Source organism: Streptomyces neyagawaensis (assembly GCF_023516595.1).
Taxonomy (GTDB): domain Bacteria; phylum Actinomycetota; class Actinomycetes; order Streptomycetales; family Streptomycetaceae; genus Streptomyces; species Streptomyces neyagawaensis.
In genome coordinates, this window is the sequence record NZ_JAMGBG010000023.1 from 57,672 (window position 1) to 167,813 (window position 110,142).

The following is a 110,142-nucleotide window of genomic DNA, read 5'->3' on the forward strand; positions in this document are numbered from 1 at the left end:
CGGAGGCTGCCCGCCCCGGGGGTTCGCCGAACGGCGGAACCCCCGGGGAACCAGGCCGTCCTGGTGACCGACGCCACCATTGAATTCTTCTTACTTACCGGTAAGTTGAGCTGCCCTGCAGGAGAACGAGGACGGCAGCACACCAGCGCAGCCGCGACCGGGAGCCGTCATGGGCGTACACAAGGACTTGAGCCAGGCGAAGCAGCGCAGTGACCTGGCAAGCCGTATCAAGGTGGAGGTCATCAAGGACGACCACGGCGTCGTCCGCGAGGCGCGCACCCCGGCCCTGGCGGCACGGCCGGCGACCGGCAGCACCGCCGACCTCCCCTTCCGCAACGCGACCGAGGCCCCGGACGCGGTGGTCCTGCGCCGCGCCGACGCCCACGGCACGTTCCACCCCGTCACCGCGACCGACTTCGCCCGCGAGGTCACCGCCACCGCCAAGGGGCTGATAGCGGCCGGCCTCGAACCGGGCGGCCGGGTCGGGGTCATGTCCCGCACACGCTACGAGTGGACCGTCCTCGACTTCGCCGTCTGGGCGGCCGGCGGCCAGTCCGTCCCGATCTACGCCACGTCCTCACCGGAACAGATCGAGTGGATCGTCCGCGACTCCGGCTCCCACTTCGTGATCGTGGAGACCCCCGAGAACGCGGCCGCCGTCGCCACCGCCACCGCCCGCCACTCCCGGCCCCCGCGCGTCTGGCAGCTCGACGAGGGCGCCCTCGACGTCCTCGCCGACCTCGGCCGGAGCGTCCCCGATGACGAGGTCGCCAAGCGCCGCGCCGCCCTGACCCCGGACACCGCCGCGACCATCTGCTACACCTCCGGCACCACCGGCCGCCCCAAGGGCTGCGTCCTCACCCACGCCAACCTGTACGCGGAGGCCGCCAACACGGTCGAGCTGCTCCACCCGATCTTCAAGGAGATCACCGGCCAGGTCGCCTCGACGCTCCTCTTCCTGCCCCTCGCCCACATCCTCGGCCGCACCATCCAGATCGCCTGCATGCTGGCCCGGATCGAGTTGGGCCACTGCCCGAGCATCAAGCCCGACGAACTGCGGCCCGCGCTCAAGAAGTTCCGCCCCACCTTCCTGGTGGGCGTTCCGTACCTCTTCGAGCGGATCCATGCCACCGGCCGCGCCACCGCCGAACGCATAGGCCGCGGCGCCTCCTTCGACCGCGCCCACCGCGTCGGCGTCCGCTTCGCCAAGGCCTACCTGGACAAGTTCCTCGACCGGGGCCCCGGCCCCACGCCCGGCTTGTATGCCGCCTGGGCCCTGTACGACACGCTGGTCTACCGCCGTATCCGCAGTGAGCTGGGCGGCCGTATGCGCTACGCCATCAGCGGCGGCTCCCCGCTCGACCGCGACCTCAACCTCTTCTTCTACGCCGCCGGGATCATCATCTACGAGGGCTACGGCCTCACCGAGACCACCGCCGCCGCCACGATCGTCCCGCCGCTGGGGCCCCGCCCCGGCACGGTCGGCCGGCCCGTACCCGGCACCGCGATCCGCATCGCCGACGACGGCGAGGTCCTCATCAAGGGCGGCATCGTCTTCGGCACCTACTGGAACGACCCTGTCGCCACCGACGCCGCCCTCACCGACGACTGGTTCGCCACCGGTGACCTGGGCGCCCTCGACGACGACGGCTACCTCACCATCACCGGCCGCAAGAAGGACATCCTCGTCACCTCCGGCGGCAAGAACGTTTCGCCGTCCGTCCTGGAGGACCGCCTCCGCAGCCGCCCGCCGGTCGGCCAGTGCATCGTCGTCGGCGACAACCGGCCCTTCGTCGCCGCCCTGATCACCCTCGACCCCGAGGACGTCAGCCACTGGCTGCACGTGCGCGGGATGTCCCCGGACACCCCGCTCTCCGAGATCGTCGCCGACCCCCGGATGCGCGCCGATGTCCAGAGGGCCGTGGACTACGCCAACCGGGCCGTCTCCCGCGCCGAGTCGATCCGTGAGTTCAAGCTGGTCGAGGGCGAGTTCAGCGAGGAGAACGGACTACTCACCCCGTCCATGAAGATCAAGCGTGACGCGGTCACGGCGGCGTACGTGAAGGAGATCGAGGCGCTCTACCACGGCTGACACCCTCGGAACCGGCGCCGCCTCGGCCGACCGGAGTACCCGCGTTGCGTGGTTCTGGGCCCTATGGTCGCATCATCCAGGAAAGGCACCTAACGGGCATTCAGGTGCCGCGATCAAGGGCCGGCTGCCCGTTGGCGGCTGTCCCAGTACCTGGGAGGACCTTTGTCTCACCGCATGCTCAGCTCAGCGGCCACCGTGCTGCTGGCGTCCGCTTCGCTCTTCGCCGCCGCGCCGGCGCAGGCCGCCGCACCACAGGCAGACTTCCCTTGCTCGGTCGGCTTGCAGAAGGTCGACCGCGCGGCGACCAGTGAGATCACCGTCAGCGTCCAATGCCAGGAGACGCAGACCGTCGGTGCAAGGATCACCGCGAGTGGCGTCGAACTCGCAAGTCTGCAGCAGACCGTTCAGGCGGATATTCGGCAGTCGGTCACCATCACGGTGCCCAGGGTCCCGCAGGTCTGCGCCACGCTGCTGGCCAACGGCCAGACCACCACCATCTGCGTTCCTGCCGCAGTTCGTCTGCCGGCACCCGCCTGACCGAAACGGCCGCCGTCGCCCGTCCCACGATTGTCGGGCCCGGACGGGCGGCGGCGGTCGCCCGCATGCATATTCGGCCGGGGGATCGGGATTGAATGGTTGTTCAACTCGGTTCCCAGGTGTTGTGCCATTACTCCATTAGATGACCCGTCCGGCCTGACCTGGGCGTTCTTTAATTCATATCAATCGCCATTCGGGTCCGTATGGATGAATATCCGGGGCCTGGGCCCTCTCAAGTGGTGCGGGCTCGGGTGGTTGGGGCAGTATCGGTCCCGTTCTTCCGAGCGGAAAGAACTGAGAAACGGAGATTTAAATGCGCAAGACCATGAAGCTGGGCGCCGCCTCGACCCTCGCTGCGGTGGCCCTGGTTGCGGGTTCCGCCACGGCTGCCACCGCCTTCGGCGGGGGCCACCCGGACGACCCGTACATCTGCGGCAACTCCGTGGCCGAGACCGAGGCGGACGGCGACGGCGCGAGCGCCGAGTCGACGGGCAACGGCCCGGTGCCGAACTGCCAGGTCGGCTACACCAACATCTACAACAACAACGCGACGAGCGACGACAACGAGGGCGGGGACCAGTCTCTGATCGGGGACATCAGCGGCACCGTCAACGACATCATCCCCAACTGACGTCGAAGAGGTGAACGGAGCTCCTGGTTCCGCTTCGTGACTGTCCAGATCCGCTGCGGCAGTCAGGGGCACCCGTTCTCGATTCCGTGAGGGATCGTGTTTCTTCCTGAAAGCGTCTTTCCCTGAAGGGTGGATGAGGAAACATCCTCATCCATCGCGGGAGAGGCGCTTTCTCTTTCTCTGATTCAGAGTCGATCATCGCGAAATAGTCATACCGCAGGTGATCGGAAAATCGTGTGCATCGGAGCGGAATGAGTGACATGAGCGTCCTGCCGCGTTGTCCGGATACGGGGAAAGCCTCATTTCGTAGTGAGGGTGAGGCGCGTCTCTGGATTGTCAGACAACCGCTGATCGAAAAGATTCCGGACCGGATCTACCGCTGCCCCGGCTGCCGATATTGGCACTTCACAGGATCCCATCATCTCACCAGTCAGAAAATCAAGCGGCGGAGAAACCACGGCAGGCGTGAAGCCGCTCCCCGACGCAGTCGCGGGAAGAGGGAGAGGACCTGACGCGTACGCGGTCGGCGTCGGCGCGTCCGGTGCGACGACTCGAACAGGAGCCGCGCACCACCAGCGGAACGGCTGCGACACGGGCCGGCTCTGGACCCGTTCCGGTTCCAGAGCCGGCATTTCCACATGGCTCGACCAGGAAGACAAGAGATTGCGACAGAACCTGAGCAGGGGAATGGTCGTGGCCGCCGCCGCGACGAGCATTCTGTCCCTGTACGGCACGCCGGCCCTCGCGGACGCGCCCTCCGAGAAGACCCCGGGGGGCTCACCCGGCGCACCTGCTGCTCTGCCCGGCGACAGTGCCCTCCACACCCTGGGGGACGGTCCCGCAAGCGCCGGCCCCAAGCACAGCCACATGAGCACCACGCCCGACCTGTCCCCCGTGAAGTCCCGCATCAGCGGCCCCGACCTCAGCGGGACGCGGGCTGCGGCCCGTGAGTTCGCCCCGGCTGACGGCCGTCAGCACGGCGACCACTGGCGTCATGGCGAGGCCGCCGGGTACGGCGAAGACGGCGGCTACGGTGACGGCGACGGCGGTGATGGCGGCGTCGTCGACCACTGGCGTCAGGGCGAGGCTGCCGGGTACGGCGACGACGACAGCGGCTTCGGCGGCGCCGGCGACCACTGGCTTCACGGCGAGGCTGCCGGGTACGGCGACGGCGGCTACGGTGACGACGACGGCGGCTATGGCGAAGACGGCGGCTACGGTGACGACGGCGGCGGCGACGGTGACAAACCGCCTACGAAGCCCCCCACCACGCCGCCCGCCACCACGCCGCCGGTGAAGTCACCGCCCGGGCCACCGCACCAGCCCCCCTCGGTCGGCGTCCCGCCGCGGAAGCCACCGGTCTCGCCCCCGGCACAACCGCCGGCCCTTCCCGAGACCGGCGTCGGTGAGCAGGTAATGGCGGCATCGGGCATCGCCGTGCTGCTGCTGACGGGCGGCGCCATCCTGTACCGACGAGGCCGGGCCGGGTCCGGCCGATAGCGTCCCGCTCCGGGTGCCGGAGGAAGCACCTCCGGCACCCGGCATCCCCTTCGCCGGCAGTGCGTCTCTCAGGGTGCTTCTGCGTGCCTGCGGCCCACCGGTACGGGGATCGCCCGGGCGGGCGGGACGGCGGTGCGCAGTCGGTGGCGTACTCCTCGTACGAGCGTTGTCGCCGTGAAGGTCGCTCCGTGGACGAAGCGCATGGCCGGGCCGAACGTGGAGGCCGTCAACAGGCCTGCCAGGAACAGTCCGTGACACGAGGACTCGAAGGTCCGTCCGACAGCCGGGGACCCGTCGGATGTCGTGGTGAGGCTCGCGCGCAGCTCCTCGGAGAGCAGGCCGAGCCGGTCGCGGGTCGCGCGAAACCCCGTGGCCGCGATCACGTGCTCGGTATCCACGGAGCTCAGCTCCCCAGCCCGGTTCACCGTCTCCAGTCGTACGCCGCCCGGCACCGCACGGGCCGCGACGACCTCGCGGCCGAGCATCGTCTCCACCACCGGCTCGACCCGGTCCCGCACCCACCAGGCACCCGCCGGCCCCAGCGCCGTGGCCGCGATACGGGTGCGGGTCCCCTCGGGGAGGCGACGGAAGAGGTCCGGACGCTCGGCGTAGAACCAGTTGCGCCAGCCGCAGCCGAGACCGCTGTGCGGGGTGCGGGCCGACTGCCACCACAGGCGCTGCAAGGGTGGCGGCACGTCGTTCCAGCGCAGTCGTTGCGCCCTCGCCAGCAGCCGTACGCGCGTGCCCTGTTCGGCGAGGAGCGCCGCTGTCTCCAGAGCTGCCTGGCCGCCACCGATCACCGTGACGTCCATACCACGGAAACGGCCGAGGTCACGGTGGTCGCTGCTGTGCGTGACAAGTGCGGGATGCAGGCCGCGCAGGACGGAAGGCACCTGTGTGAAGGGCATGACGCCGACCGCCAGTGCCACCGTCCGGGCGCGCAGCACCTCTCCGTCCTCGGTGACCGCCTCGAAGCCGACCGGACCGGCTGCCACCCGGCTCACCATGCGCTCGTCCACCTCGGGCACCGCGTGACGCGCGAACCACAGGCCGTACTCGGCGAACGTCTCCACCGGGATCGGCTCCGCGTGACGCGCCGTGAGTCCCGAGGCCGAGCAGTACGCGTCCAGACGCCACCGGCCGTCAGGGTCGGCGAGGTTGGAGGCCCATGGCTCGGACTTCAGGTACATGCCGCGAGCCATGTGGGCCCGCCAGGACGCCATGGGCCGCCCGAGGACGCGCAGGTCCAGCCCGGCGGCCGCGGCGTGCGACGCGATGGACAGGCCGTATGGGCCCGCGCCCACCACCAGCAGGTCGTACATCAGCAACTGCTCGCTTTCTCGTCGTCGATGAGGGGCTGTGCGGCCGCCTGACGGGCCACGCGTGCCGATGCGGGTGCCGGCCGGACCGCGCACAGCCGCTCCCGCAGTCGACGGGACACGTGGCGGCACCAAAGGGACCACATCGCCCTGCCGGGAGCGGGGTCGTCCGTGGCGTGCCAGGCCAGTTCGCGTCCGCGCGGCGCGGGCCGCAGCGCGGCCAGTGGTGCGTAGTTCTCCACCACGAACGACCGCCCCAACAGTGGTGCGGCCGCCCGCAGCGGACGGTGTGTCAGGTCGAGATGCAGGGCGCGTACGACGTCCAGCCCGGCGGAGTCGGAGAAGAGCCGGAACTGGGCGCCGGGGCGCGGGTTGAAGTCGAGCAGGTGGTAGAGGCCCGTCGCGCCGCAACGACGGAAGTCGAGGTCGAGGATGCCGCGGTAGCCGAGTTCACCGGTGAGCCGCTCGGCGAGTGCCTGCACCTGTGGGTTGGCCGTCCAGCAGCCGACGGCGGTCAGGCCCGCCCCGCGTGGCCACGCCCGTTGCTTGCGGCCCGACCCGCCCGCGCGCACAGCACCGGAGCGGTCGGCGTATCCGTGGAAGAACCAGTCGCGGTTCGGACCCGGCGGCAGATACGCCTGCAGCAGCAGCGGGCTGCCGGCCTCCTCGGTGCGCAGATACAGCTCCCGGGCCTGCTGAGCGGAGTTCACCAGTACCGTGCTGCGCAGCGTGCTGCCGGCGGGCACCAGCCAGGGCCGGCTCCACTTCGCCACCAGCGGAAGTCCCAGCCGACGGGTGGCGTCGGCGGCCTCGGCCGGGCTGTCCGGGACCAGGGTCACCGGGTGCGCGATGTCCAAGGACGCGCACAGGGCGGCCAGGTCGGCCTTGTCGGCGGCGCGTTCGGGCAGAGTGCCGGGCGAGGGCAGCAGATAGGAGGGGGCGAGTTCCTCACGCATACGGCCCACGGCGACCGCGCTCGCGTCGTCCATCGGCACCAGGACGGCGGGGCGCTTGATCCGGGTGGCCACCCGGCGCAGCGCGGCGGCGATCTCGCGGGGGGACGACCTGGGCGGCGGCGGGGGATGCATTTCCCGTAGAAATCGCGATCTGGCTACGGGGCTTCCCATGGAATCGGCGACTACATGCACCTCCACTCCCGCTCTGCCGAGCGAACGAACAGCGCCCAGCGTTCCGTGGTGAAAGATATTCCGGTCGATCCGCAGCACCACGGCGGGGACGCGGGTGTCGAGCAGCTGCACAGACCTCACTCCTTCGGATCGGCTCACCCGTGCGGGCGAGCGAGGCACTCGGAAGTCGTAACCACAGTGGCGTCACGCCATTTCATGTGACTGGATGTCAGTAATACGGAGTGTCAGTAATACGGAAAGCGAAGCAGAAGACCAACAGTGGCAGCGGGAACACCAGGGCTGAAAACAGCAGGAGTGCGGAGAGCGGAGCAGACATGGTTCTACAGCAATGTCGGGCCCGGACCAGGCGGCCGGCGGTCGTCGCGGCGGTGGTCGCCATTTCGGCCGCGCTGGCCTCCGGTACCGGCTTCGCAGCGGGGACGGGGCCCATCGCCGGTCCTCCCGCTCCGATGGCGGCCACCCCGGCACCGACGGTGTCGACGCTGCCCGCGGTCGGCCCATCGGTCGCGCCGCCGTCGCCGAAGTCACCGCAGACATCCGCGGTCACGCCGACCCTCACGCCCGAGCCTCTCACCAAGCCGTCGAAGTCGGCCCCGTCGAGTTCTTCGGCCACCGCGCCGACGACCTCGTCGTCCGGCAGTGAGCGCCCCGCCTTCGGCGCCTTCATCGACTCCGGAGTCCGGGGCGTGTACGCCATGACGGGACTCAGCAGGTGGCTGGGTGGCACCGAACTGCGCGTCGGCCACACCTATCTGCCGGGGGATCGTTGGAGCAACATCGAGGGCACGCACCGCTTCCTCGCGCCGTGGGCGCGCTGGCGCACGGCGAAGGACGACCGGATCTTCGTCCTCAACGTGCCCATGCAGGAGCGCAACGAGGAGGGTGTCTCCGACACCGAGGTCAGGTCGCTGCTGCGGCAGGGCGCGGCCGGGCACTTCGACCATCACTTCCGCGCACTCGCCGAGCGGCTGGTCGCGTTGGACGTGCCGGACACGGTAGTGGTGCTCGGCTGGGAGATGAACGGCACGACCTACACCCATCGCTGTGGACCCGACCCGACGGCATGGAAGACGTACTGGAACAGGATCGTCACCACCATGCGTTCGGTGCCGGGCCAGGAATTCCGGTTCGACTTCACGCCGAGCCGGGGTCGGGACGCCGTTCCCTGGACGCAGTGCTACCCCGGGGACGACACGGTCGACATCATCGGAATGGACTCGTACGACCAGCCTCGAGGAGTCACCTTCGACGAGCAGGTGAAAGAACCGTACGGGCTGCAAGCACAGGTGGATTTCGCGAAGTCCCATAAGAAGCCCATCTCCTATCCCGAATGGGGACTCTTCCGTAACGGTGACAACGCCGAATACATGCGGCGGATGCTCGCCTGGATCGACGAGCACAAGCCGTTGTACAACACGCTGACCGACTACTGCCCGCACGGAGTCTGGCAGTGTGCGGGCAATCCCAGATCTTCCCTGGTCTACCGGTCCGCCCTTTTCGGCGGTGCGGGCGAACCGGCGACCCTGCCCGAGCCGTCCGTGCCTCCCGCGCCCACCGTGCCGTCGCCCCACAGGAACTGCCCGCCGCTGCGCCTCGGCGACTGGGGCGAGTACTGGCTCGGCGGACGGCTGTGCCTGCGTCTCGACTTGTGGTGGGGGGCTCGCTAGCGACCACTGGCGGCGGGTCCCGCGCGGGTCCCGCCGCCCGTGGTCGCTAGCGGAAGCGACGCAGCAACTCCTTGCCCCGCCGCCGCACGGCCACGTCGCCGACCACCGCCGACATCAGCGGGGCCGTGCGCCGCCGGGCCAGCAGCAGCCGCCGGTTGGTGACGGATTCGGGGCGCCAGTGGTGTTTGTAGGGCTCGTCGCCGCGCAGCAGGCTCAGCGTGTGCAGTCTCCCGTTACCCGCGTGCTGAGTGCAGGCATCGAGGAGCATCACCGCCACGTCCGCCTTGCGTTCCCGCAGGCGTGGGTGGGCGCCGTACAGGTAGCCGCCCGCGAGCCGGCGCGACAGCAGTGTCAGGTCCACGGCCACCACGTCGCCGTCGAGCCGGAACTCGGTGACCACGGCGTTGCCGGAACTCACCATCGGCCCAACGGAGCGCGTCAGGTGCTCGCAGAAGCGTGTCTGCAGGTGTTCCGGCGTCACGTTCCGGCCCTGCCACTGCAGCCGGTGGAGTTCGAGCAGCCGCTGAAGCGCCGGGCCCACCCGGTCTGGCGGTACGACGTGCCGCTCCACGCCGAGCGACCTCAGCTTGCGCAGCTTGGCGCGGATCCGTTGGGCCTTGCGGGACGCCAGCCGGGACACCAGTTCGTCCATGTGCACGGCGGGGAGCTCCAGACACAGCGAGTCCTGGAGCCGGTGGCGCGGCCCTCTCCAGCGCTCGTAGACGTGCTCGACCGCTCCGCCCGGCCGCACCTCGCGGAAGTCGATGAGCGCGGTGCGGGCCGCGGCCGACAGCGCCTCGGCGAGCACGGCGGCCGCCCGGTCCGCGCGCTCGTCGTCGATGAGGACGTCCCCGTAGTCGGAGATCGTCCCACCGAGCGGTACGAGCCTGGGCACCGGGCCGCGCCGGAGCATCAAGGGCGCGGCGGCCACGAGTTCGCTGCCCTGGCGCACGAGCACAAGCCGCAGCCGGCCGGGCCTGCCGTACGAGAGCCACCATGAGTGCAACCAGGCGTGGCTCTGAAACGGGGTCGCCGCGCCGCACCGCTCGTACAGTCGCCCCCAACCGGGGGCCACTTCGGCGAAGGCACGCGCGTCGGTGACGAGCTCCGTCGTGAACGGCGTCGTCACAGCTGTCCGCGTACGTCGGCGGCGACGGCCGGGCCGGGCACCGCCGCGGGGAGGGCGATGTCGTCGCTTTCCGCCCGCTTCGGCCTCACGAGCAGCGCCAGGCCGCCCAGCAGGCCCCCCGCGCTCGTGCCGACCAGACCGGTCACCACCGGTGACGCGGACGTCGGCTCGGTCGGCCGCACTGCCGGTGAGAACGGGACGAGTTCGACGTGGGTACTGCCCTTGGTCCTGTTCGCGTGGCGGGTCAGCGCGCTGGTGACCGCGTTGGCCATGCCGGAGGCGAGGCCGGGGCGAGGGGAGGTGGCCGAGACTGCGATCATCGGCGCGTCCGGCGAGGTGGCGGCCCGCACACTCCGCCGCAGTGTCCGTGCCGGCACGCCCGCCGACGACTGCGCATCCCCGAGCACCGCGAGCTGCGTGGCGGCACGGCCGTACGCCTGTGCGAATCCGAGTGTGGAGGTCGGGTCGGAATTCTGGCTCGGTACGGCGACGACATAGCTGGTCGCCGTGTAGGTCGGGGCTTTGAGCGTGCCGTAGGCACCGCCGGCCAGGCCGCCGACGAGCATGCCGGTCGCGAGCAGCAACCAGGGCCGCAGGAGGCCGGTTCGGCCGGCTTGGCCGGGTTGCCGGCGAAATCGAGTGGGGTTTTCGGTCATGAGGAACTGGCTTCCTGGAGTGAGGCGGGCATGGAGTGGGACATCGCTGCCGTGTACACGTTCATCAGCTGTGCGGCGCTGTGGGAGATGCTGTAGTGGTGCGCGGCGTCCGCAGCCGTACGGGGTCGCGGGCCGGCCGCGCGCACCGCGGCGACGGCACGGGCGTACGCCACGGGGCCGCCACGCACGCGTAGGGCACCGGTGGCGGCCTGCGCGGGCAGGTCCTCGATCGCCGGGCAGGATGTGTAGAGCACGGGCAGGCCGGCCGCCAGGGCCTCCACGACCGCCAGCCCGAAGGCTTCCTCCGGGGACGGTGAGGCGAGCAGGTCCATGGCGAACGCGAGTGAGGGCACATCGGGGCCGGAGGAGGCGTCGGGGAGGTCGGGGCGCTCGCCGGTGAACAGGACGCGGTCGGCCACGCCCGCCTCGTGGGCGGTACGGCGCAGGACGTTGTCCTCCGGGCCGCCACCCACCAGCAACAGCCAGTGGTCGTTCGGCAGCAGGGCCATCGCCCGGATGAGGACGTCGAAGCGCTTGCCCGCGGTGAGGCGGCCGATCCCGCCGACGACGTAGGCGTCCTCCGGCAGTCCGAGGCGTCGGCGGGTGTGGTGGCGCCGGGACGCGTCGAAGCGGAAACGAGCCAGGTCGATCCCGTTGGGAACGACCTGGATGCGTGCGGAGGGCACGCCCCAGCGTTCGAGACGGTCGGCCACCGCGGGGGAGACGGCGACCGTGGCGGAGCCGAGGCGCTCACTGGCGAGGTAGAGCGCGCGGACGCCCGCAGTCAGCCTCCTGCCTTCCATCTGGGAGTCGCCGAGGGAATGTTCGGTGGCGACCACGGCCCGGACGCCGGCGAGTCGGGCGGCCAACCGGCCGTAGACGCAGGCGCGATAGAGGTGGGTGTGGACCAGGTCGTAGCCACCGGTGCGGATCAGGCGGGTCAAGCGGGGGAGCGCGGACAGGTCGTGGTTGGCGCCCATGCCGAGGTGGTGCACGCGCACTCCGTCGGCAGCGAGCCCGTCGGCGACGGCGCCCGGGTTGGTGAGGGTCACCACCTCGCAGTCGACGCTGAGGTGCCGCAGCAGCAGGCGGAGCTGTTGTTCGGCGCCGCCGACGCCAAGACCGGTGATGACGTGCAGAGCTTTCATGTCACACACCCTCCACACGGCGCCGGCGCAGCCGGTGCAGCCGGTGTTTGAGGTGCAGCCGCCAGGTTGTGTCGTTCTGACCGATGTGCAGACGGGGGAGGGCGTGCGGGCCGGTCAGGGGGCCGGGATCGATGGCGCAGGCGTAGGTGTATCCGGCTTCGCGTACGGCGGCCACGGCGCGGCGGTCGATCGTGCCGTACGGGTAGCAGAACCCGTCGACCGGAGCGCCGATCAGCTCTGTCAGCAGTGCCTTGCTGCCGCTGACCTCGGCCTGCAGAGTGGCATCGTCGGCCCGGGTGAGATCGACGTGTGTCAGCCCGTGTGAACCGATCTCCACGCCGGCGTCGGCCGCCTGCCGGACGCCGTCCGCGGACAGCAGCGGCTTGCGCGGGCCGAGCGGGTCCCATTCGTTGACGCCCCCGAGGCGGGCGGGCAGGACGAAGAGGGTGGCACCGCAGTTCCAGTGGCGCAGCGCCGGCAGCGCGTGCCCCAGGAAGTCGGCGTATCCGTCGTCGAAGGTGAGACCGATCAGGCGCCTCCCCTTGCCCTGGGCGCGGGCGGCGAGCAGTTCGCGCAGGGACACACCGCGCAGCCGGTGCCGGCGCAGCCAGGCCAGCTGCCGCTCCAACCGCTCGGGCGTGACCGTGATGCGGTACGGGTCGTCGGAACAGTCGCCCACGGAGTGGTACATCGCCACCCACGGGACGGGGCGGGGGCGTCCGGCCGCGCGTCTGCCCGTGCCGATTGATTCAACTGGAACGACCATGCCTCAGCCTCCGAGTGACGGCACCTACGGAATGGAGCGCGGATGTGCGGCCCTGGGTGTCCATGGCCAGGTCGAGCAGGAGGAAGACGGCGGTCACGGTCACGCAGCCGACCGCGAGACCGAGCACCGGGGACCCCGGCATGCCGGAGGCGTACCCGCCCGCCGCAGTGGCAGCCGCCGCCGCCCGCAGCGGCCCGCCCAGATCGGACAGCACGTGCCTGGTACGGAGGCGGACCCCGCGTGGCCCGCCGTGCTGCGCGGGTCGACGCCGACGGGCCGCGGTCCAGGTCGAGAAGGCGAACGAAATCGGTCCCGTGGCGCTTCCGGCTCGCTGTGTGCTCTCGGGACGGGTGTGCCCGTCCCGCTTCTGCGCGAGGCCGACGAGTAGCAGTACGGCCGTGACGGTGATGCCGGCGGCGTTGGCGCCTGCGATCCCCAGCACACCTCCGGAGCCCACGGTCGCCACCCCGATCCAGGTGGTCGCGATGACACCCGCGGTCATGGCCCCGATCGGATACCAGGTGGGCCGCCCCGCCGAGAAGTACGTGCGGATCAGTACACCCACCAACGTCTGGCCGAGCAGCCCGAGGGCGTACACACGCAGGGCCTCCGCTGTCGCCACCGTGTCCTGCGCGGTGAACGCACCCCGCTGGAACAGGATCTCGATGATCTGCGGCGCGCAGGCGACCACTGTGGCAGCGCCGAAGAGCACCAGGCGGCAAGCCAGGGCGAGGTCCCGCTCCACCCGGGCGCGGGCCCGCTCCGTGTCGCCGTCGGCGAGTGCCTGCGCGATCACCGGGAAGGTGACGGTGCACAGCATCAGCGACAGCGTCATGGGGATCTGGGCCACCTTCTGCGCGTAGTTGAGGTGCGAGATGGCCCCGGCGGGAAGGGTGGAGGCCAGGAGGCGTTCGATCAGTACCTGGGACTGGCGGCACATGGCGAAGATGAGAACGCTGCTGATCAGGGCGAGGTTCATCGGGCGTACTTCGACGCGGCTGCCGGACGCGGCTGGGCCTCGAGTCCTGAACAGACGCAGCAGGGAGGGCAGTTGGACCAAGACCATCAGGCAGCCGCCCATCGCCACACCGGCCGCCGCCGATCGCACGCCCCAGCGCTCGCCGAGCAGGAACATCGCGGTAATGATGCCGATGTTGTAGGCCACGTAGATCGTGGCGGGGGCCAGGAAGCGACGGTGCGCCCGCAGAGCCGCGCTGCAGTACCCGGCGAGCCCGAAGCTCAGTACACAGGTCGCTGTCAGCCGGGTGCAGTCGGCGGCGAGACCGGGGTCGGGGAGGCCGGGCGCCAGCGCCTCGACCAGGTAGCGGGCTCCCACGATGATCAGGGCGGATACGGCGACGAAGCCGAGGGCCAGGCGGGGCAGGGTGCCGGTGACGAGGGAGCGGACCGGGTCGCCGGAGACACCCTGGGCGCGCCGGGTCAGGGCCAGGCTGAAAGCCGGGATCATCGCGATGGCCAGGCCGTCCTCGATGAGGAGCGTGGCGGCGAACTCCGGTACGGTCCACGCGACCAGAAAAGCGTCCGTCTCGATGCCCGCTCCGAAGAGCTGGGCCAGTGTCTGGTCCCGCACCAGACCGAGCAGCGCTCCGGCGACCGACAGCGACGCCGTGATCAGAGTGGCCCTCGCGATGAACTTCCCGGAGGCCGCAGGGGAGTCGGTGCCGACCACGTCCTGTGTGGCCGCCCGTGCCGCGGGTACGGCCGCCGCGTCGGTGCCGGAAACGGGCGCAGGCGGAGTCTGCGGCGTCATGGACATCGCGTCACGCTCCCAGGCGCGTTCGCGCGTACCGGAACCGCCGGGGCGGCCTGCGCCTTGCCGTTCCCGGTCAGCGCCCACCACGCCACCATCCCGAGGGCCACGGCGGTCAGTACGGTGGAGGGGCCGCCGATGTCGGCGTACGCGAAGTCGGTGAGCTGCCAGACCAGCAGTCCGCAGGCGACCAGCCCGCAGCCGAGGCCGTGCGGCCCCGACGCGCGTGCGCGCACAGTCGCCCGCAGCGCGCACACCAGCAGCGTCAGCCAGCTTCCGGCGAACGCGGTCAGCCCGAGCAGGCCCTGTTCGCTCAGCACCAGCAGGTACATGCTGTGCGGTGACAGCAGCGGTTGCCTCCGGTACGCGGCCCCCGCGCCGCCGGTGTCGCTGCCCGACGACAGCGTCAGCGAGGCGTACGTGTCCCGGTACTCGGGGAACCCTTTCAACCCGACGCCGGTCAGTGAGTGATCGCGCCACATGTCGGTTGCGGCCGCCCACATCGTGTACCGGTCGGCGACGGACTGGTCGGGGGCGTCGGCGACCTGCGTGATGCTGTCGATCCGCTCCTCCAGCAGCGCTGTGCCGACACCGAGACCGCCCACCAGGACCACGCCCGCCGCGACTACGGCCGCAGCCACCTTGAGCGCGCGCCGCAACCCGGCCAGGAGCAGCTGCACCGTGCAGGTCACAGCTGTAGCGATCCACGCGCCCCGGCTGAAGGACATCGCGAGCGGCAGCAGCAGCGCCAACGCGCACGCGAGGGCGACTGCCCGTTCTCGTACGGAGGTCCGCCCGAGCGCGAGGGCGAACGCGCACACGAGGCCGAGGCCCACCACCGTTGCCATCCCCATCACGTCCTGCGGCCCGAACGTGCCGACGGCCCGGATCTGCTCGCCCTGGAAGGAGGCGCCGGTCCGGGTGACGTACTGGTGCACTCCGACGGCCCCCTGCCAGCCCGCGAGCGCTACGAACGACCAGGCCAGCAACCGGAAGTCGCCCTGGCCGCGGATCAACAGCAGGACCGCCGCAGGGACGAGCACGAAGATCTGCAGATACCGGCCCATGCCGGTGATCCCGGCCTCGGGTGAGAATGCCCCCAGGGCGGCGACTGCCAGCCCGAGGACCGGCAGGCCCAGCACCACGGCGGCCGTACGTGGCAAGGGGCGGCGCCGGTCGCGTACGAGGCGGACCACACAGAAGAGCACCAGGAAGCCGGACATCGCGTCGGCCGGACCAGGGCCGCCCTCGCCGCTCGGGTCGAGCGGCAGGGCCAGCAGGGCGAGCACGGCCACCACGGCAAGGGCCGGCGTCACGATGGCGCCGCGGCGCGCGAGCGGTGTCACTGCGAGGCTCATGCGCTCAGCTTCCTGTCGGGCGCGTGAGCGTGCCCACGGTGCGCAACAGGATGCACACGTCCTGCCACAGCGACCAGTTGTCGATGTAGACGTTGTCGAACCGGAAGCGGTCCTCGATGGACGTGTCGCCGCGCAGTCCATGGACCTGGGCGAGGCCGGTGATGCCGGTCCGCATACGGTGGCGAGCCGCGTAGCCGGGGTAGGACTCGCTGAACTGTCCGACGAAGTAGGGGCGCTCGGGCCGAGGTCCGACCAGACTCATGTCGCCCCGCAGCACGTTCCACAGCTGGAGGAGCTCATCGAGCGAGGTGCGCCGCAGCATGCGGCAGAAACCGCGCATCTCGTGTTCGTTCGCCACGCTCCACCGGGTCGCCGCCTCGTGCTCGTCGAGGGGGCGGTGGGTGCGGAACTTCAACAGCGTGAACGGCTTTCCGTCCTTGCCGATGCGCTCCTGCCGGAACACCACCCCCGGCCCGTCGCTGATCCGCAGTGCCACCGCGCACACCAGCAACAGGGGACTGACCAGCAGCAGCAGCGTTGCCGACACAAGGACGTCGAACGCCCGTTTGCCCGCGCTGGCGAGTGGCGTCGCGGACCTCTGCAGAAGCCGACAGGAGAACCCGGCCAGTTGCTCCTTCGTCGCGTACGACGGAGAGTCCGCGTCCACCTCCCACACCGTGCAGCCCCACTCGGCCAGCGCGCTGAGCAGCGGTCCCTGCTGGGACCGTACGGAGGGGGCGACGACCAGCGCCGCCCGAACGCCGTTCTGGACGACCGCCCTCGCGACCTCTTCACCGGTGGTCAGAACCGGCAGGCCCCCGGCGCCGTCCTGCTGTTCGGCCACGACTCCCACCGGCCGTAGCCCGCACCGGGGGTGGCGCAGCACGGCGGCGGCCACGCGTTGCGCGGTCGCCGCCGGGCCGATGACGAGCGCGGCGCCGGGGTTGCGCAGCAGCGCGGAGCGGCACCACGTGTGCACGATGCCGCGTAGCGCGCAACTCGCCGCGGCCTGCACGGCGAAGCCCAGCAACAGAGCGCGGGCGGACAATGCGTGCTCCGGCCGGTAGGCCGCCGTCAGCGCGGCGAGCGCCAGCCAGGCCACCGCGGTCCGGCCACAGTTGGCGGGCAGTTCGTCGAGGACGCCCGGTAGCGGCGGGCGCGTGCGATGCGGGCGCAGCAGCACAAACGCGGCCAGCAAGGCCAAGGCGAGCGGATGGAGCTGAGGCCCGGTCAGTGTCAGGACACCCAGCAGGGCGGCCGTGCCGTCCGCGACGAGCAGGGATACCGGCGGCGCCGACCCCGGGGGCCGCGGCCTGCCGGCGGGTCGCGGGGCACTCGGGACAGCCCCGCGCGTCGGCATGACCGAGACGGGCGGGGTTCTGTGTTCGTGGGGGTGTGTGGCGGTGGAGGAGATCGTACTGTCCGCGGTCACGAGTGGATGGACTCCCTATGCTGCGGGGGTGCGACGCGGGGATCGGGTCGCACGCCGATCAGATGGCGGTAGACGTCCGTAACCGCCTCGGCGGTGTGCCGCACGTCGTGCGAGGACAGGACGTACTGGAGCCCCTGGCGGCCGAGCGATGCGCGCAGCGGCGGGTCGAGCAGAAGGTCGGCAAGGGCCCTGGCCAGCGTCGCCGGGTTCTCGGGCGGGACCAGGCAGTGGGGTGCGAGGGAGAGGGGCAGGCTCTCGCGGGCACCGTCGACGTCTGTGGTCACCACCGGCCGGCCGCAGGCCATCGCTTCCAGCGGGGCCAGCGCCATGCCCTCCCAACGGGACGGCAGGACGACGAGGTCCGCGGCCTGGTACCAGGGGACGACGTCGGCGACTGCGCCCGTGAAAAGCACGGACTCCGGCGCGCACGCCCGAAGCCGATCGCGGTCCGGCCCGTCGCCGACCAGGACGAGACGCGCGCCGGGCACCCGCCGGGCGACGGAACTCCACGCTCTGAGCAGTACGGCCTGGCCCTTCTGCCGGCACAGCCGCCCCACACAGACCACGAGCGGCGCGGCGGGATCGACCTCGCGCAACGGCCTCAGGCCGGCCCGTACGGTACCGGCGGGCGCGGGGCGGAAGCGCTGTACGTCGACGCCGTTGGGGATGACGCACCACCGTCCGCTGATCCCGGCGCGCATGCCGGTCATGCGCTCCGCCTCACTCACGCACACCACCTGGGAGGCCCAACGCACCCCCCACCGCTCCCAGGCCCGCGCGAGCGCCGAGGCGGCCCCGCCGGTGGCCTCGAACGACCAGGCGTGCGGCTGGAACACGGTGGGGATCCTCCCCCGGACGGCGAGCCGTCCGGCGAGCCCGGCCTTCGCGCTGTGCGCATGCACCAGGTGAGGGCGCACGTCATCGATCACGCGTGCGAGATGTCGTACCTCCCGCACGAGTGACGGACCCGGTGACCGCGTCGCGTGCCAGTGCCGTACGTCCGCCCCCAGTTGCCGGAGGCCTGTGGTGAGTGCCCCGTCGGGGCAGGCCACCGTGACGGCCAGGCCGGCCGTGAGCTGCGCCCGCACCAGGTCCGTCACGACGCGGGCGACTCCGGCCTCCACGGGCTGAGTGAGGTGCAGGACCCGCGGCCGAGGGTCAGTTGTTGACGTGTGCATGCGTGATCTCCTCGCGCGCGGGACGCTCGGGACGGGAGGAAGGCGCCTTACCGCAGGGCGTCGACGGCGACGAAGAGCACGCCGGCCCAGACCCGGTCCCGCTGTGACACGACCCGGAAGGCCAGCTGATCGCCGCCGCGGCGCAGGCCCGTTCCGAGATCGAACACATCGGAGTCGTAGCCGAGGGTGCGGGTGTACGCCGGCACCCGCTCCGGATCTGACGCTCCCGGTTCACTGATCGTGGAGTTCAGGACGTCGTCGCGGGGATTGGCGGAGTTGGTGAGGGGGGTGACCTCGGTGCGGTGCGGCTGTGGGGCGGAGGACGCGCGGGTGGTCGTGAGGGTGAGAGTGTCGCCGGTCGCGCCGTGGTCGCCGTCGTACGTCACCAGGCCCGCTCGGCCGCCCGCGCCCGTCGGGAAACGCATCCCGCGCAGCCGGATCTCCGGCCCCGCACCGGACTTCAGCGCGTCGAAGCCGTCCCAGACGGCGAGGTGCCGCAACGGCTGCTCCGGGTTCTCGTACGCCACCACCAGAGTCCAGCCACCCCACGCACCGGCCGCCGACCTACCCATCGCCACATTTACCTGTGCCACGGTGTACAGACCGGGCCCGCTCTCCCGCACCAGTCTCGTGACGTCCGCCGAAGCCTGGAAAGCGTCCGCACCCTGCGCCACACGGTGGCCGACGACCGTGTCCGCGAGGACCTCCTTGTACTCACCGCCGGGTTCGGCGACCAGCACCCGCCCATTGTCCTTGGGCGGCTTCTGTTCGCCGACGCGCAGGTTGCCGCCCCAGTACAGCCGTGCGTAGCTGACCCGTGAGCCCTCGGGTACACGGACCTCCGCGCGGGAGGAGTTGTAGGTGTTCGGGTCCTTGTCGACGTCGACGTACGTCATGTCGAAGTCACCGTTCACCCCGGTCGCGCCCTGCCGTGCGGCGGGGCAGGAAGGTGCTGTGGACGACGGGAACCGGTGGTTCGCCCGTGGTGTACGGCAGGTGATGGAGACGTTGGCCGCGCGGACGATCCCGCCGTGCTGGAGGGCGCGGTACCGCTGGGCGAAGGGGAGACTGCCGGCCTCCTGCGAGGAGGCTGCGACAGGCGCGACCGCCAGGGCACCGGTGGGAGCCCACATCCCGGCGAGTGCGAGGGCACCCACCGTCGTACGGCGCAGCAGAAGGGCTAGGGAGTTGCGCATGACCGGCGCTGTCCTTTCGGGAAGGCGGAAGTGCCAGGGGGAGCCAGAAGCGATGTGCGTGTTGTCAGGACGCGTCCAGGCGTGCGCAAACTCTAGCCGTCATGGGGCATAAACCAATCAAACGGTGCAAGTGTGTCGGATTGGTGAAGTGGGGGGCTTTCTGGTTCCTCTTCAACGGCCGTACCCACCCGGGTCGCGCCGTGTCCGACGCGACGTCGCGCACCCCGCCGGAGCGGCCGTGCCGCTTGCAGACGGGCCCCGGGCGCATGGCCTGCAGCCACGGCGTGTCGCGTCCGCACGCCTCGGCAATTTGACAGGCTCGGTGGCGCGGGTGGGGCCCACCGGTCGAACCGCGCCGGCGCCGGTTTCCGCTCTTTCTGGTGGCCCCTCCCGGCTTTCGGAGGCAAATCCTTCAGAGGTTTCATATGAGTACTCGGCGATCTCCCGCACGCGGGTTTCCAGACCGGTCGGCGCTCGTTGTGCTCGATGTCAGAATCCGCCCCGGCTACCCAGTTCGCCGAAGGAAGGAACGCACATGAAGTCGCTGAAAGCAGCTGTCGTCGTCACCGGGTCCCTGATCATCGCCGGTGCCGCCGCGCCCGCGTTCGCCCAGAACGCCACCGAGGTGGTGCACAAGAACCTCAACGACGCGGTGAGGACGCTCGACAAGGGCCCCGTCCAGACGCAGCCGCTGAGGGGGGGCGTGCTCGACGCCAAGGGGAAGGGAAAGAAGAAGGGGGCACTGCTGACCACGGTCGAGCGCACGTCCACCGCCCTGGGTACCGGCACCCCGCTGCTGGGCGGTCTGCCGCAGCAGAAGTGAGAACGTCCCCGGCCGCGATGCTGGCCGCGTCTTGACCGGCGTTCTGGCATTTCCCGGTGGTTGCTCCACAGAGGCCGATTCCGCACGTGCGGTGTCGGCCTCCGTGTTGCCCGTGTGCCTGCAATCGCGATGCTGAAATCTCTTGTTCAGGTGAAGTACAAGGAATCCGGGGGAGGATTGGATGTGGTGGAGAATTTTGATGCTGCCGTGCAAGTCGAATATGAGGCCCAGAATGAGGATCTCCGACCGTGTCCCGGAAAAGGCCGTGACCGCGTCAGTGGACACCGCGGCCGGTTGCTCGTCGCTCGCCGTCGACTCCACTGGGTTCGCCGGGCGGAGGCACATGCTGCGGGGGTTGTCCGCGTCAGTGGCCGGGATGGCACTTGCTCCCTTCTTGGTGGCATCGGGGACGGCCGGGCCGGAGAGAGCATGTTTCCGGGAGACGTACCGCGGACGGCGCATCGTCGTCGTCCCGGACGACGCCGGGCTGTTGGGCGACGACGCCTCCGGCGGATGGCACGTCACCGTGGACGGGCGGCCGCTGCACCTCATGCGCCGTGTCGACGGCAGCTGGATGACCATGGTCGACCACTACCAGTCGTATCCGACGCCACTCGCCGCGGCGCGCGCCGCCGTGGACGAGCTCGGCCCCACCGCGCAGCTGGGCGCGGCAAACGGAACCGACGGCCACACGGACGACGGCGGTACGCCGAACGTCGGTCAGGGAGTCGAGGGGGATCACCGAAATGGTGTACACGCGTAGGGACGTCGGCACACTCACCCCTGCCGAGCGGCGCCGGTTCGTCGCCGCGTTGATCGAGGTCAAACGCCGCGGTGAGTACGACGAGTTCGTCCGTATGCACATCGAGTACTTCCTTCCCGACGGTGAGAACGGCCCGCGCACGGCTCACATGGCACCCTCCTTCCTGCCCTGGCACCGCAGGTTCGTGCTGGACATGGAGAGGGCGCTGCGCCGCGTGGACGAGTCGGTGACCATGCCGTACTGGGACTGGACACGCGACCGTGCCTCGACGGCCGCGCCGTGGACCGAGGACCTTCTCGGCGGCACCGGGCGGCGTTCCGACCGGCAGGTCATGACCGGTCCTTTCGCCTATCGCCACGGCCGGTGGACCATCAAGGAGGGGATCACCGACGTCGAGTACCTCATGCGGGAACTGGGCCGTCCGCGCGACCCGATCGCCCTGCCCACGGCCCTGGACGTGGAGAACGCCCTCGCCGACCCTGTCTACGACACGGCTCCCTGGAACTCCACGTCCGCCAAGGGGTTCCGCAACAAGCTGGAGGGGTGGGGGCGGGGGCGCGGCGCCGTGTCCTGGCGCAACCACAACCGGGTCCACCGGTGGGTCGGCGGCCACATGGTGAGCGGCGCCTCCGTCAACGACCCCGTCTTCTGGCTGCACCACGCCTTCGTCGACCTGGTGTGGTCCCGCTGGCAGCGGCGGCACCGGAACGCCCGCTATCTCCCCGCGAAGCCCCCCGGCCCGAAGGACGCCCAGCACGGCCGGATCGTCGCGCGGCACGAGAGGATGCCGCCGTGGGACGTGACTCCGGACGAACTGGAGGATCACAGCGCGGTCTACCGCTACGTGTAGCAGACGCGACCGCTTGCGGGTGGGTGGCTCACGGGCCTGATCTGTCCTGGCTCCGCTTCGCGCGCGACGCCGGACGGGGCGGCGCACCGCGTCATCCAAGGCGCCGCCGATGACGCGGCGTGGTCCGCGTCGGGGTTGAAGTTGTCCGAGTGGACGCGGCTGATCTGGGCTTTCAGCTCCGCATCTCGCACCGCCCGAGTGCTCGGGGTGCGGTTCTTGGCGGCGTAGTAGGTGCTCGTTGCGATCTTTCAGTCCATGGCTGGTCAGGACTCGGCAGATCGGCTCGACTCCGAACACCTCGCGGTGAGCGTCGATGAACGCTACGAGCGTTTCGACGGCCGGTCGAGCTCGGCCGCGAAGAAAGCCGACGCCGCCTTCAAGATCTCATTCGCCCGACGCAGCTCGGCGTTCTCGGCCCGCAGTCGCTTGATCTCCGCGGCCTCCTCGGACGTCACTCCGGGCCGCTGGCCGGCGTCCACCTCGGCCTTACGGACCCAGGTCCGCACCGTCTCGGCCGCACCGATGCCCAGTTTCGCGGCGACGGCCTTCATCGCAGCCCACTCGGTCGGGTAGTTCGGGCGGATCTCCGCGACCATGTGCACTGCACGTTCACGAAGCTCGGGCGGGTAGGTGGACGGACGTGCCATGACTCGACCCTCTCAGGGAATCGAGCCTCCATCAGACCCGGAGCGGTTCACCTTCGCGGGATCTGTCAGCGGACGCGTCGTTCTTCGCCCTGCCCGCGCATGCCGCGGGCGCGTGCGTACTCGATGGAACGCAACCGGACGCTGTGGGGCGGCTTGTCCGACGGTGAGAGTGTGCGGGACGTGGCGAGGTAACCCGAGCGGTCACGAGCCAGGCATGAACTGCACATAGGCAGCTCGGCTCTCTCCGCAGCGAGTTGAGAGACTCACGTCATGGGATCTTGGGGAACCTTGGGGCCGGCGCTGTTGTCTCTGGCCGGTGTTGCGCTCGGCGCTGGCGGGTCGTTGTTCGGCCAGTACCTGGTGTCACGGGCGAGCACCCGGCAGTTGGAGATACAGGAGTCAGCCGCGCACCGTGCGGAGCTGAAGAACGTGATCCTGAAGTTCCTGAGCATTGCGTCGCAGGTGGAGAAGGCGGTGCTCACGTCCCCACATGTCGGCGTCAGCGCGGCCGATCCGGTGATCGACCGACTCGTCGACGACTTGTGGCTCGCGCACGCGGAGATCGACCTTTCGGCCAGAAGCGAGCCCCTGCGGGGTGCTGCCTACCGCTATGCGGCCCGCCTTGCAGAGGTGGCCCGAGGAGAGCTGGCCGACGCGTCCGCGCTGCGCGGGCCGCAGGTGCAGTTCTTTGACGCCGCGTATGACGACATGTGGCCCGGTCAGCGACGGGCAGCCGGGGATTCCCTCACGCCCCGGTGAGACGTGACAGGGATGAGACGATCTTGCCGCGGTTGGTGTGATCACGGCGCCGGAGTCCTCCTGGATAATCCCGTTCCCCGGGCTGAGTCCACGCTGCTTCTGCAAGCTGATCGCCGCGCTACGCCACGGCGGCGCGGATCCGGTGCGCAAGGGCCGTCCCTGGAGCCTGGCACTGGAGGACCGCGTGCTGCTGCTGATCGCCTACTGGCGCACGAACTTTACGCTGCGTGCCCCGCTGTTCGGCATCTCGAAATCCTCGGCCGACGGCAGCATCGACCACCTCGGGCTCTCGCTCGCCCTCCGGCCCCGCATCAGCCCGACCCAGAGATCAATTGCGGGACAGCCCTTAACTGACCGTTCTCTATCCGTCCGTGTGGTCGGTGGGATTCGAACAAGAGCCTGGTTCGGGTGAGTCGGCCGTACAGGTGCGTGGAAGAAGGGCCTCTTGGTAGCTCGCGGTTGTCGAATCCAGCGAGAAACAAGAGGCCCTGGTGTCGAAGTGTTGCGTGCTCCTGGTCGCCGAGTCCAGTTCGTCCACCCCTGGGTGTGGCTGCCTCGCCCATCGGTTCGGGAACGCGGCCAACCGGCCGGAGCGCCGGCCTCGGTACGACTCGGACATGAGCGATGCGGAGTGGGAACTGGTGCGGGATCTGCTGCCGGTGCCCGGATGGCTGGCTGGCGGGCCGGGGCGGCAGGCCGGAGGGCTACTGCCACCGGCAGATGATCGACGCGGTGCGGTATCTCGTCGACAACGGCATCAAGTGGCGGGCGATGCCCGCCGACTTCCCGCCCTGGCCACGGGTCTACTCCTTCTTCGCCCGCTGGCGGGCTGCGGGGCTGGTGGCCGAGCTGCACGACCGGCTGCGCGAGGCCGTCCGCACAGTTGAGGGCCGAAGCCCGGAGCCGACCGCGGCGGTCGTGGACTCGCAGTCCGTGAAGGCGGACGCCACCGTCACCCTGGCCTCCCGGGGATACGACACCGGGAAGAAAATCAACGGACGCAAGCGCCACCTGCTCACCGACGCCCTCGGGCTCCTCCTGGCCGTGCTGGTCACGCCGGCGTCCACGACCGACCTTGACACCACCCGCGTCCAGGATCCTCAACGTCGTCATGAAGCACGCGATCAGGCACGGGCTCCTCCGGGACAACCCTCTGCCCAAGGGCAAGGCGGCGACGGCCGTCACCAGGACGAGCACTGCCGTGGACAAGCGGTGCCTCCTCAACGCCGATCAAGCGGCGGCGCTCCTCGGCCACATCCGGAAGCGGTCCCGGGGAGGCAAGCGGCTGCACGCGTTCTTCGCGACGCTGTACTACTGCGGGTCGCGTCCGGAAGAGGCCGTGGCCATGCGCGTGGCCGATGTGAAGCTGCCCGGTAGCGATGCCGCCGACCAATGGTGCGAACTGGTGATCCACACCGCGACTCCGGAAGTCGGCAAGCAGTGGACGGACACGGGGGACATCCACGAACGGCGCGACCTCAAGGACCGGGCCGAAGGTGAGACACGCACGGTGCCGGGGCACCCCGCACTGACCCGCATTCTGCGGCAGCACATCGAGGACGAGCAGCTGAAGCCCGGTGACCTCCTCTTCAGGGTGAGAACGGTGGAATCCTCGCGGGATCCGTCACCCGTCGCGCCTGGCGCGGCGCCCGGCAAGCAGTGCTGCCACCGCAGGTCTTCGACTCGCCGACGGGCAGGCGGGTCTACGACAATCGCCACACACGTCTCACCAAGTGGCTCAACGACGGCATACCGCCCGCTCAGGTCGCCGAGTGGGCCGGCAACAGCGTGCCCGTGCTGCTGGCCACCTACGCCCGGTGCGTCGACGGGCAGCTTCCTGACCTGAAACGGCGGCTCGAAGCCGCTGGAGACCTGCCGGATCCTGTCGAAGATCAGTGCGCTGATTCCCTCGGGGCTCGCCGGAAGTCGTCCTGATCGGCGCCCAGAACTTCGACACGTATTCGACACGGCGACCCGCAGAATCCCGTTGACAGCCGTACAGCCCCGGAATCCCACCCCCGGCCATCGAGGGGGCTCCGGGGCTTTCTGCCGGGTCCCGACATGGCGTCTGACCAGCAAAAAAGCCCTCCCGGAGGAGGGCGGGGTGTGGGCGCCCCCGGCAGGACTCGAACCTGCGGCCAAGCGCTTAGAAGGTGTACCGGATTAAGCGCTGTGCTCACCTGGGGTTTTCGCAGGTCGCCGATAGCCAAACTCACGGCAGGCGCTTGGCCAATAATCCGGGAGATTTGGCGAAGACTCGGCGCTCCATGCGCGAGCGCCGCCCCGAGCCCAGCGTAGGGGCCCGGGGCGGCAGGGAGACACGGCTCCGCCATCTGGACGGATGAGTACCTCGCGCGAGGGACCGACCGTGCCTCCCGCCCTGCGCGGCTGTGACAGGCGCCCAGATCGCTTGCCCGCCCAGCCGCAAGATCACACAAATTAGGTTTGACCCTAACCACAAAAGATCATGTGGTCGGGAGCGTGGACGGGTGCCTCGTCCCACTCCGCCTTCCGATCGGGTCCTTGCCCGCCGCCGCGAGCTGGGGGAGCAGATCCGTCGCGTGCGCATAGACCGCAACCTGACCCAGCTGGACGTGTGCAGGCGGTCAGGCCTCGACGTCGCCACGTACAGCCGCATCGAGCAGGGCCACGCTTCCCCGCTCTTCGACACGCTGGTCCGCATTGCTGATGCCATCGGTGTGGGAGAGGTGGATCTGATGCCGGACCCCGCCGCCGAGCCGGGGGATGCGTCGGCGGCGGGGCGCTAGCCGCCCCTCATCGGCACGAGGGGCGGGCACCGGCGCCCGGGAAGGTGGGCACCGGGAGTTTCAGCCCGTCGGGGTGGGCGTGCATCCGGGGTGGGCGTACACCGTGACGCTCAGGTTGTGGGCCCCCCAGTAGCCACGCGCTATCCCAGCGGGCACCGAGTCGTCGTCGAGGGGCAGGAAGCAGCGTACGCAGCGCTTGCCGTCCCGCACGGGCCGCGACAGGTTCCATACCGTCGGCACCGTGGCCGCCCTCATGACTGCTCCCCGAGTGGGACCAGGTCGTACGCGTACCGGCACGGGCCGCAGGCGTACAGGCTGGGGGCCCCGGCTCCCGAGCCCTGGTCTGCGGGGTCGCGGACCAGGCGCGCGGTGAAGGTGTGGCCCTGGTGCCATGCGCACCACTGGGACGAGCTGTCGGTCTCGGTGTTCTCGCGGGTCTCCACGGTCACCGCCTCTTTGGCGGTCGCAGCGCGTGGTGCCGGCGCATCTCCATCTCCAGCGTCGTCGCACGGCGGGTGTCGCCGTCCTCCTCCGCCTGGGCGCGCTGCTGGTCGAGGGCCGCGCACACGTCGCAGCCGGGTGTGGGCTTGGGCGGGCGCGTTGGGTCGGGGAGTGTGACGGGCTCTTCCTGGAGGCCGTGGTGCCTCGTCATGATGCGACCGCCTGCCTGCGGCACCCGCACGTGACGATCGGCCAGACGCGGTCGCGGCCGGCCAGGGTGATGCAGCCGTCCGCGTACAGCTTCTTGGCGACGGCACCGCAGTGGAAGCAGGCCTCGCCGTGCTGTCGTGCGATGCTCACCGGTCCCTGCACGAGAGTCGGCGTGGCGGGTACAGCTGTCTTCATCCCCGTTCCCATCTGCCTGTTGGTGTGGACAGACAGATCATGGGCGCCGACAAGGGCCACAAGTGACACACCTTGTGTCACCCGGTGGCACAACCTCAGACGGCGCCGATCCACTCAGCGAACGACGTCAGCGATTCGGAGTCGGCCCGCTTCAGCCGGCGCAGCGTGGCCGCGTCCTCCCGTGCCCACCGGTGCCCGCGGGTGTGCTGGGGCGCGATCCGTCGGGCCACCTTCAACGACTCGAAGGCGTCGTCGGCCAGGCCGGCCCACAGCTGGGCGCGGCTGAGCTCGATGTAGAACCCGGAGCGCCGTTCAGCGGGCAGCTCCTCGGGAGGCTTCCACTCGCTGGCGACGTCGAGGGCCTCCTGGACGTGGTCGTCGCCGAGGCTGACGGCGACGGACACCTTGTGGACGTTGACGCTGTCGGGGCCGAACGCCGTGCCCAGGTAGACATCCTCGGGGACCTGCTCGCTGAGCTGGGTGGCTTCGCGCATGTGGGTGTCGGCGATGTCCGGGCTGCTGGCGCGGCTGGCGATGACCGCGGCCCGCATGTGCAGGGCACCGCGCGCTGCGGCCGCCGTCGGCGTGCTCGGCGGAGGGCTGGTGTCGATCGCTCGTTCCAGCGCGCGCAGGCCTGGCCGGTGGGCGCGGGCGGCGAAGAACACCTCGGTGCGGACGTAGGCGACGGACGCCTGCAGGAGTGGGTCCTCGGCCTCGGCTGCGACTGCCCGCATGAGGTCGATGAGGCGGGCGGAGAGGTCTCGAGCACCGAACTTGAAGGCCACGGCGTCGGCGCAGCGGTAGGCGTGCACGAGGAGGGAAGCGACGTGGGCGCGATGGGCGAGCGGCCCGGTGTGGAGCGCGCGGGCCAGCTCGGCGAGCAGGCCGGGGATGCACTGGCTGATCTGGACGTACTGCGCGGCGAGCCGCCAGGAGACGGCCTCCTCGACAGCCTGCTGCAGTTCGTGCAGCGGGCGGACAGGACCGTCGTCAGGGTCGTCTTGGGCGACGATCGCAGCGGAGATCGCGGGCAGCGCTTCGTGGACGCGGCTGTCGGTGCGCTGATGGCCAGTGAGGAGCCGGCCAGGGTCCACGTTCAGGGCTGCGGCGAGGGCGTCGAGAGTGTCGTCGCTGGGGAATCTGCTGCCCTGCTCGATCTTCCGGAGCATGGACAGGGATACGAATGAGGCAGACGACAGCTGCTGTTGGGTCATTCTGTGAGCGCGGCGGGTGGCGGCGATGCGTTGGCCTACCTCGCGCATGGTGTTCGCGGGCATACTGGCTCCAGTTCGGGGCGTCCACTCCGAACCGTACCTGCGTGGTAACGCGCTGGATACGTGAACGGCCCCGACAGCCCAGCTGTCGGGGCCGTTGCGTCAGTCCGCGACGATGGCGCCGAGCTCCGTGAGCGAGTTGATCCGCCAGTCCGCGGCCGCAGCAACGTCTGGGTCGTCGGCCCACAGATGCCCCCATGGCCCGCGCCGGAGGTGCGCGGTGAGCAGGCCGGCCTGCTTCGCGGGGAACAGATCGTTGGCCGGGTGGTCGCCGACATACAGGGTCTCGCCAGGGGCGGCGTGCGCCACCTCCCGGACCCGCTCGAAGAACTGCGGGCGGGGCTTGGCAACGCCCCACTCCTCGGAGGTCGCGATCAGGTCGGCAGGCAGGTCCAGTTCGCGCAGCAGCTGCCCGACCCGGCTGGTCTGGTTCCCGGCGATGATGACGCGGACACCGAGCTGGCGCAGCGTGGCGAGGGTGGGTCGAACGTCGTCGTAGAGGTCTGTCTCGTCGAGGACCTCGCCGCGGCCGGCGGCTTCGCGCTCCCGGTACGCCGCCGGGATGTCGATCCCTGGGCGGACCAGGCGGAGGGCTTCGGCGTTGTCGTGTCCCTTCGCGACGACGGCGCCGACGAGCGCGGACAGGGTATGGCGAGGGACCTCGAGCCAGTCGGCCCACGAGTTCCAGTAGCGGTCATCGCGGGTGAGGGTCTCACCGACGTCGAAGGCCACGGCGCGAATCATGCGGGCAGCCTACCCACCGGCCAGCACGGTCCCGTGGGGGGCCGGGGCCGGATCGCGGCGGCTTACGGGCCGCGCTAGATTCGAACGTATGAGCGACACCCCGAGACCTCCCTACCTCGCTCGCCTTCGCATCGTCGAGGCATACCTCCGCTTCCAGCTGCAGCAGGTCGAGAAGTGGATCGCTGAGGAGGAAGCCAAGATCGAACAGGCAGAGGCGCGCCGCCCGCTGCCCCCGCCTCCGGACTGGCTGATCGAGCAGAACCTCTCCGGCCGGGCCCCCACGTACGTCCACCGCGGCGACTGCTGGAACGCCGGGAAACGCCGCCGCGGCGTCGACCGGGGACCAGGCCGTACGAGCGCTCACCGAAGGCGGCGTGCCCGCCTGCCCGCACTGCCGCCCGGACACCGAACTCGGCCTCCTCGACTAGGCCATGCCCAGAGTTATCCACAGGCCCGCACGCGATCGCCGGGCTCGCCCTACCGTGCTGCCCATGTACACAGTGGATCTCGCCATCCGGGCCGAGGACGCGCTCGACGAGCTACCCGCCCCCGGCCGCCAGGAGGCCATGGAGGTCATCGCCTCCGTCCTCGTCCAGCGTCCCTCCTGGCCGCCGCCCGGCGAGGCCGCCGTCGCGTTCGGCGCCCGCTCCTGGGTGGTCTTCATCGCGTACGCCGACGGCATCGACGTCGACGACATCGGCTGGGCCGGATAGCGACCAACCCCACAGCGAACACCACAGTTTCAAGGGCTGTTGTCCGAGGATGTCCGTACGCTGAACCCATGCCCCCCGACCTCCCTGGCCGTGGTTCCGTGCGGTCCGCGGCCGACCTCAACGAACGGATCCGCACCCTCTTCCGCACCGCCGGCGGCTACCTCCGCCCCCACGAACGGCTCGAGTATGAGCAGCTCGTCACCGCCTGGGCACTCGCCGACGCAGCCGAACGACACCCGGCGCGGCGCAGTGAGCCGGTGCGCGAACAGATGGCCCCAGCTGCCTAAGATCCCTGCCCGTGGCGCACACCTTCGAAGAACTCGTGGAGATGCAACGTACCGCTGACCAGGCACACGCCCGGGTCGAGAACCTCCGCGACGACTACGGACCTCCCACGACCACCCCGTGGACCCCGCAGCAGACCAGCACCTACGAAACCGCCTGGCGCGCCTGGCGGGACCTCGCCCGCGACGCCCACGCCGCCGTCACCGACTACGCCAAGACGGAAGGCCGGCCCCGCAACGAGGTCGAGGAGGAAGTGAAGAGGGCCGTACGGCACCCCAAGGCGTGACGGCCCGGACATGACGAAGCGGCCCCTCGGCCTCCCGATGAGGAGGGCGAGGGGCCGTGTTTCACCGGGGTCGCTGGACGGTCACTCTTCGGTCAGGAGCCTGGCGAGCTCCTGGATCTCCTCTGGCTCGAGATTACGGCGCAGCACCCTAGCTGCGTCCTCCGGCGTGGTGACGGGGACGCTGACCGTTCTCTTCCGGAAGCCCGCTGCCACCATCGCGGCGTGTGTAGTGAGATGGCCAGCCAGCACCTTGGCGTGGAGGTCCGGACGGTCCTTTCGCAGGCGGCGCAGACCAGCCTCTTTGGACGTTCCCGATGGCGCACCGAGGGTTTGTATATTATCCAAACCCTCTTTGTGCTGGTTGATTCCGAGTGGCTGTTGGACGGCGCGATCAAGGAGATCCAGTGCGCCTGGGTTGTCCGCGATCAGCTTGCGGACAAGGTCCATCGACGCACCCAACCCTTTCAATGGTGGTGCGGTGACGAACTCCTCGAAGCGCTGATGCTGGACGCGGTCGCCTCGCTGAGTGATGAATGAGCGCCATGACTCTTCACTGAGAACGCGTACGAGCAACGCGGGTCCCGTCTTCAGACCGTGCTCGCCCTCGCGGAGCGCTGAACCAAGTGCGTCGACGAGGGCGGCGTTGGCGCGAAGCCCGGTGGTCACTGGCCCAACCAGCCAATGAGGGTGCGGCGCATCGCCTCGAGTTCCTCAACGGTCGCTTTGGAACGCTTGGGGTGACCCGCGCGCAGGAGCTCGATATTGATCTCTTTCGGCGGGCGGCCAAGACGGTACGAGGCCTTCCTGGCGAGGGTCTCGACTTCCTGCCTCAGGAGCTTCTCGCGGCGGTAGTGCGGAATTTCGGTCCGGCGGGCTGGTGCTTGTTCAGCGCTGGCCGTGACGACGTCGCCCTGAGCAGCTTGGGCGCGGAGCAAGGGGACGAGGTTGGCCGCATACATCTTGGGGATGCCCAACTGGCGGGCACGTTCCTGAGCCGCTGCCAGTTCCTCGGCCGAGACTTCGTCGCCGCTGAGGATGGCGCGGTCGAAGACGGATTCCGACGCGGACAGCGGGGTGCGGAAGTCGAGCATGCCTTGGCCGGACGCCCCGTCGTTCTCTCGGTCGGCCTTCTCTGCTTCCTCTGCCGCGATCTCCAGCTGATGGCGCAACTCTTCTTCGATCTCCCGGGCGTGCCGCATCAGTTCCGGGACTGCCGGAATGAGGAGGCGCGCGTTGATCTCCTCGTCGGGGCGTGTGCGGACGAACCGGCCGACGACCTGCCGGTAGAAGAGCGGCGTCTGAGTCTTGGATGCATAGACACCGACGGCCAGCCGAGGGATGTCCACCCCTTCAGAGATCATCTTCACAGCGATGATCCACCGGCTGCTTCCCTTGCGGAAGTTGTCGATCTGAGCCTTAGCGATGCGGCTGCCCGGGTCGTTCCGGGGGTCGGACACGACGACAGGTGGCCGGGTCCCAGTGATCTGCTCGAGCAGATCTGCGTAACCCTTGGCGAGCCACTGCCGCTCGGCGACGACCAGGCCTGCAGCGTCTGGCACATCCTCGCGTACTTCGCTGAGCATCTCGTCGGCTTGGGCGAGGATGGAAGGCATCCAGGCGTACTTGGGCTCGTAGACGGTGTCGAGGGCGGCCGACACATCCTCCTCCGCCATGTTGGCGCCCAGCTTCGCTGTCACCTCGGTGCTGATGCCTGACTTGCCGTTCTCCTCGCCTGCGCTCCGGCGCATTCGGGAAGGGTCGGTCCAGCGGGCTTCACCGTCGTACGCATGGAACTCGATCCTCCGGCAGACTCCATCGGCAACCGCTGTCCCGTACTCGTAGGCGTAGTCGACGAGCACGGTCCCGTTCTCGTCATACCGCACGAAGGGGATTGGAGAGGTTGCGTCGCGCCGCCACGGCGTGCCAGTCAGGCAGAGCCGGTGGACAGCAGGCTCGACGGCCTGCCGCAGTGCTTCTCCCCAGGACTTGTTGTCGCCCGCGTGGTGAACCTCATCGAGGATGACGAAGGTGGGCCGTCTGAGCGCGTGCCGCAGCAGGCTCCCCCCGGTGCCCAACAGTTGCTGGTAGGTGACCACACAACCGACATAGCCGGCCTTGCTGTAGCCGTCGGTATCGCCGGGAGGCACGGGGAAGAGCTTCAGGCCCGCGGCCGCTGCCTCGTCCGCCCACTGAACACGCAGGTTGTCGGACGGCGCGACGACGACAACGCGCTCCACTGCGCCTTGTGCCATGAGCTCCTGGGCGAGGTAGAGGGAGAACTTGGTCTTGCCCGCGCCCGGTGTCGCCGACACAAGGAAGTTGTCGCTGTTGGCGGCGTAGAAGGCATCGACGGCACGGCGCTGCCACTGACGGAGCTGCATCGGTTGCTGCGTTCCTTTCCTCTGGTTACACGACGGGCAGAGTGCCTGCCCATTGATGACGTCGGTCGGTCCCCCGGCCGAGTAGGGCGTGATGTGGTCGCTGTGCCAGCCCGGCTGAAGTACGGCACCGCATCGTTGACAGCGGCCATCAGCAGCCAGATAAAGGGCGGCACGCTCGCCTGAACCGAAACGCCGCCGGGCGGGAGCCGCCGTCACCAGGCTGGTTCCGAGAAGAAAGGCCACTCACTGGTATTGACCCATGAGTAACAGTGGCTATCGTTGTGGCGATCCAAGGCATCACTCCTTGATCCACTGCCCTCGCAGGGACTCCACCCCTGCGGAGGGCATAAATCGTTGGCCTTCGATTCGAAGGCGCTCCGCCAGTCAGGTTACGACAGGGTGCCGACAACATGAGTCATAGCCGATCGGCACTGGGTGCCCAGGAACAGCTATGTCGCCTTGGATTCCAAGCCACCGAACCGCTTCTGACGCGGTGTCCGATATTCAGGCCATTGGCACTCTGTGCCGTTGACACCTCTCGCGCATGCTGCCTCTGTGACGGAGCTCTCTCGGGTGGTGAGAGATGCATTTGGGGGGCGTGCGCTGATTCTCAAATGCGCCCCCTGCTGGGTGATACCACGAGCCTCGATGTCAATTGACAAGGCGCACCTCCTTCGAGGAGCGCACTAAAAACCGCAGTGGCCCTCGCTCTCCCGGAGGAGAGCGAGGGCCACTGTTGCTCACGCGTACCGTCGTCGGGGCTCGAGGCCCGCCGCGAGTGGCGAGCCCGGCTCGGTGCCGCTGCCGTCCGGTGCACCGTCCTTACGGCATACCAGCGCGTCCTCATCCCACGCCGGGGCTTGCAGGCTGTACCCCTCCGGGCACGAGGGCCCAGCGGGGCCACGCTCACCCTGCTCGCCGGCCGGTCCCTCCGGTCCGGTAGGGCCGGTCTCGCCTCGAGGACCAGGCGGCCCGGCGGGTCCCGCAGGACCGGCTGGTCCGGCAGGGCCTGCAGGGCCGGCCGGACCCTCACCGCCAGGTTCGCCCTTCGCGCCCGTCTCCCCGTCCGCTCCGTCCTGCCCGGGCCTCCCGGACGCCCCCGGCTGCCCGGGCTCGCCCTTCTCACCGGCCGGCCCCGCCGGGCCCGGGATGGGCACCGGCACCCGGGCGCGGTCGTCGAGATCCTTCACCGCCTCCGACGGATCAGGCGCCACCGGCTTGCCACCCTCGGACTCCACCTGCGTCCGCAACGCCCGCACATCGGATGCCAGCGTCGACACGGCTTTGCCGCGTAGGTTCGCCTCGGCGGCCGCCTCGTTGGCGCGGGCCGCCTCGGCGTCCACCCGGGCCCAGATGATGACCACTGCTCCGGACAGGGCGATCATCCAGAACAGCAGAGCGATCGGACGCCACCGCCGGGCGAGTGCCTGCTCGGTGCGGGTCACGGTTGGCCTCCGAGAGATATGACGAGGGCGCGCAGCCGGGTGATCTCGGCCTGGTCCGCGGCGCGAAGAGATGACTGCTCGGCGAGCTTCGCGTTCAGCTCCGACACCTTCGCGTCGAGCCGGTCACGCTCCTCCTGCAGGTTGTCCGTCAGCGAGCTGTAGCCGGTCAACGCGTTCTCCGAGCGCTTCCCCAGGTACGCCACCAGACCGCCGACGACCGCGCCCACGCCCACGAGCAGGCTGCCGATGGTGGTGGCGTCCAAGGTGGCTCCTTACGGGAGGCGGTGCGTGTTGCTCGGGCGGGCCACGGTCTCGGTGACCCCTGGTCCCTCCGTGCCGCCGCTGGTGACGATCGCGGTGAGCAGTGCGGCGACCGCGGCCAGGCCGCCGATCGAGAACGCCTGGTCCCAGTCGATGTCGACCAGGCCGAGACCGTCCCCGCCGAGCAGCGCGACGACGGCCTGGGCGAAGGTGCGGATCATCCGCTCGGCTGTGGCCTTCCAGAACGCGCGAGTGAACATGGGCAGTTACTCCTTCTCCTGCAGGGCGGTGCCGAGCTTGTCGAGGGCGGCCTGCGCGCCCGCCTCGGCCGCGGCCTGGATCTCTGCGGCGTCCAGGCCGCCGCCTTCGATGAGCTTTGCCAGCACGGCGTCGCGTGCCGCGCCCTGGGCGACGAGCACCTTGACCTGCTCGCTGACGTCGATGACCCGGTCGCCGATGTAGGCGAGGACCGACTCGAGCTTCCACTTGTCGTTGGCCGGGTTGGCCTCGCGCCAGCGGGCCGGGACGCCGAAGTGGCCGTCCTTGGTGGCGATGGCCTTCACGATCTCGTCGGTGGTCGGCATGTCGTCCTCCTCAGCGGCGGCGCCCTTGGCCAGCGCGATGACGCGCGCGAAATCCATCGCCCCGGGGTCGCCGTGGTCGTTCTCGGGTACGTGCTGGTGACCGCACCAGCCCTTGAAGGCCCGCCACTGGTCTTGGCTCATGCGGGCCGGACTCGCGCCGTACGACGCGGGGACGACACCAGGACGCCGGGCGTCGGCCCCGTACGCCAGCCAGTCCTTCACGCACGTGAGCGGTATGCCGTGCTCGTCGTGCAGCCAGCGCACCAGCCACGCCACCTCCGCCAGCGCCCACTCCGGGGCCTCAGGCCAGAAGATGAAGTCGACGTTCTGCCGGAAGCCGGCACGCACCCAGGCGTCGCGGGCCTTCGGGTCGCAGGTGCCGACCAGCTCGATCTGGAAGACGTTCGCTGTGTTCGTAGACACGCCGCCGAGCTTGTTCGCGAGGGCGCGGGCGGACTCGTCGACGTCGTAGTGCTGATACCAGCGGATCCGCTTCGCCGCGCAGTCCGGCAGCCCGGTCACAGTCGGAGCCATGGCGCCGCGGCGGCCGGAGGCGTCAGCGTAACTGGGTACGGTGCGGCCCTCGGTGGTGTGCGCGACGCCGCAGTTGACCTCCATGTCGGAGCCGGAGAACACCCCGCCGCCGTAGAAGTACGACAGGGAGGCGCCGGGGATTTTCTGCGGTCCCGTGCGCGCCATCACACACGCCCCGGCCATGCCCAGAACGACGGCCCGTCACCCAGCTGCCGCGAGGTGGCCCAGAACTCGTCGTTGCCGTCGAGGAGCACCTTCAGGTTGGCCGTCGTCGACCTTGGGTCGAAGATCCGCACGATCATCGCTGGGTACACATCGCCCTCCTGGGCGTGGTTGCCGACGTGCCCCACGAAGCCAGTTCCCGTGAGCCGGGCGCTGCTCTGGTACTCCTGGCGGAGCCGGTTGATCTGCGCCGCGTCCTGCTCGGTCAGCGTGTAGTGGACGATCCGCCCGATGCTCGGCCGCTGCGGCGTCGGCTGCTCGCTGCGAACCGCGGACTCGGCGGGCTGCTCGATGACGACCTGGGCGACGGCGGCGGCCGCCGCGACCCACGCCTGCTGAATCCGGTCGCCGAGCTCCTCCCACTCCGGCATCTGCCGGCCGTCGTGGGTGCGGTAGTGCGTGGCGGCGCCGTACGCCGCGTACGCGTACTGGGCGAGCTCCATCGAGGATGGATGGGACATGAGCTTTCTCCTGACATGACGAAGTCCCCGGCCGAGGGCGCGGGGCAAAGGATGTCCGGCTGGTCGGGCCCTTACGCGGGTGGTTCCTCGACCGGCTGGATGACGAGCTTCAACTCGGCGAGGGTCACGTCGACCGCGTCGCTGGCGTTGTGCTTGACCATGAGGCCGAGCGGGGTCTGCGGGTCGACGAACAGGCCCCACGTCTTGGTCCTGAACTGCTGGCCCGGGGTGGCGACGTGGTCCTCGGTGCACGTGGAGTCGTAGCCGCTGGCGATGCCCAGCGGGTCGCGGACGATGCGGGAGCGGACCTCGCTGTAACCGCCGGCCTCCCAGTACACGAGGCCGTGCACCGTGCCCCAGCTGCGGACGCCGTCCGGCCAGCACGGCCACACAAGACCCGAGCGGGGCTGCGTTGCCCAGCTCGACGGCGACATCCTGTAGGCGTCGGGCTGCAACGGGCTGTGCATGCCCCACGGGTCGTAGGACTCGCTGTCGAAGGGGAAGCGGAGCAGGTGGTACTGCCCGTCGGCGGGGATCGACTGCGCGACCTCGACCTTCAGGGAGACGACACGGACGCCCACACAGACCTCCAGGAATGACGAAGGCCCCGGCCTGGTGGCTCGGGGCGCGGACGGGGTGGTGCGGTCAGAGGGCGGTCTGCTCCACGTGGTGGCGGGTGGCCGTGACGCCGGTGACGCCGGGCACCGCCGACAGGCGCTCGCTCAGGGCGGCGACGATGTCGGCGTCGGAGATGGGCAGGTCGCCGCCCGCCAGCTGGAAGATGACGGTCGCGCGGGAGCCGTCCGTGTTCCTGGCTTGCACCTCGATGTAGGGGTAGTCCACTGCGCTCCTTAGGCGGCCGCTTCGTAGCGGCCCTGGTGGTAGAAGACGTCGTTCGCCGCGAGGGATGCGAACGGTGCGACCGAATCCCAGAACGGGGCCGATGCGGTGCCTGGTGTGCTGATCTGCCGAAGCGATCCGTTGGCGTGGTTGGCCGTGCTGATCACGCCGTAGCCGATCTGGTTGAGGGATGCCGAGTCGTCGCGCCAGATGACCGCCTGAGAGCGGTGCCCGTTCCACGTTGAGGACGGCGCCGCCGGGAGTGAGAAGTAGTAGTTCGCCGCGGAGAGGGTGCCGCCGCCGTCGCCGTAGGTGGTGGTGCTGCCGATGGTGATGCGGTGCAGGTAGTCGGTCGTGCGGCCGATCTTCATGTACCTCGCGACGATCGTGCCGTTGCCGATGGCCGGCTGTGTGCCGACCTCGGCGCCCCACACGAACGTCCCCGAGTAGTCGGTCCACGCGCCGAAGAACGTGTTGAACTGGTCCCTCACCTCTTGGTTGAGCAGGGCCGCGGTGACGACCTCGCCCACCACCCAGGTCCTCGGGGCAAACGTCACTTCGGTACCTCCTCGCCCAGCGGGTCAACGGCGTCGGACGGCGGGTGCCCCCACGGCTCGGGGTCGTCGGGGTGCCACCAGTTCCGCAGGTGCGGCAACTCGTCGGTGACCGAAGCCTCGACGGCGTCGACGTCCTCGGGGAACACCAGCCGGATCCAGCCGAGACCGCACTCCGTGCACGCGATCCGAGGGTCGGCCGGGGTCACCACCTGCGCCGAGCCGCAAGGGCAGTCGGCCACCCACCGGCCGTGGTTGATCCGGGCGAACGCGCGCTGCCCGAGCACGATTCCGTCGGGCGGCCGCACCCGGCGCTGCACGCGGTCCTCGTACCAGCGGAAGACGCGCTCGGCCGGGGCGACCAGCGCCCAGGCGTCCGGGCGCTGCGGGTGCGACGGGAGGTAGAAGGCTTCCGCCCGGACCACGGGGATGCTGAGCGCCACGTGACCTCCTAGTAGGCGAGGCGGGTCGTCGACCCGAGGACGGAGTACACCGCGTCGTCCAGCACCCAGATGCTGTCCGTCGACGCCTTGCTGGTGTGGAACTCGATGCGGTGGCTGTTGTGCTTGATGACCTCGGTGTAGCCCTCGACGGTCACCCGCATCGACGAGGCAGGCGCCTGCGACGGCAGGTTGGTCACGGAGAAGTACGAGCTGATGTCGGCGTCGAGGATGTCCAGGTAGGTGGACATCGTGTGCGCCTCGATCGGCACCTCGCGGATCTCCACCGGCGGGTCGGCATAGCGGGACACCAGCCAGTTGGCCGCGTCGAGGACGCTGTCGTCGCTGGTCTTGAGGATCGACAGCGGTTTGGGCTTCTCACCGAAGGTGGTGACGGAGGAGGGCGAGGTGACGCGCTGGGTCGCCCCGCCTGGCCTGCTGGCTTCGACGATGTTGATCATCTTCTGGTCATCGTCGGACGCCTCCACCTCGTCGGTGTCGAGGTCGGCGTAGTCGATCGTGAACACCTCGGAGCTGGGCGAGGGGTTGTAGCGCACGTCGCGGGACTGGAACGCCAGCCCGTACCAGTCGCGCTCGGCGAACAGCCTCGCCGACTCGGTCGCCTCCACCTCCCGCATCCTCGTCAACGCGTTGGATCCGGCCGGACCTTGGGAGGCGATCGCGTCGAAGGCGCTGCCCCACACCGTCACCGAGTTCACGCCGCCGTATCGGGCCAGCCTCTCGATCCGGGCGTCGGCGTCCTCACCCGCGAACCCTGCGGTCCCGGCCTCCCAGTGCAGGGGTGCGATGTCGTCGATGACCGATGCGGTCGAGTGCGTGATGGCCAGGTGGGCGATCTCCCCGGCGAACAGCCGGCCGCCGCGGTAGCCGCCCACGTGCAGGTGCCGCAGCCCGGACATGTCTGGCACGGCCAGTGTGAAGGTGCTGGGTGCGCCGTCGATGTAGAACCGGTCGTTGAGGCCGATGACGTGCGCGACATGGTGCCATTCACCATCGGTGACAGTAACGCCCGGGGCGGTGTTCACGACGAGGGCGCCGCCGGTGTCCGTGACCTCCACCGTCAGCTGGCCGGACGCGTTGATGGCTACGACGATCTGGTGATCCAGGTTCGTCTCATACAGGCCGAACAGGGCCCGGCTCGCCGTCGTGGTCCGGAACCAGCACTCGATGGTCTGCGAGGTGTACGCGTTGGAGTTGGACTCGAAGACGGTGCCCAGGTCGGCGGTCAGGTACTTGCCGACGGACGCAGAGGACGGAGTGAACGTGGGCGCCGTCTCCCCGGTCTCGGGCACGCCGTCCCCGCCGAACTCCAGCAGGCCGCCGGATCCGAGCTGGGTGAGGGCGAGCGAGCCGCACCCGCTACCGGAGATGTCGCCCGCCGAGGAGGAGCCGGAGTCCTCGCTCAGCGGGTAGTACGCGGAGACGACGTCGGTGATGCCGGCGACGTCCTGGTGGAGGATCTCCTCGGCGAGCATCGACCGCAGGGCGGGCGCGGTGCCGAGCCGCTTGAACAGGTCGGTGCAGCTGATGAGGACCTTCGACGTCAGGCCCTTCCACCGCACCGGCCAGTCGTTGACGACGCCCCAGAAGCGGGGCCGGACTTCGGCACCGACCAGGTCCCATTCGATGTACCCGGCGGTCCCGCCGGTGCGGGTCGTCGGGAAGTCCACCGCGTGGGTCTGCGACGTCACCCAGGCCGGGGTGGCCAGGGTGCGGCGGGACGTCCAGATGAACCCGTCCGACGAGGTCTCCCACGTCACTGTGCCGCCGGACTCCCGCACCCGCAGCCACGCGTGGTCGATCGCGCTGTACGTCAGGTTCACAGCGGCGCCGTCGGCGAACCCGGTCTGCGACTGCGCGGACAGGACACCGGTCGAGGCGTCGTACCGCCAGCCGATCCGGGTACCGGACGTCGTGCTCGTGACCCACATCGAGGCCGCGCAGTTACTCGACCCGTTGAGCGCTGGCACGGCGGCCAGCTTCGCGGTGAGCTTGCTGCCCGCCAGCGTCCACTGCCGGGCCGACGTGAAGTTCGTGTCCACGCCCGGCGCGACCGTGATTCGGAGGCGGCCCTCGCCGGTCTCCGCCCCGGCCCCGCCCGTGTTGGTCACCCACAGCGTGGAGTCCACGCGCCCGTCGTCGAAGTCGTCGCCGAGCATGGCCATCGGGTACGGGGCCGAGCCGGACAGCGTGGGCATGACCGCCACGCTGATCCGGATCGGGGCGAGCTTGCGCACGTTCGGAGAGTACGGCGAAGCGGCGTTGCCCGGGGTGAGAGCCCCGTCGTAGTTGTCCAGGACGAGGGTGGCGGTGCCGGGCTGGGTGTCGCTCAGCTCGTCGCTGGCGCCGCGGGTGATGCTGACGCCCTGGACCACGTCGACGCGGGTGGTGATGTCGGTCCACGCGATGGTCTCGGGCGCCTGCACCAGGCCGCCCCATCCCATCTCCACCAGCAGCGGCATGCGCTCACCCCACTCCCAAGTCGATGCTCACCCCGTGCGCGCGCTTCAGTTCCAGCAGCATTCGCCGGATCGCGCGGGCGGTCGCGATCGGATCGACCGCCCCGTGCACGTCGACCTGCACGTGCACGCGCTGCCCGCCGCCAGCAGCGATCACGGCGGGGCGGCCGGCCACCGCGGCGAAGCCCGGCCTGGCCCGCCCCACCATCCGTCCGGCCACCGCGTTCATGGCGCTGTCGATGAACGGCAGTCCGGCTAGGACACCGACGGCGACACCGCGGGTGGTGTTGATGCCGTCGGGCACGAGCTTCGTGGCGGGCGAGCGGATGCCGAGCGCGGCGCGGAGCGCTTTCTGCATGCCCTTGGCGATCTTCACCATAAGGGCCTCGATGCCCTTCTGCTGCGACGCCAGCCCGGCGAGGAAACCCTTCCCTGCGTTCTTGCCGGAGTCGTACAGGGCGTCGGCGCCCCGGCGGCCGAGCTTCTTCGCCTCGTCGTTGATCCTGTACTGGGTGCTGTTGATCTGGTTGAACGTCGCTTTGTCCGCACCGGCGAGGGCGGACGCGTAGGCGTAGCCCTGCTCGGGGCCCATTTCCAGAATCTCGCGCAGCATCGTCCGGTTGAGGCCGCGCTTGGCCAGCTCGGAGATGTACCGGGAGAACTGCCGCATCTTCTCCAGGCGGGAGGTGAGCGTGCCCTTGATGCCGCCGGCGGATACCTCCTCCTCGCCGCCGAACATCCCGCCGAGTGAGGCGTCCTGCTTGGCCTTGACCCGGGACGACTCGGCGAACTCCCGGCCGGCCTTCAGCGCTGCGGCGATCTTGTCGCGCTGTCCGGCGAGGCTCAGCAGCCGCTTCGTCTGCCGGTTGACCATGGCCACCAGGCGGTTGTCCTTGGACCCGTCGAACGCGGCCCAGATGTCCTTGGCCAGGTCCTTCGCGGTGGACTTGATCTTGTCCTTGCTGCCGGTCATGCCGACGATCAGGCCCTTGCCGAGGTCGGCCATCAGCGCCTTGGCCTTCTTCGACGGCGAGGCGATCTGGAGTTCCTCGCGCATCCCGGCGATGACCGCCGCCGCCAGCAGGCGGGCGGACGCCCGCACCATCGGCGTCCCCGCGCCCATGCCGCCGGCCAGACCGGAGGCGACAGCGGACCCGGCGCCGCCAGCGCCTCCCCCGAGGGGGAGGGTGCCGGCGTTGAGGGCGTCCATGAACTTCAGCCCGTACTTGCGGACCGAGGACGCCTTGACCATGTACTCGTCGCGGGACGCCCAGATCAGGTTCGAGTCGGACGTCGGCGTGCCGATGCCCTCGATCAGTCCGCCGCCCGGGTATCCGGGGATGCCGTCGCGGCCGACGAGACCACCGGTCGCCATGCGGCCCGCCGAGACCCCGGCGATCTTCTTCCCCTTGTAGGAGTAGAAGGTGTTCACGTACGTGTTGGCGGTCCGGCCGTCGAGGGAGGACAGCGCCCCCGCCACGTTCCGGATCCCGCTCAGCGCCCCGCCGGTCGCGGCGGACACGGACACCTTGCCGTTGGGCAGGCGCTTCACCTTGTAGCCGAACGACTCCAGGATCTGCTCGGCGCCCTTGGACAGCGTCCGCAGCGTCACTGACTTGGCGCCCGGCGTCCGCTTCACCGCAGCGTTGAACGCCTCCAGGCCCTTCTGCGCGTCCTCCTTGTCCATCGTGACCCGCGTCTTCTTGGACGGGATCTTCAGGATCTGGTCGGCGAGAAGCGCGGCCTCGGCCTTGTTGAGGCCCATGGCCCGGGCGCTCTTGATGAGTTCGGAGCGGCCGCGGCTGTAGATGCCGTTGACCGTCTCCCAGCTGGAACCCGACTCGCGCGCGCTGCTCGCCGCTTCATCGGTCTTGGAGGCGAGGTCCTGGAGTGCGGTCGCCGCGGTGCGGGCCTTCTCCGAGTTCAGGTTGAGCTTGCCGCCGGACATGTCCAGCGAGTTGGCGTTCTCCTTCGCGGCCTTCGCCGCGTTGTCGATCGCCGCCTCGAACCCGATCATGCCGCCGAGCCCGGCACGCTGGACATCGTTGAGGGCCTGGAGGCTCTGCCGCAGTCCGTCCGCGCTGGCCTTCTGCGCGGCCAGCGCGGCCTGGGTCTTCTGCGCCTGCTCGCCGAACAGGCCCTGGCTTGCGGCAGCGAGTTCCTGCTCGAACTTCGCGTCCTTCAGGGCGGTCTTGTAGTCGTTGAGGTGCTTGGTGAACTTGGTGGTGTCCCGGCCGCCCTCGCCGTACTTCTTGGTCAGCCGCTTCAGCGCGGCCGCCGCCAGGTCGGCGTTGCCGTCCCGCACCATGCCGGCCAGGGACTTGTCGACGGCGTCGAGTTCCTCTTTGGCTTCCTTGACGGGCGTCGAGTCCCAGCCCGTCCAGCTGACCAGGAACTGCTGGACCTTGTCGGCGGTGCCCGGATCGGTGAGCGCCTTCACGTGGCCGTACAGCGCACCAAGGTCGCTGCCGAACATCCTCGACGCCTCGCCCGTCACCTTGCCGGTGGACCCCAGCTCACGCAGCGAGGAGGTGAGCCGGTCGATGTCCGGAGGCGCGCTCCCACTGCGCTCGGCCAGTTCGGAGATGGCGAGGATCGCCAGGCCGATACCGGTACCGGCCATCGCGATCTTCGTGGTGCGGCTGAGCGCGAGGACGGCAGCCCGGACCGCAGCCAGGCGGCCGGGCGCGGCGGCGGCCGCCGTGTTCATCGCGACCAGGCCCGCGCCGAACCCGGCGAGCGCGGTACGTGCGGCGACCAGGCCGAGCGCGGCCGCTTTCGTCAGCTTCAGCGCTACCGCCAGCTGAAGGAAGATGGCGATCGCCGATGGGGGCACCGCCGACACGAGCCCGGTCAGGACGTCGATGAGGTCCAGCAGTCCGACACCGACGTCGGCGCCCGCGTCGAGGACATGGATCAGGGTCGTGCCGATGTTGTTCAGGACGCTCGCCACCGTCGGGCCCTGGGCCCGCGCCCACGCCATGAACTCCTTCGCGTTCTCGCCGACTTCGCCGGACTGCGAGGTGCGCAGCAGGCCGGCGAGTTCGGAGTTGAGGTCCCTCAACGTCCGGTTGGAGAAGGTGGTGAACTTCGCGTTGAGAGCGTCGAAGCCCGGCGACGCCATGGCGCCGCCGAGCATCGTCACGAACCGGTCGGTCTCGCCGGCCGTTCCCTTGACCAGGTCCCGGGTCTTGGGGAGCAACGCGTTGGTGAGGGCGACGCCCTTCACGAACGGCGCCATCGTGTCGCCCGCGAGGCTGTTGGACCACTCGCGGGTCTCGTCCTTCAGCACCGACACCGCGGCCGCCGCACGCCGTGTCGGCGCCGGCATGGCCGCTACCAGGCGCACGTACTCCGCGTGCGCGGTGACCGCTTCCTTCGAGGTGGCGCCCGACTTGGCGACCGCGTCGCGGTAGCTCTTGTGCGCCTCGGCCGCGTCCGTGATCTGGGAGACCTGCGAGATCAGGGCCGCGCCCATCACTCCGAGGGCGACAGCGACCGTGCCCGCCCCGGCCGCGATCGGGGCCAGCGACGCGGCCGCGGGGATCGCGGCCGGCGACAGCAGCAGCGTCGCCTTCTTCAGCTGGTCCATTGCTTTGCCGCCGGCGTCGGTGTCACGGCGCAGAGCGGCGAGGTCGCGGGAGGCGTTGCGCGAGAACCGGCGGACGGCCCGGTCGCCCTCGATCGACATGATCGTCATACGGCGGCCGAGTCGCCGGGCCGCGTCCCCGATGTCGTCGAAGACATCGGAGAGTTCATCGCGACCGGTCAGCAGGAACGTCATCGAGGGCACGGCTACTCACCGCTTTCCGACTGCTGGGCCTGGAGGTGCAGGTCGATCCAGGCGGCGATGTTGTAGAAGTCGATGACGGTCAGGCCGTCGACCTCTTTCGGCGGGATGTGGACGAGGTGGCCGAAGAGGGGGAGGTAGGCGTCGCGGGCCCGCTCGATGTCGGGGTCGGGCTCGACGATTCGTCGGCCTCGCCCGGCCCCTCGGGGGCCGCTGTGTCCGGCTGGTCTTTTGGGGCCTGGGCCAGCCGCGCGATCAGCTCACGCGCGTGCTCGGGGTCGGCGGCCGCGGAGTCGGGAAGTTCGGCGAGGATCTCCGCCACCCGCTCCCGGGTCAGCTCCGTGTCGGCGCCGACCATGGCGAACGCGTCCTCGACGTAGTCGGTGACCTCGCGCCGCGACATCCGGGTGACCATCTCACCGACTCGGGGATCGAACTCCTTGAAGCGCAGGTCCGGCTGGGAGCGCTTCTTCAGGACCCACACGATGCCGCGCATGGAGTCGAGGTCCTCGGCCTCCAGGCCCTTCTGGATCTCGCCCCACTTCATGTCGATGGTGCGCTGCACGATCGATGCCTCCGACACGAGGAGGTCGCGGGCGTCGTAGTGCTCCGGCTCGCCGCCGTCGGGGGTGTAGATGATGATCAACGTGGTGCTCCTACTCGATGCGGCGGCGCACGTCGTCGGTGACGCGGGCTACCTCGCGCGTGATGTGGTCCTGGTGGGCGCGGACGGTCTTGTCCCACCACAGCGGGGTCGTGGTCTGCTGGGCCCACCGGCGCCGGTTCCCGAAGACCGGGTGCCGCAGGCGGCCCTCATGGAGGCGGTTGACCACGCCGATGGGGATGTCGGAGGGAAGACGCCCCTTGTCGAGGTAGACACGGGCGCCGGGGTTGCCGGTCGTACGGACGCTGAGGCGGACGGCCTCCGCGATCAGCGCGCGCAGCGGGCGGGTGGTCGGTGACCGGCCGCCGCGGTTGCCGGCCTTGCGCCCCTGGGACCGGATCTGCAGGCCTCGGATCGTGTCCTGCAGGTCGCTCCGCAGGGGCTCGGCTGCATGGCGGATGCGGCGCTGGAAGCTGCTGCGGATGTTCTCGTGGCCAGCCGCGCGGAGTCGCCGTGACAGCTCCAGCAGCTGGCCCGTGCCGGTGATCCGGACGTTCTGGACCATGGGCCGGTCACCTCACAGGGTGGTGTCCGTCGAGATCAGTTCGATCTTGGGCAGGTTGGTGCCGTCGAAGAGGCTGACGAAGTTGAAGCTGGGCTTGACCACACCGAAGCCGTCGACGACCGGCGGGCCCTCGTCCAGGCGGATGGCCGGCAGGGTCAGCCGCCAGACCTCGTTGTAGGGGGTGGCGATCTCCGGGCCGACGAACTCCCACACGAGGGAGGTCGCGCCGTCGCTGGTGTGCAGGTCGTCGAGCGTGGTCGCGGTGTAGTCCGACTCCAGCGTCCCGGAGATCTTGACCAACTCGTTCTCGATCGGCTCTTTCTTGAGGCCCGACTGTCCGGCGTAGAAGCGTTCGGTGTCCTGCGGCCGCTCGATCTTGCAGCTCACCTTGCGGATGCCGTCGAGGGCCGCCTCCGCGCCGAAGCTGCCGGTCTTCACCGCCATCTGCCCGAAGTGGAACGGGGTCATCGACGGGTACGACGCGGTCGCCAGGGTCTGGCTCTCGTCGCAGTTCTTGCCGTCGAACTCCATGCTGCAGGTGAGCATCTCGCCTACACCGCACGAGAACTCACCACTGATGATCTTGCAGCCCACGAACGACTTGTCGGTGACAGTGCCGCTGGTGAGGGGCACCCCCTTCTGGATCGACAGGCTCTTGCCCGCGACGGAGGCGAGGGTGTGGGTCTGCAGGTACGCGGTAGTCGCACCCTGCTGTACCGGGGTGACACTCGTCCCCATCAGCCCCTGGTGCAGCAGGCCCATGCCCTTGTTGGTGACCTCGAAGTCGATGCTGCCCGAGACCTCCCGGCGGGTGAGGACCCGCCGGGCCGACAGCCCCAGAAGCCGGCCGGCCGCAATGCCGGAGGACAGCGCGGTCGTCTTCTTGAGGGCCAGGCCCTCCTTGGTGAACTCGATGAAGCGGGTGGGCGCCACGTAGGTGCCGTACGAGCTCTCGGCGGCGATGCCGAGCTGAGCGCCGAGACCGGATCCGATCGCCACGTCAGTCCTCCTTCTGCGGCTCGGCCTTGGCCGCCGCCGTCGTCTTCTTCACCGTGGCCTTCTTCACCACGGCCTCGCCCGCGCCGAGGCCGCCGAGCGGCAGCGCCTCGTCCTTGTCCTCGTCCGCCGGGGGTTCGATCTCCTCCCAGGCCGCGGGCTGGCAGACGTAGCCGTCGTAGCGGTCGTCAGGGACCGTGACGATCTCGTCCGGCTGCACGACCCGCTCGGGGCCGAGCTCCGGCACGGTCACCGGCTCGGGGCCGATGAAGCGGACCTTCGCCATGGGCGTTCACTCCTCACATGCGCATGGGCGCGGGTGGACGGCCCGCGTACCTGGCGGGCCTCAGATGGGGGTGGGTCAGATACGGGCGTGAGCCGCGATGGTGAAGGCCAGGCCGGCCCGGGCGCCCTGGCTGCTCTGGGCCTGCTGGAGGTGGCCACGGACGATGTGCGCCCACAGCACGGCCCCGTTGATCGTGGGCTTGGTTGGGGCCGCGTTCGTGGCGCGCAGCGCGTTTTCGATGACTGCGAGCAGTTCGAACAGGCGGGCCCGTACGACGGTGATGTCGGTGTCGCCGGACCAGGTGAACAGGTAGCAGGCGATGAGGAGATCCTCGTCGCGGGTGCGGGCGCCGGCACCGTTGAAGTTCTGGACGAAGCTGGCGGATTCTTCGCTGTCGGGCTGCCAGCCGATGGACACGTACTCGCTGGCGGACTGGTCGCTGACCGGGGGGCCGTCGAGGACCTCGACGCCGGTAAGGCCGGCGTCCGCGCGCAGGATCGTGAGGAACTGGGTGAGCGCGGCGGGCAGGGAGGATGTGGCCATCTACGCCACCCCCGGCGGCAGCTGGTACGGAGCGAGGATCTGCAGCGCCCGGTTGGGCACGGCGTAGCCGAGGCCTGGGATCGGCTCGGTGACGTCGAAGTCACCGACGCCGACCTGGGGGCGGCCCGGGCCCTGCTGGGTCCGCCACATGTGCTGCAGGATGATCCGCGCTCCCAGGGTGATGGCGGCCGGGATGATCCGGCGCCCGGCGACATGTACGGTGCGCAGCGGCCCGTACAGCTGTCCGCCGTCCGTGCGGCGGACGATGCCGCTCGAGGTGTCGAGGTCGAGGTCCGCGACCTCGTACGACGTGCCGCCGGTGAGGACCGCCGACACGCTGGTGAGGGAGATCGCCGGAACGGTGCGCAGGGCCAGCGTCTTGGCCACCTGGAAGGCGTGGACCTCGGTGACGGTGCGGACGACGACGGCTCCGACGTACCACTCCACGGTGGCGGTGACGGCCTCGTTCATCGCGCGGACCTCGTCGTCGTCCGCCGTGGCCGTCTTGTTGAGGTGGGCCTTGGCGTCAGCATGGGAGATGATCCAGGGCGGGTTCTGCTCGCGGACGTCGAAGGTGTCGGTGTAGGCGCCGGCGTTGAGGCCGGTGGCCAGCCACCGGACGGTGTGCCGCCCGGCCTGCGCGCTCGGGTAGTCGTAGGTGTACGTCCCGGTCGACACCGGGACGACGGGGCTGACCGACACGGTGGTGCCATCCGGCAGCCCGATGGACAGCGCCATGCTGCCGGCGTTCGCCAGGTTCCCCGCGGAGTCCCTGACCGTCGTGCCCAGCGGCACGACCGCGCCGAGGTCGAACGGCATGTCAGCCTCCCCTCACGGTGGATGTGCTGCGGGCCAGGCCCACCAGGCCGGCCCCCGTACGCGAGGCGGCGGTGACCCTGCCGGGGCGGCCCACGTTCAGCTGGTCCGCCTCGGCGAAGTCGCCCACCCCCGCATCGCGGTGGGCTTCGATCAGCAGCGACAGGTTGCTCTGGCTCACCCAGGCCGGGGAGGCCGCCGTACGGCGCACCGTCCAGACCGTGCCGTCCGGGCTGGTCTCCCAGCGCAGGGTGCCGCCGTCCTCCCGCAGCCTGAGGAACGCGTGCGCCACCGGGTCGTACGACGGGAACAGCGCGCCGCCGTCGGCGTAGCCGACGCGCAGGTACAGGCCCATCGCGTTCTGCGCGGCGTCGATCAGGAACCCGGCGTCGGTGCCGCCGACGTCGGACAGCACCAGGAACGACACCACCGCGGTCGATGCCCCGGCGGCCGACGGTGGATAGACCCGCGCGGACACCTGCGACCAGGCCAGGGTGTAGCTGCTGGCCGACCGGTACGCCGCGTACCCGGTGGTGCAGGGGATCCGTGCCCGGCCGCCGGCCTCGACCGGGTCGCCGTACGACTGCGACCACACCACCGGGTCCCGAACGTTGTCGTTGAAGTCGTCGACGAGCAGGCCGAAGCCGGGCACCTCTCACCCCCTACCAGGAACGGGTCTCGGGCGTCTGGCCGCGGCCGCCGCCCCTGGAGGAGTCGGCTGCCTTCTCCGCCCCGCCGGGGCCGCCGCTGGCCGCGGCGTCCCGGGCCCGGGCGGCGTTGAGGACGTCGTCCCGGCGCTTGGCGATCCCGGCCCGGTTCTCGCCCTCGGTTGCCTCCAGATCCAGCACGCGCAGCGCCTCCTCGTATCCGACGGTGTCGAGGTAGGCGAGGACCTGCCGGTTGGTGTGCTCGCGGGGGTCGAACGCCGCGGGCGGCGAGTCCTTGTCGTTCTGCTCCTTCTTCGCCACCTCGGCCTCCGCCTGGTCCTCGCCGCCGTCGGGATGCCGCCCGGAGCCGGGGAGTCGTACGGTCACCGACCACCGCACCCAGCGCGGACCGTCGTCCTGCCCGGCCGGCGGGTCGATGTCCTCGACAGTCGCCGCGATGACCTCGAGCTCCTCACCGTCCTCGCCGACCACCAGCGGCTGCTGGTGGACCATCGACGGGGCAGACTCGTCGCCCGGCTCCTGGCCGTCGTCGAGGAGCACGGCACGGTGGCCGTCAGCCCAGGACGCCGCGTCTTCCTCGGACACGTTGACGATGTCGCCGGGGGACCAGGAGAAGTCGGGCCCGGCGATCGCCTCCAACACCTTGATCCGTGCCATCAGCGCACCGGTGCCACGCGCGGGTTGGCCAGCACGATCTGGGCGCTGTAGAGGCCGCCCGTCGTGGCGCTGGCCACGGTGACCGCGACGCGCAGGTACCGCTTGGCGCCCTTGTAGCCGATCTCGTACACGGTCTCGTCCGTGCTGGAGGTGACGGCGGGTTCGCTGCCCTGCAGGTAGGCGTCGGCGACGGCCGCCCAGGAGGAGTTGTCGTCGGAGTGCTGCACCTCGAAGGTGTGGGTGCCGTCGGTGACGGTGCCCACCGGGATGACGACCATGGCGTCCTGGAAGAGCGAGCCGCTCGAGGCCCGGTCCACCGAGGTGCCGTTCGCCGACGCCGTCCGCGCGGCCGGCGTCAGGGAGTTCTTCACGAGCAGGCTGTTGTACGCGTCCTTCACAACGCGCTCCCTTCGGGTATGCCGACGGGCCCAGGCGCTCGAGGTCCTGGGCCCGTGCGTGCGGGGTCGGTCAGCTGGCGGCGTGCTGGTACAGGCGGATCGCGGCGGAGTCCTGGATCATGCCGTCCAGGCGGGCGAACCCGAGGAAGGCGACCTGCAGCTTCTCGGCGTACCGCTCGTCCAGGCGCAGCGTCTGCACGCTCAGGACCTGGCGGATGACGTAGCCGGCCTGGAAGTCGCCGAACGCGATGGTCTTGTTGCTGGCGCCCGGCTCCGGCATCGAGTTGTCGAGCTCGTACGAGAAGCCGTTGATCGTGGCCGGGAAGCCGGGGGCCGGGATCGGCACCCACAGCGGACGGCTGTCGCCGTCCTTCAGCTTGCGGACGACCTTCAGCGTCGAGTCGTGCATCAGGTACTTGGCGTTCGGCCGGTACGCGCTGTCGACGGAGTGCTCGAGGTCGATCAGGTCGTCGTAGATGACCGACGTGGTCTGCCCCGAGGCGCCCTGCTTGCCGACGGTCGCGCCGGTGGTCAGGCCCTGCGGCTGGTCGACGCCGGTGCCCTGGGTCCACGCACGGGCGGCACGGCGCCCGATGCGCTCGCCGAGCTTCCTGGGCACCCACGTCTCGAGGCTGAAGGCGCTGTCCTGCAGCAGGCTCCGCGACAACTTCACCTGCTTGCTGGAGAAGATGTACGCCTTCAGCGTCCGGCCGCCGATGTCGAGGTCCTGCTCGCCGGCCTCTTCGTTCTCGCCGAGGATCTCGCCCTCGTTGGCGGTGTCGTCGTTGGTCGGCCACTTCAGGTCGGCGCCCGTGGAGGTCGTGATGACCTCGGCCAGGTTGAGCAGACCGCCGAAGGCCTTCATCGTCTCGGTCATGATGTTGCGGAACTCGTCGGGGACGAGGAACCCGCCGTCGGTGTCGATGCCCGCGGCCATGGCGCGCAGGTCGACCTCGTGCTCCGTCATCAGCCTCTGCTGCTCGGGGCTGAGACGGCTCATGCCGCGGCGCAGGTAGGCGCTGAACGCCTCCGAGTAGCGCTTGGCCTCCTCCTCGGCGTCGCCACCGCGGCGGCCCTCGGGCTCCCCGGTGGTGACGGCGACCTGGCTGCGGTCGATCTGGGACAGCTGGGCCATGCGGTTCAGGCGGTCGATGTCGCCGGAGACCACGGTGAGCCGGGCCTCGGCCGCGTCCCAGTTCTGCCGCTCCTCGGCGGTCAGGTCCCGGTTCTCCGCCTCGGCAGCGGACTGGATCTCCTGCATCCGCTGCCACACGGTGTTCTGCTCATCGATGAGCCTCTGCAGTTGTGCGGGCATGCTCCCTCAATTCCGGGCATGGCGAGGACCCCACCAGCAGGGGGTGGGGTCTTCGGGTGAGTACGGGTTACGAGCGGGCCACGGGCAGCCCGTAGCGGGCGGCCAGGCCCTTCATGCGGAGGACGCGCGCGTCGAGGTCGCTCCGAGTGGTCTCTGCCGGCTCGGGTGCGGCCGGGGCCGCGGCGGGCTCCGGTGTGCTGGTCTCGCGAGTGGACTCACCCGGCTCGCTGCCAACTGCCTTCAACTCGGGGGGCTTGAGCCCGGCGTCCTTCAGGTGCCGGGCCAGGTGCTTGTAGACCGCTTCGCGGTCCTCGTCGGGGATCGTGGTTCCACCGCGGGCGCCGTTGAGGACGCCGATCGCCGTGGTGCACGCGACGGTGGAGGCGGCGCCGACGTCGCCGTCCACGCCTACGAAGTGGTGGATGAATCGGTACGAGGCCTTCGCGTCGGCGTCGCCGTCGGGGTCCACCCAGGCGTGCGCCATCCGTAGCGCCTCCTCCTCCTGGGGGAGATCCTTCGAGTTCGCCGGACCGTCCCACGCGGAGTCCGACGTCGAGGTGGAGTGCACGGCCAGTGCGCCCCGCTCCTCGACGGCCGGCGCCGTACGCGCGGCGGGGATCGGCTCGCTGGGCTTGTCCTCGCCGACCAGCTGCAGCAGGTCCCGCAGCTCCGGCCGCCACTTAGCGCGCTCCTCGATCGCGGCCTGGTCGCCGCGGCTGACGAGCGCCGAGGCGACACTGGCGAGCTCGGCCTCGGTCTCCTCGTACGCCGGGAACGTCACCGCCGAGACCTCGATGAGGCGGGCCTCGAGGATCCGCCGTACCTCCACCTCCGCGCTCTGCCCGTCGGAGGTGTCCACCTTCTCCAGGGTCCAGTCGTCCTTGATGACGTAGAACCCGAAGGACATGCCGGTGATGTTGCCGTTGCGGATGTTCGCCTTCAGGTCCGCCACGTACGACAGGCCCTCGTCGAGGGCGGAGTCGACGGCCAGGCCGCGCGCGTCCTCCGCCAGGGCCAGGGTGCCGGCGGACACACGCGACACGACGTAGTACGAGTCGTGGTCGATGAGCATCCGCGCATCGCCCTCCTGCAGCGTCTTCGTGAACGCCCCAGGTGCGATCTCCTCGTAGAACCCCCACCGCAGGGGGTTGCCGATCGCGGTGCGGGAGTTGAACACCGCGGCGTAGCCGTTGAACCGCTCACCGCCTGTGTCGCCGTCTGCGGCCCGGATCGCGACTGCTGCCGTGGACAACGGCAGACGGCGGCGCTCCTCGGTCGTCGTCCTCGTCAGAGTCCTCATCAGGTGCCTTCCTCAGCATCGTCGGGTGTCTGCAGGAGCCGCTGCGCCTCCGCCATCAGCGCGGCCGCCCGCGCCCGGTTCGAGCCCGCCGCCGGCTGCTCGCCGTCCGGGGCGAGCGGGTTCGACCCCAGCGGCGCCATGTACATCGGCTGCAGGTAGACATCGCCGTGCTCCGCCAGCGGCGGCAGCTCCTCGAGCGCACGGATGTCGTTGGCGCTGAACGCGCCGACGTCGCGCATCGCCCGGAAGAACGTGGCCCGAGCAGCCGAGTCGCCGCGCAGCAGGCCGGCCATCTGGTAGTTCGCGTACAGCGACGGCGGCAGCAGTTCCTTCGTGATGCGCTGCTCGGTCGGGGTGAGCCAGGTGGGGCCGAGGTCGAAGGTCACCCAGCCGAGTGCCTGCTGCTCCAGCCCTGTCCCCCACGATGTCGACTTCTCGGTGGACATGAGCAGGAAGGGCGGCACCCCGAACATCCGGGCGATGTCGGTGACCTGGAACTGCCGGGACTCCAGGAACTGTGCGTCGGTGTTCGGCATCTGCACCGGCTTGAAGCTGGCGCCCGAGTCGAGCACGGCGATCTCGTGGCTGTTGTGGACGCCGGACATCTTGGCTTTCCAGCGCGCCTTCAGCTGCTCCGCCTGCCCCTGGTCCAGGCGTTGCTCGGTCTGCAGCACGCCGCCGACCATGTTCCCGGACCCGAACAGCCGGGCCGCGCTCTTCTCGGCGGCCTGCGCCAGCCCGATGCCCTGCGCGGCCAGCCGCACCGGCGAGCAGCCGGTGAGGCCGTCGTAGCCCAGCCCGGGGATGTGCAGGATGTCGTACGGCGTCTTGACGTGGGTCACGCCCCAGTCGTCCGTGACGTAGAACCACTTGCCCGACGGATTGCTGTCGCTGGGCTTCTCCCGGTCGACCTGCACCCGGTCCGATGAGACCGGCCACAGCTCGCGGACCTGCTTCGCCCCGTCCCGGATCTTCTGGATGTAGGTGTTGCCCCACAGCACCCGGTACAGGTACGCGAACCGCCACAGCTCCACCGGCGTGAGATCCGGATGCGGATTGCGCAGCAGCTCGAACGGCTGCCTCTCCCGGGTGCCCTCCTTGTACGTCGGCAGCGGCAGCGCCGAGGACACCCCGGAGATCAGCGACACCGCCCGCCACACCGCTGGCGTGCGCAGCGCGGTCGTCTCCGACACCTGCACCCCGGCATCCGACTGCACCCCGCCCAGGAACTCCGTCAGCGCGGCGGAGGTGAGCGGCTGCGCCGGGCTCTCCAGCCCCCTCCTCGTCCGCCCATCGAACAGGCCGAACAACCCAGACGTCACTGCCGCTCACCTCCCGCCGCTTCCCCACCGCGCCCCTCCCCAGGGACACGCCTATCGGCCAGCGCACGCTCGCACGCCAGCACACCCAGCACCCCGCCCAGCACCAGCGCGCCCGGCACACTCCACAGGGCCACGCCCGCCACGAGGACCAGGACGAACACCACCTCCAGGACCACCAGCCGCCGTACGCCCTTCGGCCGGCCCATGGCGTCTTCCGCCTGGCCGTCGTCGTTCACCACAGGTTCGGCGCCCCTTCCGGCTCCACGTCGTGGTACTTCTCCCAGCCCCACAGCGCATACGTCCCGGCCACCAGCGGGCTCACGTCCACACCCTCACTGCGCCGGGCCCACGCCCACGCGTCGCCGAGCTCCCTCTTCTTCGCGCCGGCCAGAGCCGTCGCCATGGGGGACTGGCCAGGGTGGGCGAGGGAGCCGTCCTTCGTCCGGTCGTAGAAGGCGCCGCAGGCCTGCGCGAGCTCGCGCACCTTCGGCGCCACCAGGAAGTGATCCCGCCCCAGCCCGCTGCCCACCTCGTGCGTTCCAGCGAGCTTCTTCCGGATTGGAGCCGCGAGCGAACCGGCCGGCCCGCCCTCATCGAGGACCCACACACACGGCTTCCACTTCTCGTCCCGCTCCCCGACCCAGTCGACCACCCAGTCCGTCCCGGGCCGATGCGCCACCACCTCCACGTGCCGGCCACCGCTCGACGACTCGGCGGCCACCGAGATCGCCGTCCACGTCCGCTCCGGGTTCGTGTCGATCGCGAAGGCCACCGGATCCAGCGGACGGCTCTGCCCGTCCGTGAGGGCCTCCCAGACCTCCTTGGAGATGACCTGCCACGTCTCGTCGCTGACCTCCGGGTAGTCACCCACACCCAGCCGCTCACGGTCGAACAGGTCCTCACGCATACCGCGCATCTCCCGCCGCACGTACGACGAACGGATACGGATCCCCAACGCCGGGTTGGCCCGCGCGAACGACAACTCATCGTCACGGTCGTCGTGAACGGTGCAGACGACGCGCTGCTCCTGGTCGCGCGGGCACTCCTTCACGTGCGGCGCGATCGAGTACTCCAGGTACGTCAACGACGGGTCAGCCCCGCCCTCCTCGGCGATCGCACGGGCCCGCAGCAGCGCCAGCTGCTCGCTCTCCGCCCCCAGACCAGCCGACCCCGTGAACACCAACTGCGGGTTCCTGCGGGCCGACAGCACCGGCATCAGCGCACCAACCGGCGCCGCCCGCAGCTTCATCGCCTCGTCCATGATGACCAGGTCACCGGAGAACCCACGGCCGCTGTCCCCACCACGCGCCAGGAACCTGATCCTCGCGCCGTTGAAGAACTCGAAGCCCTCCTCGCCATGGCTGCGCCGTACGCGCTTGACCCGGCGGCTCAGCGAGGATGAGCCCTCGATGATCCGGTCCAGCCGCAGGAACGATTCCTGCGCGGTGTTGAACTGGTGCGCCGTGTGGATGACCAGCTCGTCCCCGAACAAGATCACCCCGCCGAGCTGTCTTGCCTCGAGGAATCCGCCCTTGCCGTTCTGACGTGCGACGTTGAGGACGACCTCCAGCGACAGCCACCGGCCTTCGTCGTCCTCGGCGAGGCTGTGGTGCAGGGCGAGCTGCTGCCAGATGTCGAGGTCGAGGCCGGAGTCCTCGGCCAGCTCGACGCACTCCTGCCCGGCGGGAGAGCGGTAGTCGAGCGCGACCTGGTCCTCGATGCCGTCCCAGCGGAGCGTGTCGATGCGCCGGCGCCACGGCACCGACAGGATCCGCGGGGTCTGGCAGCCGATCACCCAGAGTCCTTACGCGCCGGAGGGGAGAGCCGCGCCTTGCGGCGGGCGGCCAGCTGGTCGATTCGGTCGCCGGCGTCCTTCGGGGGAGCGAGCGCGCGGACGACCTGCATGGCCTGGCGCAGCTCGCGGGCCGCGGCGGCGGCGTCCTTGGCGTCGGTGGCGGAGTCGACCCAGGTGGCGAGTCGGAGTGCGGTGGCCGCGGGGGCGGAGGCGGCGGCGTCGACGCCGAGGGCTTCGATCTCGGCGGCGGTCGCGGTGGCGACCTTGCCTCGGCGAGGGCGGCGCTTCGACTCGTCACTCATCCGGACATCACCCCCCGTAACCACACGAACATCACGGAACGTGACAAGAGATAAGTAACTCAGCGTTACGGGATGAGTGGTGACAGAGCGTCACTATTTCGCTGGAGTTCGCTTCGCCGAGAAAGTAGCCACCTTGACGGGGAGAGAGACGGGCGACAAGGGCGTTTGGGGTCGCCCGGTCTCCCGCTGAAGTTTTGACCCACTCCCTCCCCAGCGAGCCGACCCGCGCCCGCGTTCACCCTCCGACCGGGCCCCTGACCACCCTCCGCACACCCTCGGGGGTCACGATCGGTGAGTAGCGGTGGGTCACCACTGCCGGGTCGTCTGGGTGGTCACGGGGCGTGACTCGCCCTTGCGGTGCTGCCGGTACCAGCGTGTGACGACGCGGTTCATTTCGTCTGATCGCATTGCGGCCACGCGCTCACGCACGACGTCTTCGCCTGGGTCGACGACGATGATGTCGGCGCCGAGTCGCTGGTAGCGGGCCCGCGCCCGGGCGCCGGGCATGGTGTGGATCAGGTAGACGTCGAGCTGGTCGACCAGCTTGAAGGCCTCGTCCATGGCGGCGTAGCGCGCACGCTGAGCGACGCGCTGGTGCAGCGCGTCCTGGTTCCACTGGGGTGCGCCTGGGCCGGTGAGGGCGCGGGCGATGCGGTCCATGTCGATGACGATGTCACGCGCTGTGGCGTGCGCCTCGATCCATGTGCTCTTGCCTGCGGCCGGCGGGCCGGTGATGACGTACAGCACGCTGTGTCATCACCGCCTCTGTGGTCGCTGGTGTGGCCGGTCAGGCGCCGAAGGGGGGCCGGCCGCTGCCCTGGATGTCCATATCGGTGCCGCCGCCCTTGGCGACGAAGCTGGCTTCGCGGTCTCCGATACGGAGCGTGGTGTCATCGGCGTCGAAGATGGCCCATGCCGCTGCCCCGTCAGCTACGTCGAGGGAGCCGTACCACTCCCTGGAGGTGCTGGTGAGCCTGGCGGTCACCTCGTACTCGGCGCCGTCCGCAGTGACCGTGGCGGGCCCGTCGTATGTCGTCATGCGCCCATGGTGGCCCAGTGGTCTGACAGTGGGCACGTGTGCAGGAGGCTCATCACGTCCACCATCGCGGCACTGGGTTGTGTCTCCTGGTCACCAGGTGCGGGGGTGGCGAGGGCTGGGGTGACCGATGCACGTCCAGTTGTGATGGCCGAGGAGGCGGCAGGCGAGGCGGCCGGGCACGCGTGCCGCAGCGGAGCGGGGGTCGTCGAGGGCGTTGCGGAGCCACCGCTCGGCGCCCGTTGCCTCCGGCCGGTACCAGCGCAGGACGATGAGCCGGTTGGATCGCAGCGCGGTGCGTGCGCGGTCTTCGAGGTGGGCGAGGTCCTCGTCGTGCTTGGCCATGGCCTCAGTCCGTTGGCTCGGGTTGGCCCTGCTGGGGATGGGCCTGGCGGATGTGGGCGTGGATCGGTTCGGTGTCGATGCCGACCACGTTGCGCTTCAGCTCGGCCCGGAGCGTGGCGCCCAGCTCGATGGGCTCGTTGCAGGCGGGGCAGCGTACGAAGCAGGTGAGGTTGCCGGTAGCCATGTTCACCACTTCCGTGTGGCTGTGGGGCGGGGTTGTGTGGTGGTGCGGTTGCCTCGGGAGCTGTTGCACCGGCGGTGTGCGCTGCGGGCGTTGGCGGGGTCGAGGAGGTTGCCGCCGCGGCTGATGGGGATGGCGTGGTCGAGGGTGAAGGCCCAGGGGCTGGTCTGTGCGGCGCGGCCGGTGAGGCTGTAGTCGATGGGGCGCCTGCACCACCAGCAGGGCAGGCCGAGGGCCCGTTGCCGGTTGCAGAGGGTGCGGTAGGGCCGGCCGTTGCGGGGGTTCCGGGTCAGGGCGGTCACCTCCCGTGAGGCCTGAGGGTGCCCGCCGCTCGGCCCTGTGCGGCTGCGTGACTGGCTGTCACGGGCCGGTGTGAGCGGCCTGCCGGGCGGCGGACGCTGGGCATGACGAAGGCCCCGGCTTCAGGGGGGCCGGGGCCTTCGTCATGCTGTCTGTGGTGTCCGTTTCTGGACATGGTTGTGCGCCAAGATCGTGGCGCATGGATCGTCGCACGTCAAGCGGCATTGACTCCGCGCTGGCCAGGGCGGCTGGGCTTCGGTGCGTTCTTGGCGGCCATGACGTCCTCGACGCGGAAGATGGGGTGTCGCGGGCTGCCGCCGCTGCGGGTGAGGATGCCGCGGCGCACCCAGTCGCGGATCGTGCCGGGCTGGACACCGCAGGCGGTGGCAGCCTGGCTCGTGGTGAGTCGGCCCGGGGGCAGGGACAGGTACTCCATGGGCCCTATGGTCTAGCAGAGTTGGCGGTGGGCGGGGTCACGAACTCATCACTCCCACACCCTCCATAGGGCGCGCACGCCACAATCACGCGCATGTCAGACACCACTGCCGCAAAGGGTTGGCGGCCGACCCGTACCCAGAAGATCATCGGCGTCCTGTTGCTGCTCATCGTGTGGACGGCGATGGCGGGTTCATGGACGGACAAGGGCTGCACCCTGCCCCAGGGCTACATGTTCGTCATCAGCCATGGCGGGAGCCCCGACCGGGACCAGGGCTGCGAGGACGAGCCCTCGGGGCCGGAGTACACCGACCAGTACTACGGGTGAGGCATGGAACCGACCAGTGCGGCAGCGTCCGGCGTCGCGCGGGCCGTGAGCGCGGCCGTCACGAAGAAGATGACCTCCCACACGGGGGTACGCCTGGGGGGCCGTGAGGAGCGCCGTCAGGTGTACAGCCGGTTCCAGGCAGCGACGGTGGAGGCCATCTCGTTTGCCGAGTTGCTGCGCGTCGAGGGGCGCCTCACCGGCCCCTTCACCGGCTACCGGCGGATCCGGGAACTCGGTCTGCAGGCTCATGAGCGCAAGGTCGAGCTGATGGCCGCGTACTTCGAGCTCCGCTTGGTGGCGAACCCTGCGCCCCTGGAGAAGGGCGAGGCGGCCATGGTGAAGGCATCCCAGGTCCTCGAAGAGCCGGGCTCTCGAGGCGAGGCCCAGTTCCGTGCGAAGCTCGAGGCGGCGGTCGAGGCGCAGCGGGAGTTCACGGACGAGTGCCGGGATGATCTCTGGTACCTGCCGCAGCGCTGGCAGGTCCATCGCCGGATCGCGCGCCGGTGGAAGGCCCGGCGAGCACGTCGCTAGGTGCAGTCGAGGTCAGCCGCGTCCTGGGGCCCGTGCTTTGCCGTGAGCGGCCAGCCCGGCGAGGAGGTCCCGGGCGAGCTGACGGTAGCTGTCCTCGGTCTGCTCTCTGAGCGGGGTGACGTGGTGCCAGCCGCGGATGTGGGCGGCCATCCACTCCGCTTCGCGGTCGGCGTCCAGGTGGTGGAGGAGGCGGCGCGCCAGGTGCTGTCGGAGGGTCATGCTTCCAGGGTGGCTGGCGAGTGTCGCGCTTACGTCGCATGATCTGCCTGGCGCGGTCACGTGCACACGAGCCCCCGACCGTCGCGGTCGGGGGCTCGTGTGCGCGGCTCCGGCTACGTGGCGGTGCTGGGGTCAGTCTTCGCGGGTGAGTTCCACGGTGTACTCGTCCTGCCCGGCGCCCGCTACGGGCTTGATCGGAGGCGGGAAGTAGCCGCCTCGTGAGGCCTGGTAGTAGGTCTCGTGGCCCTGCAGGCGGGGGTCGTCGGCCTCGAGGGGCTTGCTGAATCCGAGTGCCATGATGGCGCTCTCCTGTCTCGTGTTCGGGATAGGTGGACCGGGGCGGCCGTGCTTCTTGGCGGAGGGGCGGCCGCCCCGGGGTCTATGAGCGGGCGCGCAGGACGCGCCAGCGGTGGGGGTTGTCTTCGTCCTGGACGATCGTCGGCCCCTCCTCGGGGTCCGGCTCGTCGGCGTTGTTGCTGTTGTTGTTGCTGGTCAACACCCCTGCAACGGGCTCCTCTTCGGCTGTGGCCTGGGTGGGGGAGGGCAAGGGTGGGAAGTCGCCGGCCTTGACGCCCGGGGAGACGACCACGGGGCGACCCTTCATCCGGACCCCGCCGGAGAGGGGGATGCCGGCCGCGCGGAGGGCCTCCCGTACGGCCTCGGCGGGGGCGCCGAGATGGTCGGCGAGGGCGCTGGTGTGGGCGTGTGGGGCGCCGACTGCGTGGAGGGCCTGGACCAGGCGCTCGTGGGTGAGGGCGGGCGGCTCCTCGGCTGCCTCTGCTGTGACCTCGGCCGCGGGTTCCTCGCAGGGTTCGGGAGCCGGGCCGGGGGTGGCTTGCTTCAGGACGGCGAGGGTGACCGGGGAGCGGGCGCCGATGATGACCGCTACGAGGAACCACACGGCCGCGCCGAAGCAGACGATGTCCGTGGTCCAGCGCAGCCCCTTGATGAACCCGGCAGCCAGGGCGATCAGGGTGAGCCTGAGTGCCACTCCCCCGGCGATCCATGCGGCGATGGCGCGGCAGATGGCTGTCGAGCCGACCCATATGGCGATCCAGAGCCGCACGTCAGCCGCCCGCCATCATCAGGATCGCGGCGCCCAGCTGTACGGGCATGGCCCAGATGGAGCCGTCGCCGGCGGCGGGCCAGACGAATGAGGCGATCATCGCGGTGACGGCGGCGCCGAACGGTGTCAGGGGGGCGGCGATGAGGACGATGAGGAGGATGAGGGCGATGGCGCCGATGCCGACGTCGCCGAAGGGCCCGTTGCCGGTGCCGACGCCGAGGCCGGTCAGTCCCTGCTCGGTGACCTTGCCCGGGTTGGCCCAGATCTTCCCGGCGGCGATGTAGGCGGTGCCGGCGAGGAACGCGGTGACCGTGGCGCCGCGCGTCTGGAACTTGACCTTGCCCTTGCCCATGACGCCGAGGACCAGCAGAGCAGTCAGGGCGAGGGCGATGCCGCCTGAGCCGAGGGCGCCGAAGACGGCCCCGCTGGTGGACGGTGCTGCGGAATACACGGTGGGGCTCCTAGAGAAGGGAGTTGGGGGTGTTGAGGGCGGTGGTGAGCAGGGCGGTGGCGAAGGGGATCCGCAGGGCCCAGACGACGGGCGGGCGCATCCGGGAGGGCAGGAGGATGACGTACCGCTCGGTGATGACCTCGGCGGCGAACCAGCTGCCTCCGGCGACGGCGAGGCCGGCCGCGGTTCCCCCTGGGCCGAGGGTGTCCAGGAACGCGGCCAGGGAGTGGTGGAAGCCGAAGGTCCAGCCGACCCAGGCGGCCGCACCGTGGATGAGGAGCCAGCGGCGGGCTCGGGCCCGGCGGTCCGGTCCGCCCTGTGCGGCGGGCGGGGGTTGGGGCTGGTTGACGGTGATGTGCACGCCGGGCGCCACCTCGACGGGCCCTGGGGCAGGCTGAGCAGGCGCCGAGGCGTGCCTGGCGAAGGACCACCAGGGGCGGGCTTGTTCGGGCTCCTCGACCGGTGGGCCCGGCTCGGGCGTGTCCTCCGAGGGGTGCGCGGTCGGGGTGGCGGTGGCCTGGAAGTAGTCGTCCAGCCAGTCACGCGGGCGGTCCGGTGCGGGCTGCTCCTGGTCGCGGCCGCTCATGCTGAGGCCTCGGCGGCCAGGAGGTCACGGAGCCGCTGGGCCTTCGCCTGCCCTACCCGGAGCTCGTCCTTCAGCTTCTTCACGCTGGCCGGGCGCCGGTGTGCACGGCGGTGAGCGGCGTCTACCTCGCGGGCCCGGTCGAGTAGGTCCTCCTCGGCGCTCCTACCCGGCGTACCCGTGGGGCCGGGTACCTCGGGTAGAGCCGGGTCGGGTACCTCGGGTAGGGGTGTCTCCGCGGTACGGTCCGGCCCCGGTTCGCCGGCGGCCGCGCGCTCCTCGTCGGCCTTGCGGCGGATGACGTCGGTGGGGTGCTCGAGGCCTTGGGGGCCGAGGGGTAGGCGGGCGTGTACCTCGGTGCGGGTAGGGCGGGTACGGGCCATCGCGGCGGGTACGGCGCAGGCGACCTGGCGGGGTACCTCGGGGGTGGTGGTGATGTCGAGGTGCAGGCCACGGGCGGTGTACTCCCAGTCGGGTACCTCGGGTAGGGCCTGGTGGTCGTCGTACTCGTCGTAGGGCTCCTCCGGCCACAGGTCGGGCCACGGCTCCGGCTCGGGGGCCGGGCCGGGCTCGATCTGGGGCCGCTGGGGGGCGGCGGGTACGGCCGGGGTAGGGGTGGGGTTGCCTGCGCGGAGGGCTACCCGTACCTGGGTCTCGGAGACGGGTACGCCGTACTCGGTGCACAGCGCGGCGAGTTCGCCGGGGGTGGCGTCGGGGCGGGTGGCGTGGACGTGGAGGACCGCGTCGAGGGGGTCCATGCGGCGGAGCTCGGCGCCGGTGACACCGAGCGGGGTAGACGGGTAGGGCTCGGGTAGGGGCTCGGCTACCCACGGCGAGGCGACGGGTACGGTGCTCAGCTCGGCTGCGGTACGGCGTGCGGCGAGCTGCTGCAGGAGCTGGTGGCGGCGCTCGCCGTCGACGGCCGCGCCGGAGCGGGCGACGGCGGCCTTGAGGGCGGCGCGGGCCCACCAGCCGCGGTGGCGGCGGGAGGCGAGGCGTACGGCGCGGGCGGTGGCGCGGTCGCGGCTGATCTGCTCCGCGGTACGGTTCCGGGTCGCCAGGCCGAGGTAGGACAGCATGCGCTCGCGGAGCTCGTGGCCGATCTGCGCGGGCAGGCCGGTGGACAGGGCCTGCGGTTTGGCGACGCGGATCTCCAGGCCCATGGCCAGGTGCCAGAGCAGGGCGGCCATGACGGGGCCGAACACGGCGCGGACGGTGCCGCCGATGATCCCGGACTCGGAGTAGGCGGGGATGACCTGGACGCCGGTGATGGTCCAGACGAGGACGCCGGGCACGCCGGGGGTGCCGGCGGTGTCCTCGGTGGCGGTCGCGCGCTTGTTGGCGCGGGCCATGACGGCGCACGCGAGGAGGGCGATCTCACCGGCGGCGAACATCACCAGGCGTTCGGTGGGGTCGACCATGTCCAGGCGGTGCTCGGCGAACCGCCAGGACGTGTCGGCGGTGTAGGCGGTGCAGACGAGGGCGCCGAGGCCGGCGGTGAGGACGGCTCCGCTGGTGCGGCGGGCGATCAGCCAGCAGACGGCGGCCGCGGCGGCGAGGAGGAGGCCTGCGGCGAGGAGGGCGGGCCAGTGGGTGGCCGCGGCTCTCGCGTAGGGCTGGTCCAGGATCACGAGGGACTCCACGAGCAGGAGATGGGCAGGGGGAGGCCGGGCCCCGCCGGGGGGTGGTGCGGGGCCCGGCCGGTCTGGCGGGGTCAGGCGGGGCCGACGTCCAGGTGCTCGGTGGCCTCGGCGGACTCCGCGCAGAGCGCGATCAGGCCGGGGTCGAGGGGCGGGGCGTCTCCGGCGTGGCGCTGGGCCTCGGCAGCGGCGTAGTCGTCGGCGCAGCGGGCGAGCAGCTCGGCGGCCTCGGCACCGTGGTCGGGGTCGGCGGGCTCCGGGCCGAGGGTGTGGCCGCTGGCGGTGCCGGGGTCGGTGTAGCTGCCGCACTTGCCGCACACGTACTGGCTGCCGTCGCGGTCCATGGGGCGGCCGCAGCAGGTGAAGTCCATGCGGGCTCCGAGGGCGTCGAGGTTCTTGGCGGCCCGGCGGAGGCGGAGGGCGTACTCGCCGCGCGTGAGCGGGGCCGGGCGGTCCGGGAGGGCGCGGTAGAGGCGCTGCATGCTGTCGCAGGCGACGACGTTGGGCAGGGTGCGCAGGATCGCGTCGGCGGCGACATCGATGGCGCGCTCGAGGCCGGGCCCGGTGAGCGGGTCGGTGGGCGCCATGTCGAGGAGACGGGCGGTGGTGATGAGCATCTGCGCGGCGTAGGAGGGCTGGGTGAGGAGCACCTGCAGGGCTACGTCGACGGGGTCGGGCTGGGTAAGGTCAGGCACTGGATCTGCCCCTTCGTTCGCTTCAGGGTGGGTCCAGGCCCCGGCCGGGCTCTCACACACCGACCGGGGCCGACTTGTTGGCACGAGACCTGAGAGCGTGGCCTCGCCCGACCAAGCTAAACCCCAGGGTTGATACAGCGCAACCCCAGGGTTTAGGGTCGTGTCGGCCGCACCGCAGGAAGGAGCGCGGTAGTGGCAGATGAGCCCCAGCAGCCCGAGGAGGTGACACGCCTGGTGGAAGCCATCAAGGCGTTCGAGGCCATCGAGGACGACGAGGCGTGCGCCGTCGCCGTGTCGCAGGCACTGAGCGACTGGCCAACGCACCAGTCGCAGCTGCGGGAACTGCGCCAGCAGCGGGTGAAGGCGCTCAAGGCGCAGGGGCGTACCTGGGAGGAGATCGGCAAGCTCCTCGGCGGTATCAGTGCAGCACGCGCCCAGCAGATCGCGGCCGGGGTGAGCGGGGCTCAACGGCGAAGGGCCGCAGCTGAGAAGGCAGCCCAGCCTGGGGAGTAGAGCACGGGCGGTGCCCCGTCGGCGGAAGGCCGGCGGGGCACTGTGCTGCCCGGGCCTCACCTCAGGCAGCTGCAGACCGCTCACGAGCGGCCGTGGCCTCGTTGCCGGGTTGGAACTGCCTGAGGGCGAGCCATCGGTCTGGCGGGTAGGGGCACAGGCACCGCTCGCACTGCACCGCCTTGCGCATGTCCGCGAACAGCTTGGCCCCGCACGCCACGCCGACCGCGTCGACGGCGACGCAGTAGCCGAGGAACGTGGGCGCTTTCGGCTCGTCCTCCTCGTAGCCGGGCTCGACGACCCGGCGGACCCGGGCCACGAGCTGGCGGACCTCACGGCCGAGCTGGCCGCCCTGCTCCCACAGGGCAATGAAGTGAATCTGCTCGGCCAGCCCCCGTGACGCGGTCTGGACGCGGTGTGCGAGGGACCCGGTGCGCGCGGGCGTGGCCATGGCGCGGGCGTCACAGATGGCGTCGTGCCAGTCCTCAAGGACGCCGGCGATTCCGCCGGCCGCGCGGAGGGTGAGGGCTTCCTCGTCCAGCGGCAGTGGCGCCTCGGCCATCCGTGCGCGGCCGCCGTACTGGGCGCCGCCGCGGATGCCCGGGATGAGCCAGTCCTCGAGCTCGGTCCACAGGCCTGGCAGTCGGCCGATGTACTCGAGGGTGTCGATGGTGCATGTGGGGCAGAGGCTGCCGTGCTGGAGCGGGCTCCTGCACAGGGTGCAGTTCATGTGCGGTGTCCCCCTTCGTGCTGTTGGTGCGTGGGGCGGGGCTCGCGCCACTCGATGTGGCCGCCCCCGTAGCCGCGGAGGAGGTCCGCGAGGGTGGGAGCGGCCGAGGTCAGCCCGTACTCGGGGTCGTCGACCGCGACGGCCAGGCCGCCGGGCTCCTCCCACCCGTCCAGCACCTGGTGGGGCAGGTGCAAACGGAACGGGCGGACCTCGTCGGTCACTTGGGCTCGTCGAGGGTGGCGCGGTTGGCAGCGGCGGCGTGGCCCGGGCGGGGCTCGGTGTGGTCGTACGGGCAGCACAGCTCGTGGATGGCCTGGTAGTAGCGGCCGATGAGGCCGACCGGGTCTGGGTGCGGGATGCCGGCCTCGAGCGCGGCGAGCAGCTCGTGAACGGGGTGGTCCTTGCGCGCGTTCTTCGTCTCGCATCGCTCGGGGGCGGCGAGGGCGCCGTGGACGGCATCGAGGGCCTGGTCCCAGCCGTCATCCTGGGCGTTCGCGTGGAGGTTGTACGGCGATCGGCTGGGTGCCTTCTTGATCAGGCGTACGCGGGCGATGGCCATCTCGGCGCGGCGTCGGGCTTCACCGACGGTCCTCAGCTCCCGCTCGCGCTGCTCGGCGATGGCCTGCCAGTCGACCGGAGCGTCCTGATCATCGCCGGGCTGGTCGGTGGCAGAGAGAGCGGCCCGTGCCCGGTTCTCTGCCAGGTTGCCGCTGCCCGGACGGAGGCGTTTGGATGCGGCGCGGGACGACATGAGGCTGAAGTCGCCGTCGGGCCAGCGGACGATGGTCCAGCCGGGCTCGGGGTAGATGTCGCCGTCGGTGGTGTGGACGACGAGCTGGGTGCCGTCGAAGTGGTGGCCGTCCTTGCCGAGCCAGGCGATGAGGGCGGGGTCTCGGGTGCCGTTCCAGACGCGGGTGTCTACGTCGGCGGGCACGGTGTGGTGCAGCACGGTCAGCCGTCCTTGTTCTTGTCGAGGTCTCGGTAGGGCTCGGTCGGTAGCGGGCGGCCGGAGGCTTTGGCCCACCAGCCGGCGCAGATGAGTTCGCCGAGCGGGATGTCCCGGGGGTGGCCGGGCGGTCGCCAGGCGCCGATGGGCTGGTGGGAGCCGAAGTAGCCGGCGGCCGCGCCGTGGTGGCACCAGAACGGCGAGTCCTCGGGCAGGCACTTGCCGCCGTCCTCCTGCTCCGGCGAGCCCTCCCGGTACGCGCAGTCGAGGCAGGCCTTGCGCATGACGCCGGGCGGGATCGGCGCCTCGACGAGTTCGTCCTTCTTCCAGCCGCCGACGTCGTTGGTGAGGCCGGCGCCTGCGCAGTGGAGGCAGCGGCCGGTGTCCGGGCCCATGTCCCCATTGCGGCAGTACGGGCACAGGTAGCGGTACACGACCAGGGCCGCGCTCATGTCGCGCCCCCCGCCCGGTGGAACGCGGCCTCGAGCACGGCGAAGGCTGCCTCCTCCTCGGGGGTGAGGGTGGTGCGCGCGGCGGCGGGGCGGGTGCAGTCGGGGCCGTGGACCTCGCCGTCGGAGTGCAGCCAGAACGAGCAGCACGGCGACGGCGGTTCGGCGGGGGCGAGGCCGTCCTTGAGTCGCTTCAGTCGCTGCTCCACGGCGCACTCGTGGCGGGCCTGGGTGTGGCAGAGGCGGGCCCTCCACGCGAAGAAGACGGCCATGTAGAGGCTGCCGAAGGCGGGCCATCCGGCGTCGATCGCAGCGGCGTAGCAGGCCGCGATGGTGAGGAGCACGGCGGCGGCCGTGCTGGCGTGTGCGTACAGGCGGGTGGTCATCGGCTGACCCGGATGATGGCGAGGGGTGTGCGTGCGGCGAGGGCCCGGTTGAGCTCGCGCAGACGCTGGAAGGCGCGGGCGTCGCGCAGTGCGAGGCGGCCGCGGGTGGTGGAGGGCAGGGAGCGCCAGCAGGTCCGGCAGAGGTACTGGCCGTGGTTGCGGCGGCCGGGGCAGCCGGGGCAGGGCAGGGTGGATGTGCTCATCGGTTCCTCCGGCGGCGGTCGCGGCGAGTCAGGTAGGTGATGGCGAGGACGGCGATCAGGAAGATCAGGGGGCAGGCGGCGCCGAGGACGTCGGCGCCGCTGATGCCGGCGAGGCGGGTCACGGCAGGTCCACCTGTTCCTGTTCGTCGAGGGGGAGTTGGCCCGGCGTGCTGGGGGTGGGCCGGTTCAGCGCGGTGCGTACGGCGGCCGCGCTCGGCGTGGCGGTTTGGGTGAGGAGCGCGCGGATCGCGGCGCGTTGGGCGGGGGCGAGCTTGCGCCAGCAGCGGCTGCCGATTCGCCGGCCCATCGCCGCCTTCGAGCGGATCGGCTTGTGGCAGTGCTGGCACTCGGCGGGGTCGCTCATGACGCGGTTGCGATGCCGACGGTGCGGCGCAGTTCGTCGTGGTCCTCGTCGTCCTCGGCGGTGCACAGCACGCGGCCGTCCTTCAGGACCGTCCAGCCCGCGTCGCGTACGCACGTGGTCGCCTGCTCGACGGAGTTGAAGTAGCAGGTGTACGACTCGTCCTCGTCGTACTCGTACTCACATGCCGCACACCTCACGGCGACCAGCTGTTCGCTGCGGAACCCGGCGGGCAGCGGGATGGCCGGCTCGTACGTCTCGGCGAAGATGTCGCCGCGGACCGGCCAGACGTCTCCGTGGGTGCCCCAGACGATCCAGTCGCCCTCGCGGGCCCGGAGCTGTCCTTCCAGGGTGCGGATCTCCAGGTAGACGGTGCCGTCGGCGGCCTCACCTCCCGCGACGAACTGCTCGGCGGTGAGCGCGTCGATGAGGCCGCGGTAGGAGTCGCTGGTGAGCTCGCGTGCCTGCACGGGGATGGGCTTCTTGCGGTAGGTACTGGTCATCGGTTCCCTCCGGGCGGGTCGGTGTGGTGCTCGGGCTGGTAGTCGTCGATGGAGATCGGGACCGTTTCGGTGCGGCGGGTGCGTCGGCGGACCGTCGGCACCTCGGCCTCGGTCTTCGCGCCCTCGAGCGGCTCGGGGGCGGGGAAGAGCTGGAGTTGCGTCATGCCACCCCTCGCTTGCGCTTGCTGAGGCGGCGGATGGCGTCACCGACGGCGAAGCAGCTCAGCGCTTCGGCCAGCTCGGTGAGGTGGGCGGCCTGCTCTTCCGGGGTGCAGGGGGTGATGTGGGCGGGGAGCGTGGGAAGGGGGCCGCCGAAGCGCCCGGAGGGGATGTCCTCGGGCGGCACGCCGTCCTGCTCCTGGCCGTGCTCGTCGGCCGTGATGGCGGTGGTCATCGGATCCCCCACAGCGGGGGCTGCACGGTCGGCCTGCGGCGCGCCGGGCGCGAGCGTGGGGCCTGCACGGCGGACGGCTTGGGGTCCTGCTGGCCGGTGCAGCTGTGCCAGTGGAGGAGAGCCGGCCACTCCAGACGCGCGTCCTCGACCTGGGGGAACTCCGCGTCGAGCTGGCGGACGACCAGGCCGCCGTGTTGGTCGGAGCGGGCGGCGTATCCGCCCATCGGGGCCGGCAGCGCGTTCAGCGGCACACGGCGCCCCTTGTAGGTGCCGGAGATGCAGATGGCCCAGCGGATGGCGGCGCCGCAGCTGGTGCATGCGGTCACCCCGCGGGTGGGGTGCGGGACGGTGGGCATCAGGATCGGGGCTCCTCTCCGCGCTTGGGGGCGGCGGCAGTTCGGGCGTCGTGGGGCGCGCGGGTACGGCCGCGCTGGGTGGTGCACGCTTGGCCGGCCTCGGCGAGGCATCCGGCCTGGGGGCAGGCGATGGACAGTGCGCCGGTCACCGCCGGGCGGCCGATCGCGGCCCGGAACGAGTCGGGCATGTAGTCGTCGGGCATAGGTGCCTCCTCGACGGGACGGCGGGAAGGGACGGGCAGTGGGGCCGGGAGCGTGCCGTGCTGGGCGTGCAGGAGTTCGCCCGCGCGGAACACGCCGTAGCGGTGCAGGGCAGCGGCCGGGCCGTGGGCGGCGGCGAATGCCAGGACCTCCGCGTCGCTGGCTGCCGTGCGCTGCCGGTACGTGGCCTTCGCGGGCAGCTGCTCGCCGTCGGTGCGGCGGGCGCGGAGCTCGGCGAGGCGGTCCTCGAGCTCGCGGGCCTGCCGCCAGTGCTCGCTGGTGACCTGCCGGTTGGTCGCACAGGTCTCGCACGCTTCGCCGGTGGGCCAGAGCCAGCCGTTCTCGCACAGCGGCTGGCCGCAGCCGCGGTCCACGACGCCGACGGCCAGGAGCCAGGCGGCGATGTCGCGGATGGGTCCGGCGTCGCGGTAGCGGGTGGCGATCCGGGCGGCCATCCGCTCAGGAGTCATCAGGGTGTGGACGGCCTGGTCGAGCTGGCGGCCGATCTCCCGGGCCACTCGCCGCAGCACGAACCGGCTGACGTCGCCGTCCTGCAGGAGGTGCCGGACCGGGGCGAGGCTCTCGTGGATACGGCGCGTCCAGCGCAACTCCGGACCGCCGTACGGGGCCTTGCCGGTGCGCTGCGGGGTGGGGTGGGTGCCGCGCGGAGCGCGAGAGGCGCCCGGCCCGAACGTGCCGCCAGCAAGATCGCTTGCGGGAGTCGCGGGCTTACTACCGGTACCTCGCCTACGGCGGGACCCACCACTCAGCGCCGTCTCATCCGGTCGGTCAGTCTGCTGGTCTTCCTCAGTCGCGAGGGACCCGTCATGATCGCCCGGACCCGATCCGTCATGAATGACCGGAGCCCCGTGCACGGCGTGCAGCGGGTGCCGGTGGGTCTCGTAGGCGTGGCGGCCGCGCTCGCCCTGGCGGCGGTGCACGGTGAGCCAGCTGGTGGCGGCGAGCTCGTCGACCAGGCGGCGGACCTGCCGCTCGCCGAGGTGCTCGCCCGCCCGGGCACCGGTGTGGTGGTAGAGCATCTCGCCGAGCTCGGCCGCGGTGACGGGGATCCGGCGGGCGGTGGAGTAGGCGAGGAGCGCGTACAGGCGCAGCAGCCGCGGGGCGAGGGCCTCCGCGGCGCGGACGGGGACACGTACCCACAGTTCGCCGGCGTCGAGGGGGCGGACGGAGCGCTCGGCGGACTGACCGCGGCCGTCCTTGTAGGTGCGGCGGCGGGTGGGGACCTCGACCAGGCCGTCGATCGTGTCGGGGCGGGAGAGTTGCCGGAGGCCCCGCTCGACGCCGCTCTTGGACATGCCGAGGTAGGTGGCGATCGTGTCGACTCGGGCCGTGCACAGCTCGGCGCGCTGTGAGAGGGCTGCGATCTTGACGTAGACGCTCAGGGCGGCATCGCCGTACTGAGCGCCTACGACCAGGCGCAGTGGGACCTTGACGGTGTGTCCGCCGTCGCGCGGGCGCGCCCCGGCGGCCGCGCTGGGCTGCTGGGGGCGGGCTGCAGCCTGGGGGGCTGCGTGCGCGGCGACGGACAACTCGGGGCTTCCTTCGTGGTGGTGGAACGGTCTGGCGAGATCGGCTGGGGCGTGGGTCAGTCGGTTTCGGTGACCGGCTCGGCGAGGCTGGCGTCGCGGACGGCGCGGACCTGCTCGAGGACCAGGGCGGGGATCGCGAGGCTCAGGCCCTCGCGGCCGGCGTCGAGGCCCTGGGTGACGCGGCGGGTGCAGAGCCAGCCGCGCTGGGTCAGCACGTGGATCTGCACCTGGACCTGGCCGGCGGTGAGGCCGGTGTCCTCGGCGAGTTGCTCAGCCGTGGGCTGGAAGCGGGGGAAGACCATGCCGGTCTTGTGGTGGGCGTAGCCGAGGAGCGTGAGTGCGACCAGGCGGGCCTCGGGGTGCATGCGGCTGTAGCGCAGGCCGTGGTGGAACATCGTCCGCATGCGCTCCTTGCGGTGCAGGCGGCCCGGAGCAATCTGGTCCGCCAGGGTTCCCGAGGTGCTGGGCCGGGCGGGGGCGGGCTGCGGGGCGGGGCGGCGGGCGAGGTCGCCGGGGTTCGGGACGCGGGGCGCGGTGGGTGCGGTCACAGGTTCAGGTCCTTCCGGTGGTCGACCGCGGCCTGGGCGGCGCGGTAGTTGGCGGGGGTGGAGCGGCGTTTGCCGGAGGCGATGGCCTGGTTGTCGTGGACGCGGGAGTCGTTGAGCGGGCTGGGCGTGGTCCAGGCGCCGGCCGGGAGGCCCGGCCCGGGCTCGATCTCCTTCAGGCCCTGCAGGGCGCGGGGCGTGTGGGAGGGGCAGCACCAGCCGGTGAGGTAGAAGCGGGTGCCGTCCACGGCCCGGCAGTGACGGCCCTCGGGTCCGATCCAGTGCCGGCACTCCGAGCTCACGACTACGCGTCCTCGTGGTCGTAGTCGGCGGCGTAGTCGTCCGGGCTCAGGCAGGTGGCCTTGCCCTCTTCGGCCCAGGCGTCCTCGGCGAAGGGGTCCGGCATGACGCGGACCGGCATGGCGACGGCCAGCTGCACGCCGATCGCCGCGTACTGGTTCTCCTCGGGGAGGTTCAGCACCGTCTCGCCGGGCAGCCCCGGCGCCGGGTGCACGTGCCGGTCGATCAGGGCCTCGTTGAAGGTGGCGAACCCGGTGCAGTGGTCGACGGCGGCCGCGCGGTCCTCGTACAGGCCGGCGATGTGGAGGTCCTCGACCTTGGCGCCGACGGTGACGACGGCGTGCAGCTGCTCGGGCAGCTTCGGGCACTCGTGCGGCGGCGTGGTGTAGTCGGCGTCCGGGCTGCACGGGGGGCGGTGGCCGCTCGGCCGGGCGCAGTCGGCCATGTCGGCCATCGGCCCGGGTGTCCCGCACGGGGCGAGAGGCACGTCGGAGCGCAGGCGGGCGAGGGCGAGTTCGGGCTCGCCGCGCTCGAGGTACTGCTCGGCCTCGCGGATGGCGGCCGCCATCGTCATAGCGGCCAGCTTGGTTCCGGCGGCCGATGCTTCGCTCTCGTGGCGGGCCGGGGCGCCGTGGACGACCTGGCCGTCCCGGATGACAGCGATGCACGCCGGGCCCGCCTCGAACCACGGCGTGTACAGCGGGTCGTCGGAGGCCTCGACGGCGAACGCGCCCACCATTCCCTCGAACGCCCTGGCGTCCTGGTCCGGGCAGGTGTGGGCGAGGAGCCGCATGTCCATCAGACCGTGGTCGCCGGCGCTGACCACGTACGTCTCACCGAACGCCTGGAGGTGCTCGGTGGCCTCGTAGTGGATGTGGACGAGGTCGCCCGGGCGGGCGGGGTACCAGGGGGCGTGGGTCAGCTGGTGGTCGGCGTGGGTGAGGGCCTCGACCATGGCGCCGATGTCGCCGCGGGCCTTGGCGTGGTCGGACTGGGCGAGCGGGGACGGCCCGGCGGCGACGGGGCGGCCGTACAGGGCGGTGAAGATGCGTTCGGCGACGGCGGCCGGGTCGCCGGTCCAGGTGTGCTCGCTCGGGGTGGCGGCGTTGGGGAACGTCTCGGTGACCTTGACGTTCAGGAAGGCGGGTGTGGCGCCGGGGATCAGCTTCTCGATCGTCTCGGTGATGATGATCAGGCGCGGGTCGTGGCGATGCACGGTGTCTCCAAGTGGTGATTGCTGGTGGCCGGTCGGGAGGGACGGGGTGTCAGGCACGTCCCTCCCGACCGGCGGATCGCGGACGGACTCATGCCGGGTCCGGGGCGGGGGACCGGCAGGGCGTGCCACAGCCGGTGCAGGTCGCGGTGCCGTCGCCCTCGTCCTCGTGCTCGGTGGCGCCCTCGCAGGTGATTTCGCACTCGGCCGTGCCTCGCTCGGGGCGGAAGGCGGCGTAGGTGGCGCCGGCCGGGTAGAGGAGGTCGCGCAGGGACCGGGCCGCTAGGGAAGCCACGCCCACACCAGCTGCCAGGCAGAGCAGCACGGTGGCGATGCCCAGGCTGCTCATGTGTCCGCCCCGGCTTCCGGCTGCAGTGCGGCCAGGGCGTCGGACCAGGCCGCGTCGTCGTCGGAGGAGGGCGGTGTGGCCGGGTCCGGTACGGCGGTGCCGAGGTAGCGGGCCTCGACGCGGGTGCCGTCGGGCACGACCTGCGTGCGGGACTCGAAGGAGCCTGCCGGGCCGTACGCGCCGTAGTTGCCGCCCGCGACGCGGATCTGGGCCCCGACCTTGCGGGCGGTGCCGAGCGACCGGTAAACGCCGACCGTGCCCCACTGGCCCGGCCGGGCCCGCAGCTCGGCGGCGATCCGATCGTGATCGCCGGGTCGGCCGTAGGAGCGCGCCGGTGGAGTGGACGTCGTCCCTGCCGGGATGTCCTTCTCCTTGCGCCGCTCCTCCTCCTTCAGGGCCTGGTCGATGGCCTCGGCGATCTGCGGGATGGTCGCCGACCAGAGGAGGTCGGAGTTGACGCCGGCCAGCATGAGCATCGGGCCGCGCATCTCGTGCCCGACGTACGGCCGGGAGGTCTGCGGGGCGCGCAGGGCGGCGGCGATGATGTCGATACGGGAGGTCATCTGGCACCGCCCCCGTGGCCGCCGGTGCGGAGGTCTGTGCGGGCGCGGTCGATTGCCGCGCACTTGCCGCAGCCCGGAGCCGTGCAGGTGTGGAAGAGGGGGATGTGGTCGCCGCCGCGGGCAGTGCCGACCAGGCCGCCGTTCCATGCCTGGCGCGCTCGACGCTGGGCCTCGCTCGTCTCGGGCAGGCGAGGACGCTGTGTGGGGCTCCGCATCAGCCTTCACCACCCTCGGACACGAGGTCGGCAACTTCGTCCCACCGGGTTGCAACGGCCCGGAGCAGGGCGCGCTCACGTTCCATTGCGTGGGTCGCCTCGTCCCACAGGTCGAGGTCACGCCACGCCCAGATCTCCTCCTCGATCAGCTGGTCCAGGAGGGTCGGCTGGAGAGCGTCAAGCTCCCAGCTGCTGCGGCCGTGAGCGCGGATGTAGCCAGAGGCGCGGGAGTCGGTCAGCTTGGCCGGGTTGGGCGGCGGCTGGTGCTCCTCGACCTGGTCCATGTTCAGCGCGATACGCCGGACCTCGACGTCGGCCTCGAACAGCTGAAGGCGCTCGCGGATGTCCCGGGTCATGTCCACCCCGGACGGGTCATGGTCACCGAGGTGGATGATCACGGGCTTCTGTCCGGCGCGCTGGTAGCGGATCATCCGCTGCGCGGCGCCCCACAGTTCCGACTGCGAGGTGTAGCCACGGCAGGAGAAGTAGTCGACGTCGTACCGCTGGCACACGCCGGTGATCACGCCGACGAGGGCGTCCTTCTCGATCCATACCTCGATGCGGTGCGGCTGGTTCGCCCATCGTTCGGTGCGGTAGCCGGAGGCTGCGGACCTGATGACCGAGTGCGGGTTGTCCCAGTGGGACAGGCCACGCAGGTTCCGGGTCCGATCGACGATGTAGTCCCAGTCGAGCAGGCCGGCCAAGCGCGCGTTGTTGATGACGTTGCCGAGGTTCTTGTACTCGGACTGCTTGTTGGGGATCAGGTCCCGGGCGACGAACTGGTAGTAGAGCTGACGCAGAGTGAGGTCGAAGCCCTGCTCCGCGTACTGTCGGCAGATCCGCTCAGCCGTCGCGATCAGCTCAAGGCTGCGCGGGCTGAACTTCTTCTCCACGTAGGCCTGACGTGTCATACGGCGACGACCAGTGCGGGCGTGAGCTGCTCGCGGTGGGTGCCGACCCAGCGGGCGGCGTCCTCGAGCGTCTCGAGACCGGCGGAGCTGTGCGTGAAGCGCAGGCTGTGGACCTGGTGGGCGCCTTCGGGGTTGAGGTCGGCGCCGGCGATCCAGCGGGGGCGGCCCTCGCTGTCCCGGTAGGAGGTGATCAGCCCGGCCAAGTTGGCGCGGGTGACCGGTCCGCGGTCGCGGGTGACGAGGTAGTCGTGCGGCTCGCCCTCGGCGGTGACCGGCTGCCCGGGCCACAGCCACACCCCGCCGACCTCGCGCGGAGGCTGGCCCCAGCCGGTGAGAGCGGTCGTGGTGCAGGCGATGCCGAGGCCCTCACCGGCGAGGGTGTAGACGGTCTGGCAGTCGTCGCACAGCAGCCGGACCTGCACACGACTGACGGTGTTCTCGTGGCCGCACAGCTCGTTGGTGCAGGAGTGGGGCTCGGCGTCCCGGAGGAGGGGGCGGACGCCGTCGTCGTGCCGCAACTCGACGGTGTTCCAGGTCGGGTTGGGGCAGCTGATGGTGTGGGTGAGGGGCTGCCACCCCAGGTAGAGGTCCTCGATCAGATGCATCGGTGGGTTCCCTTGCGGTGGCGCCCGTGGGGCGGCTCAAGGCTGGTGACGGGGACGAGGGGTTCGCCGGCACTCAGGGCGGGACGGGGCTCGGGCTGGCAGACGGGCCCGGTGTAGAGGGGCTCGCCGGTCGTGACCCGGGCGAGGACCCACTTCAGACGCGGCTGCTCGTCCTGGCCCTGCTCCTGCTCCTGCTCCTCGCCCTGGTCGGACTTGTCAGCGCGGTCGCTGCCGAGGTCCTCGTCGACGAGGTGCTTGACGAGCCACAGCAGGAGGCCGGTGCTGACGGCGGAGCCGGTGACGACGAGCCATAAGGTCACCGGGTCGCCGGTCACCACGGGTGCCCCGCGCTGCTGCGGGCGGGGACGTCGCCGACGAGAAAGCCCTGCAGACGGCGCGCGGACCGGGCGGCGGCCTGGTCGTCGAGGAGGTCGCCGACGTTCTCGCCGCGCAGGTGCACGGTGATCTCGCCGTAGTGCCCGGTGCCGGTGACCACGGGGCCGTGGCGCAGGATGGTGCTGGCGCTCACGGACATCTTGTCCAGCCACCACTGCCAGCCCAGAAGCGACAGGGGACGGACGGTCAGCGTCAGATGCGTGCGGGTGGGGACGTCGGTGGCGGTGACGTCGTGGGTGCCGCGCAGCTCGAGGGCCAGGAGCGCCGCGGGCGAGTCCTCCTCGACCTCGGGGTGGATGGCCGAGCGGCAGCCCGCGTACTCGCTGATGTGCCGGTCGACGGGGCCAGCCTGTTCGGTGAGCGCGTACGAGACGGGCTCGAGCTCGGCGACCGTGGCGTCGACCTCGGCGAGCATCGCCGCGACGGCGGGGGTGAGCTCGATGGCCAGACGCTCGAGATGCTGTCCGTTGAGCGGCAGGTCGAGGACGGCCACCGCAGTGGTGAGGCGTCCGTGAAGGGCGAGTTGGAGGTCGCGACTCACTGCTCACCGCCAGCGGCCGGGGCGGGTACGGGGGCGAAGACGATGGTGTCCGGGCTGTCGGAGGCCTGGACGACGGGGACATGCGCGACGACGCTCTCGCCGAGCGGCACCGGCAGGGCCGCTGGCTCCGCTTCCGGCGCCGGGCCGGGGGTGGCGGTCGGGTGTGTGCGGTCGGCGGCGAGCAGCTGCTCGGCGGCGACCGCCTCCTCCCGGGTGAGGAGGGTCCAGGCCCAGACCTCGACGCCGTCGACACGGAGTCGGGTCTCGGCGTAGACGGCGAGGCTGGTGTCGCTGGGGACCAACTCCCACGAGGCGCCCTGCCAGGACGCGAGTGCGCGGACGCCGGAGACGTCGCTGCCCCAGAAGATGTGGACGCTGTACTCGCCGGTGATCTCCCGCTTCATGTCGATGTCGCGGGGGAGGGTGGTGAGCTGGCCGATGATGCAGCCGGCCACGGCATGAGCCTGTGTCAGGGTCGCACCCTGCGGCTGCTGTTCGTCGACTTCGGGCGGTGCGGTGGATGTGGTGGGCTGGGTAGCCTGCACGGTGAGCCTCATTTCCACGTGGTGAGGTGCTCGTTGCGAGCGGGGTCGTGGGGACCGGCCAGGGTCCGCGCGGCCCCTCGTTTCGTCAGACCGCAGCCGCGGCCTTCTTGGCGCGGCGGGCCTGTGCGGCGGCCAGCGCCAGGCGCCTGAAGTGCGCCGACTTCAGGTGCTCGGCCACGCGAGCGATCTGCTCCTCGGACGCGTTCGGGTGCTTCTCGCGGGCCTGCTGTTCAAAGCGGCCGTTCGCCGCGGCTCGCGCCTTCGCCGTCCTGCTGGCCGGATCGAGCGTGTTCGCCCAGCTGGTGTGGGCAGCCAGGCTGGCTCGAAGCGTCCTCTCCTGGGGGTCCATGTCCCTCCCTCCTATACTCATCACCATTCGAGAATGGGGATGGATCGAGCGAAAAAAGAGCCCTCCGTCGAGCCTGGACCGCATGGGCGATGGCTTCGGCTTCCAGCTCGGAAACGGTGGGGCGTTCCTCTCTCACGAGCTTTTGAATCTTGCTGTACGAGACGCCGGTCGCGCTGGCCAGGGATCTGACCGTGTGGACTACGCCCCCCGGTAGTGGCTGCTTCATCAGGCGATGTAGCAGCTCGCCGTCGTGCACGCGGTATCTATCTGCCGACACAGACCCTCCGCCGGTGGTGCCATCCCCATTCTCGAATGAGGATGGAGTCAGCTAAGCACAGCGCTCGCGGGTTGTCTAGCACAGTGCTGCGGCGACTTCTCTGCGCCCCTTGCGCCCCTTCTGTGTACACACGAGCATCTGTTTTTGGTCTGTCTTTGCAGGCCAGGTACCCATACGCGAATCGAGATGTGGACAATGTTCGAGACGGAGTGACGGGACCCCCGCCGGATGAGCCGACACATCCGACCCCGTCATCCCTCAGACCGGGAGACCTCGACATGACCACTCGGGACACCGAGACGCTCGCTGAGCTGGTGAGTCAGTACGCCGGAAAGGGTGCAGGCCGGGAGCCGAAGCTGACCTTCGAGCAGCTCTCCGAAAGGAGCGTCGATCCCGACAGCGGGTACAAGCCGAGCGCGAATCTGCTGTGGCGTATCGCATCGGGGCACCTCATCAAGGTGAACCCGCCGCTGGTAGCAGCCATCGCCGCCGGATGCGGCGTAGATGTGAGGCGTGTCCGGGCGGCGGCGGCAAGGCAGTTCCTCGGGTGGGATGCGGCGAGCCTCCCGGATGCAGACCTGGACGAGGAGCAGGACGAGGTCGTTCAGGTTGCGCGATCAGCGGGCGTTACGCCCGAAGAGATGCCTGCCGTACGGCAGTTCTTCGACAATCTTCGACGCCAGCGCGATACCGGGGAGTAGGTCACGAACTTACGTTCTTCACTTACGGAACGTTTCAGTGTCACCCCATTGGGTGACGCGATAAGTGCGACACCTCGGCGTAGAGTGATCGAACCTCGCGCGGTTCGAACGCGTGTGCAATTCATGCTGCCTGCACACACGCGGGAATGGGGGTCGGATGGCAGATTCACCCGAGGTGTACGAGGTCTATGTCCATGCGGCCGATCTGAAAGGGGAAACCCCCGTCGCGGCCAGGGACACCCTCGAGAGATATGAGCTGGCCATCGACTTCTCCTGGCCGCCGGAAGCGATCACCGCAAGCCTGCAAGCCATCTTCCAGGACGCGGTCGACAGTCAGCGCTGGTCACGCAACGACACCCGGGAGCAGGCTGAGGCTGACCCCCAAACGGAGGACAGCCTTACCTGATGACACGAGCCACCCGGCGACTACAACCGGTCGCCGGGACTCAGTCTCTTGTGGGCCTGGCGAGCCCGCTCGGCGCCCGCCGAGGCACCGTAACGGGCGACCATGGAGCGCGACCTCCACCCCGCGATCCGCATCAGGTCGGTCTCACCTCCGTCCTCTGCCATCCACTGATGCGCGAACGTGTGCCGGAACTGATGCGGGTGGATGTGCGGGATGCCGGCCTCCTTGCATCGGTTCTCGACCATCGTGCCGACGCCCCAGATCGTCAGCCGTGAGCCCCGCTTGACGCTCCACCACAAGGCGTCGTCGTTCTCCAGCTTCCGGCCCCGGTGCTTCGCGTACGCCCGCAAGTAGCGGTCCAGTGCCTGAGTCGTCTTCCTGCCGAACGGGATGGACCGGTGACGGCCGCCCTTGCCGAGCACGCGCAGCACCATCTGGTCCAGGTCCAGGTCGCCCACCGTGCGCTCGGTCAGCTCGGACAGTCTCGGGCCGGCGTCGAGGAACAACATGACGATCGCCGTGTCCCGGCGCGACTTGTAGTCCTTCCCCTCGCACGCCTTCAGCAACTTCCTGAGGGAGTCCTCCGGGATGATTGGCACCTCCACCTCCGGAACCTCCGGCGGCTTCATCGTGCGCATGGGGGAGCGGTCCATCTCCTCCTCGTCCACGCACCAGTTGAAGAAGCGCCGCAATGATCGGTAGTGCTGGTGCGCATTGCCCGGACTGGTCCGCTCCCGCAGGGCGATGATGTACGCCTCGACGTGCTCGCGGTGCAGGCCCTCGTCGCCCTCCAGCTCGGCCGGTGCCGGCCGCGGATGATCTGCTGTGGGCTCGTACTCCCGGAGGAATCCGGCTAGGCCCTCGGCGGCGGTGCGGTAGATCCGCACGGTGTTCTCGCTGAGTCCCTGCGCTTTGAGGGACCGGAGCCAGGACGCGGCCAGAGGGGCGATGTCGTAGCGAGGCTGGTTGGCCAAAGCCGTGCCCTCTCTCATCTCTGTTCGGGTATGCGAATAACCGGAGCCCCGGGGTGGGCGGTGGGGGCCTCCGGGGGATGGGTACGACGTTACGCCGATTCGCCGGACAGGCAAGGCGCTTGGCTAAATACCGCTGTGCGCAGCGCACATGAAAAGGACCTCACCTGAAAGGCGAGGTCAGAGGGTGTGGGCGCCCCCGGCAGGACTCGAACCTGCGGCCAAGCGCTTAGAAGGCGCCTGCTCTATCCACTGAGCTACGGGGGCCGGGTGTGGTGGCCTCTGTCGTGGTGCCCGGGTGTGGGCTGATCCGTGACGTTGCCGGGGACAAGGATAGAGCTCCCGAGTCCTTGCCCCTGTTGCTTCGCCTCCGTGGCTCAATGTGGAGGTTCGGTGAAGCGGTCCTGATAATCGCAGGCAGGTACGAATCGTGCACCTCTTTTGGCGCCTCGCGCCTCGGGTGTTGTGCACTCGTTATGCCTGCGCCCCTCTCGTCCCCTCCATCCCGTGTGTCCTGTCGGCGCGCAGACGTACTTATATGCTTCAGAAAGTCCACAAAATTGGGCATTCTTCGCATGTGGTGACCTTGGACGTACGGCCTCAGCTGCTCGACGCGCTCTCCACCTTGCGCGACCGTGTCGCCGCCGCGCGCTTTCCGCTGCCCCTGGCAGGGGCCCCGCGCGCGCGTGCCAACCGCGACGAACTGCTCGCGCAACTCGACGATTACTTGGTGCCCCGCCTGCGGCAACCCGAAGCGCCATTGCTCGCCGTTGTCGGGGGCTCGACCGGGGCCGGCAAGTCCACCCTCGTCAACTCCCTGGTCGGACGGAAGGTCAGCCAGGCCGGTGTCCTGCGGCCGACCACCCGGACGCCCGTCCTGGTGTGTCATCCCGAGGACCACCACTGGTTCAGCGGCATGCGCGTACTGCCCAACCTCACGCGCGCGTGGCTGCCCCAGCAGGAACTGGGCCAGGACCTGGGTGACGACTCATTCCCCCCTGACCGGGACGGCGAGCGCGTCCTGCGCATCGAGACCGCCGAGAACCTCCCGCGCGGTCTCGCCCTGCTGGACGCCCCGGACATCGACTCGTTGGTGGCCGAGAACCGCGTACTCGCCGCGGAACTGATCTGCGCCGCGGACATCTGGGTGATGGTGACCACGGCCGCGCGGTACGCCGACGCCGTGCCGTGGCATCTGCTGCGCACCGCCAAGGAGCACCGGGCCACCCTCGTCACGGTGCTCGACCGGGTTCCCCACCAGGTCGTGTCCGAGGTCTCCCGCCAGTACGCGGCCCTGCTGACCAAGGCGGGGCTCGGCGACGTACCCCGGTTCACCGTCCCGGAGCTCCCCGAGTCCGCCTGGGGCGGCGGGCTGCTGCCGGCCACCGCCGTCGCACCGCTGCTGACCTGGCTCACCCAGCAGGCGACCGACCCCGCCGCGCGGCAGCAGGCCATGGCCCGCACCGCGCACGGCGTACTCGACTCGCTGCGGACCCGGATGCCCGAGCTGGCCAGCGCCGCCGCGCAGCAGTACTCCGCCGCGCTCCGGCTCACCTCGGCCGTCGACATGGCGTACGACGGCGAGCACGCGCGCGTGAAGGGGCGGTTGCAGGCCGGGGCCGTGCTCGCGGGCGACGCCCTGAAGCGGTGGCGCAGCTATCCGCTCGACTGCACCGCCGGTGAACTGCTCGACGCGCTCGTGGAGAGCCTCGGCACGCTGCTGATGTGCGCCGTCACCGCCGCCGACGAGCGCATCCGCGAGGCGTGGCGGCGCGAACCGGCGGCCGTGGCCGCCGGGTTGATGGACCGTCTGTCGACCTCCGGGAACACCGAGCACCGCATCGGGATGACCGTACGGCGCTGGCGGCGCGTCCTGGAGGAGTACGCCGAGGAGGAGGTGCGCGGCCTCGACCGGGGCGTCGCGCCCGACCCCGAGGCCGTCGCCGCCCTCGTCGCCACGGCCCTGCTGGGCGGCCGGCGCGCCAGGGCGGCCGGTGAGGGGCTCGCCGAGCGGATCGGGGCGCACGGCGCGCTCCGGCTGCGGGACCGCGGCGGGCGGCTGCTCACCGAGTACCTCGAACGGGCACTCGACACCGAGCGCGACCGCCGTCTCGCACCGCTCGACGCCCTCGATGTCCACCCCGAGCCGCAGGCCGAACTGATTGCCGCGCTGTCCGTACTGCAGAAGGAGAGGTGACCGCCGTGACCGCCGTCACTGACCACGCGGACCACACCGGGGACGGCGTCCCCGGCAAGGCCGACGATCTGAAGAGTGGCCGCCCTGGGGATGGCGTTCTCGAGCGGGAGCGACCCAGGGGCGAGAACCAGACTGGGGTCGAGGGGCGCTCGTTCGGTTCAGGGAGCGACGGTTCGGGGGAGCCGGGTGAGCTTGGTGAGCCGGCTGAGGCGGAGGCTGTTGAGTCTGGAGAGGCTGCGGAGTCCTCTGGGGCTTGCGAGTCAAGTGCTGATGAAGGGGCGATCGAGGCTCAAGCTGTTGACGCGGCTGACGGCACTGCTGAGGACGGTGATGTCGCGGACGACTCGGAGGGTTCGGAGAGCCCGGAGAACCTGGACGGCCGCGAGGGGCGGAAGGATCAGAACGAACAGGGCGGTCAGGCTCCGGAGAAGCCCGCCAAGCGGGAGCGGCTCGGGACCTGGTGGAGTCGGGTGGCTCGGGAGGACCGAGGGAGCCGGGAGAGCAGGCGGGGCAAGGCGGAGGACAAGCAACCCCCGGACGGTACGACTAGCCGGGAAGAGCGCGAAAAGGGTGCCCACGTGCGCGTGAAGGGTGATGACGTGCCCGACAGGGCCGACTCGCGGCGCGTTGCCTCCGCCGAGTCAGCTGCCCGTACGGATCGCGTCGGCCGTACGGATCACCCTGGTCGTACGGATCGCCCTGGCCGTACGGATCGCCCCGGTTGGAGGGGGCGCCTCGGCCGCACCGATCCCGGGCGTACCGATCCCGACCGTACGGACCGCGTCAGCCGTAGTGACCCCGGCCGTTCGGAAGCCGCTCGTGGTGCGGAGTCCGCTGGTCGTGGGGAGTCCGCTGGTCGTGGGGAGGCCGAGGAGTCCTGGGACGACGGGCTCATCGCGCGGCGGGTGTCCGAGACGAGCGGTTCCGAGGAGGCCGCACGGGTGTCGATGGTGGAGACGAGGCCCGCCGATTCGCAGTCGGTCAGCCCGTTGGCGTACGACACCGCCCTGCGGTCCCGGCTGGAGGCGTTGCGGGAGCTGGTCGGGCTGTCACGGACACGGCTGGACAGCCGGACGCTCGCCGAGGCGGGGCGGGTGCTGGACGAGGCGGCGGCGCGACGCAAGCTCTCGGGGCAGCACACGGTCGTCGCCATCGCGGGCGCCACCGGCAGCGGCAAGTCGACGCTGTTCAACGCGCTCGCCGGCGTGGCGATCTCGGAGACGGGCGTCCGTAGGCCCACCACGGCGGCGCCCATCGCGTGCAGCTGGAGCGACGGCGCCGCCACCCTGATCGACCGGCTCGGCATTCCGGGACGGCTGCGGCGGCGGCCGTTGCAGAGCGCGGAGGCGGAGGCGCAGTTGGCCGGTCTCGTCCTGGTGGACCTGCCCGACCACGACTCGGCGGCGGTGCAGCACCGGCAGCAGGTGGACCGGATCCTGGGACTCGTCGACGCGATCATCTGGGTCGTCGACCCGGAGAAGTACGCCGACGCCGTGCTCCACGAGCGGTATCTGCGGCCTCTCGCGGGCCATGCCGAGGTCATGTTCGTGGTGCTCAACCAGGTGGACCGGCTGCCCGGAGAGGCCGCCCACCAGGTGCTCGACGATCTGCGGCGGCTGCTCGACGAGGACGGGATCGCGCTCGGGGAGCACGGCGAACCGGGCGCGGCCGTGCTCGCCCTGTCCGCGCTCACCGGGGACGGGGTGGCGGAGCTGAGGGAGGCGCTCGGGCAGTTCGTGGCCGAGCGGGGAGCGCCGGGCCGCCGGGTGCAAGCCGATCTGGACGCGGCCGCCTCACGGTTGTGGCCGGTGTACGCCACCGGGCGGCGCACGGGGCTCAGTGAGCGGGCGCGGAACGAATTCGCCGCGCGGCTCGCCGACGCGGTGGGCGCCACCGCTGCGGGCGAGGCCGCCGAACGGGCCTGGCTGCGCAACGCCAACCGCGCGTGCGGCACGCCCTGGCTCCGGCTGTGGCGCTGGTACGAGGGGCGGAGCGACCTCCCGACCGGACGGCATTCCCTGAGGATGCCCGTGGACGAGGAGCCCACCGCGCGGCAGCGCGTCGAACAGGCCGTACGGGTCCTGTCCGACCGTGCCGCGGCGGGGCTGCCCGCGCCGTGGGCGCAGGCGGTGCGCGAGGCGGCGGCGCGCGGGGCGCTGGGGCTGCCCGAGGCGCTGGACGAGCTGGCGGCGCGGGTCGGGGCGCCCACCGGGCGGCCCCCGCGGCCGGGCTGGTGGCCTGCCGCGGTGCTGGTCCAGGCGTCCATGACGGTGCTGCAGGTCCTCGGCGGGCTGTGGCTGCTGGGGCAGATCATCGGTGTCATGTCCCCGAATCTGGGGGTGCCTGTGCTGTTGATGGTGATCGGCATCGTCGGTGGTCCGGTCGTGGAGTGGGGATGCAGGCTGGCGGCGCGGGGGCCGGCCCGGCGCTACGGCCTCGAAGCCGAGCGGCGGCTCTGGGAGGCGGCCGCCGGGTGCGGCCGGGCGCGAGTGCTGGACCCGGTGGCCGCCGAGTTGCTGCGCTACCGGGAGGTGCGGGAGCAGTACGGCCGGGTGCTGGGGGCGGCACAGGTGGGGTGAGTGCCCAGGTGGGGTGAGTCCTCGCCGACCTCTGCCTCGTTCACCCGGTCGGGTCGTATGCCTGGTCCACCGCGTGGGCCGAGTGGGCCGACCCCTTTCACCCGCTTGGGTGGCGGAGTTCTCCACAACTCGCGGGTAGTACACAGCGCTCAGCGGGCTCGTCCCCGCGACGGCAGTCTGGATTCGCGGCGATCGCAGCGCCACCACCCCCTCGCACGGAGCGGCGGGGCGGAGGCGGCGCGGTCACCGCGACAGACAGCGGTCGTACGGGACGGGCCCGTACGCGTGTCAGGCCGGCCTCGTTGCCGGTGTGAGGGAGGGATCGCGAGATGAACGAGACGATGGTGTGCGTGGTGGGGAACGTGGCGACCCAGCCGGTCTGCCGCGAGTTGTCGACGGGCTCCTCGGCCCGGTTCCGGCTGGCGGTGACCTCGCGGTACTGGGACCGGGAGAAGAGCGAGTGGACCGACGGCCACACCAACTTCTTCACGGTGTGGGCGCGGCGCACCCTCGCGGCGAATGTGGCGTCGTCCGTTTCGCTGGGCGACCCGGTCGTGGTGCAGGGGCGGTTGAAGGTGCGCACCGAGCAACGGGACGGGCAGAGCTGGGTCTCGGCGGACGTGGACGCGGTCGCGATCGGCCACGACCTGTCGCGGGGCACCTCCGCGTTCCGGCGGGCACCCCGGGGAGAGACGGCGACACAGGCCCCGCCCCAGCCGGAGCCGAACTGGGAGACACCGGCCCCCGGTCGGCGCCCCGACATGGAAGCGGAACTGCACCCGGAAGCAGTCGGAGTGACGTGACATCAGAAGGCGATGGCATCACATCAGGGTGTGAGTGACACGTCCTCAGGGTGCGCGAGTCCGGTTCGCGGTGCCGTTCCTGAGTGTCGGCCGGTTCGAACTGCGGCTTATCGGCGGGTGCGTGACGAACACTCCGGACGTAAATGCCGTCGATTTGTCGATAAGCCCTGTCCGTGACCGGTGCGGGCGATAACGATTCCGATTCGGATCGGTTGTCCGACCATACGACTGGGAAGAGCGGTGCGCCGCGTCCCTAGGATGCCGGGCATAGCTCACGGGGCTTCTGATTCTGCTGGTGGGACCACAACCCCCCACGTCAACGGGTCCTGCTCGAAGGGAAATTCTGTGGTTTCTTCGTTCTCGGCGCCGTTCACCGTGTCGTCCGGGTGGTCCGCGTGCAGAAGAGGGGCGGCCCGTCTCGCCGCCGTGTCGCTCGCGGCCGGCCTCGTCGTCGCGGGTGCGATCGTCACCGCGGGCACGGCCGTCGCCGACGAGGAGACGGTGCAGAGCCCGGGCGGAGCGACGGCCACCATAGGCGGCCTGAAGACGTACGGGACGGCCGTGATCCGCACCGACGGCGAGGAGCAGCAGCTGCCCGCCGGTCTGTTCGAGATGTTCGTCGACGGCGGCGGCACCCTGCAGACCTACTGCGTGGACATCCAGAACCCCACGCAGAAGGACGCCACGTACCAGGAGACCCCCTGGAGCGGCACCTCCCTGGGGCACAACAAGAACGCCGGCAAGATCAACTGGATCCTGCAGAACTCGTATCCGCAGGTGAACGACCTCGCCGCCCTCGCCGGCAAGGCGGGCGCCAAGGGACTCACCGAGCAGGACGCGGCGGCCGGTACCCAGGTCGCGATCTGGCGGTACTCCGACGGGGCCGATGTGACGGCCCTCGACCCTGAGGCCGAGAAGCTCGCCGACTACCTGGAGAAGAGCGCCCGGAACCTGTCGGAGCCGGCGGCCTCGCTGACCCTCGACCCGCCGGCGGTCTCGGGGCGGGCGGGCGAACGCCTCGGTCCGGTCAAGGTGCGCACCAACGCCGACGGCGTCACGGTGACCCCGCCGTCGGACGCCACCGCGGCCGGCGTGAAGGTCGTCGACGCCGACGGCAAGGCCGTGACCTCGGCGCGTGACGGCAGCGAGCTGTACTTCGAGGTGCCCGAGGACAGCGAGGACGGCTCGGCCGAGCTGGCCGTCGAGGCCTCCACCACCGTGCCGGTCGGTCGCGCCTTCGCCTCCGAGACCCGCAGCCAGACCCAGATCCTCGCGGGCTCCAGCGCGTCCACCGTCTCCGCCACGGCCACCGCGACCTGGGCCACCACCGGCGCGATACCCGCACTGTCCGCCGAGAAGAACTGCGCCGAGGGCGGCCTCGACCTCACCGTGGCCAACCCGGGGGACGAGCCCTTCACCTTCGAGCTGATGGGGATCGACTACACCATCGAGGCGGGCGAGACCCGGACGGTGACCATCCCGCTCCAGGAGGACCAGGCCTACGACTTCACGATCAAGGGAGCGAACGGCCTCGCGAAGCAGTTCCGCGGTGTCCTCGACTGCCGGACGGAGACCGAGGCGGACGCGGCAGGCGAGTCCGTGCAGACGCTGAGTGAGCCGAGTCCGGCGACGGTCGGCGGCGGCGCCGTCACCGACTCCGCCGGTGATCTCGCCGAGACCGGCAGCTCCGGCGCGACCCCGGTGATCGGAGGCGTCGCCATCGCCCTGGTCGTGATCGGCGGCGCCGTGATGATCGTCCTGCGCAAGCGGGAGCAGCAGAAGCAGTAGCCGACGAGCAGAGTTCCTTGGCAACTCAACAGCGAGTGACCGCGCGGTGACCTCCGCGAGCGACGCGGCCCCGGTACGCCCCTCAGGCGCCGGGGCCGCGCCGCTCTTGCGGGGCCTCACCATCCGGTTTCCGTCGAGGGCTGGCCGTGCGGCAAGATGGGTGGTACTGCCCACTGCCAGATTTCAAGTTGCCGGACGGTTTCTCTTGGCTGAGTTCATTTACACCATGCGCAAGACGCGCAAGGCGCACGGCGACAAGGTGATCCTTGACGACGTATCGCTGAGCTTCCTGCCCGGCGCGAAGATCGGTGTGGTCGGTCCGAACGGTGCCGGTAAGTCCACCGTCCTCAAGATCATGGCCGGTCTGGAGCAGCCGTCGAACGGCGACGCGTTCCTCTCTCCCGGGTACACCGTCGGCATCCTCCTCCAGGAGCCGCCGCTGAACGAGGAGAAGACGGTCCTGGAGAACGTCCAGGAGGGCGTCGCCGAGATCAAGGGCAAGCTCGACCGGTTCAACGAGATCGCCGAGCAGATGGCCACCGACTACTCGGACGCGCTCCTCGAGGAGATGGGCAAGCTCCAGGAGGAGCTGGACCACGCCGAGGCCTGGGACCTGGACGCCCAGCTGGAGCAGGCCATGGACGCCCTCGGCTGCCCTCCCGGCGACTGGGCCGTCACCAAGCTCTCCGGTGGTGAGAGGCGCCGCGTCGCGCTCTGCAAGCTGCTGCTGGAGTCCCCCGACCTGCTGCTCCTCGACGAGCCCACCAACCACCTCGACGCCGAGTCGGTGAACTGGCTGGAGCAGCACCTCGCCCAGTACAAGGGCACCGTCGTGGCCATCACCCACGACCGGTACTTCCTGGACAACGTGGCCGGCTGGATCCTGGAGCTCGACCGCGGCCGCGCCATCGGCTACGAGGGCAACTACTCGACGTACCTGGAGACCAAGCAGTCCCGTCTCAAGGTCGAGGGCCAGAAGGACGCCAAGCGCGCCAAGCGCCTCAAGGAGGAGCTGGAGTGGGTCCGCTCCAACGCCAAGGGGCGGCAGGCCAAGTCCAAGGCGCGTCTGGCCCGCTACGAGGAGATGGCGGCCGAGGCCGACAAGATGCGGAAGCTGGACTTCGAGGAGATCCAGATCCCGCCGGGCCCCCGCCTGGGCAACGTGGTCGTCGAGGTCAACAACCTCAGCAAGGCCTTCGGCGAGAAGGTGCTGATCGACGACCTGTCCTTCACGCTGCCGCGCAACGGCATCGTGGGCGTCATCGGCCCTAACGGCGCCGGCAAGACCACCCTGTTCAAGATGATCCAGGGCCTGGAGACGCCGGACTCCGGTTCGATCAAGGTCGGCGAGACGGTCAAGATCTCCTACGTCGACCAGACCCGCGAGAACATCGACCCCAAGAAGACGCTGTGGGCCGTCGTCTCCGACGAGCTGGACTACATCAACGTCGGCCAGGTCGAGATGCCGTCCCGCGCGTACGTCTCCGCGTTCGGCTTCAAGGGACCGGACCAGCAGAAGCCGGCCGGCATCCTCTCCGGTGGTGAGCGCAACCGTCTGAACCTGGCGCTCACCCTGAAGCAGGGCGGCAACCTGCTGCTCCTCGACGAGCCGACCAACGACCTCGACGTCGAGACCCTGTCGTCCCTGGAGAACGCGCTCCTGGAGTTCCCCGGCTGCGCCGTGGTCGTCTCCCACGACCGCTGGTTCCTGGACCGGGTGGCGACGCACATCCTCGCCTACGAGGGCGACTCCAAGTGGTTCTGGTTCGAGGGCAACTTCGAGTCGTACGAGAAGAACAAGATCGAGCGGCTCGGCCCGGACGCCGCCCGTCCGCACCGCGCCACCTACAAGAAGCTGACCCGGGGCTGATCTTGCGGCACATCTACCGCTGCCCACTGCGCTGGGCGGACATGGACGCGTACGGCCACGTCAACAACGTGGTCTTCCTCCGCTACCTGGAGGAGGCCCGTATCGACTTCCTGTTCCGCCCGGAGAAGGACTTCAAGCAGGGGTCCGTGGTGGCACGCCATGAGATCGACTACCGGCGGCAGCTCGTCCACCGGCACAAGCCGGTGGACATCGAGCTGTGGGTCACGGAGATAAGAGCGGCGTCCTTCACGATCACCTACGAGGTCAAGGACCCCGAGCAGGTCTATGTCACGGCCTCCACGGTGATCGTGCCGTTCGACTTCCAGGCCCAGCGCCCCCGTCGGCTCACGGCGGAGGAACGCGAGTTCCTGGCGGAGTACCAGGACGACGAGGAGGGGGCCGTCGCCGCATGACGGTGCTCCACCTCGCCGACGAGGGGGAGGCGGCAGATCTCGCGGCCTTCCTCTCCCGGCTGCTCCACTACGACCGGGGTGCGGCGGTGCGTCTCCAGGCCGCCGGCACCGCGCTCGCCGTCTTCGGGCGGCCGCCCTCCTTCGAGGTGCTGGCCATCCGGGCGGTACGGCTCGCGAAGCCGTTCGAGGACGGGCTGGACGTCACGCTGGACGTGACCGTGTCGGCCGGTGAACTACTGGAGTCGATCGACGAGTCGGCGGCCACCGCGGTCGTGCCCGCCGCCGTCACCGGCCCGCCGTGGGCCGGGGTGCTGCCCCCGCGCGGCGGCTGGCGCCGAGAGACGGGGCTGCCCGCCCAGGAGGCGGTGCGGGCGAGCGTCGCCGAGGCCGTCGCCGAGTTCCGCTCCCGCACGGGGGAGCTGGCGCCGGAGCAGCGCAACCGGGCCGAACTGGACCGGATCGGGCGGGAGATCTGGTCCCGGCCGATCGGGGACACCGCCCTGCCCGTGCGGGCCGCGCACGCGGCCCAGTCGCTGGGCTTCCTGCGGCCCACGCGAGGCCGCACGGTGGAGGAGCAGGAGCCCGCGCTCTTCTCGTCGGGCGCGTGGCTGCGCCTGCGCACGCCGTACGGGTCGATTGCCGTACGGCGCGCGGGGCTCGGCGCGCTGGACGTCAGCGTCCGCTGACCATCCCGCTCAGCCGGCTCAGCGGTTCAGTCGGGGGTGTTCACCATCGAGGCCGCCGCGTAGGTCAGGTAGTTCCACAGGGTGTGCGCGTGTTCCTCGGAGAGGTCCAGATCGTCGACGGCGTCGCGCATGTGCTTCAGCCAGGCGTCGTGCGCGGCCCGGTCGACGGTGAACGGCGCGTGCCGCATCCGCAGGCGGGGGTGGCCACGGTTCGCGCTGTACGTGGTGGGGCCGCCCCAGTACTGGATCAGGAACAGCACGAGGCGCTCCTCCGCCGGGCCCAGATCCTCCTCGGGGTACATGGGCCGCAGGATCGGGTCCTCCGCGACCCCCTCGTAGAAGCGGCGCACGAGGCGCCGGAAGGTCTCCTCGCCACCGACCTGTTCGTAGAAGGTCTGCTCCTGCAGCGTGCCGCGCCGAATCTCTTTCACGTGTCCCATGGTCTCAGACGGGGGGACGGAGGACTCAAGGCTTAGGACCATGGAGAATCCAGGGGGCTCGGCGGCACCGTGCCCGGCCCGGCGGCGCCTTCCGGGTGATGTACGTGGGTGGGGAACGGCGGATTCCGGGCCTGTGTGCCGCGACACTCGCCTCCGGGGGCGTCCGGCAGCACAGTGGACACATGGGCACGCACGCTGTGGACCACGACTTGGAACGCCTCGCCGCGCAGGCGCGGGCGGCACTGGTGCGCGAGATCGAGCGCAGCGGGGCCTGGGACGCCGACCCCATCTGGCGCGAGGCGTTCGAAGCGGTCCCGCGGCACCTCTTCGTCCCGTACTACTACGTAGGGGTCGTGGACGGTTTCGAGCGGCTGTGGGGCGAGGAGCGCGACCCGAGGCGGCGGGAGCGGTGGGTGCGGGGCGCGTACGCCGACGCGCCGCTGGCCACGCGGGTCCGGGACGGCGAGTTGATCTCCTCCAGCAGCCAGCCCTCCCTGATGGCGAAGATGCTGGCCGAGTTGGAGGTGGAGGACGGCCACCGGGTCCTGGAGATCGGCGCGGGGACCGGCTACAACGCCGCTCTGCTCGCGCACCGGCTCGGCGACGACCTGGTCACCACCGTCGACCTGGACGCCGACATCACCGAGGCCGCGCGCACCCATCTGCGGGCGGCCGGGTACCACCCGACCGTCGTCACCGGGGACGGGGCGCGCGGTGTGCCCGAACGGGCCCCGTACGACCGGATCATCGCGACCTGCACGCTCCACTCGATCCCGCGGGCCTGGCTCGCCCAGTGCGTCCCCGGCGGACGCGTCCTGACGCCGATGGCCACGGGGCTGGTGGCGCTGCGCGTCATGGACGACGAGCACGCGGAGGGGCGGTTCCTGCACACGGCGGCGTTCTTCGTGCCGTTGCGCGGGGGCGGAGAGCGGGAAGGGACGCACCCGCATCTGGGCGGGCTGCCGCGGCAGGCCCGGGATCACGATCTCTTCCGGTTCCTGCTGACCCTGACGGCGGGCAGCCTCGACCCACACGAGGCGCTCGCCCTGTGGCAGCGGGAAGGCATGCCGTCGCGTGAGCGCTACGGGATCACCGTCAGCGGCGACCGGGCCTGGGCCTGGCTGGACGACCCGGAGGGGCCGTATGCCTGGCCCCTGCCGTGAGCGCCGGAACCCGGCCGGCGGGGCCCGGACAGTGGAGCGGGGTCGGCCGAACCGGTCGGCCGACCCCGATCGTCACGTCCTCGCGGGTCAGCCCCGGCGGATCGTGATCGTCGTCCACGCGCCCACGTGAACCCGGTCCCCGTCCTGGAGGGGGACCGGCACGAAGGGCTGGATGGGCTCCTCGGAGCCGTTGACCGTGGTCCCGTTGGTGGAGTTCTGGTCGACGACCGCCCAGGTGCCGTCCGGCTGCTGCACCAGCATGGCGTGCTGGTGCGAGACACCCGGGTCCTCCGGCGGCACGGACAGATCGATGTCGGGGGTGTCGCCGGTGGAGTGCCGACGGCGGCCGATGGTGATCTGGTTGCCGGTGAGGGTGCGCTGCTGCTCGGGCGAGTACGCGGGCAGGTTCAGCCCGGCGGCCTCGGGGCCCGAGCGCTGCATCATCGCCATGAAGTACTCACGGTCCGGACCGATGGTGGCGCTCCAGGTCATCGGTCCCTGGTTGTACGCGGGGCCGGGCGGGGCCTGGGTGACAGCGGGCTGCGGGTAGCCGTAGCCGCCGGGGCGCGCTCCCGCACCGCCGGGACCGCCATGACCCGAGGGCCCACCCGGACCGCCCGGGCCGCGGGAACCTCCGGGGCCGCCCGAGGAGGGCGGGGAGATCACCCAGTCGTCGTCGCCCCCGAAGGCCGGGCCACCGGACTGCGGGGGCCCACCGGGACGACCCTGACCGCCGGGGCCACCGGGCTGCGGGCGCCCGGTCTCCTGCGGGAAGGCAGGGGGAGCCGGGGGACCCGCCTGCTGGAACGCCTGCGGCGCCCCACCGCCACCGGGGCCGCCCTGACCGGGACCGCCGGGACCACGGCCACCGGGACCGCCCGGGCCGTCAGGACCGCCGAAGCCACCGGGGCCCGTGAGGCCGGGGCCGCCGGGTCCACCCGGGGTCGGCCCGGGGGGCGGGGGAACCGGTCGTGAGGGGTCGCCGCCGAACGCGGACGGGCCCGGGCGCGACGGGTCGCCACCGAACGCGGAGAAACCGGACTGCCCGGACTGCCCGGGCTGACCCGACTGCCCACCGCCGAACCCGGAGGGGCCACCCGGCCGACCGGGACCGCCGGGACCACCGGGGCCCGCAGGACCGCCGGGACCACCATGGCCGCCGGGCCCGGACGGGCCGCCGGACATGCCCGGTCCGCCAGGCCCACCGGGACCGCCAGGTCCACCGGGGCCGCCGCCAGGTCCGCCGGGTCCACCGGGGCCCGGCTCGGCGCCGTACGGGGGGCCCGGAGGGATGGGCTCGGCGGGGCGGTTCATCTGCGAGGGGCGCGAGCTCTGGTAGTCGTACGCGTCACCGCCGCCGTAGGAGGGCGGGGGCGGCTGCTGGAAGCGGAGCGCTGGGTTCCCACCCGGGCCCTGGCCAGGCCCGCCGGGGCCAGGGCCAGGCCCGCCGGGGCCGGGGGCGGGCGTCGAGGGGCGTGGCGCGGCCGGGGTGTATGTGGTCGCCGTGTTGGTCAGGAAGTTCCACCGGCACTCCTCGCAGAAGGGCGCGCCGCCCTCACGGGGCGTGCGGCACTGCGGGCAGAGCTCCGGCTCGGCGGCGAGGTGCGGCGGGCGTCCGCCGGGACCCCCGGGACCTCCCGCGCCCGGAGGCGGCGGAGGGGAGCCGGGCGGCGGGTATCCGTAACCGGCGCCCGGGGGCGGCGGTGGCGGCGGCGGGGGTACGGCACCGGCCATACGGTGACCGCAGACCTCGCACCAGTCGTCGGAACCCGACTGGTGTCCGTTCGGGCAGGTCGGCATGTCGGCGCTTCCCCCTCTCCTTTCCGGCACTCGGGCCGGGTCCTGTGGCCGCGACGGGCCGGTTTGGCCGAGCGTGTCCGGATCCCCGGTGGGGAGCCAGGCTCTCTCGTAGCGGTACTACTGGGTCTTTCCGGTACTTCTCGGCTGCTGCTGTTGCTGCCGTTCGCTCTACTTCTTTACACGAACAGTCTTTGTGGACCTGGTCTCGAGGGTCATCTCGTCGGCCTCCGTGACCTTCGCCTTCAGTCGCACAGTACCTGTCGCCGCGTCGACCACGTCCACCACCTTCGCAAGCAGTTTCGCAGTATCCGCGTTCCCCGACGCACTCGCCAGCTGTACGGCCCGCCCCAGCTTGGCCGTTGCTCCGTCAATATCCCCCGCTTTGCGCGCATCCAGACCTTGTTGGATGACTTGTGCCAGTTCGGCCTGGCCCGTGTAGTGGGCGACCTGGGGGTTGATCGAGGTGGACGCGGCCATGTCGTCGGTCCAGACGGCCTTCACCAGACCCTGGGCGCCGAGGTTCTGCGCGCTGCCCTCGGGCTGGGGGATGACCAGGGACACACGGGCGGCGAGCATCTCCTGGCCGAGGGACGCGGGCGGGACCTCGACGCACACGTGGTAGTCGCGGGACTCGTCCCCCCAGGAACCGGTCGGGTAGTCGCCGGCCCGCGGGCCCGCCTCCGTGCGACGGTCCGTCAGGTCGACGACGGTGGGGGCGACTTGCTTCACGAACTTGATCCGGGTGCCGACCGGGGTCCACAGCCGGAGGGCGACGTCCGCGACCTCCTTGCCCATGGTCGCCTCCATGATCTGGGTGAAGTCCGCGGACAGGGCGGCCGGGTCGGCGACGATGTCGGCGGTGCCGAGGAGGGCGGAGGCGATCGCGGTGACCTCCTTGACCTCCCAGTCGGTGCCGACTCCGCGCGCGTCACAGGTGAACCGTCCGGCACAGGCGTCCAGGGCGGCCCGCAGGTCCTCGGGCGACTCGTGCTCGTTGCGGCCGTCGGTGAGCAGGATGCCGTGGCGTATCTCGACGTCGGCGGAGGCGAGCAGCCGGTCGGCGAGCCTCAGCCAGGTGCCGATCGCGGTGCCGCCGCCCGCGCTGAGCCTGCGCAGGGCCTGCTTGGCCTGGTCCCGGGTGGCGGGGTCGGCGACGGCGAGCCGTCCGCCGCCGGGGTAGACCTCGCGGGCCACATGGGTGCCGTCGATCACCGCGAAGTGGACCCCGTCGCGCAGGGTGTCGATCGCGGCGGCCGTGGCGTCGCGGGCGTTGCGCATCTTGGTCGGCGGGTAGTCCATCGACCCCGAGCAGTCGACCATGATCGCCACGGCGGCGGACGGGCCCGTGCCGGGCGAGTACAGGTGCGGCGCCGTGACCGCGCTGCCCACGGTGCCGCCGCCGGTCGCGCTCACGGTCACGATCGCGTTGACCTCGCGGCCGCCCTCCGGCAGGTACTCGTTCTGGTACACGTCCACCGAGAACTGCGGCACGTTCGACTTCGAGAAATTGGCCATGCCTACTCTGATCCCCCTAGCGGCCCCACAGCACGTGGGGTGATGACTGTGCGTGCGTCTGCCCGGACCGGTCCCCTCCGGTCCGTCGGCCGTTCCCGTCCGGCCGCCGAGGCGCCCGCGAGTCCCCGCCCCGCGAGCGTCCTCAGGCCGATCCTGCCCCCTGGGGCGGGGCCGGGAACGGCAGGACGGCCACTGTTACGTTGTCGTGGCCGCCACCGTCCAGGGCCCGGCCGACGAGGACCTGTGCGCAGTGCAGCGGGCGCTGGGCCGCGTCGAGGGGGACGGCCTCGGCCATCTCCTCGGCGGCCTCCGCGTAGTTCCACAGTCCGTCGGTGCACACCACCACTACACCCGGCCGGTCCGGCTTGAAGGAAGCGGTGTGCGGCTCCAGTTCGTACGCGTCCGCGCCGAGCCAGCCGGTGATCGCGTGGGCGCGCTCGTCGGCGTACGCCTCTGCCTCGTTCATCAGTCCCGCGGCCACCATCTGCGCGGCCCACGAGTCGTCCTCGGTGAGCCGGGCCGAGGGGGCGCCGCGGTCCACCGGCACCCAGTAGGCGCGGCTGTCGCCGACCCAGCCGACGACGAGCAGGGTCGGGGTGACGACGGAGCCGACGATGGTGCAGGCGGGCGCGTTCTGGTGCGGGGCGTGTTCTTGGGCCGTCTCCGGTTCCCCGGCGAGGGCGTTCACCGCGTTGGACGCGGCGACGATCGCGTCGTGCATGGCCTGCTGCGGGTGGGTGCCGCGCGGCAGGGACTCCAGCAGCGTCTCGTTCGCGGCGCGGGCCGCGGCGAGCGAGGCGTCGTCGGGGCGGGTCGCCGAGGACACGCCGTCGCAGACGATCGCGACGACGGCGGGGGAGCCGTCGGGCAGCGCGGTCGAGGAGACGGCGAACGCGTCCTCGTTGCGGTGGTGGCGCAACCCCCGGTCGCTGACCGCGGCGACCGCGGTCAACTCCTGCTCCATGTGGTCGCGTTCCCGTGGCTGGGCGTGACCGCAGTTCTCGCAGTAGCCGTCCCGGTCGACCTGGCCCGCGCGGCAGGCCACGCACAGCTTCGTACCGGCCGGCGGGGTCGCGAGGTCGCCGGTGCGCGGGTCCGGCGGCTGCGGCGCGGCCAGCGGGTACTCGTCGGGCTCGCTGGGCCGGTCGAACCGTACGCCGCGGCCCGGGCCGGACAGTTCGCCGCCACCGGAGTCGGTGCCCGGGATGTCGGTGGGGCGGACCACCGGCGGGGGCGTGTCCGCACTCGGTTCGGAGGCGACGGGCCAGGGCACGGACGCGGCTTCGTCCGGCGGGTCACCGGCCGTTCCGTTCATCGTCAGGGTCGGGTGGTCCTCCGGCGGTGCGGACACCGCCGAGAGGTCGTGGCCGCACGCACCGCAGAAGCGGTCGTCCGAGGCGAGGGGCCACTCGCAGATCGGGCACTTCGTCAGCGCGGTCGGTTGGGGCATCTGCGACATGAACTACACCCACGTCCGGGGGCGGTAACGGTTGGCACGTTCCACCAGGTCGATCCTCTCCTCGCCGCCTTGCGCGAGCCGGGCCAGCGTGCGGTACGCCCGCTCCAGTCCGAAGCGGAGGCCACGCTCGTCCAATGCGCTGCCGAGCAGCATCCGTTCGCCGCCGGCCGGGGCCACGGCGCCCTGGCTACCGGAGAGTACCCAGTCCAGGGCGCTGCCGAGGACCTCTGTGGACAACTGCTCGCGGCGCACCGCGTCCAGACCGTACCCGCCGAGCGCCTCGACCTGGCCCGCGGCGGCGGTCAGGTCGTCCAGGAACGGCGCGTCCGGGGCGGCCCCGGACGCGAGCGTCGTCTCCGTACGGTGTCTCAACCGTGCCCGGACGGCGGCGACCCGGGCGGCGGTGTAGTGGATGGACGCCTCCGGCACGGACTCCAGGACGAGCACCGCGTTCTGCCGGTCCCCGGCGGTCAGTCGCACCCGGGCGAGCCCGAACGCGGCGCTGACGAAGCTGGGGTCGGTCGTCCACACCAGCCGGTAGTACTCGGCGGCGTTGTCGAGCTGCCCGAGGACCTCGGCGCACAGCCCGAGGGCCAGCTTGGGGGCCGGCTCGCCCGGGAAGGCGTCGTAGATCGCGTCGAAGGACAGCGCGGCGTTCTCGTGGTCGCCGGTGGCGAGCGCCGCCACGCCCCGGTACCAGACCACCCGCCAGTCGTCGGGGTGGTCCCGCTCCAGGGCGTCCAGCGTGCCCAGGGCGATGGTGAACTCGCCCATCTCCAGGCGGGCCCGCAGCTCCCGCAGCCGCAGCTCCAGGGAGCCGGTGGGCGCCGCGTGCAGCGCCGTGATCAGCTCGGTGGGCGCGGAGGCGATGAGACCGGCCAGGAACCCGGCGTTCGGGTCCCCCGGGTCCACACGCGGCACGGGCAGCGCGAGCGCCGCGGCGGCGGTGTCCAGGGGCTTGGTGAGCCGTACGGGGGCGGACGGATCCGCGCCGCCGATGAGCAGGGCGGACGCAGCGGTCACCGACCCTCCACTCCCGGGCACCGACCCTCCGGCGCCCGGGACCGATCCTCCGACGCCGGCGACCGATCCTCCGGCACCGGAGGCCGGGCCTCCGTTCCTGGCCGGCGTCCTGCCCGGCCACGGCCCCCTCCCCGACGCGACCGGGCGGGTGCCGAGGCGGGAGACGTCCCCGTCCAGCTCCGCGAACAACTCCGTGTCCGTGACCTTCACTTCGGGGCCGAAAAGCGTCGACAGTGCCGGGCGGGCGCGGCCCGTCTGGAGGGACACGACCTCCCGGAGCACACCCGTGAGCTGCTCCGACATCTCCTGCGCGGAGGCGAACCGGCGGGCCGGGTCGGGGTCGGTGGCCCGCACCAGCAGCCGGTAGAAGGACTCGTACTGGCGGAAGACCTCGATGTTGTCCGGGTCGGGCAGGGAGTCCACGAAGACGTTCGTGTAGCCCTGGAAGTCGAAGGTCAGCACCGCGAGCGTCCGGGCGACCGTGTACAGGTCGGACGCGACGGACGGGCCGACGTCGGCGACCTCCGGTGCCTGGTAGCCGACCGTGCCGTAGATGGCCGACTCGTCGTCGTCCATCCTGCGCACCGCGCCCATGTCGATCAGCTTCAGCTGGTCCTCGGTCTGGATGGCGTTGTCGACCTTGAAGTCGCAGTACAGCAGGTTGCGGCTGTGGAGGTGCCCGAGGGCCTCCAGCGCCTCGATGCCGTACGCGCACGCCTGCTCGACCGGCAGGGGATCGCGGCGGCCGTCCGGGGTACGGCGGCCGTTGGCGATCTCCTTCAGTGACTTCCCGCCGACGTACTCCATCACGATGTACCCGTCCAGCGAACCCGTGCGCTGGTCGAGGTGCTCGACGAAGTTGTAGATGCGGACGATGTTGGAGTGCTCGATCTCGGCGAGGAAGCGGCGCTCGGAGATCGCGGCGGCCATCGCGTCCTGGTCCCCGGTGTCGAGGAGGCCCTTCAGCACGACCCAGCGGTCCGACACCGCCCGGTCTATCGCCAGATAGATCCAGCCGAGGCCGCCGTGCGCGAGACAGCCCACGACCTCGTACTGGCCGCGCACGATGTCACCGGCCTGCAGCTTCGGCACGAACGAGTACGGGTGGCCGCACTTGGTGCAGAAGCCCTCGGTGCGCCCCGGCCGGTCACCGCGCGCCCGCCCCACCGGCGCCCCGCAGTCCGAGCGCGAGCAGAACCGCTTGCGCTCGGGCACCTCGGCGGTCTCCAGGACCATCGAACGGGGGTCCGGGCGCGGCACCTCCGGCACCTGCACGAGACCGACGCCGAGCCGGGCCCGCCCCGAGGAACTCGCGGTCTTCCCGGAGCTGCGCACCGACACCGAGCGGCCCGTCGACGTGCCCGACAGGGCGCGCGAGAGGCGGCCCGAGACCGACCGCCGCGACTGCGAGGAGCGCGCGGACGACCGCGAGGACCGCGAACTGGAACCAGAGCCGCGCGAGCCCCGCCCCCCGGTGATGCCGGTCGGTGGGGAGGACACCATGCCGCCGGCCGAGACGACCGGCGCCAGACCGCAGGTGTCGCAGTACAGCTCACCGCCGCCCACGTCCTCGTACGACCCCGAGCAACCGGGCCGCTGGCACGACTGCTGCTGACCCTCTCCGTCCGGCTGACTCACGATTCCTCCCCTCCCCGATCCTGCGGCTCCTGCCGGCCGGGCACGGGCGTGCCCAACAGCTCCGCCACCGCGTGCTGATAGCGCAGCACCGCCTGCTCGGCGACGCGCAGATCGCAGGGCGCGCTCCACAGCATGCGGCGCGCCGCGTCGTACCGCTCCACCAGCAGCGAGTCCTCCGCCAGGCCGTGCCGGGCGACCTTCGCCTTGTACGCGTCGAGCCGGCCGCGCAGTTCGGCGCGGACCGCCAGTGGCGCGGTCACCGCGGTCAACGACTCGCGGGCCCGGAGCAGTTCGTCGTCCGCCTTCTGCTCCAGGGACTCCAGGAGCGGGGACAGCCGGTGCCACTGCCCGTGTCTGCGGTACTCGGCCGCCAGCGCCAACTGCTCCTGGAGCACGGTCGGCGGACCGCTCACCACGGGTACCTCGGTCGCGGCGATCTTCGCCAGCACCTCGCCGCGGGCGCTGCGCGCCTCGGCGAGGGTACGGTCCGCGCGGCTCAGCACGTCCCGCAGCTTCACCAGTCGCGCCTCCGCGTCCTGGCGCACCGTCAGCACGGCCTCGATCTCCCGCCGTACGTCGTCCAGGGCGCGCGCCTCACGGTCGTACGTCGAGATGTCGGGGCGGCCGCCGCCGGGGGCGGAACTTCCGGGTGCGGGCACCCAGTAGGCGAGGGGGTCGGAGATGACCTCCTCGCGGAGCCTGGTCAGGGTGCGGGTGATCCGCTCCAGGTCGTCGCCCGCCGGGTGCTCCCCGGGGCGTACGCCCACGGAGTGCGCCAGCTGGCGGGTGCGCTGGAGCTCGGCGGCCAGTAAATCGATCCGGGCGGGCAGTGCGGACCACACCGCGTCGGCGGCGACGACCATGTCCAGCGACGCCGCGTACAGATCGTTCATCCGGTCCACCAGCGTGGACAGGGAGAATTGCTCGCTGAGCCGGCCGGCGCCCTGGAGCGTCGGCGCGTTCGCCATGGCGGTGGCGGAGCCCGCGACGGTGACGGCCTCGCCCCGCAGCAGTTCGGTCAGCTCCACCAGGTCCTCACGGCTGGACCAGCGGCGGCGGGAACGGATCTCACGGGCGCTGCGCAGCGCGTCCGAGTAGGCGTCGAAGTACGCCCACAGCAGGGTGATCGACGCCTCCGTGGACTCCCAGCGCTCCTTGGTGACGCCGGTCAGCTCGGCGCCTTCCAGCAGTCTGCGGCCCGCGTGGTCCTGGAGGGCGAGCAAGGAGGTCTCGATGGCCTCGTGCTCCGCGCCGAGCCGCGCCAGCGCACGGTCCACCTCGTCCCGGTCCATCACCGGCCCGGTGGATCCCGCGACGCCCATCGATCACCCCTCGCTGCTGTCGGTGTCGGTCAACTTGCCTTGTCAGTCCCGGTACTTCTGGTCGGCCGGCGGCCGGGACCCCGTGGAATCGTCGCCGAGGGTCGCGGACAGCCAGTCGTCGTACGACTTCTGCCAGCCGTCCTTGAGGTAGTCCTCCAGGACCTGGTTGACCCGGCGTACCAGATCGTCCGCCTTGAGATTCATCGCCACGCCGTAGTACTCGGTGGTGAACGGCGCGCCCACCAGCTTGACCGTGGGGTCCTGCGCCGCCTGGCTCGCGGCGAGCGCCCCGTCGGTGACCACCGCGTCGACCTCGCCGAGCTGGAGCCGCACCAGACAGTCGAGTTGGTTGGGCGGGTTGACGGAGGTGATGTCGGCGGAGGCGACGAGCTTGCCCGACTCCCGGTCGGCCTGGAGGGTGTCCAGCGCGGTGGAACCGCTGGCCGAGCAGATCTTCTTGCCCGCCAGCGTCTTGTCGTAGCCCTTGACGGTCGAGGACTTGGGGGCCAGGACCTGCTGGCCGGTCTTGAAGTACGGCTGGGAGAAGGCGACCTCGTCCATCCGCTTGCAGCTGATCGTCATGGTGCGGACCACCATGTCGACCTGCCCGTCCTGGATCGCCTTGATGCGCTGGTTGGTGGGGATCGCACGGAAGCGCACCTTCGTCGGGTCGTCGAGGATCTCCTCGGCGATGCGGTGCGCGATGTCGATGTCGAACCCTTCCAACTCCGCCTTTCCGTCAGTGCTGTTGGGGTCGCGGTAGCCCCAGCGGTAGCTGTTCTGGTCGACGCCGACGGTGATGAAGCCGTTGTCCTTGATCTTCTTGATCGTGGTACCGGATTCGTTCGACGAGGGCCTGAGGCTGCGGTTCTGCGGGTCGTTCTTGATCTTGCAGTCGTCGTCCGCCCGGGCCTGTTCACCGTGGGCGACGCCCTGCCCGCCGGTGCCGGCCGGGCCGCCGCGCGTCCCGCTGAGCGGCAGCACCAGGGCGAAGATCACGGTCAGGGCGCAGACGACCGCCATCGCGCCCACGCCGCCCCAGCCCCTGAGGCCTGCCCGCAGGCGCCGTACCGCTTCCATCGCCCCTCCTTCCACCGTGTCGCCTCCCGTCGGCCTCATCGGTACTCCGAGAGCCTGCGCCCGATGCCCAGCACCGCGCCCGCCGCGGCGAGCACGGCCAGCACGGCCGCGCCGACGGGCAGCCCGGTCAGTGCGTCCAGTCCTCCCCTGGCAGCCTGCTCGAACTCCCTCTTCTCATGCCCGAGCGCCGTGTTCAGGTTCTCGTCGACCTTGTCGAAGCACTCGCCCGTCGGCTTGTCGCCCGCCCGGCAGTCGGACGTCGCCCTGCCGCCGATCACCTGGTCGAGGGCGCACTGGTACTTGCCCTCCTCGTCGGCCGTACGGGCGCTGCGGTGCCGGTCCTGCCACACCTCCATGTTGGCGAGGGCGGCCTTCACGGGCTGTGCGCCCTTGTCGTCGTCGGCGAGCTTCCCGGCGGTGGCCAGCTGCGAGGCGAGCGCCTTCATGTCCTGGCCGAATTTGTGGTCGAACTTGTCGACGGAGACGTCCTTCTTGATCTCCAGGGTCTCCGCGCCCCGGCTGATCAGCGTCAGGTTCTCGTTGCCACGGGCCTTCAGGGAGGCGATGCGGGCGTCGTTCAGCACGGTCAGGGACCGGACGCCGTGGTCGTAGGAGTCGTTGAGACCGGAGCGGGCGAGGGTGTGGCCGGCGACAAGCCACAGCAGGACGACCGTGGAGGCGGCCGTCGCCGCGACCAGGCCGTGGTTCAACACCCGGTTGGTGTGCAGGTAGTTGCGGCGCTGGGCCCAGACGAGGGCGCCGAGGGCGACGACACCGAGGGCGATCGCGGCCCACGGGTAGGACGTCGCGTCGGAGTAGTCGTCGCGCAGCCGCCGGTTCTCGTTGTCGTAGATCTTCTGGGCCTTCGGCAGCATCTGGTCCTGCATGATGCTGTTGGCGTACCGCAGATACGCGCCGCCCAGCGGGTAACCCAGCCGGTTGTTGGCGCGGGCCCGCTCGATCAGGCCCTTGTACTTCGGCAGCAGGGCGTTCAGTTCGGCGATGCGCTTCTCGGACTGGGAGCCGGGTTCCGAGGCCGCGGCGGCGGTGGCGAGGCCGTCGGCGGCCTCCCCGATCTCGCGCTCGTATCTCGAGCGGGACTCCGGTGTCTCCTGGCCGCCCGCGAGGAAGCCGCTGGAGGCCGCCGTGTTGGCGTCGGCGAGGGAGCTGTAGACACCGGCCGCTGCGGAGCTGAGGGGCTGGCTGCTCGTCAGGACGTCGTCGGCGGCCGTCGCGCGGTCGTTCATCTGCCAGGCGGTGACCGAGCCGAACGCGACGACCAGCAGGGCGAGAACGGCACCGATGATGCGCAGCCGGCCGGGCTCGGTCGTCGCGGCGGCACGCAACTGGTCGAACCCCTCGGCGAACGCCGTGCGGCGGGGCGGGTCGCCGTCCGGGGCGGGGGACGACAGGGGGGACCTGGACGCGGGCGTGGCCTGGGGCGGCACGGAGGGGCTCGCGCCCGGGCTCGCGGGCGGTGCCGACGGTGGCGCGCTGCCCTTCGGCGTGTATGTCACCTGACCTCCCCCTGGTCATCCGTCCGTCACGTCCGCCCGGTACACGGGCAGAGGTGCACGGCCGCAAGTATCGCCGCCGAGACTGACATCCGCACAGGCCCTGACTCGATCTTGTTCCCCGATCGTGTCTTAGATGCTGCGCCGGGCGAAATCCTGCGTGACGGAAGGCTTCCCGCACCACCCCCTGCCCATGAATACGCCTGCCGGGTGGGTTCGGTTCCCTCGCACGTCGCACGTGTTCGGGGAGGGGGTGCGGGGGTGGCTCACGGGGCTTCGAAGTGGGCCCGCACGCGCGCGTGCACCTCTTCGGTCGCGCCCAGCCGGTCCAGGCCCAGCAGCGCGGCGCCCAGCACGGGGGCGGCCGTGACCACGTGGGGGACCGCCTTGGGCGCGGCGGCGGAGAGCAGGTCGCGGACGCGGGTGTCGAGGCGGGGATGGCGGGCGGCGAGGACGCCGCCGCCGAGGAGCACGGGGGTCTCCTCGGTCAGCAGGTCCAGTCGGGTCAGCGCCACCGTGGCCATCGACACCACCTCCTCGGCCAGCCGGTCGACCAGGGAACCGGCGACCGGGTCGCCGGCCGTCGCCGTGGCGAAGAGGACCGGAGTCAGTTCGTGACGGCGGAGCTGCGGGATCCGCCCCAGGTGGAGGGACTCGATCAGGGCGTGCACGGAGTCCAGGCCGAAGTGCGCCGGCAGGGTGCGGGCCAGTGCGGTCGGGCCGCCCCGGCCGTCCTCCGCGCGTGCCGCGTGCCACATCGCCTCCTCGGCGAGGCCCCAACCGCCGCCCCAGTCACCGGAGATGCGGCCGAGGGCGGGGAAGCGGGCGGTGCGGCCGTCGGGGCGCATGCCGACGCAGTTGATGCCGGCGCCGCACACCACGGCCACGCCGCGCGGTTCGGCCACACCGGCCCGCAGGATCGCGAACGTGTCGTTGCGGACCTCCACGGACGCGCCCCACGCGCGCGCGTGCAGCGCGGCCGCCAACCGCTCCTCCTCGACGGGGAAGTCCGCGTTGGCGAGACAGGCCGACACATGGTCGGCCGCCGTGACTCCGGCTGCGGCGAACGCCTCCCGCACCACCTCCGCGAGGGCGTCCACGGCCGCGGTCACCCCCACGGTCGGCGGCTGGAACCCGCCCGCGCGAGCCGCCCCCAACACCTCCCCGTCGGCCCCGATCACCGCGACATCGGTCTTGCTGTTCCCGGCGTCGACGGCGAGCACCGCGGCCCGCCCCCACGCCTCGGCGGCGCCAAGGCCCGAGCCCAGGCCCGCGCCGCCCCCCGCTCCTCCGTCGGTCATACCCACGTGAGGTGCTCCCGGTTGTGTGCGATCAGCTGGTCGGTGAGGGTGTCGGCGTAGGCGTACTGGCCGATCAGGGGGTGGGCCAGCAGGGCGCGGAAGACGCGGTCGCGGCCGCCGCGCAGGGCCGCGTCGAGGGCCAGGTCCTCGTACGCGGTCACGTTCGCCATCAGGCCGGCGAACAGCGGGTCCACGGCCGGGACGGGCAGCGGGGTGACACCGGTCGGCCCCACGGTCGCCTGGACCTCGATCACCGCGTCGTCCGGGAGGAAGGGCAGCGTCCCGGCGTTGTACGTGTTCACCACCTGGTACGGGCTGCCGCTGCCGCCCAGCAGGCCCGCCGCCAGGTCCACCGCGGCCTCCGAGTAGTACGCGCCGCCGCGCTTGGCGAGCAGCGCCGGCTTCTCGTCGAGCGCCGGGTCGGCGTACATGTCCAGCAACCGGCGCTCCATGGCCGCGACTTCGGCGGCCCGCGACGGCTTCGTACGGAGTTCCCGTACGACCTCGTCGTGGGCGTAGTAGTAGCGCAGGTAGTAGGAGGGGACGACGCCGAGGCGGTCGAGGAGGGGGCGGGGGAGACGCAGGTCGGCGGCGATGGTGTCGCCGTGGCCGGTCAGCAGCTTCGGCAGGACGTCCTCGCCGGAGGGTCCGCCGAGCCGTACACCGGTCTCCCAGGTGAGGTGGTTGAGGCCCACATGGTTCAGGTGGACGTCGGCAGGGGCGACGCCCAGGTGTCCGGCGAACTTGCGCTGGAGCCCGATGGCCACATTGCACAGTCCGACCGCCCGGTGCCCGGCGCGCAGCAGCGCGCGGGTCACGATGCCCACGGGGTTGGTGAAGTCGATGATCCAGGCGCCGGGGTTGGCGCGGCGGACCCGTTCGGCGATGTCCAGGACGACCGGGACCGTGCGCAGCGCCTTGGCGAGGCCGCCCGCGCCGGTGGTCTCCTGGCCGACGCAGCCGCACTCCAGCGGCCAGGTCTCGTCCTGTTCCCGGGCGGCCTGCCCGCCGACCCGGAGCTGGAGCAGCACGGCGTCGGCGCCCTCCACCCCCCGGTCCAGGTCGGCGGTGGTCACGATCCGTCCGCCGTGGCCCTGGCGGGCGAAGATGCGGCGGGCGAGGCCGCCCACCAGTTCGAGGCGCTCCTCGGCCGGGTCGACGAGCACCAGCTCCTCGATCGGCAGGGTGTCGCGGAGCCGGGCGAACCCGTCCACGAGTTCGGGTGTGTAGGTCGACCCTCCGCCGACCACGGTGAGCTTCATATGCGTATCAACCCTTCACTCCGGTCAGGGTGACGCCCTCGACGAACGCCTTCTGGGCGAAGAAGAAGACGAGGATCACGGGGGCCATGACCAGGACGGTCGCGGCCATGGTCAGGTTCCAGTCGGTGTGGTGCGCGCCCTTGAAGGACTCCAGGCCGTAGGACAGGGTCCAGGCGGCGGGGTTCTCGGAGGCGTAGATCTGGGGGCCGAAGTAGTCGTTCCAGGCGTAGAAGAACTGGAAGAGGGCCACGGCCGCTATGCCCGGCTTGGCCATCGGCAGGACCACTCGCAGCAGGGTCCGCAGTTCGCCGCAGCCGTCCACGCGGGCCGCGTCGAGGTACTCGTTCGGGATCGTCGTCAGGAACTGCCGCAGCAGGAAGATCGAGAACGCGTCGCCGAACGCCATGGGGACGATCAGCGGCCAGAGCGAGCCCGACAGGTCCAGCTGCTTGGCCCAGAACAGGTACATCGGGATGACGACCACCTGCGGCGGCAGCATCATCATCGAGATGACCAGCATCAGCGCCAGGTTCCGGCCCCGGAAGCGGAACTTGGCGAGCGCGTACGCCACGGGGACGGACGACACGACGGTGAGGACCGTGCCGAGGCCCGCGTAGAGCAGGGTGTTGCGCCACCAGGTCAGAAAGCCGGGGGTGTCGAGGACCTGCCGGTAGTTGTCCCACTCCCAGGTGTCCGGGACGAGATCGCGGGTGAGGGCCTGCTGGTCGCTCATCAGCGAGGTCAGGACGACGAACACGAAGGGCAGGGTGAAGAAGAGGGCGGCGGTGACGCCGAGCGAGTGCACGGCGATCCACTCCAGGACCGCCCGGCGGCGGGCCGCGCGTTCGCTCCCGGAGCCGCCGGAGCGTGCCGTGGAGGCGTCCACGTGGACGGGCTTGTCGAGTACCTGGGACATCAGTCGGCCGCTCCGATCAGTCCGCCCCTGCGCCGCATCAGCAGCGCGGTGAACGCCATGGACAGCGCGAACAGCACGAGCGCGACCACGCAGGCGGCGCCGTAGTCGAAGCGCTGGAAACCGAGGTTGTAGACGAGCTGGGGCAGGGTCAGCGTCGACTTGTCCGGGTATCCCGGCTCGAACTGCTGCCCGGAGCCGCCGATGATCCCGGAGGCCACCTTCCCCGCCACCAGCGGCTGCGTGTAGTACTGCATGGTCTGGATCACGCCCGTGACCACGGCGAACATCACGATCGGCGAGATGTTCGGCAGCGTCACGTACCGGAACCTCTGCCACGCCGACGTCCCGTCCAGCTCGGCGGCCTCGTACTGCTCCCTCGGCACGTCGAGCAGGGCGGCCATGAAGATGACCATGAGGTCGCCGACCCCCCACAACGCGAGCGCGGTGAGCGCCGGCTTGGACCAGGCGGGGTCGGTGAACCAGCCCGGCGTCGGCAGCCCGAGGCCGTCGAGGAGGGAGTTGACCGGGCCGGTGCCCGGGTTGAGCAGGAAGACGAAGGCCAGCGTCGCGGCGACCGGCGGGGCCAGGTACGGCAGATAGAACAGGGTCCGGAAGACACCCGTACCGGTCTTGATCTTCGTGATGAGGAGGCCGACGCCGAGGCCGAACACCACCCGGCACGTCACCATCACCAGCACCAGCCAGAGGGTGTTGCGCAGGGCCGGCCAGAACAGCGGGTAGTCCTGGAAGACGTAGGCCCAGTTGCCCGGGCCGCGGAAGACGGGCGTCCCGAAGCCGTCGTACTTCATCAACGAGAAGTACACGGTGGACACCAGCGGATAGGCGAAGAAGACGCCGAACCCGATCAGCCACGGTGACAGGAAGGCCACCGTCCGAAGCGCCGACCTGCGGCGCTTCGCGCGGAGAGTGTGCGTGGCCATCGGAGGCTACTTCGCCTGCTCGATGTCGGTGTCGATCTGCTTCGCGGTCTTCTCCAGCCCCTCCTGGAGGTTCTTCACCTTCCCGGACTCGTACTGGTAGCCGAAGTCCTGGAGCGTCGTCTGGTACGTCGAGCCGTTGACGGACGCCGGGGGTGTGTTGGAATCGGGGTGCTGGGCGATGTCCAGGAACGTCCTGAAGCCGGGGTCCGCCTTCAGCTCGGGCGACTTCAGCGCCGCGAAGGTGGACGGCACGTTGTGGATGGCGTTGGCGAAGGAGACCACGGCCTCGGTGTCCGTCGTCAGGTACTTCACCAGCTCCCAGGCCGCGTTCTGCTTCCCGCTCTGCGGGGCGATGCCGATGATCGTGCCGGAGAGGAAGCCCTTGCCGTACTCGTCGACCTCGTCGTCCGCGACGGGCAGGGGCGCGGTGCCGATCTCGAAGTCCACACCGGCCGCCTCGGCCATCCCGAGCCGCCACTCGCCGTCCAGCTGCATGGCCACCTGACCGGTCTGGAACGGGTGCTTGGCGCCCCACTCGTCACCGAAGGTGTTCCGGTACCTCTCCAGCTTCTGGAAGCCGCCGAGGGAATCCACCAGCCCCTTCTGGAACCTGAACATCTCCGCGAACGCCGGGTCCTTGGCGATGTTCGACCTGCCGTCCGCGTCGAAGTACGCGTGGTCCCACTGGGACATGTAGTGGTCCACGACCGTCTCGTAGCCGTGGTAGTTCGGCATGAAGCCGAGCTGGGCGTAGCCGTCTCCCTTGGGCTTCGTCAGCTTCTTCGCGTCCTTCGCGAACTCCGACCACGTCTTCGGCGGGGACGTGATGCCTGCCTTCTCGAACGCGTCCTTGTTGTAGTAGAGGCCGTACGCGTCACCGAGCAGCGGCAGGGCGCAGCGGGTGCCGTCGAACTGCGTGTAGTCCAGCATCGGCTTCGGGATGATCTTGTCGAGGTCGAGCTTCGACTTCTCGATGAACGGCTTCAGGTCGAGGAACGCGCCCGACGAGCAGAACTTGCCGACGTTGGACGTGGTGAACGACGACACCACGTCCGGCCCGTTCGAACCGCCCGCCCGCAGGGCCTGGTTGAGCTTGTCGTCATTGATGTTCCCGACGACCTTCACGGTGATGTTGGGGTGCGCCTTCTCGAACCGGTCCACGTTCTCCTGGATCGCCTCGACCTCGGCCGGTGCGCTCCAGCCGTGCCAGAAGGTGATGGTCGTCTTGGCGTCGGGGTCGTCGTTCGCACCGGCCGAGGACTGCCCGGTGCAGGCGGTGGCGAGCAGGGCGAGGGAGGCGGTGGCGGCGAGAGCGATCGCCGCGTTCTTGGATATTCCGGACATGGAGGTGCCTCCTGAGGAAGGAGTGGGCGAGGGGAAGGGAGGAAGACGGGGGAGGGGGAGAGGGATGAGCCGGGGAAGCCGTGAGGGGTGCGGGTGCGGGGGCGCGTGGCTCCACCGCGTGGGTGCGAACCGGAGGCGACGAGCCCTCAGTTGTCGAGCGGCCTGGGGACCGGCGGAATCAGTGGAGCGTCAACGTGCGGATTCAGCGGAGCGTCAACGTGTCGAAGACCTCGTCGCGCGTGGTGGCGAGCGCGCTCTCCAACGCCCCCCGCAGCACGGGGCGTTCGAGCACGTCACCGAGGACGAGCCGGGGCCGGGACGCGGCGAGTTCTCCCAGCTCGGCCTGGACGAGGGCCCGCAGCGGCTCCCCGCCCGAGGTGAGCGCCGAGCCGCTCAGCACGATCAGCTCGGGATCGAGGACGGACACCAGCGAGGCCAGCCCGGTCGCGACGCTCGTGGCGTACGTGGCCAGGAGGCGCCGGTGCGGACCGGAGTTCACATCGGCGGCCCGCCCCACGAGGTCCGCCGCGACCTCGGCGTACGGCCCGTCCGGCACCGGCGTGATGCCCAGCTCCCGGGCGAGCCGCGGGATGACCTGCGAACCGGCGAGCTCCTGGAAGCCCCCGCTGTTCGCCTTGGTGACATGGCGGACCAGCGGCACACCGGGGACGGGCAGGAAGCCGACCTCCCCGGCGCCCCCGGTGAAGCCCCGGTGCAGCCGCCCGCCGAGGACGACCGCGGCGCCGATGCCGCCCTCGTTCCACAGCAGAACGAAGTCGTCGTGGCCCTTGGCCGCGCCCAGCCGCTGTTCGGCGAGGGCGACGAGGTTCACGTCGTTCTCGTACTCGACCGGCATCGGCAGCGCGGCGGCGATGTCGTCGAGCAGCGCGGGTGAGTGCCAGCCGGGCAGGTGCGAGGCGTAGCGCAGTCGACCCGTGGTGGGGTCGAACGCGCCGGGCGTGCCGATGACCAGCCGGCGGACGTCGGACCGTATGAGCCCGGCGGCCTTGACCGCCCCGTCGAGCGCGGCGGTGACCTGGCGTGCGACGGGCTCGGCGGGGCGCCGTCCGGGGGTGGGGACGGCGTGCTCGCCGACCGTGCGGCCGGTGATGTCGGCGACGGCGGCGAGTACGCGCTCGGGGGTGACGTCGAGGCCGGCGGCGTACGCGGCGGTCGGGTTGACCGCGTACAGCTGGGCATTGGGTCCGGGCCGGCCCGCGCCGGAGCCGCTGTCGCCGGGACCGTCGGTGTCGGTGCCGGTGGCGATGACGAGCCCGGCGGCCTCCAGGCGGGCGAGGAGCTGTGAGGCGGTCGGCTTCGACAGCCCGGTGAGCTTCCCTATCCGGGTCCGCGACAGCGGCCCGTGCTCCAGCAGCAGGTCGAGCGCGGCGCGGTCGTTCATGGCGCGCAGTACGCGAGGGGTTCCAGCCATGGGGAGCGTCACCGCCGAACTATTAGGAAGGTTTCCTATCGGATGCCAGGAAGATAGGACTAGACCAGGGGTGAGTCAATACGGGTCGGACGAAAAAGCCCCCGGGCAACGGAGTCGTTACCCGGGGGTGGTGCCCGCGATGCGGGAGGGGTGCGGGAGGGGCGTTACTTGACGTCGACGGCGTCGCCGGCGGACGTCTTGGCCGCGGTCGTCGACGTACCCGCGAACGTGTAGCGGTACGAGCCGTCCTTGGTGGCCGTCACCGTGGTGGACAGGGCGCCGCCGGTGCCGGAGGTCACCGTCTTCACATCGGTGTAGGACGTGGTGCCGGCCGCCTTGAACTGGAGCGTCACCGTCTGGCCCTTGTAACCGGTGTAGCTGCGGGTCTCCCAGTTCGCGCGGGTCAGCGCGCCCTTGACGGTCAGGGTCCGGCCCTTGACGACCGGTTCCGGGGCGGCGTTCACGGTGAGCTTCGCGGCGCGCTGGAGCTTGGCGGTGCCGAGGTTGCCCCAGATGTCGAAGCCG

Annotated in this window: 125 protein-coding genes, 1 tRNA gene and 5 pseudogenes (1 of these 131 cut by a window edge); 31 read left to right on the forward strand and 100 right to left on the reverse strand. The window is 70.8% G+C overall.

What is annotated here, in order from left to right; genetic code table 11:
- Positions 1-169 precede the first annotated feature (169 nt).
- The 4 genes from M8J73_RS11715 to M8J73_RS11730 all read left to right on the forward strand — a co-directional run bounded on the left by M8J73_RS11715 (position 170) and on the right by M8J73_RS11730 (position 4,760).
- The gene (locus M8J73_RS11715; RefSeq protein ID WP_055537659.1) at positions 170-2,092 is read left to right on the forward strand and encodes an AMP-dependent synthetase/ligase; all 1,923 of its coding nucleotides are present in this window, start codon (positions 170-172) and stop codon (positions 2,090-2,092) included.
- A gap of 174 nt (positions 2,093-2,266) precedes the next feature.
- On the forward strand, positions 2,267-2,629 hold the full coding sequence (locus M8J73_RS11720; protein WP_055537660.1) for a hypothetical protein: 363 nt from the start codon (positions 2,267-2,269) through the stop codon (positions 2,627-2,629).
- A gap of 313 nt (positions 2,630-2,942) precedes the next feature.
- Positions 2,943-3,260, forward strand: coding sequence for a hypothetical protein (locus M8J73_RS11725; RefSeq protein WP_055537661.1), 318 nt, complete (start codon positions 2,943-2,945; stop codon positions 3,258-3,260).
- Positions 3,261-3,923: 663 nt separating this feature from the next.
- The gene (locus M8J73_RS11730) at positions 3,924-4,760 is read left to right on the forward strand and encodes an LPXTG cell wall anchor domain-containing protein (protein ID WP_249828584.1); all 837 of its coding nucleotides are present in this window, start codon (positions 3,924-3,926) and stop codon (positions 4,758-4,760) included.
- A 68-nt stretch (positions 4,761-4,828) separates the two neighbouring features.
- Here the strand turns inward: M8J73_RS11730 and M8J73_RS11735 are convergent, their stop codons facing one another.
- Together M8J73_RS11735 and M8J73_RS11740 are read right to left on the reverse strand one after the other, a co-directional pair.
- Positions 4,829-6,082, reverse strand: coding sequence for an NAD(P)-binding domain-containing protein (locus M8J73_RS11735; RefSeq protein ID WP_055540035.1), 1,254 nt, complete (start codon positions 6,080-6,082; stop codon positions 4,829-4,831).
- Positions 6,082-7,338 (reverse strand): carboxylate--amine ligase, encoded by a 1,257-nt coding sequence (locus M8J73_RS11740; RefSeq protein WP_055540036.1) that lies wholly within the window; start codon positions 7,336-7,338, stop codon positions 6,082-6,084. Before M8J73_RS11740 ends, M8J73_RS11735 begins: the two co-directional genes overlap by 1 nt.
- A 203-nt stretch (positions 7,339-7,541) precedes the next feature.
- Between M8J73_RS11740 and M8J73_RS11745 the strand changes: the two genes are divergently transcribed.
- Positions 7,542-8,894, forward strand: coding sequence for a glycoside hydrolase family 26 protein (locus M8J73_RS11745; protein WP_055540037.1), 1,353 nt, complete (start codon positions 7,542-7,544; stop codon positions 8,892-8,894).
- 46 nt (positions 8,895-8,940) lie between these two features.
- On the opposite strand, the gene M8J73_RS11750 is transcribed toward M8J73_RS11745, so the two are convergent.
- From M8J73_RS11750 to M8J73_RS11790, 9 genes are read right to left on the reverse strand one after another with little or no spacing between them, the layout of a single operon-like run.
- Positions 8,941-10,023, reverse strand: a complete 1,083-nt coding sequence (locus M8J73_RS11750; protein WP_055540038.1) for a GNAT family N-acetyltransferase — start codon at positions 10,021-10,023, stop codon at positions 8,941-8,943.
- Positions 10,020-10,679, reverse strand: coding sequence for a YveK family protein (locus tag M8J73_RS11755; RefSeq protein ID WP_055540039.1), 660 nt, complete (start codon positions 10,677-10,679; stop codon positions 10,020-10,022). Before M8J73_RS11755 ends, M8J73_RS11750 begins: the two co-directional genes overlap by 4 nt.
- Positions 10,676-11,827: a glycosyltransferase gene (locus tag M8J73_RS11760; protein WP_055540040.1), complete on the reverse strand. Its 1,152-nt coding sequence runs from the start codon at positions 11,825-11,827 to the stop codon at positions 10,676-10,678. Before M8J73_RS11760 ends, M8J73_RS11755 begins: the two co-directional genes overlap by 4 nt.
- A gap of 1 nt (position 11,828) precedes the next feature.
- Complete coding sequence (locus tag M8J73_RS11765; RefSeq protein ID WP_079054976.1) at positions 11,829-12,593, reverse strand: polysaccharide deacetylase family protein; 765 nt, start codon at positions 12,591-12,593, stop codon at positions 11,829-11,831.
- Positions 12,577-14,370, reverse strand: a complete 1,794-nt coding sequence (locus M8J73_RS11770; protein ID WP_055540056.1) for a lipid II flippase MurJ — start codon at positions 14,368-14,370, stop codon at positions 12,577-12,579. The genes M8J73_RS11765 and M8J73_RS11770 overlap by 17 nt, the downstream gene beginning before the upstream one ends.
- Positions 14,361-15,722: an O-antigen ligase family protein gene (locus M8J73_RS11775; protein ID WP_055540042.1), complete on the reverse strand. Its 1,362-nt coding sequence runs from the start codon at positions 15,720-15,722 to the stop codon at positions 14,361-14,363. The genes M8J73_RS11770 and M8J73_RS11775 overlap by 10 nt, the downstream gene beginning before the upstream one ends.
- A 4-nt stretch (positions 15,723-15,726) precedes the next feature.
- The gene (locus M8J73_RS11780) at positions 15,727-17,154 is read right to left on the reverse strand and encodes an exopolysaccharide biosynthesis polyprenyl glycosylphosphotransferase (RefSeq protein ID WP_055540043.1); all 1,428 of its coding nucleotides are present in this window, start codon (positions 17,152-17,154) and stop codon (positions 15,727-15,729) included.
- Positions 17,151-18,332 (reverse strand): glycosyltransferase, encoded by a 1,182-nt coding sequence (locus M8J73_RS11785; RefSeq protein ID WP_055540044.1) that lies wholly within the window; start codon positions 18,330-18,332, stop codon positions 17,151-17,153. The genes M8J73_RS11780 and M8J73_RS11785 overlap by 4 nt, the downstream gene beginning before the upstream one ends.
- A 47-nt stretch (positions 18,333-18,379) precedes the next feature.
- Positions 18,380-19,528, reverse strand: coding sequence for a DUF3344 domain-containing protein (locus M8J73_RS11790; RefSeq protein WP_055540045.1), 1,149 nt, complete (start codon positions 19,526-19,528; stop codon positions 18,380-18,382).
- A 535-nt stretch (positions 19,529-20,063) separates the two neighbouring features.
- On the opposite strand from M8J73_RS11790, the gene M8J73_RS11795 reads away from it, so the two are divergent.
- The 3 genes from M8J73_RS11795 to M8J73_RS11805 all read left to right on the forward strand — a co-directional run bounded on the left by M8J73_RS11795 (position 20,064) and on the right by M8J73_RS11805 (position 21,964).
- The gene (locus tag M8J73_RS11795; protein WP_055540046.1) at positions 20,064-20,351 is read left to right on the forward strand and encodes a hypothetical protein; all 288 of its coding nucleotides are present in this window, start codon (positions 20,064-20,066) and stop codon (positions 20,349-20,351) included.
- Between the two features lie 376 nt (positions 20,352-20,727).
- Positions 20,728-21,114: a tyrosinase family oxidase copper chaperone gene (locus M8J73_RS11800; RefSeq protein WP_063799240.1), complete on the forward strand. Its 387-nt coding sequence runs from the start codon at positions 20,728-20,730 to the stop codon at positions 21,112-21,114.
- Entirely contained in the window at positions 21,098-21,964 is an 867-nt protein-coding gene (locus tag M8J73_RS11805) for a tyrosinase family protein (protein WP_055540047.1), read from the forward strand. Before M8J73_RS11800 ends, M8J73_RS11805 begins: the two co-directional genes overlap by 17 nt.
- A gap of 140 nt (positions 21,965-22,104) precedes the next feature.
- Here M8J73_RS11805 and M8J73_RS11810 read toward each other — a convergent pair.
- Positions 22,105-22,611 (reverse strand): annotated as a pseudogene (locus M8J73_RS11810) (transposase); the annotation flags it as partial.
- Positions 22,612-22,881: 270 nt separating this feature from the next.
- Between M8J73_RS11810 and M8J73_RS11815 the strand changes: the two are divergent.
- From M8J73_RS11815 to M8J73_RS11835, 5 genes and pseudogenes are all read left to right on the forward strand, one after another.
- On the forward strand, positions 22,882-23,370 hold the full coding sequence (locus M8J73_RS11815; protein ID WP_240501441.1) for a hypothetical protein: 489 nt from the start codon (positions 22,882-22,884) through the stop codon (positions 23,368-23,370).
- Positions 23,371-23,407: 37 nt separating this feature from the next.
- Positions 23,408-23,680, forward strand: a pseudogene (locus tag M8J73_RS11820) (IS5/IS1182 family transposase); the annotation flags it as partial.
- 410 nt (positions 23,681-24,090) lie between these two features.
- On the forward strand, positions 24,091-24,747 hold the full coding sequence (locus tag M8J73_RS11825) for a transposase (RefSeq protein WP_169797868.1): 657 nt from the start codon (positions 24,091-24,093) through the stop codon (positions 24,745-24,747).
- A 282-nt stretch (positions 24,748-25,029) separates the two neighbouring features.
- On the forward strand, positions 25,030-25,305 hold the full coding sequence (locus M8J73_RS11830; protein WP_206187910.1) for a site-specific integrase: 276 nt from the start codon (positions 25,030-25,032) through the stop codon (positions 25,303-25,305).
- 554 nt (positions 25,306-25,859) lie between these two features.
- Positions 25,860-26,138, forward strand: a complete 279-nt coding sequence (locus M8J73_RS11835) for a helix-turn-helix domain-containing protein (protein ID WP_055540049.1) — start codon at positions 25,860-25,862, stop codon at positions 26,136-26,138.
- A 60-nt stretch (positions 26,139-26,198) separates the two neighbouring features.
- Here M8J73_RS11835 and M8J73_RS11840 read toward each other — a convergent pair whose 3' ends face one another.
- The 6 genes from M8J73_RS11840 to M8J73_RS11865 all read right to left on the reverse strand — a co-directional run bounded on the left by M8J73_RS11840 (position 26,199) and on the right by M8J73_RS11865 (position 29,002).
- Positions 26,199-26,393 carry a hypothetical protein gene (locus M8J73_RS11840; RefSeq protein ID WP_055540050.1) on the reverse strand — a complete coding sequence of 65 codons (195 nt, stop codon included), beginning with the start codon at positions 26,391-26,393 and terminating at the stop codon, positions 26,199-26,201.
- Positions 26,390-26,587 carry a hypothetical protein gene (locus M8J73_RS11845; protein ID WP_055540051.1) on the reverse strand — a complete coding sequence of 66 codons (198 nt, stop codon included), beginning with the start codon at positions 26,585-26,587 and terminating at the stop codon, positions 26,390-26,392. Before M8J73_RS11845 ends, M8J73_RS11840 begins: the two co-directional genes overlap by 4 nt.
- A complete protein-coding gene (locus M8J73_RS11850; protein WP_055540052.1) occupies positions 26,584-26,790 on the reverse strand; it encodes a hypothetical protein in 207 nt (68 codons plus the stop codon). Before M8J73_RS11850 ends, M8J73_RS11845 begins: the two co-directional genes overlap by 4 nt.
- Positions 26,787-26,939, reverse strand: a complete 153-nt coding sequence (locus tag M8J73_RS11855; RefSeq protein ID WP_157873186.1) for a hypothetical protein — start codon at positions 26,937-26,939, stop codon at positions 26,787-26,789. The genes M8J73_RS11850 and M8J73_RS11855 overlap by 4 nt, the downstream gene beginning before the upstream one ends.
- Before the next feature lie 140 nt (positions 26,940-27,079).
- The gene (locus M8J73_RS11860) at positions 27,080-28,261 is read right to left on the reverse strand and encodes a helix-turn-helix domain-containing protein (protein ID WP_055540053.1); all 1,182 of its coding nucleotides are present in this window, start codon (positions 28,259-28,261) and stop codon (positions 27,080-27,082) included.
- 99 nt (positions 28,262-28,360) lie between these two features.
- Positions 28,361-29,002 carry an HAD family hydrolase gene (locus tag M8J73_RS11865; protein WP_079054978.1) on the reverse strand — a complete coding sequence of 214 codons (642 nt, stop codon included), beginning with the start codon at positions 29,000-29,002 and terminating at the stop codon, positions 28,361-28,363.
- Positions 29,003-29,090: 88 nt separating this feature from the next.
- Between M8J73_RS11865 and M8J73_RS44765 the strand changes: the two are divergent.
- From M8J73_RS44765 to M8J73_RS11880, 5 genes and pseudogenes are all read left to right on the forward strand, one after another.
- Positions 29,091-29,288 (forward strand): annotated as a pseudogene (locus tag M8J73_RS44765) (hypothetical protein); the annotation flags it as partial.
- A gap of 79 nt (positions 29,289-29,367) precedes the next feature.
- A pseudogene (locus M8J73_RS44770) lies at positions 29,368-29,430 on the forward strand (DUF6233 domain-containing protein); the annotation flags it as partial.
- Positions 29,431-29,493: 63 nt separating this feature from the next.
- Entirely contained in the window at positions 29,494-29,715 is a 222-nt protein-coding gene (locus M8J73_RS11870; RefSeq protein WP_055540054.1) for a hypothetical protein, read from the forward strand.
- 68 nt (positions 29,716-29,783) lie between these two features.
- Positions 29,784-30,002 carry a hypothetical protein gene (locus M8J73_RS11875; RefSeq protein ID WP_055540055.1) on the forward strand — a complete coding sequence of 73 codons (219 nt, stop codon included), beginning with the start codon at positions 29,784-29,786 and terminating at the stop codon, positions 30,000-30,002.
- An 11-nt stretch (positions 30,003-30,013) separates the two neighbouring features.
- The gene (locus tag M8J73_RS11880; RefSeq protein ID WP_249828585.1) at positions 30,014-30,286 is read left to right on the forward strand and encodes a hypothetical protein; all 273 of its coding nucleotides are present in this window, start codon (positions 30,014-30,016) and stop codon (positions 30,284-30,286) included.
- An 81-nt stretch (positions 30,287-30,367) separates the two neighbouring features.
- On the opposite strand, the gene M8J73_RS11885 is transcribed toward M8J73_RS11880, so the two are convergent.
- From M8J73_RS11885 to M8J73_RS12045, 34 genes and pseudogenes are all read right to left on the reverse strand, one after another.
- Positions 30,368-30,952 carry a hypothetical protein gene (locus M8J73_RS11885; protein WP_157873117.1) on the reverse strand — a complete coding sequence of 195 codons (585 nt, stop codon included), beginning with the start codon at positions 30,950-30,952 and terminating at the stop codon, positions 30,368-30,370.
- Complete coding sequence (locus M8J73_RS11890) at positions 30,949-32,667, reverse strand: DEAD/DEAH box helicase (protein ID WP_055538314.1); 1,719 nt, start codon at positions 32,665-32,667, stop codon at positions 30,949-30,951. The genes M8J73_RS11885 and M8J73_RS11890 overlap by 4 nt, the downstream gene beginning before the upstream one ends.
- A pseudogene (locus tag M8J73_RS45885) lies at positions 32,668-32,910 on the reverse strand (HNH endonuclease); the annotation flags it as partial.
- A 1,198-nt stretch (positions 32,911-34,108) separates the two neighbouring features.
- The gene (locus tag M8J73_RS11895) at positions 34,109-34,375 is read right to left on the reverse strand and encodes a hypothetical protein (protein WP_055538312.1); all 267 of its coding nucleotides are present in this window, start codon (positions 34,373-34,375) and stop codon (positions 34,109-34,111) included.
- Between the two features lie 9 nt (positions 34,376-34,384).
- Positions 34,385-34,633 (reverse strand): holin, encoded by a 249-nt coding sequence (locus tag M8J73_RS11900; RefSeq protein ID WP_079054777.1) that lies wholly within the window; start codon positions 34,631-34,633, stop codon positions 34,385-34,387.
- Between the two features lie 6 nt (positions 34,634-34,639).
- Positions 34,640-35,656, reverse strand: coding sequence for a hypothetical protein (locus tag M8J73_RS11905; RefSeq protein WP_206187817.1), 1,017 nt, complete (start codon positions 35,654-35,656; stop codon positions 34,640-34,642).
- Positions 35,656-36,174, reverse strand: a complete 519-nt coding sequence (locus M8J73_RS11910) for a hypothetical protein (protein WP_240501189.1) — start codon at positions 36,172-36,174, stop codon at positions 35,656-35,658. The genes M8J73_RS11905 and M8J73_RS11910 overlap by 1 nt, the downstream gene beginning before the upstream one ends.
- Positions 36,175-36,245: 71 nt before the next feature.
- Positions 36,246-36,755, reverse strand: a complete 510-nt coding sequence (locus tag M8J73_RS11915; RefSeq protein ID WP_055538309.1) for a hypothetical protein — start codon at positions 36,753-36,755, stop codon at positions 36,246-36,248.
- A 64-nt stretch (positions 36,756-36,819) separates the two neighbouring features.
- The gene (locus tag M8J73_RS11920) at positions 36,820-37,017 is read right to left on the reverse strand and encodes a hypothetical protein (RefSeq protein ID WP_055538308.1); all 198 of its coding nucleotides are present in this window, start codon (positions 37,015-37,017) and stop codon (positions 36,820-36,822) included.
- 8 nt (positions 37,018-37,025) lie between these two features.
- Positions 37,026-37,571, reverse strand: a complete 546-nt coding sequence (locus M8J73_RS11925) for a hypothetical protein (RefSeq protein WP_157873116.1) — start codon at positions 37,569-37,571, stop codon at positions 37,026-37,028.
- Positions 37,568-38,011 (reverse strand): hypothetical protein, encoded by a 444-nt coding sequence (locus M8J73_RS11930; protein WP_055538306.1) that lies wholly within the window; start codon positions 38,009-38,011, stop codon positions 37,568-37,570. The genes M8J73_RS11925 and M8J73_RS11930 overlap by 4 nt, the downstream gene beginning before the upstream one ends.
- An 8-nt stretch (positions 38,012-38,019) precedes the next feature.
- The gene (locus M8J73_RS11935) at positions 38,020-40,491 is read right to left on the reverse strand and encodes a LamG-like jellyroll fold domain-containing protein (protein WP_055538305.1); all 2,472 of its coding nucleotides are present in this window, start codon (positions 40,489-40,491) and stop codon (positions 38,020-38,022) included.
- Between the two features lie 4 nt (positions 40,492-40,495).
- The gene (locus M8J73_RS11940; RefSeq protein WP_055538316.1) at positions 40,496-44,272 is read right to left on the reverse strand and encodes a hypothetical protein; all 3,777 of its coding nucleotides are present in this window, start codon (positions 44,270-44,272) and stop codon (positions 40,496-40,498) included.
- Between the two features lie 88 nt (positions 44,273-44,360).
- The gene (locus M8J73_RS11945; RefSeq protein ID WP_055538304.1) at positions 44,361-44,924 is read right to left on the reverse strand and encodes a hypothetical protein; all 564 of its coding nucleotides are present in this window, start codon (positions 44,922-44,924) and stop codon (positions 44,361-44,363) included.
- A gap of 10 nt (positions 44,925-44,934) precedes the next feature.
- Positions 44,935-45,447 (reverse strand): hypothetical protein, encoded by a 513-nt coding sequence (locus M8J73_RS11950; protein ID WP_055538303.1) that lies wholly within the window; start codon positions 45,445-45,447, stop codon positions 44,935-44,937.
- 12 nt (positions 45,448-45,459) lie between these two features.
- On the reverse strand, positions 45,460-46,446 hold the full coding sequence (locus tag M8J73_RS11955; RefSeq protein ID WP_055538302.1) for a phage tail tube protein: 987 nt from the start codon (positions 46,444-46,446) through the stop codon (positions 45,460-45,462).
- Between the two features lies 1 nt (position 46,447).
- Entirely contained in the window at positions 46,448-46,729 is a 282-nt protein-coding gene (locus tag M8J73_RS11960; protein WP_055538301.1) for a hypothetical protein, read from the reverse strand.
- A gap of 75 nt (positions 46,730-46,804) precedes the next feature.
- The gene (locus M8J73_RS11965) at positions 46,805-47,272 is read right to left on the reverse strand and encodes a hypothetical protein (RefSeq protein WP_055538300.1); all 468 of its coding nucleotides are present in this window, start codon (positions 47,270-47,272) and stop codon (positions 46,805-46,807) included.
- Entirely contained in the window at positions 47,273-48,091 is an 819-nt protein-coding gene (locus M8J73_RS11970; RefSeq protein WP_055538299.1) for a hypothetical protein, read from the reverse strand.
- A gap of 1 nt (position 48,092) precedes the next feature.
- Complete coding sequence (locus tag M8J73_RS11975; RefSeq protein WP_055538298.1) at positions 48,093-48,740, reverse strand: hypothetical protein; 648 nt, start codon at positions 48,738-48,740, stop codon at positions 48,093-48,095.
- Between the two features lie 10 nt (positions 48,741-48,750).
- Positions 48,751-49,413 (reverse strand): hypothetical protein, encoded by a 663-nt coding sequence (locus M8J73_RS11980; RefSeq protein ID WP_055538297.1) that lies wholly within the window; start codon positions 49,411-49,413, stop codon positions 48,751-48,753.
- On the reverse strand, positions 49,413-49,811 hold the full coding sequence (locus M8J73_RS11985) for a hypothetical protein (RefSeq protein ID WP_055538296.1): 399 nt from the start codon (positions 49,809-49,811) through the stop codon (positions 49,413-49,415). Before M8J73_RS11985 ends, M8J73_RS11980 begins: the two co-directional genes overlap by 1 nt.
- 70 nt (positions 49,812-49,881) lie before the next feature.
- On the reverse strand, positions 49,882-51,126 hold the full coding sequence (locus M8J73_RS11990; protein ID WP_055538295.1) for a phage major capsid protein: 1,245 nt from the start codon (positions 51,124-51,126) through the stop codon (positions 49,882-49,884).
- 67 nt (positions 51,127-51,193) lie between these two features.
- Entirely contained in the window at positions 51,194-52,426 is a 1,233-nt protein-coding gene (locus M8J73_RS11995; RefSeq protein WP_079054776.1) for an HK97 family phage prohead protease, read from the reverse strand.
- Positions 52,426-53,748 (reverse strand): phage portal protein, encoded by a 1,323-nt coding sequence (locus M8J73_RS12000; RefSeq protein ID WP_055538294.1) that lies wholly within the window; start codon positions 53,746-53,748, stop codon positions 52,426-52,428. The genes M8J73_RS11995 and M8J73_RS12000 overlap by 1 nt, the downstream gene beginning before the upstream one ends.
- Entirely contained in the window at positions 53,745-53,987 is a 243-nt protein-coding gene (locus M8J73_RS12005) for a hypothetical protein (protein ID WP_055538293.1), read from the reverse strand. The genes M8J73_RS12000 and M8J73_RS12005 overlap by 4 nt, the downstream gene beginning before the upstream one ends.
- Complete coding sequence (locus M8J73_RS12010) at positions 53,981-55,543, reverse strand: terminase large subunit domain-containing protein (RefSeq protein WP_055538292.1); 1,563 nt, start codon at positions 55,541-55,543, stop codon at positions 53,981-53,983. Before M8J73_RS12010 ends, M8J73_RS12005 begins: the two co-directional genes overlap by 7 nt.
- A complete protein-coding gene (locus M8J73_RS12015) occupies positions 55,540-55,845 on the reverse strand; it encodes a hypothetical protein (protein WP_055538291.1) in 306 nt (101 codons plus the stop codon). Before M8J73_RS12015 ends, M8J73_RS12010 begins: the two co-directional genes overlap by 4 nt.
- A 306-nt stretch (positions 55,846-56,151) precedes the next feature.
- On the reverse strand, positions 56,152-56,592 hold the full coding sequence (locus M8J73_RS12020) for an AAA family ATPase (RefSeq protein WP_055538290.1): 441 nt from the start codon (positions 56,590-56,592) through the stop codon (positions 56,152-56,154).
- A 40-nt stretch (positions 56,593-56,632) separates the two neighbouring features.
- Entirely contained in the window at positions 56,633-56,884 is a 252-nt protein-coding gene (locus M8J73_RS12025) for a DUF4873 domain-containing protein (RefSeq protein WP_055538289.1), read from the reverse strand.
- Positions 56,885-56,974: 90 nt separating this feature from the next.
- Positions 56,975-57,226, reverse strand: coding sequence for a hypothetical protein (locus tag M8J73_RS12030; protein ID WP_055538288.1), 252 nt, complete (start codon positions 57,224-57,226; stop codon positions 56,975-56,977).
- 4 nt (positions 57,227-57,230) lie between these two features.
- Positions 57,231-57,410: a hypothetical protein gene (locus tag M8J73_RS12035; RefSeq protein ID WP_055538287.1), complete on the reverse strand. Its 180-nt coding sequence runs from the start codon at positions 57,408-57,410 to the stop codon at positions 57,231-57,233.
- Positions 57,411-57,412: 2 nt separating this feature from the next.
- The gene (locus M8J73_RS12040; RefSeq protein ID WP_055538286.1) at positions 57,413-57,709 is read right to left on the reverse strand and encodes an HNH endonuclease; all 297 of its coding nucleotides are present in this window, start codon (positions 57,707-57,709) and stop codon (positions 57,413-57,415) included.
- 212 nt (positions 57,710-57,921) lie between these two features.
- Entirely contained in the window at positions 57,922-58,143 is a 222-nt protein-coding gene (locus tag M8J73_RS12045) for a MerR family transcriptional regulator (RefSeq protein WP_063799189.1), read from the reverse strand.
- Positions 58,144-58,236: 93 nt separating this feature from the next.
- Between M8J73_RS12045 and M8J73_RS12050 the strand changes: the two genes are divergently transcribed.
- A complete protein-coding gene (locus tag M8J73_RS12050) occupies positions 58,237-58,470 on the forward strand; it encodes a hypothetical protein (protein ID WP_055538284.1) in 234 nt (77 codons plus the stop codon).
- 3 nt (positions 58,471-58,473) lie between these two features.
- Positions 58,474-59,001, forward strand: a complete 528-nt coding sequence (locus M8J73_RS12055; RefSeq protein WP_055538283.1) for a hypothetical protein — start codon at positions 58,474-58,476, stop codon at positions 58,999-59,001.
- 12 nt (positions 59,002-59,013) lie between these two features.
- On the opposite strand, the gene M8J73_RS12060 is transcribed toward M8J73_RS12055, so the two are convergent.
- From M8J73_RS12060 to M8J73_RS12090, 7 genes are all read right to left on the reverse strand, one after another.
- A complete protein-coding gene (locus tag M8J73_RS12060; RefSeq protein WP_249828586.1) occupies positions 59,014-59,220 on the reverse strand; it encodes a cullin in 207 nt (68 codons plus the stop codon).
- Positions 59,221-59,352: 132 nt separating this feature from the next.
- Positions 59,353-59,517: a hypothetical protein gene (locus M8J73_RS12065; RefSeq protein WP_249828587.1), complete on the reverse strand. Its 165-nt coding sequence runs from the start codon at positions 59,515-59,517 to the stop codon at positions 59,353-59,355.
- 82 nt (positions 59,518-59,599) lie between these two features.
- Entirely contained in the window at positions 59,600-60,286 is a 687-nt protein-coding gene (locus M8J73_RS12070) for a hypothetical protein (protein WP_249828588.1), read from the reverse strand.
- A gap of 1 nt (position 60,287) precedes the next feature.
- The gene (locus tag M8J73_RS12075) at positions 60,288-60,737 is read right to left on the reverse strand and encodes a hypothetical protein (protein ID WP_055541304.1); all 450 of its coding nucleotides are present in this window, start codon (positions 60,735-60,737) and stop codon (positions 60,288-60,290) included.
- A gap of 10 nt (positions 60,738-60,747) precedes the next feature.
- On the reverse strand, positions 60,748-61,323 hold the full coding sequence (locus M8J73_RS12080) for a hypothetical protein (RefSeq protein ID WP_055541303.1): 576 nt from the start codon (positions 61,321-61,323) through the stop codon (positions 60,748-60,750).
- Positions 61,320-62,963: a hypothetical protein gene (locus M8J73_RS12085; protein WP_249828589.1), complete on the reverse strand. Its 1,644-nt coding sequence runs from the start codon at positions 62,961-62,963 to the stop codon at positions 61,320-61,322. Before M8J73_RS12085 ends, M8J73_RS12080 begins: the two co-directional genes overlap by 4 nt.
- Positions 62,964-63,034: 71 nt before the next feature.
- A complete protein-coding gene (locus tag M8J73_RS12090) occupies positions 63,035-63,655 on the reverse strand; it encodes a hypothetical protein (RefSeq protein WP_249828590.1) in 621 nt (206 codons plus the stop codon).
- A 192-nt stretch (positions 63,656-63,847) separates the two neighbouring features.
- Between M8J73_RS12090 and M8J73_RS12095 the strand changes: the two genes are divergently transcribed.
- Entirely contained in the window at positions 63,848-64,168 is a 321-nt protein-coding gene (locus tag M8J73_RS12095; protein ID WP_055538835.1) for a hypothetical protein, read from the forward strand.
- A gap of 61 nt (positions 64,169-64,229) precedes the next feature.
- On the opposite strand, the gene M8J73_RS12100 is transcribed toward M8J73_RS12095, so the two are convergent.
- From M8J73_RS12100 to M8J73_RS12210, 24 genes are all read right to left on the reverse strand, one after another.
- The gene (locus M8J73_RS12100) at positions 64,230-64,895 is read right to left on the reverse strand and encodes a hypothetical protein (RefSeq protein ID WP_055538836.1); all 666 of its coding nucleotides are present in this window, start codon (positions 64,893-64,895) and stop codon (positions 64,230-64,232) included.
- Positions 64,892-65,116 (reverse strand): hypothetical protein, encoded by a 225-nt coding sequence (locus M8J73_RS12105; protein ID WP_055538837.1) that lies wholly within the window; start codon positions 65,114-65,116, stop codon positions 64,892-64,894. Before M8J73_RS12105 ends, M8J73_RS12100 begins: the two co-directional genes overlap by 4 nt.
- The gene (locus M8J73_RS12110) at positions 65,113-65,844 is read right to left on the reverse strand and encodes a hypothetical protein (RefSeq protein WP_055538838.1); all 732 of its coding nucleotides are present in this window, start codon (positions 65,842-65,844) and stop codon (positions 65,113-65,115) included. Before M8J73_RS12110 ends, M8J73_RS12105 begins: the two co-directional genes overlap by 4 nt.
- A gap of 2 nt (positions 65,845-65,846) precedes the next feature.
- A complete protein-coding gene (locus tag M8J73_RS12115; protein WP_055538839.1) occupies positions 65,847-66,293 on the reverse strand; it encodes a hypothetical protein in 447 nt (148 codons plus the stop codon).
- Entirely contained in the window at positions 66,290-66,676 is a 387-nt protein-coding gene (locus M8J73_RS12120) for a hypothetical protein (protein ID WP_055538840.1), read from the reverse strand. The genes M8J73_RS12115 and M8J73_RS12120 overlap by 4 nt, the downstream gene beginning before the upstream one ends.
- Entirely contained in the window at positions 66,673-66,879 is a 207-nt protein-coding gene (locus M8J73_RS12125) for a hypothetical protein (RefSeq protein WP_055538841.1), read from the reverse strand. The genes M8J73_RS12120 and M8J73_RS12125 overlap by 4 nt, the downstream gene beginning before the upstream one ends.
- Complete coding sequence (locus M8J73_RS44775; protein ID WP_274757636.1) at positions 66,876-67,001, reverse strand: hypothetical protein; 126 nt, start codon at positions 66,999-67,001, stop codon at positions 66,876-66,878. The genes M8J73_RS12125 and M8J73_RS44775 overlap by 4 nt, the downstream gene beginning before the upstream one ends.
- Positions 66,998-67,243, reverse strand: a complete 246-nt coding sequence (locus M8J73_RS12130; protein WP_055538842.1) for a hypothetical protein — start codon at positions 67,241-67,243, stop codon at positions 66,998-67,000. Before M8J73_RS12130 ends, M8J73_RS44775 begins: the two co-directional genes overlap by 4 nt.
- Positions 67,240-67,743: a PGDYG domain-containing protein gene (locus M8J73_RS12135; protein WP_249828591.1), complete on the reverse strand. Its 504-nt coding sequence runs from the start codon at positions 67,741-67,743 to the stop codon at positions 67,240-67,242. Before M8J73_RS12135 ends, M8J73_RS12130 begins: the two co-directional genes overlap by 4 nt.
- Positions 67,740-67,907, reverse strand: coding sequence for a hypothetical protein (locus M8J73_RS12140; RefSeq protein ID WP_249828592.1), 168 nt, complete (start codon positions 67,905-67,907; stop codon positions 67,740-67,742). The genes M8J73_RS12135 and M8J73_RS12140 overlap by 4 nt, the downstream gene beginning before the upstream one ends.
- A complete protein-coding gene (locus M8J73_RS12145; protein ID WP_249828593.1) occupies positions 67,904-68,137 on the reverse strand; it encodes a hypothetical protein in 234 nt (77 codons plus the stop codon). Before M8J73_RS12145 ends, M8J73_RS12140 begins: the two co-directional genes overlap by 4 nt.
- Positions 68,134-68,493 (reverse strand): hypothetical protein, encoded by a 360-nt coding sequence (locus M8J73_RS12150; RefSeq protein ID WP_055543177.1) that lies wholly within the window; start codon positions 68,491-68,493, stop codon positions 68,134-68,136. Before M8J73_RS12150 ends, M8J73_RS12145 begins: the two co-directional genes overlap by 4 nt.
- The gene (locus tag M8J73_RS12155) at positions 68,493-70,244 is read right to left on the reverse strand and encodes a hypothetical protein (protein ID WP_055543178.1); all 1,752 of its coding nucleotides are present in this window, start codon (positions 70,242-70,244) and stop codon (positions 68,493-68,495) included. Before M8J73_RS12155 ends, M8J73_RS12150 begins: the two co-directional genes overlap by 1 nt.
- A gap of 56 nt (positions 70,245-70,300) precedes the next feature.
- Positions 70,301-70,792 (reverse strand): helix-turn-helix domain-containing protein, encoded by a 492-nt coding sequence (locus tag M8J73_RS12160; RefSeq protein WP_249828594.1) that lies wholly within the window; start codon positions 70,790-70,792, stop codon positions 70,301-70,303.
- Positions 70,789-71,091 (reverse strand): hypothetical protein, encoded by a 303-nt coding sequence (locus tag M8J73_RS12165; protein WP_055540662.1) that lies wholly within the window; start codon positions 71,089-71,091, stop codon positions 70,789-70,791. The genes M8J73_RS12160 and M8J73_RS12165 overlap by 4 nt, the downstream gene beginning before the upstream one ends.
- A gap of 2 nt (positions 71,092-71,093) precedes the next feature.
- Entirely contained in the window at positions 71,094-72,305 is a 1,212-nt protein-coding gene (locus M8J73_RS44780) for a hypothetical protein (protein WP_055540661.1), read from the reverse strand.
- Positions 72,306-72,393: 88 nt separating this feature from the next.
- Complete coding sequence (locus M8J73_RS12175; RefSeq protein ID WP_055540660.1) at positions 72,394-72,651, reverse strand: hypothetical protein; 258 nt, start codon at positions 72,649-72,651, stop codon at positions 72,394-72,396.
- Complete coding sequence (locus M8J73_RS12180; RefSeq protein WP_055540659.1) at positions 72,648-73,214, reverse strand: hypothetical protein; 567 nt, start codon at positions 73,212-73,214, stop codon at positions 72,648-72,650. Before M8J73_RS12180 ends, M8J73_RS12175 begins: the two co-directional genes overlap by 4 nt.
- Positions 73,215-73,428: 214 nt before the next feature.
- Positions 73,429-74,340, reverse strand: coding sequence for a hypothetical protein (locus M8J73_RS12185; protein WP_055540658.1), 912 nt, complete (start codon positions 74,338-74,340; stop codon positions 73,429-73,431).
- Entirely contained in the window at positions 74,337-74,945 is a 609-nt protein-coding gene (locus M8J73_RS12190; RefSeq protein WP_055540657.1) for a hypothetical protein, read from the reverse strand. The genes M8J73_RS12185 and M8J73_RS12190 overlap by 4 nt, the downstream gene beginning before the upstream one ends.
- On the reverse strand, positions 74,936-75,283 hold the full coding sequence (locus M8J73_RS12195) for a hypothetical protein (RefSeq protein WP_055540656.1): 348 nt from the start codon (positions 75,281-75,283) through the stop codon (positions 74,936-74,938). Before M8J73_RS12195 ends, M8J73_RS12190 begins: the two co-directional genes overlap by 10 nt.
- Positions 75,277-75,882, reverse strand: coding sequence for a hypothetical protein (locus M8J73_RS12200; RefSeq protein WP_157873225.1), 606 nt, complete (start codon positions 75,880-75,882; stop codon positions 75,277-75,279). The genes M8J73_RS12195 and M8J73_RS12200 overlap by 7 nt, the downstream gene beginning before the upstream one ends.
- A complete protein-coding gene (locus M8J73_RS12205) occupies positions 75,879-76,427 on the reverse strand; it encodes a hypothetical protein (RefSeq protein WP_157873224.1) in 549 nt (182 codons plus the stop codon). The genes M8J73_RS12200 and M8J73_RS12205 overlap by 4 nt, the downstream gene beginning before the upstream one ends.
- A gap of 85 nt (positions 76,428-76,512) precedes the next feature.
- Complete coding sequence (locus tag M8J73_RS12210; protein WP_240501540.1) at positions 76,513-76,776, reverse strand: hypothetical protein; 264 nt, start codon at positions 76,774-76,776, stop codon at positions 76,513-76,515.
- Positions 76,777-77,331: 555 nt separating this feature from the next.
- Between M8J73_RS12210 and M8J73_RS12215 the strand changes: the two genes are divergently transcribed.
- Entirely contained in the window at positions 77,332-77,754 is a 423-nt protein-coding gene (locus M8J73_RS12215) for a hypothetical protein (protein ID WP_055540653.1), read from the forward strand.
- 157 nt (positions 77,755-77,911) lie between these two features.
- The gene (locus tag M8J73_RS12220; protein WP_055540652.1) at positions 77,912-78,160 is read left to right on the forward strand and encodes a hypothetical protein; all 249 of its coding nucleotides are present in this window, start codon (positions 77,912-77,914) and stop codon (positions 78,158-78,160) included.
- Between the two features lie 20 nt (positions 78,161-78,180).
- Here M8J73_RS12220 and M8J73_RS12225 read toward each other — a convergent pair whose 3' ends face one another.
- Positions 78,181-79,152 carry a tyrosine-type recombinase/integrase gene (locus tag M8J73_RS12225; protein ID WP_079055037.1) on the reverse strand — a complete coding sequence of 324 codons (972 nt, stop codon included), beginning with the start codon at positions 79,150-79,152 and terminating at the stop codon, positions 78,181-78,183.
- 173 nt (positions 79,153-79,325) lie between these two features.
- Positions 79,326-79,398, reverse strand: a tRNA-Arg gene (locus tag M8J73_RS12230).
- 310 nt (positions 79,399-79,708) lie between these two features.
- On the opposite strand from M8J73_RS12230, the gene M8J73_RS12235 reads away from it, so the two are divergent.
- The 7 genes from M8J73_RS12235 to M8J73_RS12265 all read left to right on the forward strand — a co-directional run bounded on the left by M8J73_RS12235 (position 79,709) and on the right by M8J73_RS12265 (position 89,467).
- Positions 79,709-81,328, forward strand: coding sequence for a dynamin family protein (locus M8J73_RS12235; RefSeq protein WP_240500846.1), 1,620 nt, complete (start codon positions 79,709-79,711; stop codon positions 81,326-81,328).
- Positions 81,329-82,275: 947 nt separating this feature from the next.
- Positions 82,276-83,907 carry a GTPase gene (locus M8J73_RS12240; RefSeq protein WP_420834091.1) on the forward strand — a complete coding sequence of 544 codons (1,632 nt, stop codon included), beginning with the start codon at positions 82,276-82,278 and terminating at the stop codon, positions 83,905-83,907.
- Positions 83,908-84,236: 329 nt separating this feature from the next.
- Positions 84,237-84,710, forward strand: coding sequence for a single-stranded DNA-binding protein (locus tag M8J73_RS12245; protein WP_055536626.1), 474 nt, complete (start codon positions 84,237-84,239; stop codon positions 84,708-84,710).
- Positions 84,711-85,055: 345 nt separating this feature from the next.
- Positions 85,056-86,498 carry a Cys-Gln thioester bond-forming surface protein gene (locus M8J73_RS12250; RefSeq protein ID WP_240500849.1) on the forward strand — a complete coding sequence of 481 codons (1,443 nt, stop codon included), beginning with the start codon at positions 85,056-85,058 and terminating at the stop codon, positions 86,496-86,498.
- Positions 86,499-86,703: 205 nt separating this feature from the next.
- Complete coding sequence (gene ettA, locus M8J73_RS12255; RefSeq protein WP_079054613.1) at positions 86,704-88,368, forward strand: energy-dependent translational throttle protein EttA; 1,665 nt, start codon at positions 86,704-86,706, stop codon at positions 88,366-88,368.
- A 2-nt stretch (positions 88,369-88,370) separates the two neighbouring features.
- Positions 88,371-88,781, forward strand: a complete 411-nt coding sequence (locus M8J73_RS12260) for an acyl-CoA thioesterase (protein WP_055517492.1) — start codon at positions 88,371-88,373, stop codon at positions 88,779-88,781.
- The gene (locus M8J73_RS12265; RefSeq protein WP_055536629.1) at positions 88,778-89,467 is read left to right on the forward strand and encodes a DUF8185 domain-containing protein; all 690 of its coding nucleotides are present in this window, start codon (positions 88,778-88,780) and stop codon (positions 89,465-89,467) included. The genes M8J73_RS12260 and M8J73_RS12265 overlap by 4 nt, the downstream gene beginning before the upstream one ends.
- A gap of 26 nt (positions 89,468-89,493) precedes the next feature.
- On the opposite strand, the gene M8J73_RS12270 is transcribed toward M8J73_RS12265, so the two are convergent.
- Positions 89,494-89,907 carry a globin gene (locus M8J73_RS12270; RefSeq protein ID WP_055536630.1) on the reverse strand — a complete coding sequence of 138 codons (414 nt, stop codon included), beginning with the start codon at positions 89,905-89,907 and terminating at the stop codon, positions 89,494-89,496.
- Between the two features lie 182 nt (positions 89,908-90,089).
- Between M8J73_RS12270 and M8J73_RS12275 the strand changes: the two genes are divergently transcribed.
- Positions 90,090-91,070 (forward strand): methyltransferase domain-containing protein, encoded by a 981-nt coding sequence (locus M8J73_RS12275; RefSeq protein ID WP_055536631.1) that lies wholly within the window; start codon positions 90,090-90,092, stop codon positions 91,068-91,070.
- Between the two features lie 87 nt (positions 91,071-91,157).
- Here M8J73_RS12275 and M8J73_RS12280 read toward each other — a convergent pair whose 3' ends face one another.
- The 14 genes from M8J73_RS12280 to M8J73_RS12345 all read right to left on the reverse strand — a co-directional run.
- Positions 91,158-92,870: an FHA domain-containing protein gene (locus tag M8J73_RS12280; RefSeq protein ID WP_249828595.1), complete on the reverse strand. Its 1,713-nt coding sequence runs from the start codon at positions 92,868-92,870 to the stop codon at positions 91,158-91,160.
- 168 nt (positions 92,871-93,038) lie between these two features.
- Positions 93,039-94,385: a vWA domain-containing protein gene (locus M8J73_RS12285; protein WP_055539261.1), complete on the reverse strand. Its 1,347-nt coding sequence runs from the start codon at positions 94,383-94,385 to the stop codon at positions 93,039-93,041.
- Between the two features lie 142 nt (positions 94,386-94,527).
- On the reverse strand, positions 94,528-95,844 hold the full coding sequence (locus M8J73_RS12290) for a PP2C family protein-serine/threonine phosphatase (RefSeq protein WP_055539262.1): 1,317 nt from the start codon (positions 95,842-95,844) through the stop codon (positions 94,528-94,530).
- Positions 95,845-95,847: 3 nt separating this feature from the next.
- Positions 95,848-98,508, reverse strand: coding sequence for a serine/threonine-protein kinase (locus M8J73_RS12295; protein ID WP_063799223.1), 2,661 nt, complete (start codon positions 98,506-98,508; stop codon positions 95,848-95,850).
- Positions 98,502-99,827 (reverse strand): hypothetical protein, encoded by a 1,326-nt coding sequence (locus M8J73_RS45245; RefSeq protein WP_055539265.1) that lies wholly within the window; start codon positions 99,825-99,827, stop codon positions 98,502-98,504. Before M8J73_RS45245 ends, M8J73_RS12295 begins: the two co-directional genes overlap by 7 nt.
- A gap of 42 nt (positions 99,828-99,869) precedes the next feature.
- Positions 99,870-100,922: a glutamate ABC transporter substrate-binding protein gene (locus M8J73_RS12305; RefSeq protein WP_055539266.1), complete on the reverse strand. Its 1,053-nt coding sequence runs from the start codon at positions 100,920-100,922 to the stop codon at positions 99,870-99,872.
- A 20-nt stretch (positions 100,923-100,942) separates the two neighbouring features.
- Positions 100,943-102,424: a GlnX family signal transduction membrane protein gene (locus M8J73_RS12310; protein WP_249828596.1), complete on the reverse strand. Its 1,482-nt coding sequence runs from the start codon at positions 102,422-102,424 to the stop codon at positions 100,943-100,945.
- A gap of 263 nt (positions 102,425-102,687) precedes the next feature.
- Complete coding sequence (locus M8J73_RS12315; protein ID WP_249828613.1) at positions 102,688-103,644, reverse strand: N-acetylglucosamine kinase; 957 nt, start codon at positions 103,642-103,644, stop codon at positions 102,688-102,690.
- A gap of 74 nt (positions 103,645-103,718) precedes the next feature.
- Entirely contained in the window at positions 103,719-104,984 is a 1,266-nt protein-coding gene (locus M8J73_RS12320) for a 6-phospho-beta-glucosidase (RefSeq protein ID WP_249828597.1), read from the reverse strand.
- Between the two features lie 7 nt (positions 104,985-104,991).
- On the reverse strand, positions 104,992-105,900 hold the full coding sequence (locus M8J73_RS12325) for a carbohydrate ABC transporter permease (RefSeq protein WP_055543209.1): 909 nt from the start codon (positions 105,898-105,900) through the stop codon (positions 104,992-104,994).
- The gene (locus M8J73_RS12330; RefSeq protein ID WP_055543210.1) at positions 105,900-106,841 is read right to left on the reverse strand and encodes a carbohydrate ABC transporter permease; all 942 of its coding nucleotides are present in this window, start codon (positions 106,839-106,841) and stop codon (positions 105,900-105,902) included. The genes M8J73_RS12325 and M8J73_RS12330 overlap by 1 nt, the downstream gene beginning before the upstream one ends.
- Positions 106,842-106,847: 6 nt before the next feature.
- Entirely contained in the window at positions 106,848-108,185 is a 1,338-nt protein-coding gene (locus tag M8J73_RS12335; protein WP_249828598.1) for an ABC transporter substrate-binding protein, read from the reverse strand.
- 202 nt (positions 108,186-108,387) lie between these two features.
- Positions 108,388-109,617 carry an ROK family transcriptional regulator gene (locus tag M8J73_RS12340; RefSeq protein ID WP_249828599.1) on the reverse strand — a complete coding sequence of 410 codons (1,230 nt, stop codon included), beginning with the start codon at positions 109,615-109,617 and terminating at the stop codon, positions 108,388-108,390.
- 164 nt (positions 109,618-109,781) lie between these two features.
- Positions 109,782-110,142, reverse strand: partial view of a hypothetical protein gene (locus M8J73_RS12345; RefSeq protein ID WP_055538383.1) — the 3' end only. 476 nt of this gene lie beyond the right edge of the window; only the last 361 of its 837 coding nucleotides appear in the window; the start codon falls outside the window, past its right edge; the stop codon is at positions 109,782-109,784.

Coding starts and splice junctions, on each gene's coding strand:
- M8J73_RS11980 (WP_055538297.1), bottom strand. CDS start 49,413: ATGGCACGGATCAAGGTGTTGGAGGCGATCGCCGGGCCCGACTTCTCC.
- M8J73_RS11905 (WP_206187817.1), bottom strand. CDS start 35,656: ATGGCGCGCACGGGACCGCAGAAAATCCCCGGCGCCTCCCTGTCGTAC.
- M8J73_RS12140 (WP_249828592.1), bottom strand. CDS start 67,907: ATGACGCAACTCCAGCTCTTCCCCGCCCCCGAGCCGCTCGAGGGCGCG.
- M8J73_RS11790 (WP_055540045.1), bottom strand. CDS start 19,528: ATGCGCAACTCCCTAGCCCTTCTGCTGCGCCGTACGACGGTGGGTGCC.
- M8J73_RS11865 (WP_079054978.1), bottom strand. CDS start 29,002: ATGATTCGCGCCGTGGCCTTCGACGTCGGTGAGACCCTCACCCGCGAT.
- M8J73_RS12285 (WP_055539261.1), bottom strand. CDS start 94,385: ATGGCCAATTTCTCGAAGTCGAACGTGCCGCAGTTCTCGGTGGACGTG.
- M8J73_RS11935 (WP_055538305.1), bottom strand. CDS start 40,491: ATGCCGCTGCTGGTGGAGATGGGATGGGGCGGCCTGGTGCAGGCGCCC.
- M8J73_RS11775 (WP_055540042.1), bottom strand. CDS start 15,722: ATGAGCCTCGCAGTGACACCGCTCGCGCGCCGCGGCGCCATCGTGACG.
- M8J73_RS11795 (WP_055540046.1), top strand. CDS start 20,064: ATGAAGTCGCTGAAAGCAGCTGTCGTCGTCACCGGGTCCCTGATCATC.
- M8J73_RS12060 (WP_249828586.1), bottom strand. CDS start 59,220: ATGACCCTCCGACAGCACCTGGCGCGCCGCCTCCTCCACCACCTGGAC.
- M8J73_RS12340 (WP_249828599.1), bottom strand. CDS start 109,617: ATGGCTGGAACCCCTCGCGTACTGCGCGCCATGAACGACCGCGCCGCG.
- M8J73_RS12185 (WP_055540658.1), bottom strand. CDS start 74,340: ATGACACGTCAGGCCTACGTGGAGAAGAAGTTCAGCCCGCGCAGCCTT.
- M8J73_RS12120 (WP_055538840.1), bottom strand. CDS start 66,676: ATGACCACCCGCCTGTACGCACACGCCAGCACGGCCGCCGCCGTGCTC.
- M8J73_RS11965 (WP_055538300.1), bottom strand. CDS start 47,272: ATGGCCACATCCTCCCTGCCCGCCGCGCTCACCCAGTTCCTCACGATC.
- M8J73_RS12330 (WP_055543210.1), bottom strand. CDS start 106,841: ATGGCCACGCACACTCTCCGCGCGAAGCGCCGCAGGTCGGCGCTTCGG.
- M8J73_RS11970 (WP_055538299.1), bottom strand. CDS start 48,091: ATGCCGTTCGACCTCGGCGCGGTCGTGCCGCTGGGCACGACGGTCAGG.
- M8J73_RS12175 (WP_055540660.1), bottom strand. CDS start 72,651: ATGAGCAGCCTGGGCATCGCCACCGTGCTGCTCTGCCTGGCAGCTGGT.
- M8J73_RS12270 (WP_055536630.1), bottom strand. CDS start 89,907: ATGGGACACGTGAAAGAGATTCGGCGCGGCACGCTGCAGGAGCAGACC.
- M8J73_RS12150 (WP_055543177.1), bottom strand. CDS start 68,493: ATGCCCACCGTCCCGCACCCCACCCGCGGGGTGACCGCATGCACCAGC.
- M8J73_RS11960 (WP_055538301.1), bottom strand. CDS start 46,729: ATGGCGAAGGTCCGCTTCATCGGCCCCGAGCCGGTGACCGTGCCGGAG.
- M8J73_RS11850 (WP_055540052.1), bottom strand. CDS start 26,790: ATGACGAGGCACCACGGCCTCCAGGAAGAGCCCGTCACACTCCCCGAC.
- M8J73_RS11815 (WP_240501441.1), top strand. CDS start 22,882: ATGGGATCTTGGGGAACCTTGGGGCCGGCGCTGTTGTCTCTGGCCGGT.
- M8J73_RS11785 (WP_055540044.1), bottom strand. CDS start 18,332: ATGCACACGTCAACAACTGACCCTCGGCCGCGGGTCCTGCACCTCACT.
- M8J73_RS12135 (WP_249828591.1), bottom strand. CDS start 67,743: ATGACCAGTACCTACCGCAAGAAGCCCATCCCCGTGCAGGCACGCGAG.
- M8J73_RS12055 (WP_055538283.1), top strand. CDS start 58,474: ATGGAACCGACCAGTGCGGCAGCGTCCGGCGTCGCGCGGGCCGTGAGC.
- M8J73_RS11875 (WP_055540055.1), top strand. CDS start 29,784: ATGCCCCCCGACCTCCCTGGCCGTGGTTCCGTGCGGTCCGCGGCCGAC.
- M8J73_RS12210 (WP_240501540.1), bottom strand. CDS start 76,776: ATGGACCCCCAGGAGAGGACGCTTCGAGCCAGCCTGGCTGCCCACACC.
- M8J73_RS12015 (WP_055538291.1), bottom strand. CDS start 55,845: ATGAGTGACGAGTCGAAGCGCCGCCCTCGCCGAGGCAAGGTCGCCACC.
- M8J73_RS11940 (WP_055538316.1), bottom strand. CDS start 44,272: ATGACGTTCCTGCTGACCGGTCGCGATGAACTCTCCGATGTCTTCGAC.
- M8J73_RS12100 (WP_055538836.1), bottom strand. CDS start 64,895: ATGAACTGCACCCTGTGCAGGAGCCCGCTCCAGCACGGCAGCCTCTGC.
- M8J73_RS12225 (WP_079055037.1), bottom strand. CDS start 79,152: ATGAGAGAGGGCACGGCTTTGGCCAACCAGCCTCGCTACGACATCGCC.
- M8J73_RS12290 (WP_055539262.1), bottom strand. CDS start 95,844: ATGTCGCAGATGCCCCAACCGACCGCGCTGACGAAGTGCCCGATCTGC.
- M8J73_RS11760 (WP_055540040.1), bottom strand. CDS start 11,827: ATGAAAGCTCTGCACGTCATCACCGGTCTTGGCGTCGGCGGCGCCGAA.
- M8J73_RS11995 (WP_079054776.1), bottom strand. CDS start 52,426: ATGAGGACTCTGACGAGGACGACGACCGAGGAGCGCCGCCGTCTGCCG.
- M8J73_RS12280 (WP_249828595.1), bottom strand. CDS start 92,870: ATGCCGACCTGCCCGAACGGACACCAGTCGGGTTCCGACGACTGGTGC.
- M8J73_RS11860 (WP_055540053.1), bottom strand. CDS start 28,261: ATGCCCGCGAACACCATGCGCGAGGTAGGCCAACGCATCGCCGCCACC.
- M8J73_RS11720 (WP_055537660.1), top strand. CDS start 2,267: ATGCTCAGCTCAGCGGCCACCGTGCTGCTGGCGTCCGCTTCGCTCTTC.
- M8J73_RS11715 (WP_055537659.1), top strand. CDS start 170: ATGGGCGTACACAAGGACTTGAGCCAGGCGAAGCAGCGCAGTGACCTG.
- M8J73_RS11950 (WP_055538303.1), bottom strand. CDS start 45,447: ATGGTCCAGAACGTCCGGATCACCGGCACGGGCCAGCTGCTGGAGCTG.
- M8J73_RS11910 (WP_240501189.1), bottom strand. CDS start 36,174: ATGTCCCATCCATCCTCGATGGAGCTCGCCCAGTACGCGTACGCGGCG.
- M8J73_RS11900 (WP_079054777.1), bottom strand. CDS start 34,633: ATGTTCACTCGCGCGTTCTGGAAGGCCACAGCCGAGCGGATGATCCGC.
- M8J73_RS12320 (WP_249828597.1), bottom strand. CDS start 104,984: ATGAAGCTCACCGTGGTCGGCGGAGGGTCGACCTACACACCCGAACTC.
- M8J73_RS12215 (WP_055540653.1), top strand. CDS start 77,332: ATGACCACTCGGGACACCGAGACGCTCGCTGAGCTGGTGAGTCAGTAC.
- M8J73_RS11765 (WP_079054976.1), bottom strand. CDS start 12,593: ATGGTCGTTCCAGTTGAATCAATCGGCACGGGCAGACGCGCGGCCGGA.
- M8J73_RS12045 (WP_063799189.1), bottom strand. CDS start 58,143: ATGGAGTACCTGTCCCTGCCCCCGGGCCGACTCACCACGAGCCAGGCT.
- M8J73_RS12265 (WP_055536629.1), top strand. CDS start 88,778: ATGACGGTGCTCCACCTCGCCGACGAGGGGGAGGCGGCAGATCTCGCG.
- M8J73_RS12325 (WP_055543209.1), bottom strand. CDS start 105,900: ATGTCCCAGGTACTCGACAAGCCCGTCCACGTGGACGCCTCCACGGCA.
- M8J73_RS11755 (WP_055540039.1), bottom strand. CDS start 10,679: ATGACCGAAAACCCCACTCGATTTCGCCGGCAACCCGGCCAAGCCGGC.
- M8J73_RS12050 (WP_055538284.1), top strand. CDS start 58,237: ATGTCAGACACCACTGCCGCAAAGGGTTGGCGGCCGACCCGTACCCAG.
- M8J73_RS12035 (WP_055538287.1), bottom strand. CDS start 57,410: ATGGCTACCGGCAACCTCACCTGCTTCGTACGCTGCCCCGCCTGCAAC.
- M8J73_RS12065 (WP_249828587.1), bottom strand. CDS start 59,517: ATGGCACTCGGATTCAGCAAGCCCCTCGAGGCCGACGACCCCCGCCTG.
- M8J73_RS11745 (WP_055540037.1), top strand. CDS start 7,542: ATGGTTCTACAGCAATGTCGGGCCCGGACCAGGCGGCCGGCGGTCGTC.
- M8J73_RS11840 (WP_055540050.1), bottom strand. CDS start 26,393: ATGAGGGCGGCCACGGTGCCGACGGTATGGAACCTGTCGCGGCCCGTG.
- M8J73_RS12125 (WP_055538841.1), bottom strand. CDS start 66,879: ATGAGCACATCCACCCTGCCCTGCCCCGGCTGCCCCGGCCGCCGCAAC.
- M8J73_RS12025 (WP_055538289.1), bottom strand. CDS start 56,884: ATGACGACATACGACGGGCCCGCCACGGTCACTGCGGACGGCGCCGAG.
- M8J73_RS11825 (WP_169797868.1), top strand. CDS start 24,091: ATGATCGACGCGGTGCGGTATCTCGTCGACAACGGCATCAAGTGGCGG.
- M8J73_RS11800 (WP_063799240.1), top strand. CDS start 20,728: ATGGCACTTGCTCCCTTCTTGGTGGCATCGGGGACGGCCGGGCCGGAG.
- M8J73_RS12115 (WP_055538839.1), bottom strand. CDS start 66,293: ATGAGCGCGGCCCTGGTCGTGTACCGCTACCTGTGCCCGTACTGCCGC.
- M8J73_RS45245 (WP_055539265.1), bottom strand. CDS start 99,827: ATGGGCGTCGCGGGATCCACCGGGCCGGTGATGGACCGGGACGAGGTG.
- M8J73_RS12130 (WP_055538842.1), bottom strand. CDS start 67,243: ATGAGCGACCCCGCCGAGTGCCAGCACTGCCACAAGCCGATCCGCTCG.
- M8J73_RS12030 (WP_055538288.1), bottom strand. CDS start 57,226: ATGGCCAAGCACGACGAGGACCTCGCCCACCTCGAAGACCGCGCACGC.
- M8J73_RS11735 (WP_055540035.1), bottom strand. CDS start 6,082: ATGTACGACCTGCTGGTGGTGGGCGCGGGCCCATACGGCCTGTCCATC.
- M8J73_RS12190 (WP_055540657.1), bottom strand. CDS start 74,945: ATGCATCTGATCGAGGACCTCTACCTGGGGTGGCAGCCCCTCACCCAC.
- M8J73_RS11870 (WP_055540054.1), top strand. CDS start 29,494: ATGTACACAGTGGATCTCGCCATCCGGGCCGAGGACGCGCTCGACGAG.
- M8J73_RS12180 (WP_055540659.1), bottom strand. CDS start 73,214: ATGACCTCCCGTATCGACATCATCGCCGCCGCCCTGCGCGCCCCGCAG.
- M8J73_RS11990 (WP_055538295.1), bottom strand. CDS start 51,126: ATGCCCGCACAACTGCAGAGGCTCATCGATGAGCAGAACACCGTGTGG.
- M8J73_RS12245 (WP_055536626.1), top strand. CDS start 84,237: ATGAACGAGACGATGGTGTGCGTGGTGGGGAACGTGGCGACCCAGCCG.
- M8J73_RS12145 (WP_249828593.1), bottom strand. CDS start 68,137: ATGACCACCGCCATCACGGCCGACGAGCACGGCCAGGAGCAGGACGGC.
- M8J73_RS12220 (WP_055540652.1), top strand. CDS start 77,912: ATGGCAGATTCACCCGAGGTGTACGAGGTCTATGTCCATGCGGCCGAT.
- M8J73_RS12080 (WP_055541303.1), bottom strand. CDS start 61,323: ATGAGCGGCCGCGACCAGGAGCAGCCCGCACCGGACCGCCCGCGTGAC.
- M8J73_RS12335 (WP_249828598.1), bottom strand. CDS start 108,185: ATGTCCGGAATATCCAAGAACGCGGCGATCGCTCTCGCCGCCACCGCC.
- M8J73_RS12240 (WP_420834091.1), top strand. CDS start 82,276: ATGGTGGAGACGAGGCCCGCCGATTCGCAGTCGGTCAGCCCGTTGGCG.
- M8J73_RS11805 (WP_055540047.1), top strand. CDS start 21,098: ATGGTGTACACGCGTAGGGACGTCGGCACACTCACCCCTGCCGAGCGG.
- M8J73_RS11890 (WP_055538314.1), bottom strand. CDS start 32,667: ATGCAGCTCCGTCAGTGGCAGCGCCGTGCCGTCGATGCCTTCTACGCC.
- M8J73_RS11725 (WP_055537661.1), top strand. CDS start 2,943: ATGCGCAAGACCATGAAGCTGGGCGCCGCCTCGACCCTCGCTGCGGTG.
- M8J73_RS12275 (WP_055536631.1), top strand. CDS start 90,090: ATGGGCACGCACGCTGTGGACCACGACTTGGAACGCCTCGCCGCGCAG.
- M8J73_RS11770 (WP_055540056.1), bottom strand. CDS start 14,370: ATGTCCATGACGCCGCAGACTCCGCCTGCGCCCGTTTCCGGCACCGAC.